The sequence below is a fragment of the Streptomyces sp. NPDC048434 genome (genome assembly GCF_043200375.1).
Lineage (GTDB): Bacteria > Actinomycetota > Actinomycetes > Streptomycetales > Streptomycetaceae > Streptomyces.
In genome coordinates, this window is the sequence record NZ_JBICXQ010000007.1 from 112,552 (window position 1) to 225,469 (window position 112,918).

The window sequence follows — 112,918 nt, forward strand, 5'->3', positions numbered from 1 at the left end:
AGAATCCGAAGGTGCAATGAGTCGGACGGTCCACCGGCCCGGGGTCGATTGAGGAGCAAGCCCGGCCAGCATTCAGCGAATTCCGGCCAGGGATTCAACGAATTGACGCGTTCGATCGCCTGCAACCACTTCCGGATTCACCGTCGGATTCGGCGTCACTCGATCCGGCACCTCTGTCATGAACAGCACCAACTACGCATCGAGGCCGCACGGAATCAGAATGGAATCGGCGTCGACTGATCATTCGCGAGGTGCTCGCTGTATTTCTGCTGGCCATTCCCTTAAACGCCGTCCCGTAGTGTCGAGGCGCAGGCCGGGCTACAAGAACTCCGAGCGGAACAAGTCCCCCCACATCTCCCTGGAATAGCTATGCCGAACCCTTGCCCATGTGCTGATCTCCCCATCCCTTTCCGACCCGGACGGTGACGATGCGCCAGACGACGACCAACGAACCGTGCACGACCAACGAACCGTGCACGACCGACGAACGGCGCACGATCGACGAACTGCGCCGTGCGCGCCCGGACCTGGTGGAACCGTTCGCGACCGCACTGCCGGGCGCGCGCGCAGCCGTGCTCGGCCGGCTGTGGGGGGCCTTCGTGCGAGAACCCCTGCCCGGGGTGAGCGGCCGTCGCCGGGAGGCGGACACCTTAGTGGTCTCTCTGCAGCACGGCGGCCCGCTCTCCGCGGCCGACTCCTGCTCACGGCGGTTTGCCCAGGTGCCGGAGGACTTCACCGTGACCCGGCCCGACGGGCCGGTCAGCGAACCGACCGAGCTGCTGGGAGAGTTGGGGCTGCGGACTCCCGCCGCGCAGCGGCTGGCGGCCGAGCTCGACAACAGCGTGGTCAACCTGGCCCTGGGTCGCGCCGCGAACGCCATGGGGACCGGCCCGCTCGCCGATTCGGCCGACGCCGAACAGGCGGTGGTCGATGGCCACCCGCAGCACCCGTGCTGCCGCACCCGTACCGGCATGTCGGTCGCCGAGGTGCTCGCTTACGCGCCCGAGCACCACCCCGTCGTGCAGTTGGCCCTGCTCGCCGTTCCGGTCGAACGCTGGCAAAGTTCCGGCCAGTGGCCTCAGGAGCTGCGTGACGGCGACACGGTCCTGATGCCGGTACACCCGTGGCAGCGGGATCACGTACTCGTACACCACCCCGAACTGGCCATGGCGCAACCGACCATCCCGGCCCGGCCGCTGCTGTCGCTGCGTACCCTCGCTCCACTGGACGCTCTGCCGGGCTGCCACATCAAGACGGCGCTCGACGTGCAGGTCACCAACTACCGGCGCACCATCTCTCCCGCCGAGGTCGCCGATGGCCCACCGCTGTCGGACCTGGTCACGGCGGTCGTCGACAAGGCGGGGTACGGCGGCAGCCTGCGGGTCCTGCGCGAACTGGGCGGCGGCGCGGTGCGGGTGGGCGGGCAGGCGTCCGCGAGCCTGGCGGCGATGATCAGGGAGTCCTCCGAGTGCCACCTCGACGCCGGGGAGATCGCCGTCCCGCTCACAGTGGTACACGCCACGGGAGCGGCCGTGGTGGCGGGTGATCCGGTGCGTTGGTTGGCGGACTTCGCCGGGCTCGTCCTGCCGCCCGCGCTCACGCTGCTGTCCATGGGGGTGGCCTTGGAGGCGCACGGTCAGAACACGCTGGTCGTGCTGCGGGACGGACGGCCGGTACGGGTGCTGTACCGGGATTTGGACGGAGTACGGATCAGCCCGCGCAGGCTGGCCCGGTGCGGATTCGCGCTGCCGCCCCTGGCCGGCACCCGCGCAGGCGACGATGTGGAGGCGCTGCGCACCAAGCTGTTCGGTGGCCTGCTCAGCGGAGTCTTCAGCGAGCTGGTCGATGTCCTCGCCCGCACCCGGGCGGCGGATCCCACGGCGCTGTGGGCCGCGGTGGCCGAGGTCGGCCGACGGGTGTACGCCGAACTTCCGGACGACGGGGACGCGGCCGCGTTCTTCGGCGACACGCTTCCGTTGAAGGCGACCATCGCCATGCGCCTGGCCGACAACCCGGGCAAGGCGCTGTGGACTCCCGTCCCCAACCCCCTGGCGCGCGCACGTTCCCACGCCCCGACCACTCACCCACCCACCCGCTGACGCACCGAGTTCGTACGCATGGGAGCTACGGCATGACCACATCCACGACACACGACGTCACCGCCACCCCCACCACACTGTCCGACGACCGGGCCGAGCAGACCGCCGACACCGTCACCGCCCACACGCTGCTCAACTGCCTGATCCGCGAGGTATCCGCACCCGAGCATCAAGTAACCGTCAACCAGGACCACTTACTGCTGCGCCTGCCCCGCCGTCACCTTCTGCTGCGCGCCCGGCTGCGCCGGATCTCGCTGATCGGCGCCCACCGCTTCCACGGCCCGGTGCAGCGGTTCGAGGACGATGCCTGGGCTGCGGTCGGCTGGCGGGAGCTGGCCGGCTACATTCAGAACGAACTGGAACTGCGCACCGGCATCGCCAACGAGGAATTCCCGGCGCAGGTCGCCGACAGCCGCGAGACCATCCGCACCGCCCTGGAACAACGTTCCCACCAGCCCCGGCAGACGGACCCCTATCTCTCTTCGGAACAGTCCCTGGTGTTCGGCCATCGCTTCCACCCCACGCCCAAGGCCCGCACCGGAGACCCGGAGGACTGGCTGACGTACGGACCGGAGACCGGCGCCCGCTTCCGCCTGCGGCACCTGGCCGTACGCCGCCATCTCGTGTGCGAGGAGGGCGACCTGGACAGGCTGGACGCGCTGTGTACGTCGGCCGACCCGGGCTACCTGACACTGCCGGTACACCCCTGGCAGTACCGGATGTTGCAGGCCAACGACCGGCTGCGGGAGGCGCTGGCCGCAGGCGATGTGGTCGACACCGGCGTGCGCGGGCCGGAACTGGTGCCGACCGCGTCGGTACGCACGCTGTACCAGCCGGACACCGACACCTTCCTGAAGTTCAGCCTGAATGTCCGTCTCACCAACTGCGTGCGCAAACACGCCAGTTACGAACTGCCCGGAGCCGTTGCCCTCAACCAGCTGCTCCAGCCCGTTTTCACCGCTCTCGCCGACCGATTCCCCCGTTGTGCGCTGCTGGCCGAACCGGGCTACCGCACACTGGACGCCGACGGCGAGATCGCATTGCTGGAGGGCCTCGCGGTGATCGTGCGGTCCGGACTGCGCCCCCACCTGCGCCCCGGGGTGACGCCCCTGCTCGCCGCCGCGATCGCGGATGAGTACCCCACCAGTACGGCCCATGTCTCGCACCTGCTCGCCCGCGGCGACGGGGATGTCCTCGCCTGGTGGGACGCCTACCTGCGGCTGCTGCTGCCGCCGGTGCTGGCCGCGTACTTCGAGCACGGCGTCGTCCTGGAACCCCACCTCCAGAACGTGGTCGTCGGGGTGCATACCGACGGGACCCCGGCGCAGATCTTCTTCCGTGACCTGGAGGGCACCAAGCTCCTGCCCGGCCACCACCGGCACGCCCTCGACCGCCTGCCCGAGGAGGTCCGTGGGCCCCTCACCTACGATGCCGAACGCGGCTGGAACCGGGTCGCGTACTGCCTCCTGGTCAACCACACCGCCGAACTGCTCGGCGCCCTGGCCGACCTCGAACCGGCGCTGGAACCGGCCCTGTGGGGGCTGGTCCGCGACCACCTCGCCGCCTACGCCGGCACCGCCGGCGAACCGCCACGGCTGCGCGCGCTGCTGTCCGGCGTACCGCTGCCCGCCAAGGCTAACCTCCTGCTGCGCTGGGCCCGCCAGGCCGACCGGCACGCCACCTACGTCCCCCTGCCCAGCCCGCTCGGCGAGGACTTCCCCCGCGAGGTGTCCCGGTGAGGCCCGCACTGCTCCACCACGTACGCCGGATGTCCGACGACGACCTGCCCGCTTACGTCTACGACCTGCCGGGCCTGCGCGAGCACGTCCGCGCGATCCGGGCGGCGCTGCCGGAACGCGTAGAGCTGCTGTACGCCGCCAAAGCGAACTCCGACCCCAGGTTGCTGCAGGCCCTGTCCGGGCAGGTCGACGGTTTCGAAGTGGCCTCCGGCGGCGAACTACGCCACATCCACGGCCTCTTCCCCGACACACCGATCGCCTTCGGAGGCCCCGGCAAAACCCCGGCCGAGCTGGTACAAGCACTGACCGCGGGCGTACACCGCCTGCACATCGAAAGCGCACACGAGCTGCGTCTTCTCACCACTGTGCTGGGTGACCGCAAGGGCGCCGACATCTTGCTGCGCGTCAACCTTCCCGTCGTGCTCGGGCCGGTCGCCCTTGCCATGGGCGGGCAGCCCAGCCCCTTCGGCCTGGATCCCGAGCAGCTGGACCGGTGCCTGGCGCTCGTCGCCTCCGACCGGCGCATCCGGCTGCGCGGCGTACACGTCCACCTGGCCAGCGGACTTGAAGCCGCCGCCCAACTCGCCCTGGCCGGCGAGGTCCTGGCCTGGGCAGCCGACTGGGCCGACACACGGGGCCTCGACCTGACCGAGGTCAACATCGGCGGCGGGATGGGCGTCGACTACGCACGCCCACAGCACAGGTTCGACTGGCCCGCCTTCGGCGCCGGTCTGCGCGAGGCCCTGACCAGCCGCCCCGGTCTGACGTTGCGGATCGAGCCCGGCCGTTCGCTCACCGCCTACTGCGGCTGGTACGTCACACAGGTCCTGGACGTCAAACGCAGCCACGGCCAGGCATTCGCCGTCCTGCGCGGCGGCACCCACCATCTGCGCACACCCGCCGCCAAACAGCACGATCAGCCCTTCGAGGTGATCCCCGACGGCTCCTGGTCCCAGCCCTGGGAACGTCCCGAGGCGCGTGATGAACCGGTGACGCTGGTCGGGCAACTGTGCACGCCGAAGGATGTCCTCGCCCGACAGGTGACGGTCCAGCGGCTGCGCGTCGGCGACCGGATCGCGTTCGCCATGGCCGGCGCCTACGCCTGGAACATCTCCCACCACCAGTTCCTCATGCACCCTCACCCGGCCTTCCACCACGTCGACGACATGGGGACCTCCGTCCTGAGCCCCCCTGCCCACCAGACGTCATGATCAAGTACCCCCGCGTCCACGCACGTTGCAAGAGGAGCGCCCCGAGCGAGGTGCTCGCCACGCTGGCCGTCCGGAACTTCCGCCGCTACCTGATCGGACAGCTGACCTCCAACATCGGCACCTGGATGCAGCGTGCTGCCCAGGACCTGCTGGTCCTCCACCTCACCGGCAACAGCGGCAGCGCCGTCGGCATCGTGACCGCACTGCAGTTCCTGCCGCAGACCCTGTTCGGCCTGACCGGAGGCGTCCTCGCCGACCGCTTCCCCAAACGCCGGCTGCTGCTGATCACGCAGACGGCCATGGCGGTGCAGTCCCTGCTGCTCGGTGTCCTGATCCTCACCGGAGCGGTGAACCTGCCCTCCGTGTACGCGCTGGCCTTCGCCCTCGGCGCCGCCACGGCTCTGGACAGCCCCGCCCGCAACGCCTTCATCTCCGAACTGGTCACCCGTGAGCGCGTGGCCGCCGCGGTCAGCCTGAACTCCGCCCAGTTCAACGTCGCCCGCATCCTCGGCCCTGCCCTCGCGGGCCTGACCGTCGCTGCCGCCGGAACCGCCCCGGTATTCCTCGGCAACACCGCCTCGTACCTGGCGGTCCTCTACGGGCTGATCACTATCCGCACCGACGAACCGGGGGCCTCCCGCGAGCCCCGGCGCGGCGGTACTCGGCTGCCCGACGCCTTCCGCCACATCACCTCCACCCCGGACCTGCTGCTGCCGATCTCGGTCATGGGATTCGTCGGCACCTTCGGACTCAACTTCCAGGTCACCATCTCCCTCGTGGCGATCACCGTCCTCCACACCGGCGCCGCCGCGTTCGGCTACCTCTCGGCCGCCTACGCCGCAGGCAGCCTCATCGGTGCGATCCACGGAGCCGATCGCCGCGAACCCCCCACCGCACGACGCCTGGTCACTGCCACGATCATCTTCGGAGCGTTGGAGGCCGCGCTGGGCCTGATGCCCGGCTACGGCACATTCATGGCCCTGCTCATCCCCACGGGCTTCGCCTCGGTGACCGTAACGACGACCGCCAACGCCCTAACCCAGCTCCATGCCCAACCCCGCCTGCGTGGCCGCGTCCTGTCCGTCTACTTCCTCGTCCTCCTCGGCGGCACCCCTCTCGGTGCCCCTTTGGTCGGCCTGGTCTCCGACACCCTCGGCGCCCGCTCAAGCCTGATCCTCGGCGGCCTGATCTCTGCGTCCGCCGCGCTCGCTCTCTCCGCGTTGGTCACGGCGCGGAGCCGACGGCTCGAACGGATCACGAAGCCGGCCGCCCTCGCGGAGTCACCACCCGTAGACACCGCGAGCGCCCACCGATCGGCACATGCAGACAAGGCTCCGTCCGGCGTGGCCTCGCTCACGAAAACGGGTTCTGGCTCAACTTCTGTGGTGCCGCCACGCTGAGTGACGGCTGGAGTGAACATCGCGGTAGTGCGCGTTGACTCCGGCGACAAGCTGACCGTGTGCGACGAGCGTGCGGACGGCCTCACCGTCCAGGTCTACGTGGTGCACACCGGCGGCCCCTGCGGCCGGCCGAGAGCGGCGGCCGGCGCCGGACGTCGCAGCGAACGGGCGAGGTACTCAGCGAAGTTCTCGGCCATACGCGGCTGATGCTGCTGCGCAGTCTGGACCGGCCCTGCACCACCACCCGCCTCGCCGCGGTGCACCACCTCAGCCCGTCCACGGTCTCGTACCACCTCACCCGCCTGCACCGGGCGGGCCTGCTCACCCGGCTGGGGGACGGCAGCAACGTCCGCTACCAGCGCACCGGTGAGGCGGACCGGCTGCTCGCGCATGCCGTGTGACTGCTGAGCGGCCATCGCCCGGACAGGACCCCGTTCACGGTCGGCACCGAGGGAAGGGAGAAACCCCGCACGGCTCACGAGGTCCCTCCCGTAACCGTGCCTGCCCGCCGTGGAGTTGGCTTGTTCCGGACGGGTTGTGTGGGGGGGCGCACGACCATCGATCAGGCCAGTGATCCCGGACGACCGGATGGCCGAGGGCTCGTCCGATGCGGCTGCCGCCGGTACCGGCGCGCTGTGTCGGCCGTACGGGCGGTCGGCCGAACGGGCGGAAGATGACGTCACGACCGCCGCCGCACCTCCGCTGCGGGAAGAGCGAGGGCATGAGCCACGCACACATCCGCGAGCACGGCACGCCTCTCCTCCGAGGCCGCCGCACGGCCCTGGGCCGGCCGACGGTCTCCGCCCACTCCCCGCGTCGAACGGCAGGTACGCAGACGTGAGGGCTTTCGTTCTCCGGAGGGTCGGTGAGGTCGGCGTCATGGAGAAGCCGGTCCCCGAACCCGGCCCCGCCCGTCAGGAACTCGCCCGCCGCTTCGGCGCCGACCTGATCGTCGACCACACACAGTGCGATCCGGTCGAGCGGATCATGGCGCTGACGGACGGCCAGGGGGTCGACGCAGCCATCGAGGCGCTCGGCACCCCGCAGACCTGGGAGGCGACCTTCCGGGTCACGAAGCCGGGAGGCCGCATTTCCAACGTCGGGTACCACGGGGAGGTGCACGAGCCGCTGACGATCCCCCTGGAGCCGTTCGGATACGGGATGTCCGACAAGCAGGTCTACGCCGGGTTCAACCGTGGCGGCCGCGGATGGCTTCGGCGGATCTTCCGGTTGCTGGAGACGGGGAAAGTCGATCCCACGCCGATGACCACGCACGAATTCGGCTTTGACGAGATCGGAACGGCATTCCGGATGATGGCCTCGAAAGAGGGGGGAATCATCAAGCCGCTGATTCATTTCGACGCGGACGGTGCGTAGGTGTTGCCGGTACTGCCGGTTGGGGGCCCATTGCCGGCAGACCGGGAAGGTGGCCATATGCCTGTCGTCAAGAGGGACTTCCCTGGCTCAATCGAGCCACTGAGAAGCGAGCCCGGTGAGGTAGGAGAGGGACAAGGCCGCCGTGGTGATCTGAAACCCGGTCGTCCCTCCGGTCCAGTGGGCGAGCGGCGCCATGGCGGCGGCCACCCAAATGCTCGAACACCAGCCGCAGCTGACCAGGTAGGAGGGTTTGGAGTCGTCGCCGAAGCGGCCGGCGACCCATGAGCGGAATCCCGCCGCCAGAGTGTCCTTCGTGAGGAATCTGGTGATGCGGCAGGTCGCGCCCAGGGAAAGGAGAAACGCCAACAGGCTCATGAGGTCCACCCCGTAACCGTGACTGCCTTAGGCGATCCGCTACTGATTGAGGATGAGGATGGTGCCGATGCCGCCTGCGCGTTGGTTGGCCGCATCAGCCTCTTGCCATGTGTAGTACTGGCGAACAGTGCCGTCGGGCAGGTTCAGCTGGTAGATGGTGACGGTAGGGCGGGCACCGCCGCCGCAATTGCAGCCCATGTTCCGCTCCTTCTGTGTCTTTTCGCGGGGGAGAGGTGAAAGTGGTCCGGTCGGCGGACCTCCCTGCCTCAGGGCCTATCCTTGTGGTCCAGCAGCCGTCCCCCGTACTTGCATTACGGGGGACGGCTGTTTTGCCGGATCGCTTCTCAACTTCCGTACCGGTCACGCCCGTTCAGGGGAGGGGCCCGGCCGTACGCTTCCGGCCGGCAGTACGCGAGCCGGGGCCGGGCGTCAGGTGAGGCAGACGGACAGGGTGCTGGACGAGGAGACGCCCCCGCTGGTCGCGGTGTAGCCGGCGAACAGCACCTGCCCGATGTTGAGGGTGGCCGTGCAGCTGGCGTTTCCGCTCGCGTTGGCCACGGCGGTGCACACCACGGGGCCGGCCGGTCCGTCCAGGTGGAAGGTGACCGTCGCGCCGGGAGTCGCGCCACTCGCGCTGAACGTGGCAGTGGCGAAGGCCCAGGGCACCGGGGGGAAGCTGATCCGGTAGCAGGCGGGGTGCGCCGTGAGCCCCGTTGCCACGCCCACGGCCACGGTCGCCGTGGCGGAGACGCCGGCGCAGGTGCAGGTGGTGCCGGCGGAGAGCACGGTGGCGGTGACGACGTTGACCCCGGCGGGCAGCGCGCTGGTCGTGACGCTGGCCTGACCGGAGGCGTTGGTGAGGCCGATGCCCACGGGTCCGCTGGTGGTGCTGAAGAGTACGGTCGCGCCCGGGACGGGGACGCCGCCGCAGGTGACGGTGGCGGTGAGGGTCACCGGCTGGCCGGCGGTCGGGTTGGCCGGCGTGGACGACAGCGTGACCACGCAGCTCTGTGCCGCGGTGACGTTCACGGTCGCCGTGGCGGAGACGCCGACGCAGGTGCAGGTGGTGGTGGCGGCGACCACGGTGGCCGTGACGACATTGGCGCCGGCCGGCAGCGCGCTGGTGGTCACGCTGGCCTGACCGGAGGCGTTGGTGACGCCGACTCCGACGGGTCCGCTGGTGGTGCTGAAGAGTACGGTCGCGCCCGGGACGGGGACGCCGCCGCAGGTGACGGTGGCGGTGAGGGTCACCGGCTGGCCGGCGGCCGGGTTGGCCGGCGTGGACGACAGCGTGACCACGCAGCTCTGTGCCGCGGTGACGGTCACGGTCGCCGTCGCGGAGATGCCGACGCAGGTGCAGGTGGTGGTGGCGGCGATCACGGTGGCGGTGACGACGTTGACGCCGGACGGCAGCAGGTTGGTGGTGATACTGGCCTGCCCGGCGGCGCTGGTGACGCCGACTCCCAGGGAGCCGCTGGTGGTGGCGAAGACTACGGTGGCGCCCGGTACGGCGACGCCGCCGCAGGTGACGGTGGCGGTGAGGGTCACCGGTTGGCCGGCGGCCGGGTTGGCCGGCGTCGCCGACACCGTGACTACACAGTTCTCCGGCGCGTTGACGGTCACGGTCGCGGTGGCGGCTCCACTGGTGGCACCGGCGGCAACCACTACGCCCGTCGTGGTCCCTGTGAAGGTGACGCTCGCATTGCCCATGGCGTCAGCGGTTGCCGACTGCGGGGCAACCGCGTCGTAGGTGAAGGTGATCACTTCTCCCGGTGCGGCACCGGTGACAGCGGCCTGGAAGGTCTGGCCCACCGTGACGGTGGGCGGGGTGAGAGTGAGAGCGAGTGCCATGTTGGACAGCCCCTTTCGAAGGCTCCGTGGAGGAGGTGGGGGGCTGAGGCACGCCGGAGGGCAGGAAACTGCCCGAGCGCGCTCACCTGCCGGGGGGTGCCCTGAAGAACAACGACGAAACCGCGTCACGCCAGCAGCCGTTCATGGTCCCCCGCCAGGGGATGGGCACCCCACCGTCGGTAGCACTGATTGAAGGGACCGGCGGGTCGCCGCGCCACAGTTGGCGATCGGGTTGACCCGGATGGCGCAGCGCGCGTCAGCGGCGCGTACCGACCCCTCGCCGCATGTGCCGCGCGCCGCCGAAGCGTTGCGCGCGGTAGGCGGGCCGCCGGTCCGCCGACATGACGACGGCCCCCGCCGGGCGACGGGGGCCGGTCATTCGGAGGTGCCGCCGGGACTCAGGCGGCGAACTCCCCGCCCTTGACCGCGGTGATGAACGACGACCAGCCGCCCGCCGGGAAGACGAGCGCCGGACCGTCCGGGTCCTTGGAGTCGCGGACGGGGACGAGGCCATGGGTCTCGGTGAGGGTGCGGGAGAACTCGATGCACTGGCCGCCGTCACCGTCGCTGTAGGACGACTTGGCCCACTCAGTGCTCGTGAGAGCGAGGTCAGTGCTCATGATCTGTACTCCTTCACCAGGGATTTGATGAGGGCCAGTGATTCGCCGGGGGACAGCGCGTGCGCCCTCAGCCGATCGTAACTGTCGAGGTGTAGCGCGACAGTTGGGGCGGAGTCGTACAGCTTGCCGCCCTGCGGGCCGTCGGCGTAAAGCACCGTGGGCGACTTTTCGAAGGTCAGCATGGTGAACGGTCTCGTATGCGCCCCTGGGGCCCCGGCGGAGAACGGGAGGACCTGGAGGTCGATATGCGGTGATTTAACGGCCGTCAGCAGATACTCAAGCTGCCCTGCCATGACTTCAGCGTCACCGACCACCGATCGCAGGCACGCCTCATGGAGGATGACCCACAGCAGCGGTGGGGTCTCCCACTCGAAGAGGTCGCGACGACGCAAACGGGCGGCAACCCTGCCTTCGATCAGGTCCGCATCCTCTCGTGGGTGCGAAGACCGGAAAACTGCCCGCGCGTACGCCTCCGTCTGGAGGAGCCCCATCACCAGGCTCGCCGAGTAATCCAGTATCCCCGACGCCTTCCGCTCCAGATTGAGATACGGAACGAACCAACTCGGGTGATCCCCTTCGTCGATCCTCCGTAACAGTCCCGCGAACAACTCGCCCGTCCCGAAGGTGAGGTCGCAGCCCTTGGCGAACTTCTGGCTGGGTCTGGGCAGCAGCGTGCCGGACTCGACCTTGCAGACGTAGCCCTCGGAGTATCCGGTGGCCTTGCCCAGGTGCTTCTGTGTGAGCTTGCGGGCCAGCCGTACCTGTCTGATGTCACGGCCGAAACGCTGTAGCGGATTCAAGTGCTCGGGCGGCGTCGTCTCGTCCAACGCGGTGACCTCTCGTCATATGCGCGCATACCGGCATCGCGGCAGGTCACAGACTTGAGCGAGGCCGGTTCAAGCGTCCCCATTCTATTGCCCGTTGCGTTGTCGCGGTGACCAAATGGCTACACCCGGTATCCGGCCGGGGCGTGATCCCGCCGCCACGAACGAGCCCGTAGTTACGGAGTGGACACCATGACCGACGCCATCGCGCGGCTCCTGCCGTGGGCCGGCCCGGAGGGCAAGCCGTGCTTTCTCGTCAGTGACGGAACCGGGTACGTGTCCCGTGTCGCCGACGCCATGGAGGCGGCGCAGATGGCTCTGGCCGCCGAACTCATCGCGGAGGCGCGCCGCGTCCTGGCGGGGCGGACCTGGACCTCGGGCGAACTGCACCTGCTGACGGTCGAGTTGACCGAATCCCTCGTCGAGGTGCACCGCGTCGCGGAGAGCCGGGGCGCGCGCCTGCCCGCGCCCGCCGACGACCCCGAGGTGACCGGCACGGGAGACGATGGAGGGCAGTACGACGGGGACCGGGGCGAAGGGCGCCGGGGCGAAGGGGGCCGGGGCGACGGCGGCCCGCCGGCTATGCGGCCGCGCCCAGCTGCGCCAAGTCCCCCTCCGTGAGGGCGATATCCGCAGCGGCCATGTTCTCGTCGAGGTGGGCGGCCGAACCCGTGCCGGGGGTGGGCAGCAGGACGGGGGAGCGGTGCAGCAGCCAGGCCAGCGCGATCTGGCCGGGAGTCGCGCCGTGCCGGGCGGCGACCGCGGCGACCGCGGCGAGCGCCGTGCCCGCGCCCTCGGCCAGCGTGCCGTGGCCCAGCGGGAACCACGGCAGAAACGCCGTGCCCCGCTTCTCGCACAGCTCCAGGACGTCCTCCGCGGCGCGGTCCAGCAGGTTGTAGCGGTTCTGCACCGAGGCGATGGGGGCGATCTCCTGCGCCCGGGTCAGCTCGTCCGCGCCGATGGAATCCAGTCCGATGTGCCGGATCTTTCCCGTCTGTTGGAGCTCCCGCAGCGCGCCCAGCTGGTCGGCCAGCGGCACCTCCGGGTCGAGCCGGTGCAGCTGGTAGAGGTCGATGGTGTCGATGCGCAGCCGCCGCAGGCTCGCCTCGCACCTGGCACGCAGCTGCTCGGGGCGCCCCGCGAGGTGCCAGACGTCCGGGCCGGTGCGGACCACCCCGCCCTTCGTCGCGATCACCAGCCCCGCCGGATACGGGTGCAGGGCGCGCGCCACCAGCTCCTCCGCCACGTCCGGGCCGTAGTTGTCGGCGGTGTCGATCAGCGTGACCCCGCGCTCGACGGCCCGGTGCAGCAGCGCGACGGAGCGCTGCGGATCGTCGTGCCGAGGCCCCCAGTAGCCGGGGCCGACGAGCCCGCCGGTCCCGAAACCCAGCCGCCGGACGGGCAGATCCCCACCGATCGGAAAGGTGGCTCCCACAGCCTCGGCCCCCGCAGTTTCGGCATTCATGCAGGGGAGCCTAGGGCGTGGTCCATAAGATCAAGCGGTGCCTCCTGACATATCACTGTTCACCCTGACCCTGCTCTGTCTGGCCGCCCTCGCGGCGGGCTGGATCGATGCCGTGGTGGGCGGCGGCGGACTGCTGATGCTCCCCGCCCTGCTCGTCGGCCTGCCGCACACCCCGGTCGCGTACGTCCTCGGGACCAACAAGTCCACCGCCATCGCGGGCACCACCGCGGCCGCGGTCACCTATGTCCGCAAGGCCCCGATCGATGTGCGGAGCGCGCTGCGCATCGGCCTCGCCGCGCTGGGCGGGTCGCTGGCCGGGGCGTTCTTCGCGGCCGGTATCCACAGCGAGGTGCTGCGCCCGCTGATCATGGCCGTCCTGCTGGGGGTGCTCGCCTTCATCCTCTTCCGCCCGGCCTTCGGGACCGCCCCCGCACCCTCGGGGCCGGTTTCCCGCCGGCGCACAGTGACGGCCATCCTCGTCGCGGGCCTGGGCATCGGCTTCTACGACGGCCTGATCGGGCCCGGGACCGGTGCGTTCCTCGTCATCGCGCTCACCGCGATCCTCCACATGGACCTGGTCACCTCGTCGGCCACCGCCAAGGTCGTCAATGCCTGCACCAATGTCGGCGCGCTGACGATGTTCGCGATCCAGGGCACCGTGCTGTGGCAACTGGGCCCCCTGCTGGCGCTGTTCAACCTCGTCGGCGGCATGGTGGGCGCCAGGATGGCTCTCAAGCGCGGCACCGGCTTCGTCCGGGGCGTCCTTGTGGTCGTGGTCGTCGCTCTGTTGTGCAAGCTGGCCTACGACCAGTGGCTGGCGGTCTGACCCGGCCGGCGGTCCCGGCGCCGTCCGCCGCGCTCAGAACCGGCAGTGGTACATCCGCGACATGTCCCGCACCGCGGGCACCTTCAGTAGAGCGTGGCGAGAAGGGTTTCCTTCTCCTCGGTCAGCTGGACCTTCGTGCTCGGGCTGGTCATGTTCCGGAGAGTACACAACATTCAGAAAAATGTGAATACTGGGAAGTTTCCTCAGCCCCCAGCCCCCAGCCCCTCGGTTCTCCCGGTGCCCCCGGCCCCCGCCGCATCCCGGCCCCCTCGGTGCCCCCAGTCCCGCCGTGCGCCGTGCCCCGTGCGCCCCTACTCCCGTACCGCCCTCGCGATCGCCGTGGGGCGCGCCCCTGCCGCTATCTCCGTGACGGCCGTCAGCAGTACCGCCGAGTCCTCGACGGCCAGCAGGCCGTGCCGCTCCCGCGGGTCGGCGACCTGACCAGCCGTCAATTCCCGGCCGCCGCCCGGCCCGGTCAGCCGGACCCGCCCGTGCAGCACCTGCAGGCTCGCCGCCGGGGGTGCGTTGTGTTCGTCCAGCTCGGCGCCCGCGACCAGCGCGATCACGGTCTGCCGCAGCGGGCCGTCGTGCAGAAAGAGCCGGGCGCTGCGCCCGTGGGCGGAGGTCCTGGCCTCGTCGAGCTGTTGGCGGGCGAGCGCGTCGAGATCGTCCATGATGCTGGCCTTTCGCGTGCGGACCGGCGGCTGGGCTCCCTCTCCATCGTTGCCTGTGCACGGGGGGACGCAACCGGGGACCGTGTTCGCGGGCCCCGGCGTCCGCGTCCGGAGCGGGACGGCGTCCGGGTCAATACCGCCGCGGGGCGGGCCCGTCACTTACGGGATGATCATCACGGTCGTACGATGCGATGCGGTCCCGTGCCATCGGTCAGGCGTGCTTGACCGATGCGGCCCCACCGTCCCGCCCGTCCCCCCACCATGAAGGATGCGCAACCGTGGCCGACCCGAATGCCCCGAACCAGCCGCCCGATCCCGCCGGGCGGCCGGCCCGATTCCTGACCGTCATGACGACCATCGACAGCGAAGCCAAGGCCGGGCAACTGGCGCGCGGTGCGATCGAGGGCAGGCTCGCCGCCTGCGCGCAGGTCAGTGCGCCGGTGACCTCGGTGTTCCGCTGGGACAACGCGATCGAGACCGGCCAGGAGTGGCAGGTGCTGTTCAAGACGGCCGAGGCGCGCTACGAGGCGCTGGAGGCCTATCTCCTCCAGGCGCACGACTACGACACCCCCGAGATCATCGCCACGCCGGTCACCCGCGGTGGCGCCGGCTATCTGTCCTGGGTCGCGAAGGAGACGAGCTGACGTGCAGCGAGAGAACACCGGCCGCGACGGAATGACGCGAGTCGAGCAGGACCGGCCCGGCCGGCGGCGATGGAGGAGGACCACGACGGCCGCCCTCGGTATGGCGATGTGCCTGGCCACCGCACCCTTCAGCCACGCGGTCGACGGCGGGCGGGGGCAGGCGCCGAGCACCGGCAAGCCCACCCCCGCTCCCGGCGCCACCTGGACCAGCCGGGACGCCGCCGCCTACTGGACGGCCGACCGGATGGCGGCCGCCGCACCCGCCGGGCGCGACACCCCGGCCGCCCCCGCCGCACCGTCGGCCGGGCGCGACACCACCGCACCCACCGCCGCGCCCGGCCCCCGGACCCGGGCCGCCGCCCCCGCGGCCCGATCCGCCGCCACCGCACGGCACTTCGACGGCATCCCGTCCGTCGGCGTGCTGTTCTCCGTCGACGGGGACGCCCGGGCGCACCACTGCACCGCCAGCGTGGTGCACAGCCCGCACGGCAATCTGATCCTCACCGCCGGGCACTGCAATCCGGGAACCCGGGCCGCTTTTGTCCCGCAGTATCGTTCCGGCGCGGCCCACCAGCCGAACGGGGTCTGGGCGATCGACGACACCTTCGCCTACCCCGGCCGTGGCACCACCGGCGCCGGGGCGGACCTCGACTTCGCCTTCGCCACCGTCGCCCCCGGCGAGGACGGCCGCCCCCTGGAGGAGGTCACCGGCGGCAACACCCTCTCCCCGACGCCCGGTTACACCAATGACGTCACCGTCGTCGGCTACCCGAACGTCCGTCACGACCCCCAGGACCGGGCCGTACGCTGCGCCACCCGCACCAGCCGGCTGTCCGGCACCCGTGAACTGCGCATGGAGTGCGGCGGGTTCTACGGCGGCACCTCCGGCAGCCCCTGGCTGACCGACTTCGACGAGGAGAGCGGGACCGGCCGGGTCATCGGTCTGATCGGCGGCGTCAACGGCGGTGGCCCCAAGGGGTCGGACAAGGACCGCATCTCCTACAGCCCGTACTTCGGAGCGAAGGTCCTCGACCTCTACTCCCGCGCGTCACAGGCCTGATCCGAGGGGGCGGAGGCGCTACCGCAGCGCCTCCGTCACCCCCTTCTCGTGCGGCCCGAGGAAGTGCGGATCGGGCCGCAGCAGCGCGTCCACCGCCGCCTTCCCGGCCGCGAAGACCTCCCGGACACCGCCGTACGCCCAGGTCACATCGTGCTTCGCGGCCACTCCGACGCCGTACGAGTCGACACCGGCCGCCGCACACAGCGCCAGCGCGCGCCGGATGTGGAAGCCCTGGCTGACCAGCACCGCCCGGTCCACGCCGAAGATCCGGTGCGCACGGCTGCAGGAATCCCAGGTGTCGAAGCCCGCATAGTCGCTGACGACCTTGCGGGCCGGGACGCCGTGCCGCACCAGATAGGCGCGCATCGCATCCGGCTCGTCGTAGTCGTGCCGGCTGTTATCGCCGGTGACCAGGACCGCGTGGACCGTGCCCCGGTCGTACAGTGCGGCGGCCGCGTCCAGCCGGTGGGCGAGGTACGGCGACGGCGCGCCGTTCCACAGGCCCGCACCGAACACGATGGCGACGGGCGCGGCGGGCACGTCCGCGACACTGCGCACCCGGGGGCCCGCCGTCGCGTTCATCCAGGTCGCGGGCGCCAGCGCCAGCACCGTCAGGGCCACGACGACCTGATAGGCGCGGCGCCGGCCGCGCCGGGTCCGCGGCAGCCGTATCCGGCGCACCCCGCTCCGTATGCGCCGAACCGGCCCCGGCCCCTGCGCTCGCATCCCGTGCCCCCCGTTCCCGATCACGTATGTCGTGATCGATCTCGCTGGCTGCGACGCCCACCGCGCCGTGATGGTTGCACCGGCGGCCTGGCATCGTGGCAGGGGGAGCACCCTGTCCCGGAGAGGAAGCATCGCCATGACCACCGAGCCCGAGCGGCTGCCGTTCTTCGTCTACGGAACGCTGCGCCCCGGCGAGGCCAACCACGCCTGGGCCCTGCGCGGCCGGACCGCGGCCGAGGAACCGGCGCACATCGGTGGCGCGCTGCTGTACGACGGCCCCGGATACCCGTACGCGACGGCCGGACCCGCCGGTGCGGTGGTCCACGGTGCCCTCGTCCTGCCCCGCGACGCCGACTACGACGAGGTGTGCGCCGTCCTGGACCGGCTGGAGGACTACGCCCCCGGCGACCCGGAGAACCTCTACGAGCGGGTGAGCACCGAGGCCGTGTGCGCGGACGGCCGGACCGTACGGGCCTGGGTCTACCTCGCGGCCGAGCGCCTCGCCGCCCGGCTGCACGCCACCGGCACCCCCATCGAGGGCGGCAACTGGCCGGCATCGAGGACGGCGGCCGGCTGAACGGCGCCGCGGTCGGACGAAACCGGCGCGCGGCGGGCCCACGCCGCCGCGGAACGAAACCGGCGGGCCACCGCCCCGGGCGCCGCCGCGGCACCGCGCCCCACCCCGGATAACCTGGACGACTCCTCGCCGACCGAGGCCCCTTCCCGTACCGCAGAACAGGTGTGACCCGCGTGGCTTCCTCCCCGTCCTCCCCCTCCAACGCAACCGCCCCCGCGCCGCTGCCCAAGGCGGAGCTGCATCTGCACATCGAGGGCACCCTGGAGCCCGAGCTGGCCTTCGCGCTCGCCGAGCGCAACGGCGTCGCGCTGCCGTACTCCACCGAGGACGAGCTGCGCCGCGCCTACTCCTTCGCCGATCTGCAGTCCTTCCTGAACCTCTACTACGCGCTGATGGCCGTGCTGTGCACCGAGGACGACTTCGCCGACCTCGCCCACGCCTATCTCGCCCGCGCCAAGGAGCAGGGTGTACGGCACGCGGAGATCTTCTTCGACCCGCAGGCGCATACCGGGCGCGGCGTCCCGATCGGCACCGTCATCAACGGCCTGGCCCGCGCGCTGGACAGCGCCCGGGAGACCTACGGCATCAGCACCCGCCTGATCATGTGCTTCCTGCGCGACGAGAGCGCCGAATCCGCCCTGGCGACCTTCGAGGCGGCCCGCCCGTACCTGGACCGGATCACCGCCGTCGGCCTGGACTCGGCCGAGGTCGGGCACCCGCCGTCGAAGTTCAGGGAGGTCTTCGCGCTGGCACGGGAGGCCGGGCTCAAGTGCGTGGCGCACGCGGGGGAGGAGGGGCCCCCGGCCTATGTGTGGGAGGCCCTGGACATCCTCGGCGTGGACCGGATCGACCACGGTGTGCGCTCCCTGGAGGACGAGCGGCTGGTGGCCCGCCTGGTGGCCGACCAGGTGCCGCTCACGGTCTGCCCGCTGTCCAACGTCCGGCTGCGGGTCATCGACGACCTCGCCGACCATCCGCTGCCCGCGATGCTGGACGCCGGACTGCTGGTGACCGTCAACTCCGACGACCCCGCCTACTTCGGCGGCTACGCGGACGACAACTTCACCGCCGTACGCGATGCCCTCGGCCTCGACGGGGAGACCCTGCGCACCCTCGCCCGCAACTCCTTCCACGCCTCGTTCCTCGATGAGGCGGCCCGCGCGGAGTACCTGAAGGAAGTCGACGCGCACCAGGGGTAGCCGGGAGCGGGCGGCAGGGGCGTGCGAGGTCCCCTGCCGCCCGACCTTTCCCCGCGCCGGCCGTCGGTGGCAGCCGGAGGGAACACGAAGTTCGCCGCGGGGTAACGGCACCGCAACGCCCGGCTGGCACGCTCACGCCATGACGGCGCCGATACCGCACCTGCCCTCCGCGTCCCCCGCCCCCCTCGGCACCGGCGACCTCGCCGCCGAGATCAGCGCACAGCTCAGCAACCGGCTCAGCCGGGTCCGGCTGCACGGCTTCCGCCACCCGGCACCGCCCGCCCCCACCCTCGTCGCGGTGGCCCACGGCAGCCGCGACCCCCGCGCCCTGCCCGCCGTCCGGGCGCTGCTCGACCGGGTCCGGGCGCTGCGCCCCGGTCTGCCCGTACGGCTCGGGCACCTCGAGCTGAACCGTCCGCTGCTCGCCGACACCCTCGCGGAGCTGCACGGTGCGGCCGTCCTCGTCCCGCTGCTCTTCGGCCGCGGCCATCACGTCACCCACGACCTGCCCGCCGCGCTGACGGCCGCACCCCACCTGACCGGCCGGGTCGCCGCACCCCTCGGGCCGCACACCCTCCTCGCGGAGGCGCTGCACGACCGTCTGCTGGAGGCCGGATTCCCCGGGGACCGCTCCCCGCGCACCGCCGTGGTCCTGGCCGCCGCCGGCTCCCGGGCCCCGCGGTCCGCCCAGGACACCGAGCGCATCGCACAGCTGCTCTCGGACCGGCTCGGCGGCACCCCCGTCCTGCCCGCCTACGCCTCGGCCGCCGCCCCCACCGTCGCCGACGCGGTCCGTGCGCTGACCGCCCGCGGACACGACCGGATCGCCGTCGCCGGCTGCTTCACCGCCCCCGGACGCTTCGCCACCCAGTGCGCGGCCGCCGCCCCCGGGCCCGCCGCCGCCCCCCTGGGCGACCACCCCGCGCTGGCCCGCCTCGTACTGCGCCGCTACGACCAGGCGCTCCTTGCGCGTACCGGATCCGACCCCGAGAGCACCAGGGCGGCTACCGTCGCTGTATGACGGGCACACCACCGACCATCCCCGGCTACACCACGGCCGATACCGAGCGCTGGGTCCCCGAGCCCGACAAACGGCCGGGACGCACCGCCTTCCAGCGCGACCGCGCCCGGGTGCTGCACTCGGCCGCGCTGCGCCGGCTGGCCGGCAAGACCCAGGTCGTCACCCCGGGCGCACTCACCCCCGCCTGGGACGCCAGCCCGCGCACCCGCCTGACCCATTCCCTGGAGTGCGCCCAGGTCGGCCGGGAGCTCGGCGCGGCCCTCGGCTGTGACCCGGACCTGGTCGAGACTGCCTGTCTGGCGCACGATCTCGGCCATCCGCCCTTCGGGCACAACGGCGAGCAGACCCTCAACGAAGTCGCCGTGCCCTGCGGCGGCTTCGAGGGCAACGCCCAGTCGCTGCGGCTGCTGGCCCGTCTGGAGCCCAAGCGGTTCGTGCCCGCCCCGGACGGCTCGACGGTCAGCGTCGGACTGAACCTCAGCCGCGCCGCCCTCGACGCGGCCACCAAGTACCCCTGGCCGCGCGGCGCGCACCCCACCGACCCGGCGTCCCCGAAGTTCGGGGTCTACGAGGACGACCTGCCGGTCTTCGACTGGTTCCGGCAGGACACGCCCGACGGGGCGCGGAGCTTCGAGGCGCAGGTCATGGACTGGTCCGACGACGTGGCGTACTCGGTGCACGACGTCGAGGACGGGCTGCACGCCGGACACCTCGACCCCAACCTCCTGCTCGCCGACGCCGAACGCGCCGAGATCTTCGCGGTCGCCGGTGAGCGCTATGCGCCCGGCGCCGGATCCGAGGAGCTGACGGCGGCGCTGGACCGACTCCTGGACCAGGAGTGGTGGCCGCACGGCTACGACGGTTCCGCGCTCGCCCAGGCCCGCTTGAAGGACGCCACCAGCCAGCTGATCGGCCGTTTCTGTCTCGCGGCCGAGGCCGCGACCCGGGCCCGGTGGGGGAGCGGGCGGCTCACCCGCTACGGAGCCGAGCTGGTGGTTCCGGCCGAAACGCAGCTGGAATGCGCCGTTTTGAAAGCCGTCGCCGACCGATACGTCATGCAGCGCCCCGACCAGGAAGCGCTCCGTGCCGACCAGCGCGTCGTCATCGCCGAACTGGCCGAGGCACTGCTCGCCCGCGCCCCCGACGGCCTTGACCCGCAGTTCCGTTCACTGTTCGACGCGGCCCCCGATGACACCGCGCGGATGCGCGCCGTCATCGACCAGATCGCGGCCCTGACCGACACCTCGGCCCGCTCTCTGCACGCCCGTCTCACCCGAAACCCTGGTCACACCACGGGCAACCGCGGGTAACCCTAGGGGGAGTCCCTCTTCCCCCCTCACGCTCCGTGCGGGACGCTCGAACCCGGCCGTTTTCGAACGGAGCACCCTGACATCAGTGAACAGAGAACCCTGACCACAGCGCAGGGGAGACCCGGTCACCAGCGGACGGGAACCCCGACGGCGGCAACGGCATCAACGGGGGAAAGCAGACCGGGGGTACATCGGGGGGCGTTTACGGACGCGGACGCGGACGTACGGCACCGCAACGAGGAGGAAGCAAGTGGTCGACGCACACCAGACGTTCGTCATCGTCGGGGGTGGCCTGGCCGGCGCAAAGGCCGCGGAGACTCTCCGCGCGGAAGGGTTCACCGGCCGGGTGATCCTCATCTGTGACGAGCGCGACCACCCGTACGAGCGTCCCCCGCTCTCCAAGGGGTTCCTGCTCGGGAAGGAAGAGCGCGACAGCGTTTTCGTCCATGAACCCGCCTGGTACGCCCAGGCACAGATCGAGCTCCACCTGGGCCAGCCCGCCGTCCGCCTCGACCCCGAGGCCAGGACCGTACGCCTCGGCGACGGCACCCTGATCGCCTACGACAAGCTGCTGCTGGCGACCGGCGCCGAGCCACGCCGCCTGGACATCCCCGGTACCGGACTGGCCGGCGTGCACCACCTGCGCCGCCTGGCCCACGCCGAACGGCTGCGCGGCGTACTGGCCTCGCTCGGCCGCGACAACGGACACCTCGTCATCGCCGGCGCCGGCTGGATCGGCCTGGAGGTCGCCGCCGCGGCCCGCTCCTACGGCGCCGAGGTGACCGTCGTCGAGGCCGCGCCGACACCGCTGCACGGCATCCTGGGACCCGAACTCGGCGGCCTGTTCACCGATCTGCACCGCGAACACGGCGTCCGCTTCCACTTCGGCGCCCGCTTCACCGAGATCGTCGGGCAGGACGGCGTGGTGCTCGCGGTGCGCACCGACGACGGCGAGGAGCACCTCGCCCACGACGTGCTCGCCGCGATCGGCGCCGCCCCGCGCACCGCGCTCGCCGAACAGGCCGGGCTGGACCTCGCCGACCCGGAGGCCGGCGGCGGCGTGGCCGTCGACGCGGCGCTGCGCACCTCCGACCCGTACATCTACGCCGCCGGCGATGTCGCCGCCGCCGACCACCCGCTGCTGGACACCCGGCTGCGGGTCGAGCACTGGGCCAACGCCCTCAACGGCGGCCCGGCCGCCGCGCGCGCCATGCTCGGCCAGGACATCAGCTACGACCGCATCCCGTACTTCTTCTCCGACCAGTACGACGTCGGCATGGAGTACTCCGGCTACGCCCCGCCCGGCTCCTACGAGCAGGTCGTCTGCCGCGGCGACGTCGCCAAGCGGGAGTTCATCGCCTTCTGGCTCGGCGCGGACGGCCGGCTGCTCGCGGGGATGAACGTCAACGTCTGGGACGTCGCCGAATCCATCCAGCAACTGATCCGGGGCGGGGCGCGGTTGGAGCCCGGAGCGCTGGCGGATCCGGAGGTTCCGCTGGCCTCACTGCTCCCGTAGCGTGCCCGCATGACGCAGAACCCCATCGGTTCCACCGGCCCCGGCAGCACCGACGTCCCGGTCGTCACGCTCGACGACGTCCGGGACGCCGCCCGGCGGCTGGCGGGAGTGGCACACCGCACCCCCGTGCTGCGCTCCCGCACCCTCGACGCACTGGTCGGTGCCGAGGTCCACCTCAAGTGCGAGACCTTCCAGCGGGGCGGCGCCTTCAAGTTCCGCGGCGCCTACAACGCCCTCTCCAGGCTGACCCCGCAGGAGCTGGCCCGCGGGGTCGTCGCCCATTCCTCCGGCAACCACGCCCAGGCACTCGCACTGGCCGCCCGGGAGCTGGGCAGCCATGCCGTCATCGTGATGCCCGAGGACTCCCCGAAGTCCAAGAAGGACGCCACCGCCGGATACGGCGCCGAGATCATCTACTACGACCGGTACACCGAGGACCGCACCGCCCTCAGCCGGCGGCTCGCCGAGGAGCGCGGCCTCGCCCTGATCCCGCCGTTCGACCACCCGCACGTCATCGCGGGCCAGGGCACCACCGCCCTGGAACTGATCGAGGAGACCGGCCCGCTCGACGCCCTGCTGGTGCCGGTCGGCGGGGGCGGGCTGATGGCCGGCGCCGCCACCGCGGCCACCGCCCTGGTCCCCGGCATCCGGATGATCGGCGTGGAGCCGGAGGCCGGCGACGACACCCGGCGCTCACTGGCCGCAGGCCACCGCGTCACCGTCCCCGTCCCGCGCACCATCGCCGACGGCCAGGCCGTCGAAACCCCCGGCGAGCTGACCTTCGCCGTCAACCGGCGCCTGCTCGACTCGGTCGTCCTGGTCAGCGACGACGAGATCCGCGCGGCCATGAAGCTGGCCTTCGAACGGCTGAAGATCGTCACCGAGCCCAGCGGCGCCAGCGCCCTGGCCGCCCTGCTCGCCGGGCGCATCGATCCGCTCCCACCCCGCGTCGGCGTGATCATCTCAGGAGGCAACGTGGGGGTGGAGCGCTTTCTGGAGCTGCTGGGCTGACGGGCACGGACAGCCTTCCGGGTGACTGCGCCCGGCCGGCGCCTGTGTGCGGCGGCTGTTGGCGTCCGTGGCTGAGCCTGCTCGGCCTGTGCGGCTGTTGCCCTGCTCGGCCTGCTCGGCCTGCTCGGCCTGCTCGTCCTGTGCGGCCGGTTGCCCCGCTCGCCCGCTCCCTCTGCCCGGCTGCTCCCCCGCCCCCTCCCCCTCTCCCCCTTCGGGGGAGGGGGCGGGGGTGGGTTCGGGGGTGGGGGGAGTCGTCGGCGCTCGCGGAGGCGCGGCCAGGAGTGTCCGACCCCGGCCGTAGAATTCACGCGTGGCAGGCAGGATCAACGATGACGATGTGAAGGCGGTTCGGGACGCGGTCCCGATCGACGCCGTCGTGTCCGAGTACCTTCAGCTCCGCAACGCCGGGGGCGGAAACCTCAAGGGCCTGTGCCCCTTCCACGACGAGAAGTCCCCGTCCTTCCACGTCAGCCCGGCCAAGAGCCTCTACCACTGCTTCGGCTGCCAGGAGGGCGGCGACACCGTCGACTTCATCATGAAGATCGACCACCTCTCCTTCGCCGAGACCATCGAGCGGCTCGCCTCCCAGGCCGGCATCACCCTGCGCTACGAGGAGGGTGGCTACACCCCCGGCCGCCAGCAGGGCGAGCGCACCCGCCTGGTGGAGGCCCACAAGGTCGCGGCCCAGTTCTACGTCGATCAGCTGGACGGTGCCGAGGCCGAGATCGCCCGGAAGTTCCTCGCCGAGCGCGGCTTCGACCAGGCCGCCGCCCAGCACTTCGGCGTCGGTTACAGCCCGGCCGGCTGGGACCACCTCACCCGCTTTCTGCGCGGCCGCGGCTTCAGCGACCAGGAGCTGGTGCTCTCCGGCCTCTCCCAGGAGGGCCGCCGCGGCCCCATCGACCGCTTCCGCGGCCGCCTGATGTGGCCGATCCGCGATATCGCCGGCGAGGTCGTCGGCTTCGGCGCCCGCAAGCTCCGCGACGACGACAACGGCCCCAAGTACCTCAACACCCCCGAAACCCCCATCTACCGCAAGTCTCAGGTCCTCTACGGCATCGACCTCGCCAAGAAGGAGATCGCCAAGACCAACCGCGCGGTCGTCGTCGAGGGCTATACGGACGTCATGGCCTGCCATCTGTCCGGTGTCACCACCGCCATCGCCACCTGCGGTACGTCCTTCGGCGAGGGCCACATCAAGATCCTCCGCCGGCTGCTGATGGACAACTCCGGCTCCGAGGTCGTCTTCACCTTCGACGGCGACGCCGCAGGCCAGAAGGCAGCGCTGCGCGCCTTCGAGGACGACCAGAAGTTCGCCGCCGAGACCTCCATCGCCATCACCCCCGGCGGTATGGACCCCTGCGACCTGCGGCTCGCCCAGGGCGATGCGGCCGTCGCCGATCTCGTCGAGGCCCGCACCCCGCTCTTCGAGTTCGCGCTGCGCCATGTCGTCTCCCGGCACAACCTCGACACCACCGTCGGCCGCGCCGCCGCCCTCGACGAGGCCGCCCCCATCGTCGCCCACATCAAGAACAGCTCCATCCAGCACGAATCCGCCGTCCAGCTCGCCGGCATGCTCGGCATCCTGGACACCCAGTTCGTCGTCCGCCGCGTCAGCCAGCTCGCCCGCTGGGCCCGCGAGCGCGGCCGTGACGGCGGCCCCGAACAGGGCCGTCAGCAGCGTGGCGGCCGGCCCCCGGCCGCCGAGCAGGCCCGCTCCGCGCCCGGTCCGCGCGGCCCGGCGCTCAATCTCCGCAGCCCCGCCCACCGCGTCGAGCGAGAGCTCCTCAAGCTCGCGCTGCAGCGCCCCGACCTGGTCTCCCCGGCCTTCGACGCCTACGGGGCCGACGAGTTCACCGCCCCGCCCTACGTCGTGGTCCGCCAGTGCATCGAGGACGCCGGCGGCACCGCGGCCGGCGCCAACGACAGTGCGTACGTCCCCCGGGTGCGCGAGGCCGCCCCCGACGACACCGTCCGCGCCATGGTCACCGAGCTCGCCGTCGAACCGCTGCACACCCGCCGCGACCCCGACGACGCCTATGCCGGCGTCCAGTTGGTCGCCGTCCGCCTCGCCGCCGTCAATCAGCGCGTCACCGAAATCCGCGGCACCCTCCAGCGCCTGGGCCCCCGCGCCGACCCCGAGCACCTCGCCGCCGTACAGAACGAACTCTGGGTCCTCCAGCAGTACGGCCAGTCGCTGCGCGAACGCGGCTACGCCGCCCTGTAGAGCGCGTCCGGAGAGCCCCGCCTGGCCACACACTCCCCACGCAGCGAGTACGAGGCGAGCGCACCAGACCCAGACCCAGTCGCCGCGAGCCCGTCCCTTCGGGCCGACGGCGGGGCTTCGCTGACATGCCTCAGCACCCCCGGGCACTCCCCGCGGTAGCCGTCCGGTCACGGACCGGACTCAAAAAGTGGTCGCACGCCCCTCGTGGCGGCGGTGTGTCGTACTCCACACTGAGGAGCGGTGCCTGAGTTCTCGGAGCGCGGCGGGCCCGGTCGCACCGCGCCGGAATCCCCCGCGGAACCGCGCTTGACGTACGGGACGGACAGCGGCTCGGCCGCAACCGTGCCCGACCTTTCTGCCGCCTCAGCAGCGATCACCCTGGAGGTCGCCCCCGTGCAGACCCAGACCCTCGCCGACGCGCCGCCCGCCGTGGAGCCGGTCACCGAACCGGCCGTGGAGCCGGACACCGAACCGGTCCCGGAGCCGATCACCGTGCCGCAGCAGGCCGAACCACCCGCCGCAGAAGTGATCGTCGAGGAGATCGCCCCGGAGCCGGTGCCGCGCCCCGAGGCGGGCAGTCCGTCCTCCGATCTCTTCCGCCAGTACCTCCGCGAGATCGGCCGGATCGCGTTGCTCACCGCCGCCGAGGAGGTCGAGCTCGCCCGCCGCGTCGAGGCCGGTCTCTTCGCCGAGGAGAAGCTCACCAACACCCCCGACCTCTCCTCCCAACTCGCCTTCGACCTCGACAAGTTGGTGGTTCTGGGCCGGATGGCCAAGCGCCGCCTCATCGAGGCCAACCTGCGCCTGGTGGTCTCCGTCGCCAAGCGCTATGTCGGCCGCGGGCTGACCATGCTCGACCTCGTCCAGGAGGGGAACCTCGGACTGATCCGCGCCGTCGAGAAGTTCGACTACGCACGCGGCTACAAGTTCTCCACCTACGCCACTTGGTGGATCCGCCAGGCGATGTCCCGCGCCCTCGCCGACCAGGCCCGGACCATCCGCGTCCCGGTGCATGTCGTCGAGCTGATCAACCGCGTGGTGCGGGTCCAGCGCCGGATGCTCCAGGAACGCGGCTACGAACCGACGCCCGAGGAAGTCGCCACCCATCTCGACCTGACCGAGGAACGGGTCAGCGAGGTGCTGCGGCTGGCCCAGGAACCGGTCTCGCTGCACGCCCCCGTCGGCGAGGAGGAGGACGTCGCCCTCGGCGACCTCATCGAGGACGGCGACGCCGCCTCACCCGTCGAGTCCGCCGCGTTCCTGCTGCTCCGCGAGCATCTCGACGCGGTGCTGTCCACGCTCGGCGAACGCGAACGCAAGGTCGTCCAGCTCCGCTACGGCCTCGCCGACGGCCGCCCCCGCACGCTGGAGGAGATCGGCCGGATCTTCGGCGTCACCCGCGAACGGATACGGCAGATCGAGTCCAAGACCCTCAACAAGCTCCGCGACCACGCCTTCGCCGACCAGCTCCGCGGCTATCTCGACTGAGGCCGCCGGGCCCCCGGGCTCCGCGTGTCCCGGTGCCTCACACCGACCGCTGGAACGCCTCGGGGTGGGTCTCGTCACGCACCGTCGTGTACTGCTGGCGCACGGCCTGCCCGACCGGCAGCTCCTCACCCGGCTCGAACACCTGGCTCGCGGCGGCCGGCCACTGCGGCGGATCGACCCAGGTGGCCCCGCCGCCCCCACCGTGCTCCGCGCCGGCGGCCGGGGTGAGCGTGCCGTGCGCCACCCCCCACGCCCAGGCGGCCTGCCGCGCCGCGCCGAGCGCCGCGTACTCGGCCGGCTGCGGCACCACGACCGGCACCCCGAACAGCCCCGGCGCCACCGCCTGCACGGCGCCCAGCTCCGCGGCCGCACCCAGCAGGAACACCCGGTGCACCGCCACGCCCCGCCCGCGCAGCACGTCCAGCGCATCCGCCAGCCCGCAGAGCATGCCCTCCACGGCCGCCCGCGCCATGTGCTCCGGCTTCATGCTCTCCCGCCGCATCCCGTGCAACGACCCGGCGGTATGCGGCAGATGCGGCGTCCGCTCGCCCTCCAGATACGGCAGCAGCACCATGCCGTACGCACCGGGCGACGACTTCATCGCCAGCGCGGACAGGCCCTCCAGATCCGTCCCCAGCAGCTCCGCCGCACCGCGCAGCACCCGCACGGCATTGCTGGTGTGCACCACCGGCAGATACCGGCCGGTCGCGTCGGCGAACGAGGTGATCGTGCCGGTCGGGTCCGCCAGCGCCTCATGGTGGATACCGAACACCGACCCCGAGGCGCCCAGCGACACCACGGCGTCCCCCTCGCCGACCCCGAGCCCGAAGGCGGCGGCCATCGTCTCGCCCGTACCGGCGGAGATCAGCAACCCCTCAGGGGTGAACCCGGCCGTCCCCGAGGGACTCAGTACCTCCGGCAGCCGCACCTGATGGCCCAGCGCCAGCTCCACCAGGTCCGGCCGGTACGACTCGGTCGCCGCCGACCAGAAGCCCGTCGCCGAGGCCCCGCCGCGGTCCGTCGTCCGCCGCGCGGGACGCCCCAGCAGCTGCCACGCCAGCCAGTCGTGCGGCTGCATGATCTCCACGATCCGGGCCGCATGCGCCGGCTCCGTACGCGCCAGCCAGCGCATCTTCGTCACCGCATGCGTCGCCTGCGGCACCGCGCCGACGGCCTGCGCCCACGCGGTGCGCCCGCCCAGCGCGTCGATCAGCTCCGCGGCCGCGCCCTGCGCCCGCTTGTCATTGCCCACCAGTGCGGGGCGTACGAGGTTGCCCTCGACGTCCAGCGGGACCAGACCGTGCGGCTGTGCGGATACGCCGATCGCCTGCACGCCTTCGAGAAGTCCGCGGCCCGCCGCCTCGCCGAGTGACATCAGCCACGCCTGCGGATCGGCCTCGGGCCCCTTCTCGACGGGGTGCGGCGCATACCCCTGCCTGATGACGGCACCCGTGTCCGCATCGCAGACGACGATCCGTGTGCTCTCGGACGAACTGTCCAATCCGGCGACTATCCCCATGGACTCAGATGATGCCCCATACGACGCATAGGGGCAGCGTCAGGTGCCCCGGGGGGATCCGGCTCAGGTATTACTGGTGCCCCAGTCGTCCTCATCCGCGGAGCGCTGTTCGCGCAATGAGCGGACCCGGTCGCTGACGGAGGTGGGCAGCCGGTCGCCGACCTTCGCCGACACCGTTCCGAACGCCTTCGACGCGGCCTCGCGCCCGGTCAGCGCGGCGGACTCCGCGGTATTCCGGACCGCCGGATTCTGGGTGATCCGCTGGGCGGCCTTGCGGAGCTGCTCGTACCGTTCCCGACCGGCCCGTGCGCCGAGCACATACCCCGTGGCCAGTCCCGCGATGAACGTGAGCCGGTAGCGCATTGCTCCACCTTTCCTCTCGTCGGACCCCTCCGGTGCCGGTACGCACCGGAGTGCCGGGCTGTGCCGCGCGCCTACCCTCCGGGGCCGGAGATCACCCGAGGTGACCTGAGGCGATACCGATTGGCGGAGCACCCCCCTGCTTGCGCTAATGTATGTGTCGCAGCGAACGCGCGCCGTCCGGAACCCCGGACAGCGACGCATTCGAGGCACACAGAGCAATCCCCTGTAGCTCAATTGGCAGAGCAGCCGGCTGTTAACCGGCAGGTTACTGGTTCGAGTCCAGTCGGGGGAGCTCGGTCCCCTGTAGCTCAATTGGCAGAGCATTCGGCTGTTAACCGGAGGGTTACTGGTTCGAGTCCAGTCGGGGGAGCAGAGAGAAGAGGACCCCGGAAGGGGTCCTTTTTCTTGTGCCGTGGAACCGAACCCCCGGTGATCGAAGTCCTCTTGGGCGTGCGTGGTCGCGCGACGGCAGCCCTCACGGGCAACAGATCGTATGAGCGGCTATGCTGCGGCAGACGGCGCGCACAAATGTGCGCGACGCGCCGTGGGGGGCGGTAGCTCAGCCGGTTAGAGCAGCGGACTCATAATCCGTCGGCCGTGGGTTCGAGTCCCACCCGCCCCACCGCAGCCTGATGAAGCAGAAGTGATCAGAGCAGGCGAGACACGGCAGCGAGGGCCGCCATGGGCACCGTGGCGGCCCTCGCTCATGTCCGGAGCACGGTCCGGTGGGGCCTTTCGTGGTGACGGTCGGCGGCGCCTTTCTCGGGCGCCTTCAGCATGGCGTATTTGCCGGTCATGGCCCGCCGGTGTGCTGTGTGAAGGCTGTTGGGCCTCTTGGGTGCGACGGCGTGCCGTCCGTCGGGGGGCATGGTCATCATGGTCGTCCAGGCCCCGTCCGGCCGTCAGGAGTGTTGGGCGGGAAGGGCAGGTGATGACGATGGAGCTGTTTCCGCCGATCCCGTTCGCCGAATGGCGGGACACCAAAGAGACGCTCCATCGGTTTGTGCAGATCGTCGGGAAGGTCCGGCTGGCCGCCGGTGCCCGGCGCAATCACTGGTGGAACGTGCCGTTCCATCTGACCGGACGCGGCATCACCACCCGTCCGATGGGGCAGCTCGACGGTAACCCGATCTTCACGATGGACTTCGACTTCGTCGGTCACCGGATGGTCGTCGCGACGCTGGACGGCCGGACGCTCTCCTTCCCGCTCGTCGGCCGGTCGGTGGCGTCCTTCCACGACGCGGTCATGGACGCGCTGGCATCGCTGGGCGTCCGGGTGGAGCTCGACATCCCGCGGCCGTTCGACCTGCCCGACGCCGCCCGGCCGTTCGCCGAGGACACCGAGCATGCGACCTACGATGCCGGGCACGCCAACCGCTACTGGCGGGTGCTCAGCCAGGTGGCGTCGGTGCTGGAGGAGTTCGCCGCGGGCTATTCGGGGAAGGTCAGCCCGGTGCACCACTTCTGGCACACCTTCGACATCGCGCACACCCGGTTCTCCGACCGGCACATCGACCAGCCCGGTCAGGTCGACCCGGTGACCCGGGAGGCGTACTCACGCGAGGTCATCAGCTTCGGGTTCTGGTTCGGGGACGACTCCTACGGCGCGCCCGCGTTCTACTCCTATACCGCTCCGGAGCCCGCGCAACTGGCCGAGGAGCCGCTGGAGCCCGCGGCGGCGCAGTGGCTCGACCGCGGCGGCAGCCACTTGGCGGTGCTGCCCTACGACGAGGCACGCGCCGCGGACGATCCCCGTGCCGCCGTGCTCGGCTTCTACGAAAGCGCGTATCAGGCCGGCGCCCGGCGTGCCGGATGGGACCGCGAACGGCTCGCCTGTCCGGGCGGGGTGACGGACCCGTGTCTGCGTACGGAGCCGGGAGGGACCCCTTAGGGGCTCCTCAGATGACCGGGGGGCGGCCCAGCCTCGTCATGCGCCACACCGTGCGCCAGTGCATCGGCCGCCGCCGGCCGCACGGGGTCCGTACTCCCTCGGCGAAACCTGCTGCCCAGGCCCGCATGCCCGCGGCCGAGCGGCTGCGGACGGCCGTCAGTGCGGCCCATACGCCGAGGTAGAGCGGTACCAGGAGCGCGGGAAGGTGCCGCTTGGCCAGCCATACGCGGTTTCTGGCGACCATGCGGTGGTAGACGGCGTGCCGGGTGGGCGAGGTGTAGGGGTGCTGGAGCACCAGCTCCGGTGCGTAGCGGATGTGCCAGCCGTCGTCCAAGGCCCGCCAGGCCAGGTCGGTTTCCTCGTGCGCGTAGAAGAACTCGTCGGGCCAGCCGCCGATTCTGTCCAGCATCGGGACGGACAGGGAGTGTCCGCCGCCGAGGAACGTGGTGACGAGGCCGCCGCGCGCCGGGTCGCCGACGCGCAGACGGGGGACGTGCCGGCGCTGGGTGCGGCCCCGCTCGTCGGCGACCCGGAAGCTCACGATCCCCAACTCCGGCTCGCTGGTGTGCAGTTCCGCCAGCCGACTGAAGACGTCCGGGCTGATCAGCAGGCCGTCGTCGTCCAGATCGACCACCACATCGAGGTCGCCGAGCTTGCGCAGTTCGTCCAGGGCGACGTTCCGGCCGCCGGAGACGCCCAGGTTGTCGCTCAGCTCGACGCCGACGGCGCCGTGCGGCAGCGGGGGGAGCGGCGAGCCGTTTCCGATGACCACGATGTGTGCCGGCCGGAGGTCCTGCTTGGCGACCGAATCCAGCAGCGCCCGCAGTTCGGCGGGACGGTTTCCCATGGTCAAGATGGCGACGCCTACGCGCAGATGACGCACAGAAGAATGCTCCGTTCTTGGCGGTCCTTTCGTGATGCTAGCCGCCGGGGGAGGTGACTGCGCGCTACGGCACCTCCGCGGCGACATCCCGGCCGGGGGTCCGTCCGCCGCCGGTTGTCCGGCACCGCAACGGCCCGCCGAGGAGCCCGTTCACCGCGCCCCGGGGAGTCGCTCGGGTTGCCGTGCTCTTCCGGGCCGGGGTCTGCCGGGGACATCTCTGTACCGGCGGGATCCGGAGGCGGCTCGATCCGGCGGGCCGGTGGAATCCGGCGGGTCCCGGGCGCGGGACGCGGTGGCCGGGTGCCCCGTCGCGGCGCACCATGGAAGGACCAGGGGGGATGCACGGATGACCAGGGGGGTGGATGGAGGAAGCCCTCATGATGGAAGTCAAGACGGTCGACAAGCCGGATGAACGGCGCGACTTTCCCCGGGGTCACCTCGAAGCCCTGCACCTCACCGGACTGGACTTCGCCGTGGCCACCTTCGAGCCCGGCTGGCGCTGGTCGGAGTCGGTGGGGCCGATTGCCGGGACCGACAGCTGCGAGGTTCACCACAACTGCTTCATGGTCCAAGGCCGTATGCGTATCAGGATGAATGACGGCGCGGAGTCCGAGGTGGGCGCCGGCGACGTATTCGTCTGTTCGCCCGGTCACGATGCCTGGGTCGTGGGGGACGAACAGGTCGTCGTGTACGACTTCGCGGGCGGTATGGCGACCAGCTACGCCAAGGCGAAGAGCTGAGGGGCGGCGTGGTGCGCTTCGGGGAAGCCGTGCGTGCGACGTGCCGCGGAGCGCACCGGGAGGGGGAACCCAGGGGGGTGCGGGGGTGTGCTCGGGGCCGTGGTGGAGGCCGGTGGGCGGCGTGGCGCGAATTGCTATGTCTAGGAACGCGATCGGTGGGCAGGGGTGCGGGACGGTCCGGCGTGCGGAATACGTCAGGGGTTGCACCCGTTACCGCACCCGGAGACCGACTGGCAATCGTCGACAGACCGGAAGCAGGGAAACACGCATGAGCACCATCGAGCTCACCAAGGAAAACTTCGACGAAATCGTCTCCGGCAGCGATTTCGTCCTCATCGACTTCTGGGCCGAGTGGTGCGGTCCGTGCAAGCAGTTCGGCCCGGTCTTCGAGCGATCGTCCGAGACGCACGACGACCTGGTCTTCGCCAAGGTCGACACCGAGGCCCAGCCCGAGCTGGCGCAGGCCCTCCAGATCCAGTCCATCCCGACCGTGATGATCGTCCGCGAGAACATCGCGGTCTTCGCCCAGCCGGGCGCGCTGCCCGAGGAGGCCCTGGAGGACGTCATCGGCCAGGCCCGCGCGCTGGACATGGACGAGGTCCGTGCGTCGGTCACCGAGGACCAGCAGGGCGAGCAGGCGCAGGCCGAGCAGGGGCAGCAGGCGCAGGGCTCGTGAGCGACCTCCTTCTGGTCCGGCACGGCGAGACCGAGTGGAGTCGGGACGGCAGGCACACCAGCTGGACCGATCTGCCGCTGACCGCCAACGGTGAGGAGCAGGCCCGCGCACTGCGGCCGCTGCTGTCGGACCGGAAGATCGGGCAGGTGTACGCCAGCCCGATGGAGCGGGCGCTGCGCACCGCCGAGCTGGCGGGCCTCGCCCGCCCGCAGATCGACGCCGACCTGCGGGAATGGGACTACGGCGGCTATGAGGGCATCGCCACCGCCGAGATCCACCGCAGTCGGCCCGGCTGGTATCTGTTCTCCGACGGTGTCACCGAGGGGCCCGACGGACATCCCGGGGAGTCACCGGAGCAGGTCGGGGCGCGTGCCGACCGGGTGCTGGCGCGGATCGCGGCACAGCTCGCCGCCGACGAGGGGGATGTGGCGTTGGTGGCGCATGCGCACTTCCTGCGGGTGCTGGCCGCCCGCAGGCTCGGGCTGCCGGCCGCCGCCGGCGGGCTGTTCACGTTCGAGACCGGGGCGGTCGGCGTCCTGGGGACCGAGCACGACCGCCCCGCCATGGTCGCCTGGAACGCCCGGAGCCTGTAGCGCCCGGAGTGCGGCCCGGCGGCGGCCGTGATGCCCGTTGGCCGTGATGCCCGCGGCGGCCGTGATGCCCGGCGGCCGTGACGCCCGGCGTCCGTGTGACGAGAGCCGGGCGGGCGCGTTGTTACGGATCCATCGGATCGAGGTGCAGGGGCTGCACCTTGCCCTCGATCATGGCGCCGAGGCCCATGACGGCACAGGTGTCGGGGCGGTCCGCGGTGTGCACCGGCATGGCCGTGGCCTGATGGATCATCGGCTCCAGCCCGGGGATCAGCGCGCTGCCGCCCGCGAGCACGATGCCGCGCTCCCCGAGGTCGGCCACCAGATCCGGCGGGCAGCGCCGCAGCACGGCCCCGATGCCGTCGAGGATCGCGGTCAGCGGGGTGGTGATGGCGTCGCGGACCCGTTCGGTGTCGACGTGGACGGAGCGTGCCATCCCGCTGACCACATCCCGGCCGTGCACCTCGGTGGAGCCGGGGGTGAGACCGTCGCCGCCGGAGAGAATCATCTGCAGCGGACGCACCGCCTGGCCCGCCAGCATCAGCTCGTGGTGCAGCCGCAGATGCTGGATCACCGCGTGGTCGATGGCGTTGCCGCCCACCGGCACGGTCTCCGCCGCCACGATCGAACCGAGGGAGAGCACCGCGACCTGCGTGGTTCCCGCACCACACACCACGATCATGGTGGCCTCGGGCTGCTCCACCGGCAGCCCGGAGCCCACCGCCGCGGCGACCAGGGTGTCGACCAGCTCCACCCGCCGCGCACCCAGCCCGGTCAGCGTCTCCACGGCCGCCCGCTGGGCCAGCGGCTCGCTGCCGTACGCGAGGCAGACCGCGGCCCGCATCGCCGGCCGGCGCCGCCAGGTCTTGCGCATCCGGTCGCCCACCAGGGTGCGCAGCAGCCGCTGAGCCATGTCGATGTCGACGATGGTGCCGTTGGAGACCGGGCGCACCACCCGGATGTAGTCGGGGGTGCGCCCGTCCATCACCTCGGCCTGAGCACCGACGGCCAGCAGCGCCCCGGTGCGGGTGTTGATGGCGGCGACGGTCGGCTCATCGACGACCAGCCCCTGGTTCTTCACATACACCCTGGTCCGGGCCGCTCCGAGGTCGACGGCGGCCGAGCACCGCCGCAATTGGGCGAGGCTGATGGTCATGGATGATTCCTCCCCGACGGGCCGGTATGGACGGAGCGCTCGTGCGGCCCGTTCGCAGGGACCGCTCGTGCGCCATCCTCCGGTCGTGCGCGGCCGCCCGCCTGCTGGAAAGGTCCGCTCGGGGGACGGGGAGGGGGCGGTTAGGGCGAAGGAGTGAGGTCGCGGCCATCTGCCGGTGTGGCGGGGGCCGCGCCGGTCAGCCGCTGGTACAGCCCCCAGGTGAATTCCGCGACGATGTCCTGGGGCCTGCCGTCGGGTCCGGGGGCGGTGCAGGCCAGCTGCCATCGGGTGGGGGCGGTGCCCTCCATCGGGCGGGCCGGGGCGAAGGCGCGGGCGACCTCGTCGACGGTGCACGACCAGGGCCGCAGATCCTCGGTCGTCCGCAGGTCAGGGGCGGTGGCGCCGGGTGCCCGGACCAGCCACGCGTTCCAGACGGCGCCCCGGGCGCCGGTGAGGACCTCGAACCGCAGATCGGGCCACAGCGGAACGGGCCAGGTCAGGGCCTCGCAGGTCAGGTCGCCGAGCCGGCGGGCGGTGACGGTCTCGGGGGTGCCGAGCAGCGCACGATACGGCTGGACGCCGCCGCGCGCCCGCGGGGCGTGCATCCGCGCCTGCCAGCGGCGGTTGGCCTCGCGCAGGTCCGCGCGGGAGACCTGCAGGGTGCGCAGGGCGTCCTCGACCAGGCCGGGGTGGTGGTCGGCCATCCGGCGCAGCAGGACGAGCTGGAAGGCGACCGGTCCCGGCAGGCCGGCCGCGGCGCCGGAGCCGGCGGGCGGGTCATGGTCAGAGGTGCCGTTCATGAGGGACATGGTCCTGGACGGCGCGGGCGCCGGGGAAGCCGGGACGGTCGCCGTCGGGGAGGAAGAGCACGGAATTGACGTAGCGGCGGTGCGGGGCGAGGGAACGGCGGAGCAGACCGTGCTCGGCGACGTGGCAGGTGCGGGACTGATGGGCGGGCAGATCGAAATTGGCCAGCGGCAGCCAGCGGTCGTGCGGCAGGACCCAGCCGCGGTAGCCATGGGCCGCCGTCCAGTCCAGGACGGGGGTGAGCGGCTGGATGCGGGTCTCCAACTCGACGAACAGCGCCGGGAGTTCGCGCTCGACGGTGCGCTCGGCGCCGCGCAGTACCGCCAGCTCGGCGCCATCCACATCGATCTTGATGAGGGTGACGGACGCCAGAGCCAGCGCGTCCAGGGGGAGGCAGGGCACAGCGAGGGCGGCGGTGTGCAGCTCGCGGCGTACGAGCGAGGAGACCCCGCGGTCGCCGCGGCCGTCCGCGGGCAGCCAGAGGGTGGCACAGCCCGCATGGTCGGTGGCCGCCGCGGACACCACCTCGACATGCGCTGGAGTGACGGACGCGAGCAGACGGGCCAGGTGGGGGACCGGTTCGAGGGTGACCACCCGGTCGGCCCGCCCGGCCAGCCGCCGGGTCCACGGGCCGTACCACCCGCCGACGTCGACCGCCGTACCGCCGGGCGGGCAGAAGTCGGCGAGCCGCCGCAGCTCCGGCTCGAAACGCGGATAGAGCCCGGCCGCCACCGCCGACACCAGCCGGGCCGGCAGATGCGGGCCCAGCCGCGCGGCGAGCGTCACGACCGCGACTCCCGGTCCGCGAGGTGGCGCAGCGCCTGCGCGTGCTCGGCATCGGTGAGCTGTTCGCCGGAGGAGGGCAGGAGCTGGGGGATGCCGTCGAGGACCGGATAGCGGCGGCGCAGCCGGGGGTTGTAGAGGGCGTCGCCGGGGGCGAGCAGGGACAGCGGGCCCTTGTCGAGGGGGCAGGCGAGGATCTTCAGCAGCGGGTCATCGGGCTTCATGGCTCAACTCCGTCGTGCGGGTGGGGGGTACGGGGCCGGGGTGTCATGGCGGGGCAGGGCGAGCAGTACGGACAGGGCGACGGCGGTGCCGCCCAGCCGCAGCGCGAGGCGCAGGGGATCGGCGGGCAGCGGTTCACCGAACGCCACGGTGCCGCAGGCCACGGTGAAGACACAGGTGACGGTGGTGCAGACGGGGACGATCACGGAGGCGCGGCAGCGTTGCAGGGCGGTCTGGGACAGGACCAGCCCCGTGGCGCCGGTGAAGAGCAGCAGGTAGGGGTAGGGCGAGCGGAGGAGCTGCGCGGCGGCGGCCGGGATGTCGTGGCTGGTGAGCAGGCCGGCGACGCCCTTGATGGCCAGCGAGCTGACGCCGTAGAGCAGGCCGACGGCCACCCCGTAGGGGACGCCCGCCGTCGGCAGGCGATGGCGGCGCCGGGCGCGCCGCTCCGCCGAGCCGTACAGCAGCAGCCCGGCGGCCAGCGACGGCAGGGCGATGAGCAGCAGTGTCGTGGGCGGCGCGGTGCGGGCGACGGCCCCCGCGTCCTCGCCGCGGAGGGAGGCGACGACCAGCACCAGCGCGAGCAGGATCGCCACGATGCTCTGCCGCTCCCGGCCGCTGGTCCGCTCGCCCAGCACTGCCGAGGACAGGAGCAGCAGCAGGACCAGACCGGAGACGAAGATGCCCTGCGCGGCGGCGAGGGGCAGCGTGCGGTAGACGGCGAGCTGGGCGGCGAACCCGGCGGCCAGGGCGAGCGAGCCGGCGAGCCACAGCGGACTGGACAACAGCTCGCGGACGACCCGGGCGGGGCGCCGGGTGCTCAGCGCGGGCAGCCCGGTCAGCGCGCGTTTCTCCAGCACGAAGCCGGTGCTGTACAGGACGTTGGCGAGCAGCGCGGACGCCACGCCCCACCACGGCATCGCGCTACTCCCTTCTCCGGCGGGCATGGGCGAGCAGGATGGAGGCCAGCGACGGGAGACGGCAGGCGGCCCGGTCGAGGGGGCGCAGCGGCCGCGGCACGTCGTGGTACGGCGCACCGGCGATCCGTACGACCTCGAAGCCGGACGCCGCGAGGAAGCCGCGCAGCGCACGGGCGGTGTAGAGCCGCAGATGGCCGACGACCTGGGTGCCGGGCCGGCCGTGGATATGACGCATGCTCACCTCCGAGAAGACGGGCTGGACCCCGGCGAGCAGCAGTCCGCGGTTGTACCAGGCGGCGAGGTTGGGCGTGGAGAGCATCAGATGACCCCCGGGGCGCAGGACCCGGCGCAGCTCGTCCAGGGCGGCATCGGGGTCGACGAGATGCTCGACGACCTCGCTGAGGAGCACCGCATCGGCGGAGCCGGTCGCGAACGGCAGCCCTGGGCCGGTCAGTTCGCCGCGTACCGCACAGGGGATACGGGTGCGGGCGCGGCGCAGCGCGTCCTGCGACCAGTCCACGCCGACCAGGCGGTGACCTGCGAGGACCTCCGCCGCGGTGGCGGCCGCCGTGCCGTCGCCGCAGCCGATGTCCAGGATGGTGGCGGCCGGAGCGCCCCCGTGTACCGGCCCCAGGGCGCGCGCCAGCAGTCGGGCCTGCCGTGCGCTGCGGGCGGTGCCGGAGGCGACCGGTACGGCCGGGTCCTCGTAGAAGTCCCGCAGACCGTCAGGGGATACGCCGGTGGCGGAGGCGGGGGGCCGGCTCATCGGGTACCTCCCACGGCCGGGGGCGGGGGTGTGTCCGGGGAGCTCGTCCAGGCGGTGGCGGCGAGCGAGGATTGGAAGAGGGCGCCGAGCCGGGCGCCGGCCCGGTCGTCCAGGAGGGCAGGGGACCAGCGCAGTGCGAGCTGGATCCGGCCGGCCACGGAGACCGTGGTGACGGTGAGGCCGCGCGGCATCCGGGCCGGGGCGGAGAACCAGACCGCGGTCGGCCGGCCGGCGTCCCCGAAGTCCAGCGGGTAGGGGATCCGGCCGATGTTGGAGAGGAGTGTGGTGGAGGTCCAGGGCGCGGCGGCGGTGCGCAGCGCACGGGTGAGGGCGCCGCGCACCCCGACCGACAGCACGGGTGCCGTCAACACCGCTCCCGCAAGCCCGAGTTGACGGCCAGGCGGCGCCGACTTGAGGGCGCGGGTGCGGGCGGCGGTCCGCCGCAGCAGCCGGGCCACCGCGTCCGGGTCGGGCGGATCGGCGGTGAGCGGCCCGGCGTCCCGGCGCTCCTCGGGCCCGAAGTCGACCGAGACCAGCCGGGTGCCGTTGCCGATGGGCATCTCGATGCCGCGCGGCCGGTCGTCGACGGGCATGGTGATGACGACCGGGGCGGCGGTGTCACCCGCACCGTGCGGGCCATGACGTGGATCGTGCTGCCGGTTCCAGCGGGCCACCATCAGCCAGGTGGCGACGAGGAGTTGGTCATTGACGGTGTACGGCGCGGCCCGGCCGGGCGCGCGCGGCGGACGGTCCGGAACCGGCAGCTCGACGAGGAGCATGCCGTTGCCGTGCCGGCCGTGCCGGGAAGAGCCGCCGGGAGCCGGGTGGGCGGCGATCCGCGCCGGGCGGGAGAGGCGGCGGCGGCCGGCCGGGGCGTCGTCGAGGCGAGGCTGTTCGGTGCGGGCGCCGGGGGCGCGTACGGGCGAGGGGGCCGGGGAGTTGTCGGCGCCGCTGTAGAGCTCGGCGGCGGTGGCCAGTACGCGCAGACAGGCCGGGCCGTCCAGCGCGGTGTGATGGAGGGTCAGCAGCAGCACGGTGCCGTCCGCCGCCCCGGGAGGTGCGATCACCTCCAGCCGTACGGGGGGCGAGGCATCCAGGGGCGGGCAGTCGGCGAGCGCGCGTTGCCTGGCGCGCGCGAGGGCATCGGGGCCGGGGGGCGGGAAGTCGACCGGGTCCACGTCCGGGGCGGCGGTGAGCTGCCAGGTGTAGCGGCGGTGCCACCAGCGGACCGGCGCCTGGCGCATCAGGATGCGCGGGTGGCGGGCGAGTGCCCGGTGGAACGCGGTGCGCAGGCGTACGGGATCGACCCGGCCGGGGAGGTGCACTTCGAGGTGCACGGTCTCCGGCTCGTCGTCCGTCAGACAGTGCCGGGAGACCTCATCGACCAGCGGGAACGGGACCCGGGCGGGAGTGGGGGCGGGGGCGCGCGGTGGACCGCCGAAGGAGGCGGCGGGCGAGTCGGCGGCCGGTTCCAGTGCGGTCATCGGGCGGTGTCCTCCCCGTTGTCGGGTGGCGGTACGGGCGGCCCGGCCGGGCGCCGTCGATCGGCCCAGGCCGGGCCGTCACCCGGCGTCCGCCCCCGGGCCACGAGGGGGCGCCCGGCAACCGGCGCACCGGACCCGGCCACGGCACCTCGTGAGCGGCGCGGGAGCGGTGTTGGCGGTGGCGGTGGCAGCGGCGGGCCCGACGGGTCCTCCGCGCCCGGTCCGTCAGCGTCCGGCTCGTTCCGTCCCGGGCCGACCGCCCCCGGACCGTCCCCTCCCGGTCCGTCAGCGCCCGTTCCGTCCCCCGGCGCCGCCCGCCCCGAGGGCCGCGCCGGTGCCGGTGACGGAGCCCTCGCCGGGACCGTCACCACCGCCGCCGTCAGCGCCAGCAGCGCCAGCGCCTGTGCGGTGCCGCTGAAGGCACCCTCGCCGGCGGCCAGGGGTTCTCCCGCGCCGAAGGCCGCCACGACGCCGGCGCCCAGCATCCCCACCAGGGCCAGCGGGACGAGGAGTGGCGGCCGGAAGCGGGCCACCAGTGCCAGCACCGGCACGATCAGCGCGTAGGGCCCGGAGGCCACGGCGACCACCGCGGTCAGCACCAGGACGCCCAGCACCCAGGACGGGGCGGGTGGGGGCAGTGGGGCCGGGGGCGGCGTGCGGGGGGTGCGGCGGACGAGGGCGGAGACGAGCAGGAGGGCGAGGCCGAGCGCGCCGCCGATCAGCCCCAGGACGTAGGCGGTGGCCGGGCCGTAGGAGAGCACGACGGTTCCGCCGGCGCCGGCCGGGACGAGGAAGGCCTGCTGCCAGCCGTCCACCCGGAGCGGGGTCAGCCGGCGGCCGTCGAGGGTGGCGTGCCAGCCGTCGTTGGCGTTCTCGTGCAGCTGGAGGTAGACGGCCCGGCCGGAGCCGACCGCGACGGTGCGGCGGTCCCCCGACCAGTCGTGGGCGGTGGCCTGCCGCACCGGAGCGGTGGCCTCCGGATCCGCACCGGAGCCCGCGGCCCGCGCCCCCGCCGCCCCGCCCCTGTGCAGCGTCACATCCGTCAGCGCCAGCAGCCCCTGGTCGCCCGCCTCCACCCGGTGGCGTCCGGAGGGCATCTCCAGGCGCCCGTCGCGGGCCTCGCCGGCGCACAACTGCACGTCGACGGGGCGCCGTTCGGTGAGGTCGCGGACGTATCCGGCGGCCTTGGTGGCATGCAGGACGCCGTCGACGGCGAGCATCGGTCCCTGGCCGCAGCCGACGGAGAAGCGTGCGCCGGCGGCGGGTCGCGGGGTGCGGTAGGCGTCGAGCGCCGGGAGGTAGACCTCGCTGAGGCCGACCGGGAGTTGCAGGGCCTGGCCGGCGACCGGGTTGTGGAGGGTGAGCGGTGCGACCTTGCTGATGGTGAGGTCGAGGCGGTCGGTGGTGATCGGGTCGAAGCGGGCCTGGCCGTTCTCGTCGACGCCCGCGGTGGCCGCCCCGTCCGGCGAGTTGATCTGGATCTGCTCGGGCCGGGTGGAGATCCCGCCGGCCGCGGCCAGCACGATCTGGTCGATCTTCTTCCGGCCGGGCCAGCGCAGATGCAGCGTCGGCCGGTCCCCGGCGATCCAGGCGGTGGTCAGATCGCCGTCGACGAGGTTGCGGGGGCTGAGCGAGCGTCCGAAGCCGAAGCTGGTGGAGTCCGCGGTGGCGGTGATCCGGTCCTTCTGTTCCGGTGCGATCCGGTCGAGCAGCCGGTCGAGTTCGGGGCCGGGGACGGCCAGCGCCTTGCCGGCGATCCGGTACGCGGCGGCGGCGCCGGTGCGGAACTGGCGGTGCAGTCCGACCTCCGCGGAGACGGGGGAGAGGCCGCCCGGGTCGCTGCCGCGGTGCAGCGAGTAGGTCTCGGCGGGTGCGTCGGAGCGCTGGGCGTCGGTGGGGAGTTGCAGCAGCCGGGTGACCTGGACGCCCGGGACGGAGATCTCACGGAAGCCCGCACCGGAGAGTCCGGCCCGTGGGGTCTGCGAGCCGAGGATCGTCACCTTCAGCCATGTCGCCCTGCCGGCCGGGGCCTTGACCCGTTGGGGCGTGCCGTCCGGGCGCAGGGTGCTCTCCGCGCTGCCGCGGTCGGTCTCCACCCGTACGGACGTCGGGGCGGCGCGCATCCCGTCCCCCGGCAGCGGGGTCAGGGACAGCGAGGGCGGAAGGTTGGTGGGCCGGGTGAGGGCGATCTTGATCCACTGGCCGACGGGGTCGCCGGCGCTGCCCTCCGCCCAGGCGGTGTCCGGGTTGCCGTCGAAGGCGTTGACCGGGTCGTACTGCGGCAGCTGGAAGAGCCAGTTGCCGCTGGTGGAGGCGGTCACCGAGGACGCGCCACGGAGCACCGCGGTGGTCTGGTGGCCGGGGCCGGCGGTCGGCAGGATCTGCCGGGGCGGGCGGCCGGGGTCCTGGACGCTGTCGGGGTGGTTCCGCTCGTCGGCCGTGTACGTGTACGACGTATTGCTGTTGACCAGTCCGAAGCGGGTGTCGGCGCGGCGCAGGCCGTCGGCGGTCAGCTGGAGCGGCGGAGTGCCGAGGCCGGGGTGGCGGTCGCCGGTCAGGACGGTGGGCCGGCGCCGCAGCGCGGGGTCGGCGGACAGCTGGAGGAGGGCTTCCGGGCCGCCGCTGAGCTGTGCGGTGTCCGCGACGGCGCGGGCGGTGACCGGGCCGGGCTCGGGTGTGTTTTCCGGTTGGTAGATCTCGACGGCGCGCTGCCGCGGATAGAGGCCCTGGATCTGGAGCGGCGCCTCGGCGGGGATCCGGCCGCCGGTGGTCAGCGGACCGAAGGCGGCCACCTTGCGGTAGCCGGACGCCTCCAGGGTGCGCTTGACGGTCTGCGGCGGGACATAGCCGATCTGGTCCGGGTCGAGATCGTTGCGGACGACCACATCGTGGAGCCCGGACCGGCCCAAGTAGTCGCGCAGCCCCGGCACTTGGGCGCCGGTCAGCAGCGCCTGCTCGACGGCGTCCAGGGTGCGGCGGGCGCCCGGGGTGCCGAAGGGGACGAAGTCGCGCTGGGCCCAGGGGGACCGGGCGAGGACATCGAGGGGCTCGTCGATGGGGGAGCCCCAGGTGTAGATGCCGTGTGCCGTGGCCGGGACGACCAGGGCGCGGCTGTGGGGGGTGTGCGCCGTCAGCCAGCCGGCCGTCCGCGCCCAGTAGGACGGCAGCTCGGTGAAGGCACCGGGCTGGAGGACGGTGCCGGTGAGGAAGGGCAGCGCGAGGGCGGGCAGCACGAGGAGCGCGGCCACCAGCGGGAGGCGGTGGCGGGCGGGGATCCGGCGGGTGCCGCGGCGTTCGGTGGCGACCGCGAGGAGATGCGCCAGGCCGAGGGTGAGGGCCAGGGCTAGGCCCGGGGTGAATTTGTAGATGTTGCGGAACGGGCGCAGCGGGCCGTTCAGCCAGTCCTGCCACAGGCCGTGCACGGGCCCGCCCAGCGCACCGCCGTATCCGGCCAGCGCGATCAGCGCCACGGCCAGCACGGTCAGCAGCAGCCAGCGCCGCTCGGGCACATCCCGGCGGGCCAGACCGGCCAGGCCGCACGCCGCGGCCAGCGCCGAACCGCACACCGCGAAGGGCTGCGCCGTCATGGTCCAGCCGGCCGGCAGCCAGGGTGTGCCGAAGTTGAGGTAGCCGGTCCAGTTGCCGGCGCCGCGCAGTAGTTCGGTGGCGGACACCGTGCCGGTGGTGGTGTCGGCCTGCTCGATGAACGGCATGAAGTTCTCGCCGTGCAGACCCAGCAGCAACAGCGGCACCACCCACCAGGCGGTGGCCAGGACGACACCGGGCAGCCACCAGGCGAGCAGCTTCGTCCGGCGCGGCCCCGTACGGGAGAGCAGATACAGGCCGACGGGCAGCAGCGAGGCCAGCGTCGAGGCCGCGTTGACGCCGCCCATGAAGGGGATCAGCAGCGCCGAGCGGGTCGCCGCGAGGCGGGCCCCGGCCCGTGCGTCGGTCAGCGGCAGCAGCACCCACGGCAGCAGCGCGCCGGGGAGCGCGGCGGCGGAGGTCGAGCCGATGACGAGGGTGAAGGTCGGCCACAGGGCGTAACAGGCGGCGGCCAGCAGCCGGGCCGACGGGGTGCCGAACCGCAGCCGTTCGGCCAGCCGCAGCGCGCCCCAGAAGGCGGCCGTGACGATCAGCGACATCCACAGCCGCTCGGCCAGCCACACCGGGACATGGGCGAGGTCGGTCAGGCCGTAGTAGGGCAGCGAGGGAAAGGCATAGCCGATGTACTGGTCGGCGAGGCCGCCGAAGCCCGCCCGGTCGTGCCACAGCTGCCCGAGATCGCCGAGGAACTTCCAGGGGGCCGTGGTCACCCCCAGCTTGGTCTCGAACGTCATTTTCCCCGGCGCGGACGCGAGAAAGCCCGCCAGCGCGAGCGCCCAGAACGCCAGCAGCCAGCGCCGTCCGCGGGGTTGGCCCGGAGACGGGGTGGGGACGGGGGCCGCCCGGTCCCCGGCGTCGGGCGAGCCGGGGGACGGGGACGGCCTCAGGATCTGGGTCATGGCAACCGCCGGAGAATGAGGAGGAGGTTCCAGGTGGCGACCTCCCGGACGCCCGGGAGGCGGGGGATGGCCTCGGCGAGGAACGGCGCATAGCGGGAGCGGGCGGTGACGACGCTGACGTCGTCGCGGGCCCGCACCTGGCGCAGCGTGCGGCCGATGTGCACGGCGAAGAGGTTGACGCCCAGGGTGTGCTTGGCCGCTTTGCCGGTCCGCCGCCGGTAACGGGCCCGGGCCCGCTCGGCGCCCAAGTAGTGCCAGGGTGCGGTCTCATGGCCGCCCCAGGGGGAGAACCAGTTGGTGAAGGCGACGTAGATCAGCCCGCCGGGGCGGGTGACCCGCACCATTTCGCTCAGAAAGGTCTGCGGGTCGGCGACGTGCTCCAGGACGTTGGAGGAGAAGCAGATGTCGGCGGCGCCGTCGGCCAGCGGCAGCAGATAGCCGTCGGCGACCACGGCGCCCTCGGGGGAGCGGCCGTGCGCGGTCAGCTCCGCGGTGTCGGGTTCGAAGAGATAGCCCTGGGCGCCGCGGCGCCGGAACTCCTCGGTGAAGTGGCCGCTGCCGCCGCCGATGTCGGCGACCACCGCGCCGTCCAGCGGGACATACCGTTCGACCTGGTCGGCGGCGTCGCGGGCGAGCAGCCGGTAGCAGTGTCCGGGCGCGGTCTGCTCCCGGAGGAAGGCGCGGAAGAGGGCGTAGGACCTGCGCAGCGAGGGGTCGCGCACCGGGGCTTCACCGCCCGGGGAGCGGGTTGAGGAAGGCCTCGGCGGCGACCGACCGGAAGCTGTGGACCGTATGGCTCCACCGGAAGCGGGCGGCGCGCCGTTGGGCGGCGTCGCCCAGGGCGTGCCGGCGCCGGGCGCTGAGGGCGAGGGTGCACCAGTGGGCGGCGAACGCGCTCTCGCCGCGGGCCAGCAGCCCGGTGGTGCCGTCCTCGACGGAGTCCCGGAGGCCCGGGATGTCGAAGCCGATGGCGGGCGTACGGCGGGCGGCGGCCTCCATGACCACCAGGCCCCAGCCCTCGACGAGCGAGGGGTGCAACAACAGCCATGCGGAACACAGGAGTTGGTGTTTGACCTCTTCGGAGACCCGGCCGGTGAAGGTGACACCGGGCCCGGCCGTCGCGGCCAGCCGCGCCCGCTCCGGGCCGTCGCCGACGATCACCAGCCGGCCGCCGGTGACCGGGCGGACCCGCTCCCACAGCCGCAGCAGCAGATCGATGCGCTTGTACTCGACGAGCCGCCCCATGGCCAGGAACAGCGGTTCCGGCGCCTTGGGGGCCAGCGGTCCGGGCTCCGCCACGCCGTTGTGCACCAGCCGGATCCGGTCCGGTTCCACGCCGAGGCCGCGCAGTGCGGACGCGGTCGAGCCGGAGACGGCGACCAGCAGATTGCGGCGGTGGGTGCGCGCCAGCGCCCAGTGCTCCAGCCGGCGGCCGGCCCGCGCGGCGGGCCCGGGGCAGCGCAGCCGCCACAGGTCCGTATGGACATGGTTGACCAGGCACAGCGTCGGGCCGCGATGCCACAGCGGCGCGAGGTACGGCAGTCCGTTGCAGACCTCCACCAGCAGATCGCAGTCGCCGATCCGGCGGGCCAACTGGCGGGGCGCGCGCAGGAAATGCCCGGCGTCGCCGCCCGCTGACACCACCCGGTAGCCGCGCTCCGCCGCGGGCCCGCCGCACAACAGGGTGACCTGGTGGCCGTGTGCGGTGAGCCCTTCGGCGATCCGGTCCACCAGCAGCTCGGAGCCGCCGGCGGCGGGGTTGCCCAGATCACGGCGGGCGAGGAAGACGATCCGGCGGGGGAGCGGGGGCGGTTCGGAGCCGGGCGGCCCGGACGCCGAAGGGGCGGGTGGGGCAGCCGGTGCGGGGGGCAGGGGCGGGCGTACGTGCTGGGGCATGTGCGATCCAACTCGTCTCAGGGTGCGGTACCAGCGGTGGGGGGACGTACTGCGTACTGAGTCGTGCGGGGCCGTGCTGCATCATGCGGTGCTGCGGTGCGGCCGGGCCGGTCGGCTACGGCAGCACCGTGCTGCGGTCAGGGGAAGTGCGCCGACCGGAAGGCCGACGGTCTGCGTGTGGGGTGGACAGTTTTCGCCGCCGCGTTCGCCGCGGCTACTCACCGGGATGACAAAATCCGGGCCGGCCACGACTGACGGTTCATCACCTCGCTCAGGACCGGCTCGTCGCCCGCCGCCCGCGCGCCACCCACACCACCCCGGTCAGCGCGAGCACCGCGCCCGCCGCCACGGCCCCGGCCGGCAGCGTCCGGCCGACCAGCGCCAGCTTGTCGCTGTCCGCCCTCGCCAGCCGCACCTGCGCCCGCTGGGTCGTGGGCGTGAACTGCAAGTGCTCGCCGCGCAGCAGGGTCACCGCGGTGCGCCGGGCGCCGGGCGCGCGGAGCGTCTTCAGCGGGGAGATCGAGGCATGGATGATCCGGCCGGTGCGCTGCTCGACGACCAGCTCGATACCGGAGTTGGCGTACCACTCCTCGGCCTGGATCTGGCCCTGCCGCGGCCGCCCGACCAGCCGGCCGGGGACCTGCCGGCTGCCGGTCCTGGTGAGCGGCACGGTCCCGGTGAAGCGATAGCCCCGGTATCCCTGTACCTGCTGCGTCCCGGCGAAGCGGAGCGGGACGGCAGCGCCCAGCGTGTTGTCCCACCAGCGGTAGCTCTTCTTCTGCACATCGAAGGGGAATTTGAGGTAGGCATCGCCGTCGAAGCGGGTCGGGGCCTCCTCGCAGCAGTGCACCGGTGCATTGCTGTGCCGGTCGGTGACCCAGCGCTCGGTGGTCCACTGGAACGCCTTGCGCGGATCCTTCAGGGCCAGCGTCTGCGGGGTGTCGACCGTCGTGGAGACATCCCATACGGCCCGCCCGCTCTTCTCGCTCGCCGCGACATCGCCCAGCACATGCTGGGTGAGGGTGATCCGCTGCCGGTCCCTGGTCCTCAGCGCCCCGGTGTCGAAGTAGCTGCCGCTGCCGGTGAAGACGGTGGTGACATCGACATCCACCGGGGTGACCTTGGCCCGTGGCGCGACGTACCAGGCCAGCAGGGGTGCCAGGACCAGCAGGAAGACGCCGAGACCGAGGACGGCCAGCGACAGGGGCGAGGCGGTGCGGGCGGCGGTGGCCGCGTCGGCGGAGGTGGCGGACTTGCCGGAAGCAGGCATACGAGCACTCCTGGAAGCGGTGGGGGGAACACGCTCTGGTGCACGTGCGGCGCCGCGGGGCGCCATGGGCCGGGAACGTAAGGGAACTCTTGACAGGGCGTCAATGCCCTTCCACACTCGGCAGGCACCACGACTCCAGTGGTGTGCCGCGCTGTGGGACGCGGCACCGAACCGGCCCCGATCCATACCCCGGGCCGCGCCGTGTGCCGTACCAACCTCGACGGAGACCGGTGACCGGCTCCGGCATCGACGAAGGGCTCGCCGCGCCATGCACCGAACGCTCGCCGCCGCACTGACCGCGCTGGCCGCCACCGCTCTGGCCCTCGGCGTCGCGCTCGGGATCGTCGCCGCGCTGGACGCCACGCCCGAGCAGCCCAATGTGCCGCTGGTGACCTTCGACCGGAGTGGTGGGTAGCAGGCGTGCCGGGGAGGCGCGAGGCGTGCTGAGGAGGCCCGGGTCATGGTGACAGCCGTCCGCTCGGCCTGGCGGGAGGTCCCGCCCTACCAGGTACGGCAGTTCGCGGCCCGGGCGCTGGACGAGGTGCCCACCCTGGCCCAGGACATCCTGCGCGAGATCCGCCACGAGTACCCCCAACTCCCGCTCGTCCTGGATGAGTTCGGGGAGCCCAGGGCGCTGGTGGCGATCCGCCAGTCGCTGGAGCACTTCGTCGCCCATCTGACCGCCGGGCCGGACCGCCCGCATGTGCACCCACGGCTCTTCCAGGAGTTCGGCCGCGGAGAGGGCCTCCAGGGCCGCAGCCTGGATGTCCTTCAGGCCATGTACCGGCTGGGCGTACGGCTGGCCTGGCGGCGGCTCGCCGAGATCGGCCAGCAGGTCGCGATCCCGGCGCCCGCGATGTACGAGCTCGCCGAGTCCGGCTTCGAGTATCTGGACGGGCTGGTGGCCGAATCCGTACGCGGCTACGCCGAGGCCGCCGCCCGGCAGGCCGGTGAGCGGCTGCGGCTGCAACGCCGCCTGATGGAGCAGCTGTTCGCGAGCGCCGGCAGACGGCAGCGCAGAGCAACCGCCGGGGCGGGCGGGGTGCTGCCCGCCCTCGCCGAGCGCGCCGCCAGGATCGGCTGGCCGCTGCCCGAACGGGTCGCCGTCGCGGTCCTGCTGCGGCCGGCCCGCGAGGCGGTCGCCCCCGCCGTCGCCCCGGACGTCCTGCTGGACATGGAGAGCGAACGGCCCCGGATGGTGGTGCCCGAGCCGGACGCCCCCGGGCGGCGTGAGCTGCTGGCCCGCGCCGCGGCCGGCTGGTCGGGCGCGATCGGCCCCGTCGTGTCGCTGCTGGACGCCGCGAAATCGCTGCGCTGGGCCGGGGTCGCGGTCGATCTGACGGAGCGCGGACTGCTGCCCGCCGGCGAGTTGCTCCAGTGCACCGAACACACCGAGGCGCTGGTCCTGCTGCCGCCGGTCGAGCTGATCGAGGACCTCACCCGCCGCCGCCTCGCCCCGCTGGACAGCTGCGGCCCCCGCCACGGCCGACGGCTCGCGGAAACCCTGCTCGCGTGGCTGGAGACCCGCGGCGGTGCCCCCGAGATCGCCGAGCGGCTCGGCGTCCATCCGCAGACCGTGCGCTACCGGCTGCGCCAGATACGGGAGTTATGGGGCGGCGAGATGGACGACCCGGACCGCCGCTTCGAACTGGAACTGGTGTTACGGGCCCGGCGACTGCGCGGCGAGCTCAGCTGATCCCTCAGGCCTGTCGTCAAACTCCCGTCCGCCGTGCGGCGCCACTGACCAGGACTTCGGAATCACTACTCGTCTAGGGCGTGTCCGCCCCGCGCTCGACGAGTGTCTCCATGCCGTCCAGCAGGCGGGCCAGCCCGAACTCGAAGAGCGACTCCGGATTCACCACATCCTCGCCGACCCGCGAGACCCCCGCGTACATGGGGTAGGAGCCCGAGGTGAGGATGCCCTCGAACACCGGCTCCATGGTCGCCATCCACTGGTTCTGGTCCATGCCGGTCTCCTGCTCGGCCTCCAGGTCGTCCTCGAACCCGGCGGCGGTGGCCAGCACGAACCCCAGCAGTGTCAGCGCCATATGAATCAGCGTCACCGGGTCCATCCCCCGGACCCGCGCCATCGTCCACTCGATCAGGGCCATCGCCCGCGGCATCGGCTGCGGCCGGGTGAGCGACAGATACTTCGCCAGCCACGGGTGCCGCCGGTAGAGCTCCCATTGCAGCCGCGCGCCCGCCTCCATCCGCTCGCGCCGGCCGTCCGGCGCCGGTTCGGGCAGCTCGATGTCGTGGAACGCGGCGTCCGCCATCAGCAGCACCAGCTCGTCCTTGCCGGCCACATGACGGTAGAGCGCCATCGAGGACACCCCGAACTCGGCGGCGACCCGGCGCATCGACAGCGCCCGCAGCCCCTCGGAATCGGCGACCCGTATCCCGGCCCGTACGACGCTCTCGCGGCTCAGCCCGCTGTCCGTCTCGCGCGGCCGCCGCTCGCGTGCGGGCCGCGGGGTGGTCCGCCGCGGCTCGGCCACGACCGTGCCCACACCCGGTACGGCCCGTACGAGCCCTTCCTGGCGCAGCGTCGTCAGCACCTTGGTGGCGGTGGCCATCGCCACCCCCCACTCCTGGGTGATCCGCCGGGTCGAGGGCACCCGGTCGCCCGGCGTCAGCTCGCCGGCGTCGATACGGCCCCGGATCGCGTCGACGATCCGGCGGTAGGGCGGCGGGACTGACGGTTCCACGGACGGCCTCCGTACTAGTGCACTAGGGGGGTTCTGCGGGGCTGTGAGGGTAGCAGTGCGCACTTCACCAGGGCATTGCACTAGGTGGGTGCACTAGTGTGACGCACTACCAATTCCCTTATCAGTCCTGTTGTTTGCGCCGTAAGCGCAACCTGCTTACCGTGTCATCCATGTCGTTTACCCCGTACACATCCCAGCCGACGGCCGGCCGCCGGGAGTGGACCGCCCTGGGCGTCCTCCTGCTGCCCTGCCTTCTCGTCTCGATGGACGTCTCGGTGCTCTACTTCGCGGTGCCGTTCCTGACCGCGGAGCTGGAGCCCAGCAGCGTCCAGCAACTGTGGATCCTCGACGTCTACGGCTTCGTGCTGGCCGGCCTGCTGATCACCATGGGTGCGCTGGGCGACCGCATCGGCCGCCGCAAGCTGCTGCTGTCCGGCGCCCTCCTCTTCGGACTCGCCTCCGGGGCCGCCGCCTACGCACAGAGCGCCGAAATGCTCATCGCCGCACGGGCGTTGCTCGGCATCGGCGGGGCGACCCTGATGCCCTCCACCCTCGCCCTGATCCGCAACCTCTTCCACGACGCCAAGCAGCGCGGCAAGGCGGTCGCGATCTGGTCGACCGCGGTGACCGGCGGCATCGCGATCGGTCCGGTGCTCAGCGGGGTGCTGCTGGAGCACTTCTGGTGGGGTTCGGTGTTCCTGGTCAACGCTCCGGCGATGGTGCTGCTGCTGGTCTGCGGGCCGCTGCTGCTCCCGGAGTTCAAGAACCCGGCGGCCGGGCGCTTCGACCTGGTCGGCGCACTGCTGTCCCTGCTCGCCATGCTGCCGGTGGTCTACGGCGTCAAGGAGATCGCCCGCGACGGGCTGGCGGCGCTGCCCGTCCTCGCCCTCGTGGCCGGCCTGCTGGCCGCCGGGGCCTTCGTGCACCGCCAGCGCACCGCCCGTCATCCGATGCTCGACCTGGAGCTGTTCCGGCACCGCGGGTTCAGCGTCTCGGTGCTGATGAACCTGCTGGCGATGTTCGCGATCGTCGGCTGCGCGGTGTTCTTCACCCAGTACCTGCAGTCCGTACGGGCCATGAGCCCCATGGAGGCGGCACTGTGGAATCTGCTGCCGACCCTCGCGGTGGGCGGGATGGCGCCGGCGGCCGCGGCGCTCGCCCAGCGGACAGACCGGGCCCATGTCATCGCCCTGGGGTGCGTCATCGGGGCCGGCGGCTTCGTCTGGCTGTCATGGTTGGAGCCGGACTCGGCCCTGTGGTTCGTCCTGGTGGGTGCCGCGGTCTACGCCTCGGGCCTGGTGATGGTGATGTCGCTCGGCAACGAACTGGCCATCGGACTCGCGCCGCCCGAGCGGGCGGGCTCCGCCTCGGCCGTGCTGGAGTCCGGCACCGAACTGGGCGGCGCGCTGGGCATGGCGGTCCTGGGCAGCATCGGGGGCGCGATCTACCGCGGCGACATCGGCGGTGCCCTGCCCGTCGGACTGCCGGCGGGCGCGGCCGACGCGGCGCGGGAGACGCTGGCGGGCGCCGCCGCGACGGCCGGCGCCCTCCCGGGCCGGACGGGCGAGGCGCTGCTGCACGCGGCCAGGGCCGCGTTCACCCATGGCCTGCAGACGGCGGTGCTGGTCGCCGCGGGCGTCATGGTCTGCGCCGCGGCGCTGGCGCTGACGCTGCTGCGGGGGCTGCGGACAGCGGGACTTGAGGGGGAGCCGGACACTGCCGGGACGCCCGGTGCGCAGGGTGCAGCCGTACGGGCCGGGGCGGACGCGGCCGGTACACCGGCGGCCTAGGCCATGCCCTTCGGATCAGTGTGAGCCCGCGCCGATCCGCAAGGCACGCACAGCGGCGCCGGGAGGCGGGAGCGGCGATGTACGACGCGGCCTGCGCCGGGCGGCCGCCGCGCCCGTGCCCCGTCGGTGTCCTCGCCGCTCCTCGCGCGGGGGCGGTCCCCGTGAAGAAACGGGGGGAGCGCCTACACTGGGGAAAGCATGCAAATCCGTTGAATTCGCCTCATATGAGGGGTTGTTCCCTTGCTGGTCGGCCCACTCCCGCAGGTGCCTCTGCGTCTCTCATGGCGGGTGCGGCGAGCGGCAACTTCGACATGCCCCTCGGTACTTGCCGCGATACGCTGGAGGATTTGAGATGAGCGCCTATTTGATCAACCACCTGCGCATACCGGGCGGCGTTCCGAACGAGCAGGGCCTGTCGTATCTGGAGCAGGTGGAGGAAACCGTCAAGGCGTACGGCGGCAAGTGGCTGGCGCAGGGCGAGGCGCAGGTCGTCGAGGGGGCCTGGCCGGGCTTGGCGGTCCTGCTGGAATTTCCGGGCATGACCGAGGCGCAGAACTGGTACGACTCGCCCGAATACCGGAAGATCCTGCCCCTTCGCGCCAACAATGCCATCAGTGACCTGATCTTCGTGGACGGCGTCGGTCCGGACTTCACGGTGGCCGGCTTCGCGCAGCAGATCCGGGCCGCGATCGGGGCGGCCTCCGGCGCCGAGGGCTGAGCGCACATGACCACGGCGCGGGACCTGTTGTTCGTCGCCCTGGACGTGGCGCCCGTGCGGGCCGTGGAACGGGGCGATCTGTCGCTGGCGCTCGCGGGGGCCGAGGCGATCGACCTGCTGGAGGGCGAGGTCGTCCGGCTGCGGGGCGATCGCCTGGTGCCGGGCTACCGGCCTGCCATCGCCGACCGTCTGCTGGACGAGGCCGCGTCGTCGCTGGTCACCCAGGAGCCGTACGAGTCGGTCGGCGACTGGCTGTGGCGCAGGGGCCGTGACCTGTCCGCGGCCTATCTGGCCGCGCTGGAGGAGGAGGGGCAGCTCACCCGGCAGCGCCGCCGCCGCTGGATGGTCTTCCGGACCCGTGAGAGGGTCCTGGCCGATTCGCCCGCACGCCGCGAGGCGGCGCACCGCTGGACCTCGGACGAGCCGGTGCTCGCGGCCCTCGCGGAGGCCGCCGGGATCCGCGACAGACGGACCGACGCCTCCGAGGGTGTGACCGGCCCTGAAGTGTCGAGCGTGCTCACCGCCGTCGACGAAGCGCTTGCCGAATTGGCGGTCGAACGGCAGCGGCGTACCCGCCGGCGGGACCAGGCGGCCGTGGACAACGTGCAGCGCGGCTACTGACGGCCGTCCGGCCGGGCCGGCCGCCCGGCTCACTCGGGCGCGACGCCCAGCATCCGCTGCAGCAGCTCCTTCAGCAGCGTCCGCTCGGCAACCGTCAGACGGCCGAGAGGTTCGCGGGCGAAGTGGAGTGAGGTACGCAGCGCCTCGGCCGTGCGCGCGCCCGCGTCGGTCGGGGCGGCGAGCTTGACGCGGCGGTCGGCCGGATCGGGGCGGCGCTCGACCAGGCCGCGGGACTCCAGCCGGTCCACGATGCCGGTGACATTCGACGGCTCGCACTTCAGGCGCTCGGCGACCCTGCGCATGGGCAGCGGCTCGACGGAAAGCAGGCTGAGTACCCGGGCCTGGGCGCCGGTGAGGGAGTGCTCGGCCGCGGCGTGCTCGTACTCCTCGTAGTAGCGGGCGACGACGGTGCCGATGAGGTCGACGACCTCGACGGTCAAGGAGTCTGCGCGGGGGGTCATGCACACCAGGATACCCATTTACTTGACAACATGAAATATCGAGGAGCATGGTTGTTTCAGTACCTGAAGCTTTAGGAGGATCGCGTTATGTCCGCACTGCCCACGACCGGTCGCGAATGGCACCTCGTCGCCCGCCCCCACGGCTGGCCCACCCCGGAGGACTTCGCGCTGCGCGAGGCCGCGGTGCCCGAGGTCGGCGAGGGTCAGATCCTCGTCCGTACGCAGCACTTCTCCGTCGACCCGTACATGCGCGGCCGGATGAACGACGTGAAGTCCTACGTCCCGCCCTTCCAGCTCGACCAGCCGATGGACGGTGGCGCGGTCGGCGAGGTCATCGCCTCGCGCGACGATTCCATCGCCGTCGGTGACCATGTCCTGCACGGTCTCGGCTGGCGTGAGTACGCGGTGCTGGACGCCAAGCGCGCCGCCAAGGTGGACCCGTCGCTGGCTCCGCTCACCGCCTACCTCGGCGTGCTGGGCATGCCGGGCCTGACCGCCTACGCGGGTCTGCTGGAGGTCGCGTCCTTCAAGGAGGGCGACGCCGTCTTCGTGTCCGGCGCGGCCGGCGCGGTGGGCAGCGAGGTCGGCCAGATCGCCAAGCTCAAGGGCGCCTCCCGTGTGATCGGCTCCGCCGGCTCCGACGAGAAGGTCAAGCTCCTGGTCGAGGAGTACGGCTTCGACGCCGCCTTCAACTACAAGAACGGCGATGTCGGCAAGCAGCTCAAGGAGGCCGCGCCGGAGGGCATCGACGTCTACTTCGACAACGTCGGCGGCGACCACCTCGAAGCGGCCATCAGCTCCCTCAACGTCCATGGCCGCGCCGCCATCTGCGGCATGATCTCGATGTACAACGCCACGGAGCCCAGCCCCGCCCCGCGCAACCTCGCGATGGTGATCGGCAAGCGGCTGCGTCTGCAGGGCCTGCTGGTCAGCGACCATGCCGCGCTGCAGCCGCAGTTCGTCGAGGAGGTCTCCGCCTGGATCCGCTCCGGCGAGCTGAAGTACAGCGAGACCAAGGTGGCCGGTATCGAGAACGGCGCCGAGGCGTTCCTGGGCCTGCTCCGCGGTGAGAACACCGGCAAGATGATCGTGAGCCTCACCGACTGACGGCCGCCCCGCCCGCCGAGGGCGAGTCCTGCCGGGGCCGGTGCTCCGTGCGGGTTCGCCCTGGCGGGCCAGGTGACGGTGGCTCCCGCCGGGGACGGTGTGCCTCCCCCGCCGGGGCGGCATTCCTCCCCGGGCCGGGGAACCGTCTGCCTCCCCGGCGGGGCCTTGCGGGCGACCGTTAGGCTCAGCGGCAAGCCGTCGCGATCCGTGGGCGCGAGTCGCGGCGAACCACAGGAGGATTCGGTATGTCCATCCAGACCGTCGACGTCGTCTACACCGCCGTCGCCACCGCGGAGAACGGCCGTGACGGCCGCGTCGCCAGCGATGACGGCAAGCTCGACGTGATCGTCAACCCGCCCAAGGAGCAGGGCGGCAGCGGCGCCGGGACCAACCCCGAGCAGCTCTTCGCGGCCGGCTACAGCGCCTGCTTCCAGGGCGCGCTCAGCGTCGTCGCCCGCCGGGAGAACGCCGATGTGTCCGGCTCCCGGGTGACCGCCCGGGTCGGCATCGGCAAGACCGCGGACGGTGGCTTCGGCCTCACGGTCGAGATCTCCGCCGCGATCCCCAACGTCGACGCGGCCACCGCCCAGGACCTCGTGGAGAAGGCGCACCAGGTGTGCCCGTACTCCCACGCGACCCGCGGCAACATCGAGGTCAAGCTGACCGTCGCCTGAGGCACGGCACGACCGGCGGATCCACAGGGGCCGCATCCCGTAACGGGGTGCGGCCCCTGGCGTTCGTCACGGACCGCGCCCCCGGCCCGTGACAGGGCGCGGGGGGGCACGGTCCATGTCCGGTTCAGCGCCCGGGAGGCGTCAACTCGCGCTAGTCTCAGGGGGCTTCACCACGCTCCTCCCCACAACTTCGCCGGCCGTCCGCCGGCGGAGGCCCTGGCCTCCGGGGCCGGTCCGGAGGAGCGAGGAGGAGCGATGGACGATCAGGACACGGAGCAGGAGAGCGACCGATGGGCCCCGCCTGACAGGTGGCAGGTCGTCATCGGGGTGCTGGGCCTGCTGGTGGCGATCGTCGCTTGTGTGGGGCAGTTCGCCCGGTAGGTGCCGGGTGGGGCCCCCAGGGTCCGGACACGGCCGGTGCCCGCCGTCGCGGCGGGACGGCCAACGGGGGAGTGCCCGGGCTCGGCATGTCCCGCGCCCCGCACCCCTATGTGATGCAGACAACATTTACCGCACCTTGACGCACCCGCCGTGTAATCGATTTCGTAGCCCCCACGCAATGCTCAGGAAATCGATTACATGTCGATCATGCGCACCCGCTCTCCCGCACGGTGAGCGAGCGCAGGGACGGAATGGCAACGGCGCCATGGCGAACATCAAAGATGTGGCAGAACGGGCAGGAGTCTCCGTCGCCACGGTCTCCCGGGTCCTCAACGGCCACAGCCCGGTCGCGGAGACCCGCGAGCGGGTGCTCGCCGCCGTACAGGAGCTGGGCTACCGCCCCAACAACGTCGCCCGCGCGCTGCGCACCGCACGGACCGGCGCGCTCGGCCTGATCATCAGCGACCTCACCAACCCCTTCTTCACCGAGCTGGCCGACGCCGTCGAGGACGAGGCCCGCAGCCTCGGCTACAGCCTGGTCATCGGCAACGCCGGCGAGCGTCCCGCCCAGCAGGACGACTACATCCGCACCCTGCTCGACCGCCGGATCGACGGCCTGCTGGTCAGCTCGGCCGGCACCGGTTCGGCGATGCTCCGCGAGGTCGTCGCCTCCGGCACCCCGCTGGTCCTGCTGGACCGCACGGTGCCCGGTATCGACGCCCCCTGCGTACGCGCCGACGGCCGCGCCGCGCTCACCGAGCTCGCCGGCCATCTGGCCGCCCTCGGCCGCCGCCGGCCGGCGATCATCGTCGCCCCGGCCGGCACCCCCACCGGCGACGAGCGCCTCGACCTGTTCCGTACGGCGCTGGCCGGGCACGGCATCGCCCTGCCCGACGAGCGGGTCGGCGCCACCCCCGACCTCCAGCACACCGGCGGCCGACGGGTGATGAGCGCATTCCTCGACCTCGCCGAGCCGCCGGACGCGGTGCTGGCCACCGACAACCTGATGGCGCTGGGCGCGATGGACGAACTCCGCGCCCGCGGGCTGCGGGTCCCCGACGATGTGGCGCTGGTGGTCTATGACGACGTGCCGTGGTTCACCCACACCGATCCGCCGCTGACCGCCATCGCCCAGCCCACCCGCGAACTGGGCCGGGCCGCCGTGCACACCCTGCTGGAGCGGATCGAGGACCGGCCCGCCGCCTCGGTGCTGCTGCCGGCCCGGCTGGTCACCCGCCGCTCCTGCGGCGAGCTGCCCACCCCCTGAGCAGGCCCGCCCGGCGCCCGGACCGGCACTCCGGTCCGGCTCCCCCGGCCGGGCGGGCCACCCGAGTCAGTCACCACACGAGTCATCCGAGGAAGAGAGGGGCAGCGCATGACCGGCGTCAACGACGACGTACCGGGCGGCCGCGAACTGCTGCGCGTGGAGGGGGTGACGAAGTCGTTCCCGGGCGTCCGCGCGCTGGACGGCGTGGACCTGACCCTGCGCACCGGTGAGGTGCATGTCCTGCTCGGCGAGAACGGCGCGGGCAAGAGCACCCTCATCAAGATGCTCTCCGGCGCCCACCGCCCCGACGCGGGCCGCATCCTCGTGGACGGCGACGAGGTCACCATCCGTTCGGCGCAGGACGCGGAACGGCACGGCATCGCCACCATCTACCAGGAGTTCAACCTCGTCCCGGGACTGACCGTCGCCGAGAACATCTTCCTGGGCCGCCAGCCGCGCACCGCGCTCGGTCTGGTCGACCGGAAGACGATGCGGGCACGGGCCGCCGAGCTGCTCAAGCGCGTACGCCTCGACGTCTCCCCGAACACCCCGGTCGCCGAACTGGGCATCGCCCGCCTCCAGATGGTCGAGATCGCCAAGGCGCTCAGCCTGGAGGCCCGCGTCCTGATCATGGACGAGCCGACCGCGGTGCTGACCTCCGAAGAGGTCGAGACCCTCTTCGGGATCGTCCGCGAGCTGCGCGACAGCGGCGTCGGCATCATCTTCATCACCCACCACCTGGAGGAGATCGGCGCACTCGGCGACCGCGTCACCGTGCTGCGCGACGGCCGCTCCGTCGAGGAGGTGCCGGCCTCGACGGACGAGGACGAGCTGATCCGCCTCATGGTGGGCCGGGACATCGCCGAGCAGTATCCGAGGCAGCGCCCCGAGGAGCCGGGCGCGCCCCTGCTGCGCGTCCGCGGTCTGACCCGCAACGGCACAACGGCCGGACCCGTCTTCGAGTGCATCGACTTCGAGGTGCGGGCCGGTGAGGTCGTCGGCCTCGCCGGGCTGGTCGGCGCGGGCCGCACCGAGGTGGCCCGGGCGGTCTTCGGCGCGGACCGCTATGACGCCGGTACGGTCGAGATCGACGGCAAGGAGCTGGCCCGCGGCGATGTCCGCGCCGCCATGCGCGCCGGGCTCGGCCTCGTACCGGAGGACCGCAAGGGCCAGGGCCTGGTCCTGGACGCCTCCCTCCAGGACAACCTCACCCTCGCCCGGCTCGACCGCGACACCCGCGGCGGGCTGGTGGACCGGGGCGCGCAGCGGCGCGAAGCGGCCACCGTCGCCGGGCAGTTGAAGGTCCGGATGAGCGGGCTGGGGCAGAGAGCCCGCACCCTCTCCGGCGGCAACCAGCAGAAGCTCGTCATCGGCAAGTGGCTGCTGGCGGACACCAGGCTGCTGATCCTCGACGAGCCGACGCGCGGTATCGACGTCGGCGCCAAGGTCGAGATCTACCAGCTCATCAACGATCTGACGGCGTCCGGCCGTGCGGTGCTGATGATCTCCAGCGATCTGCCCGAGGTGCTCGGCATGAGCGACCGGGTGCTGGTGATGTCGCAGGGCCGGCTGGCCGGTGAGCTGTCGGCCGAAGAGGCCACCCAGGACGCCGTGATGGAGCTGGCGCTCCAGGCCCCGCACGGCACGAGCACGAAGCACAACGACAAGAGCGCGATGGAGGGCTCCGATGTCCACTGAGGTGAAGACGGGAGCCGCCGCCGAGGCGGTGGGACGGACACCGGACCGGGACGGCGCGGGAGCGTGGTTTTCCCGGGCGGTGCTCAGGAACGGCCCGCTCGGCGGGCTGATCGCCCTGGTCGTGGTGATGGCGGTGCTGTCCAGGGACTTCCTCAACGGGCAGAACCTCCTCAATGTCGGTGTCCAGGCGTCGGTCACCGCGATCCTCGCCTTCGGCGTCACCTTCGTGATCGTCTCGGCCGGTATCGATCTGTCCGTCGGCTCGGTCGCCGGGCTCTCCGCCACCGTCGTCGCCTGGGCGGCCACCGGCGAGGGCCTGCCCGTCTGGACAGCGCTGCTGCTCGGCCTGGCGACCGGTGTGGTGGCCGGTCTGGTCTCCGGCGCGCTGGTCGCCTACGGCAAACTGCCCGCCTTCATCGCCACGCTGGCGATGCTCTCGATCGGCCGCGGTCTGGCCCTGGTCATCTCGGGCGGTTCGCCGATCGCCTTCCCCGGTTCGGTCGGCGCGCTCGGTGACACCCTCGGCGGCTGGCTGCCGGTGCCCGTCCTCGTCATGATCGCGATGGGGCTGATCGCCGCGCTGATCCTGGCCCGTACGTACTCCGGCCGGGCGATGTTCGCGATCGGCGGCAACGAGGAGGCGGCCCGGCTCTCCGGCATCCACGTCAAGCGCCGCAAGCTCGCCATCTACGCGCTCTCCGGAGTGTTCGCCGCGGTCGCCGGCATCGTGCTCGCCGCCCGGCTCACCTCCGCCCAGCCGCAGGCCGCCACCGGCTACGAGCTGGACGCGATCGCCGCCGTCGTCATCGGCGGGGCCAGCCTCTCCGGCGGCTCCGGCAAGGCCTCCGGCACCCTCATCGGCGCGCTGATCCTGGCCGTACTGCGCAACGGCCTCAACTTGCTGAGCGTCTCGGCGTTCTGGCAGCAGGTGGCCACCGGGCTGGTCATCGCGCTGGCCGTGCTCCTGGACACGCTGCGCCGCCGGAGCGCGCGATGAACGCCCGGATCCGGATGTCGCTGGCGGCCGGGCTGGTCGCGACCGTCGCCCTGGGGATGGCCGGCTGCGACCGCGGCGGCAACACCGACCTGGGGCTTGCGCTGTCCACGATGAACAACCCGTTCTTCGTCGGCATCAAGAAGGGCGCCCAGGCCGAGGCGGACGCCCGCCATCTGCACCTCAACATCACCGACGCCCAGAACGACCCCACCCAGCAGATCAACCAGATGGAGACGTTCACCAGTCAGAACGTCAAGGCGGCCATCATCAACCCGGTCGACTCCGACGCCGCCGTCCCGGCCGTCGGCGTCGCCAACCGGGCGAAGGTGCCGGTCATCTCCATCGACCGCGGGGTCAACGGCGGCAAGGTCGGCTCGACCATCGCCTCCGACAATGTCGCGGGCGGCCGGCTCGCCGCGAAGACGCTGGCCGAATCGCTCGGCGGCAAGGGCAAGGTGGCCTTCCTGGAGGGCCAGGCCGGCACCTCCGCCGCCCGCGAGCGCGGCCAGGGCTTCGAGGAAGGCATCAGGAAATACCCCGGCATCCAGGTCGTCGCCCGGCAGCCCGCGGACTTCGACCGCACCAAGGGCATGGACGTGATGTCCAACATGCTGCAGGCGCACCGCGACATCGGCGGGGTGTTCGCCGCCAATGACGAGATGGCGCTGGGCGCGTCCAAGGCGCTGGGCGGCCGCTCCGGCAAGGACGTCAAGGTGGTGGCGTTCGACGGCACACCGGACGGCGTCAAGGCGGTCCGCCGGGGCACGCTGACCGCCACCGTCGCCCAGCAGCCGGAACTCCTCGGCAAGCAGGCCGTGGACTGGGCGCTGAAAGCCTCCCGCGGTGAGAAGCTGCCGCAGTCGGTCAGGGTGCCGGTGCTGCTGGTGACGGCGAAGAACGCCGCGAAGTTCGACGGCTGAGAGGGCGGCCCCCGGCGGGCCGCCGGGCAACGACAGATGAGAGAAAAATGGGAGAGCGGCGCATGTATGACGTCCTGGTGGTCGGCTCGGCCAACGCGGATCTGACGGTACGGGTCGGACGGCGGCCCGGCGCGGGCGAGACCGTGACCGGCACCGACCTGGTCGAGTCGGCCGGCGGCAAGGGCGCCAACCAGGCGGCCGCCGCGGCCCGGATCGGCGGGCGCACCGCGCTGCTGGCGCGGATCGGCGGCGATGCGTACGGCGCACTGCTGCTGAGCGCCCAGCACGACGCGGGCACCGATGTCACACCGGTGATCGTGGACGACGCCGCCCGCACCGGCACCGCAATGATCATCGTCGACCCGGACGGCGACAACAGCATCGTGGTCTCGCCCGGCGCCAACGCCGCCCTCACGCCGCAGGACGTGGCGGCGGCGAAGGACACCTTTGCCGCCGCCTCGGTGGTCTCCCTCCAGCTGGAGATCCCCATGGAGTCCGTACGGGCCGCCGCGACGGCCGCCGAGCAGGCCGGCACCCGTGTCGTCCTCAACCCCTCCCCGGCTCCCGAGGCGGGTGCGCTGGCCTCCGAACTCCTCGCGGTGGCCGACCCGTTGGTGGTCAACGAGCACGAGGCGCGGCAGCTCTCCGGGCTCGCCGACGGCACGCCCGCCGAGTGGGCGCAGGCGCTGTGCGACCGGGGCGCCCGCTCCGTCGTGGTCACCCTCGGCGGTGACGGCGCGCTGGTCCTGGACGCCTCGGGAGCCACAGCCGTCCCGGGCGTACGGGTCAACGCCGTGGACACCACCGGCGCCGGCGACGCCTTCACGGGTGCCCTCGCCACCCGTCTGGCCCGCGGCGACGCGCTGCCCGAGGCGGCGCGCTTCGCCGTAAGGGTGGGCGCCGCGGCCGTCACCAAGCCGGGTGCCCAGCCGTCCTATCCGACCCGGGCGGAGCTGGAGGTACTGGCGCCCGAGCTGCCGCAGGGCTGAGGCCCGTCCGGCGACCCGGCGACCCGGCGACCCGGCGTGGCGAGGGGCCGGACCGGGAGGTGATCCACTCCTTACTGCCGGTTTATGGGTCCTTTGGGCAGGATGGGTGCTGTGAGGCAACTGTCGTGTGCCTTGCGGTATCTGAGGAAGGACCAGCAGTGCGCTCACCCCTCGTCCCGGTATCGGTCGCCGTGCCCGCGTCACCGGGGCCCCGGGGCTGAGCGCGGTGGCACTCTCCTCCCGGTCGCCCGCGCCGGTGACGGCAGCTCCGCAGCCCGCCTGGAGTCCCCGGCCGCACCACCGCCAAGTGCCGTGGTTGCGGCCGACCATCCGGATAAGGCTCGCGCTGCTGTACGGCGGCATGTTCCTGATGGCGGGGGTCGTGCTGCTCACGATCATCTACATTCTGGCGGCCAACACCCTCAAGGAGGGGACCCCGGAGTTCAGGGTCTTCGGCAGCAACGTCAGGCTGGGCAATATCAGCTGTCCCGACCTGCCGTCGGTCGGCACGGTCCACCAGATCAATGAGGCGATCGGCCACTGCATCCGCAATCAGCGCGCACTGGCGCTGCACACCTTCCTGAACCGCTCCCTGACGGCTCTGGTGGGCCTGACGGTCATCGCCTTCGCCTTCGGCTATGCGATGGCGGGCCGGGTGCTGTCGCCGCTGGGGCGCATCACGCGTACCGCCCAGCGGGTGGCCGGCTCCGATCTGCACCGCCGGATCGAGCTGGGCGGGCCGGACGACGAGCTCAAGGAGCTGGCCGACACCTTTGACGAGATGCTGGACCGGCTTGACCGGGCCTTCGAGTCGCAGCGGCGGTTCGTCGCCAATGCCTCGCACGAGCTGCGGACGCCGCTGGCGATCAATCGCACGCTGCTGGAGGTCCAGCTCGCCGATCCGGAGGCGTCCCCCGAGCTCGCGCAGCTCGGCAAGACGCTGCTGGCGACGAACGAGCGCAGCGAGCAGCTGGTGGAGGGCCTGCTGCTGCTCGCCCGCAGCGAGAACAAGGTCGTCGACAAGAAGCCGGTCGATCTGTCCGAGGTCGCGTCCCAGGCCGTCGACCAGACCCGCGAGGAGTCCCAGGCCAGGGGCGTGGAGCTGCGCGGGGACCGTCAGCGGGCGGTCGTGCAGGGCAACGGGGTGCTGCTGGAGCGGATCGCGCTGAATCTGGTGCAGAACGCGGTCCGTTACAACCTCCCCGATGACGGCTGGGTGGAGGTCACCACGGAGCCGCAGCTCGGCTGTGCGGTCCTGGTGGTCGCCAATACCGGTCCGGTGGTGCCTGCCTACGAGGTGGAGAACCTCTTCGAGCCGTTCCGGCGGCTGCGCACCGAGCGCACCGGCAGCGACAAGGGCGTGGGCCTGGGCTTGTCCATCGTGCGCTCGGTCGTGCGCGCGCACGACGGCACCATCACGGCCGAGCCCCGCGAGAGCGGCGGCCTGCGGATGCGGGTCGTGCTGCCGTTGTAGACGCCACGCTCCGCAGGGCCGCCGCCCCCGGCGGCCACCGGCACCCCCCGGTCACCCGTCGCCCACCGCGCCCACCGCGGGCTCCGCGCCCACCGCGCCCACAGCGGCCTCCCGGCACGCAAGGACTCAGCGGACGGGGCCGTTGGTGTCGCCGGGGAGAATCACCGCTCGTCCAGCTCCTTCGGTCCGTACAGCGCGTGGTCCGCGCCCGTCGCCAGTGCCCAGTAGCGGTCGCCGTAGGACCAGTGCCACCACTCGGTCGGGTAGTTGACCAGCCCGGCGGCGGTCAGCGCGGTGTTCAGCACCCGCCGGTTGGTGCGGGCGGCGGGCGTCAGATCCGGCGCGCCCGTGTAGCAGGCGCCGTTGCTCTCCTCGGGGGACGCATTGATCGGTGTCCCCATGTCGACTTCTTGCCCCTCCGCGGTGACGAGGGTGAGATCCACCGCGCCGCCCGCACTGTGCGGTGCGATCTCGGGCGGCGACACATAGCGGCTGGCGGCCCGGTGGATACGCCCGGCCTCCCAGCCGGGGTGCGAGGCGCGCAGCTCGTCCGTGTACTCCTCGAAGTAGCGGCGCTGCAGCCCCGGCGGCCGGTAGCCCTCGACGATCCGCAGCCGCAGCCCGTCCGGCAGTGCCTTCTGCGCCGCCAGCAGCCGCTGCAGCACCCCCTCGCGCAGCTGCGCGAAGGCGCCCCGGGCGTCGTAGCGGTGCTCGGCCACCAGCAGCTCGGGCGCCGCGGTCCGCACGTCCCGCAGCGGCTCCCCGCACTCCCGGACGGGGACCGCGGCCACCGCCGGGTCCGCCATCAGCGTGATCCGGTCGCGGACATCGCTCAGCACCAGCTCCGCACCGTCCCCCGGAACGGTCCACTCGGCAGCCGCCGCCACCCGCTCGCCGGACGGCAGCCAGACGCCGCTGAGGCCGCACCCCGCACCGGAGTGCCCGGTCCCCGCGCCGTTGGCGAGCAGCACCTGCAGCCCGTGCTCCCGTGCCAGTTGCCCGTATTGCGCCACCCGCTGCGCCGAGTCGTGGAAGGAGCTGGCGAGATACACCCGGCAGCCGTCCGCCGCGGCCCGCGCCGGCACCTCGGGGAAGCTGTTGTCGAAGCAGATGGCGAGCGCGAACCGGATCCCGCCCAGGGTGAAGCGGCCGTCGGCGCTGCCCGGTGCGAAGAGTGCGCTCTCGTCCTCCCCTTCGCCCCCGAACAGATGGACCTTGTCGTAGCGGGTGAGCAGCGCGCCGTCCGGTCCGAGGACGAACGAGGAGATCGTCGGCCGGCCCCCGTCACCGGCGGCGCGGCCCGCCGCGTTCACCACCGCCGCGACCCCCGTGGCCCGGCACGCCTCGCGGACGGGGGCCAGCCGGGCATCGTCCTCCGTGACCGTCATACCGGTCGGATCGGCGGCTATGAGCCGCAGGTCGTAGTGCGTCAGCGCGAGTTCGGAGAACACCACCAGACCCGCCCCGCGTTCGGCGGCCTCGGCAATGAGCGCGGCCATCCGCGCCGCATTGGCCTCGATCTCGCCCGGGACCGGCGTGAATTGTGCGGCAGCAATGATCATTCACCCATGATGCCCGGCGGTCCGGGCGGCTTTACGCCGCGCCGGCACCCGCCCGCGACCGGGGCGTCCCTACCCCCGGGCGTCCCTCACCGCCGCGGCCTCCGATGCCGCCACCGTCACGATCGCCCGTACCTGCCCGGTGATCGCGACCCGGTGCTGTACGAAGTCCGGGTCGGTGACCCGGCCGTGCGCCGGGTCCGTGTTGCCGGGGCCGAACTCCAGCACCGGGGTGTGCAGATGCCCGCCCGGGAGCGCCGGGCGCACCGCGTCCCTCAGCAGGGTCGCCCGATAGGCGATCTCGTTGGACAGATAGTCACCGCCACCCCCGGCACGGGCCGTGGACCCGGGAGTCGGGCCGTCCGGCCGGTCGACCGGCTCGGTGCCGCCCGCCGGGATCTCCGTGACCTCGGTGTGGTCGACCACGGGGAAGGGCCCGGTCCCGGCCGCCACGATCCGGGCGTACGGCAGGCTGGTGGTCGTCCACTGCGGCTGGGGCCGCACAGTCGGCACCCCCGCCGGAATCGGCACGGTCTCCGTACGGGATTCCCGTGCATTGTCCGGATAGCCGCCCCGCCAGGCCCCGTTGGTCCGCTCGACGTCGAACCGGCCGGGCCTCCCCTGGCTGATCGTCGTGAACAGGTCGGCCTGCCGCGGCCCGCGCCGGAAGTGCGGCAGCAGTGTGCGCTCGACCGTGCCGTCCGCGAAGTCGGCCCACCGTACGGGGAAGACCGCGGTCTCGATCCGGGCCGGCCGCCCCGAGGAGGTGCGCACCGTCGTCCCGTCCAGCGCGAGCGCCGCCGCCCCCGACGGATTGCTGCGTCGTGCATCGGCATCCAGCTGGAACGGGTCGAACCCGGTCACCACGATCCGCAGTACATGCTTGCCCGCGGGCAGATCGACGGAGTCCTCACCGCGCGAGCCCCGCTCCAACGAGCCGAGGAGGGCACGGCGCCCGGACTCCGTCAGCGCGAAGTCCGGCTGCCACTGGCGCAGTTGCCTGGTCATCCCCAGCCGCGCCCAGTAGAGCGGCCGGTCGTCGTCCCGGCTCAGATCGCCGCCGTCGGGCCCGCGCCCCTGTGCCCGGTCCACGGCTCGCCGCCACAGCGCACGTCCCTGGTCCGCGGCATAGCGCCGGGCTTCCCCGTAGGTGGTCACCCGCGCCAGCCCGCGCCCGAACTCCAGCTCCACCGCGTCGAATCCACTGCGCCGCAGGATCTCCTGCGGCGCGGTCTGCGTCAACCGCCCCTCCTCCACCGTGACATCCGCCGGGGCGGCCGCGGTGGCCGGCGCCGTCAGGGACAGCGGTGCGGCGGCCAGCAGCGCGACACCCAGCGCGCCCATCCTGGTACGTATGCGTCTCATGGGGGCGAGTAAAGCGGTGCGCGCGGCGGGACGGTAGAGGGGCGGGCCGTTACCCCGGTGCCCTGCCCCTTGTCCGACGGCCGACCGCGGATAGGGTTTCTGGTCGATCCGGTCCACCACCGCGTCCGGCGCTATCCACGAGACTCAGGGGGACTCTCTGTGGCCACCCCGCCACCACCACACGGCCCGTACCCGTACGCCCCACCGCCTGCGGGGCCCTACCCGCAACAGTCCGCCGGTGCCCCTCCGCACCAGCCGCCGGGTGCCGCCCCGCACCAGCCTGCCGGCCCGTATGCCCCGCAGCCGGGATACCCGGCCCAGGCCCCGTACCCGTACGCCCAGCAGCACCCGCAGCAGCACCCACACCCACATCAGCACCCGCAGCCGTACGCCGGCGCCCCGGGCTGTCAGTTCTGCGGTGCTCAGCCCGCCGTGCAGGCCACCGTGCGCGGGCATCAGGGCATCCTCATTCTGATGCGGTTCCTCAGCCGCAGGGGAATGTTCTGCCGCTCCTGCGGGCTGGCCGTCTACCGTGAGATGTCCGCGAAGACGCTGTGGCAGGGCTGGTGGAGCCCGCTGTCCGTGGCCATCACCCCGCTCACCCTGCTGATGAACCTCGGCCCCCGGGGCCGATTCCGCAAACTGGCGCCCCCGGTAGGCGGCTTCAGGCCCTCGCTCGACCCGGGCAAGTCGCTGCTGCGCCGGCCGGCCGCGATGCTGTTCCTGGTGCCGATGGCCCTCGTGGTCGTGGCGATTCCGGTCCTGTTCGTAGGCGGCGTGTTCATCGAGGGGGCCGGTATCGGGAAGGTGCCCACCCTCGCCGTCGGTGACTGCGTACGCAACGAAGGTGACTGGCAGGACCAGGATCTGGAGGTCGTGGACTGCGGTTCGGCCGACGCGAAGTACAAGGTGACCCGCAGGCTCGACGGCTCGAAGCACCAGTGCGCCGACGGTGAGATGCTCGCCGACCTGGAGTACAGCCCGGACAAGGCGACGGTTTCCTGCCTCGCTCCCGCCCGGTAGGGACGCAGGGGTGGCGGATCAGTCCTCGTCCGTCTCCTCGCCGGGCCCGGCGCCCGGTCCCGCTCCCCGTCCGAGCAGCGCCAGGAAGTCCCGGAACGCCGCCGGCATGTCCACCTCCTCCGGGTCCAGCAGCCACTGCAGTTGCAGTCCGTCCATCACGGCGGACAGCAGCGGCGCCGCCCGCTCCGGGGTCAGACCGCCGGGCAGCGTGTCGCCGCACTCGGCCCGCAGCGCCTCGGTCATCGAGGCCCGTACGGCGCGGAAACGGGACTCGAAGAAGGCGCGGGCGGGGTGGTCCTCGGTGACGCTGTCGGCGGACAGCACCGTGTAGGTCTGGACGATGCCGGGGCGGGTGGCGTTGTAGTCGACGAGCTGGGCGAGGGCGTCGGTGCGCCAGGTGCCGGACGCCGCGGCGGCCGAGGCCAGATCCCAGCGGTCGCGCGCCTCCAGCACGCCGACCAGCAGCAGTTCCTTCGTCGGGAAGTGGTGCAGCAGCCCCTGCTGGGTCAGTCCGGCGCGCTCGGCGACGGCGGCGAGTGAGGTACGGCGGTAGCCGCGTTCGGCGATGAGCTCCATGGCGGCCTGCAGGAGGGCCTCGCGCCGCTCCGCGCGCTGGGCCTCCCGCCCGCCGCCGCCCCGCCGGGCGCCCGCCCCGCCGCCGTGGCGGGGTCCGTCCTGGTCTGGTGCAGTCACCGGCCGAGCGTAACCCTCGCGTGGAGATCCCGTACGACTGATGTAACGGAAAAGTAACGACGCCTACCGGACGGGAGGTGGGGCGGCAAGAATCCCGGCAGGGGGCCCGCACGTCCATTCAGGGAGCACCGGAGAGCCGCATGACCGACGCCCAGCCCCACCATCCCACCGATGCCGACGCCCGCCACCATGTCCGCGGCCACGGGCCTGACTACACCGCAGTGGTGGAGCGGGCGCTCGCCGCGCTCGACCTCGACACCAAGGTCCGGCTGCTGTCCGGCCAGGACATGTGGACCCTGCCGGCCGTGCCCGCGATCGGCCTGCGCTCGCTGGTGATGTCGGACGGCCCGGTCGGTGTGCGGGGCCAGGAGTGGAACGCCGAGGACCCCTCGGTCGCGCTGCCCAGCCCCACCGCGCTGGCCGCCACCTGGGACCCCGCCCTCGCCCGCCGGGCCGGCCACCTCCTCGCCCAGGAAGCCCGCCGCAAGGGCGTGCACGTACTCCTCGCACCGACCGTCAATCTCCACCGCTCACCGCTCGGCGGCCGCCACTTCGAGTGCTACGCCGAGGACCCGCTGCTCACCGGCGTGATCGGCGCCGGGTATGTGCGCGGTGTGCAGGAAGGCGGGGTCGGTACGACGGTCAAGCACTTCGTCGGCAATGACGCCGAGACCGACCGGCTCACGGTCGACAACCGCATCGCCCCGCGCCCGCTGCGCGAGCTCTATCTCGCGCCCTTCGAGCACATCGTCGAACACGCCCGCCCCTGGGGCGTCATGACCGCCTACAACCAGGTCAACGGCTCGACGATGACCGAACACCGCGCTCTTGTGCAGGACGTCCTGCGCGGCGAATGGGGCTTCGACGGCGTCACCGTCTCCGACTGGACGGCCGCCCGCCACACCGTGCGCGCCCTGCGCGGCGGCCTGGACGTGGCGATGCCGGGGCCCCGTACGGTCTACGGCGCGCCGCTCGCCGAGGTCGTCCGTGCGGGTGAGGTGGCCGAGTCGGAGGTGGACGACGCGGTGCGCAGGGTGCTGCTGCTCGCCGCCCGTACCGGATGCCTGGAAGGGGTGCCTGCCGCGGTCGATCCGGCCGCTGTCCCGCAGGGGATCGACGGCCGGGCGGTGGCCCGCGAGATCGCCCGGCGGGCGTGTGTCCTGCTGCGCAACGAGCCGGTGGCCGGGGCGCGGCGGGCGCTGCCGATCGATGCCGCCGCGGTCCGCAGGGTCGCCGTCATCGGGGCGGCCGCCCGCGATGCCCGGGTGCTCGGCGGCGGGTCCGCGACGGTCTTCCCCGACGCGGTCGTCTCCCCGCTGGAGGGGCTGCGCGCCGCGCTCCCCGACGAGGTCGAGGTCACCTACGCGGTCGGCGCCGAGCCGCGCACCCGGGTCCCGCACGCCCGTGAGGGCTTCACGCTGCGCGCCCGCTACCTGGCCGCCGACGGCCAAGTGCTCGCGGAGACGCCGCAGTTCGACGGCAGGGTGCGGGTGATGGACCGCTTCCCCGAGGGCGTCACCCGGCAGACCCTGAGCGCCGTCGAGCTGACCGGCAGCTGCACCCCGCGGATCACCGGCAGCCACACCCTCGCGGTCTCCGGCACCGGCGAGCTGCGGCTGACCGTCGGCGGTGCGGTCCTCTTCGACGGCCGTTGCGCGCCCGAGGGCAACGACCCCTTCGAGGCGTTCATGCACCCCGTGGAGCGGCGGATGACGGCGGAGCTGACCGCGGGCGAGAGCGTCGAGGTCACCCTGCGGTTCGTGCCGGGCGGCCCGGACCTGGGCGAGGGCCTGCACGGGCTGAACTTCGCCCTCGGCCACAGCGAGCCGCAGCTCGACGCCGATGCGGAGATCGCGGAGGCGGTCCGCGCCGCGGCCGCTGCCGATGTCGCGGTCGTGGTCGTCGCCACCACCGAAGAGGTCGAGTCCGAGGGCTTCGACCGCAGCGATCTGCGGCTGCCCGGCCGTCAGGACGAGCTGGTCACCCGGGTCGCCGCCGCCAATCCGCACACCGTCGTGGTCGTCAACTCCGGTTCCCCGGTGGAGCTTCCGTGGCGCGCGCAGGTCCCCGCCGTGCTGCTGAGCTGGTTCCCCGGCCAGGAGGCCGGTGCGGCGCTGGCCGATGTCCTGCTCGGTGCCCATGAGCCGGGCGGCCGGCTCCCCACCACCTGGCCGGCCCGGTTCGGCGACGCCCCGGTCACCACCGTCACCCCGACCGGCGGCCAACTCGCCTACTCCGAAGGGGTGTACATCGGCTATCGCGCCTGGCAGCGGTCCGCTCCCGCGCCCGCTTACCCCTTCGGCCACGGACTCGGCTACACCGACTGGGAGTACGAGTCGCTGGACACCACCCCGGACTCGGTGCGGGTGCGGGTGCGCAACGCGGGCGACCGGCCCGGCCGCGAGGTGGTCCAGCTCTATCTGGCGCCCACCGCGGACGCCGCCCCTGATGCTCCGGAGCGCCCGGCCCGCTGGCTGGCCGGTTTCGCCGTCGTCGAGGCCGGTCCCGGGGAGAGCGCCGAGGCCGAGATCCCGCTGCCGGACCGGGCCTTCGCGGTCTGGGAGGCGGGGGACGGCGGGGAAGCGGAGGACGGCGGCTGGCGCCGGGTCAAGGGCGTCTACCTCGTCGAGGCGGCGCACAGCGTCGACGACCGCAGGCTGGCGGCGGAGGTCACCGTCGGCTGACGTGACGGGGGACGGGGGCGCTCCCGCGCGCGGACGCCCCCGGTGCCCCCTCATGAGGGAACCACCGACACGTCACCGCCGCTGGATCGTGCCGTCACCTTGTGCGCGGAGCCCTTGTCCGCCGGGACGGAGACCTTGCGGTTGCCGCCGGTCGTCGAGGCGTCCACCGCATACGAGCCCTTCGGGAGGCGGATGGTGACATCGCCTCCGCTGGTCCGGCCCGACACCTGATCGGGTGCCGTGGACAGTGCGAGGTCCACATTTCCGCCGCTGGTCCTCGCCTTCGCCGTGCGGGCCGTGGAGTCGGCGACGGTGATATTGCCGCCGCTGGTCTCCGCGGCGATCCCGCCCGCGGCGCCGTGCACGGTGATGTCCCCGCCGCTGCTTCGCAGATCGACCGAGGCGTCGCGCGGCAGCAGGACCCGATAGCCCACGTCGCACTTGCGCCCCATGCCGCAGTCCTCGGCCTTGAGCGTCAGCCGGCCGTCCTTGACCCCGTGCTCGGGGGCCGGCTTCCGCTCGTTGTACACATACTTCTCCGTCACCTTGACCGACCCGCCGGCGTCGACCGGCACGACCTCGATGTCCCCGCCGTGCGTCGTCACCGAGAGCGCGGTGACCTTCCCGTGCACGGAGTACGTCCGCTCCGCCTCCTTCGTCGGGCCGTGACCCGACAGCGAGCAGCCGGTCGTGAGCACGGTCAACGCCGCACAGGACAGCAGGAGATGGGGAACGCGGAGGCGGGCCATGGTGAGAGCTCTCCCGAGGCAGGCAACGGACGAAGGGACCGGAGATCCGGTCACTGCTCATCGTTCCCTCTCCGTCGCTCCGCGGCGTCCCCGCGCAGGATGACCTTGTCCGCCCGCCGCCCTTAGGGGGATCCCGCACTCCGCGGCCGCACCGAGAACGCGTACACGGTCTCCGACCGATAGCCCTCGCCGGGCCGCAGCACCGTGCTGGGGAAGTCCGGGCGGTTCGGGGAGTCGGGAAAGTGCTGGGTCTCCAGGGCGAGGCCGGCCGCCGGGCCGTAGGGGACGCCCGAGCTGCCGGTCAGGGTGCCGTCGAGGTGGCCTGCGGTGTAGAGCTGCAGACCGGGCTCGGTGGTGGCCAGCTCCAGGACCCGGCCCGAGCGCGGGTCGTACAGCTCCGCGACCGTCCGCGGCTCCTCGCACACACCCCCGTCCAGCGCGAAGTTGTGGTCGTACGCCCCCGCCACCGCGCGCGCCGCCCGGAAGTCGAAGCGGGTACCGGTGACATCGGCGGGCGCACCGGGCACCGGAATGCCGGTGTCGTCGACGGGCGTGTAGCGGGACGCCGCCAGCCGCAGCTCATGACCGGCGGCGCTGCCGCTGCCGTCACCGCCCAGATTGAGGTACGTGTGGTTGGTGAGGTTGACGACGGTCGGTGCGTCGGTCGTCGCGCGCGAGACGATACGCAGCGCGCCGCCCTCGGAGAGGGTGTACGTCACGCGGACGTCCAGGGCGCCGGGGAAGCCTTCCTCACCCTCCGGGCTGACCCGGTGCAGCTGCACACCACCGTCGGCCTCCCGGGCGTCCCACACCACCTTGGAGAAGCCGCCCGGCCCGCCGTGCAGACTGTGGCGCCCGTCGTTCGGCGTCAGCGCGTGGGTCCTGCCGTCGAGCGCGAAGGACGCCCCGGCGATCCGGTTCGCATACCGCCCGACCAGCGCACCGAAGTGCGACCCGCCGTGCGCGGCATACGACGCGAGGTCGGCGAAGCCCAGCGCCAGCTGCCCCCTCGCCCCGTTCCGGTCCGGTGCCTCCACCGTCTGGACGATCCCGCCGTACGTGAGGATGCGGACGCGTATCCCGTCCGGGCCCGCATCCAGGGTCCAGCGGTCGACGCGGGTGCCGTCGTCCAGCGTGCCGAAGGGTTCCCTGCCGACCTGCGTCTTCATGCGCGTGAGCCTATGCCCGCGGCCCGTTGCCCACTGTCCGGGGACCGCGCGCAGGTGCGGGGGGTGTCCGGACCGTCCCGTCGTACGCCCGGAGAGCCCGGAGAGCCCGGAGAGCCCGGCGGACCGTGCGGAGAGCCCCTACGGCCGTGGCCGGGTGATCGCGCGGAACGCCATTGCCGCCAGCTCCTTCTGGCCGCGGGTGCCCGGGTGGAACCAGTCCCAGGCGCTCAACTGGCGGCCCGTGAAGCGGTAGTCGAAGACCGACTTGTCGAAGCGGCACAGCGGATCCTTGCCGCACACCTCGGCCAGCGCCGAGTTGTAGGCCATCACCTGCTTCCGCACCGTCGCCCGGCGGTCCTGCGCCGCCTTCGTCAGATCGTCCGGATCGCGCAGCATGGCCCCGCAGATGCCCAGCTTCCACACCTGCTTGCCGAGTGGGTTCTTGCGCCCCTCGGACCACAGCCGCAGCAGATCCGGCACCGCCGCGACATACACCTGGGTGTGCGGCAGGGCGCGCCGCAGATGCGTCATGGAGCGCACGAAGTCGGCGCGGAAGGCGGCCTTCGGGGTCATCGTCCCGACGTCGCGCCGGCAGGCGTCATTGGCGCCGATCAGGACCGTCACCAGTTCGGGTCTGCGGTCGACGGCCTCGGTGATCTGGTCCGGCAGTTCGCTCATCAGCGCACCGGTCCTGGCGAAGTTCCAGCTGTGCGTGGCCGGGTGTTTGACCAGCCGTCGGGCGAGGCTGTCGACCTTGGGGTCGGTGCCGGTGGCCCAGGAGGCCTGGGGGCAGTCGGACAGCAGCGTGCAGGCGTCGAAGCCGACGGTGATCGAGTCACCGAGCGCCGCGATCGAGCGGGGGTCGGTGTGCCATACGGGCGCCGGCTTGACGTGCCGCTTGTCCGGGTGCCGACCCGAGCCGCCGTCGCCGCTACAGGCGGTGAGGGCGATCACCAGCGCGAACGCGGTGGCGACGGTGCGTGAGGAGCGGAGACCGAAGCGGATGCGCCGGGGGCGAACAGGCCGATCGATCTGCGTCATCCCCTGTCCCCGTCCGGCGTGCGAGTGATATCTCTTCGGGTACCGACGGTACGTCACCCCCTCGACGGGCACCGCGCGGTAGCTTTGCCCCGTGCCTGCCGGGCGGTGACCCAACGTGGCAAGTGCAGTCGGCACAGACAAATTACATCACGTCATTTCCTGTCCCTTTTGCGGCAAATTCCGCCTAATGGTGTTTACTGTAGGTCACCAGCATGCTGGTGCCGAAGTGACCACTGGGGCAGAATGACAACTGTCCCGGCCGCAACCGGAACGGGCACGAGGCCGCTGGGGAAGGCGAACCTCGAACCGCACTGGAGGTCCCGGTGACGACACGTGGAGTTCTGTACATCCACTCCGCTCCTCGCGCGCTGTGCCCGCATGTCGAATGGGCCGTGGCGGGCGTCCTCGGTGTGCGCGTCAATCTCGACTGGATCCGCCAGCCGGCGTCCCCCGGCACCTGGAGAGCCGAGTTCTCGTGGCAGGGCGAGGCCGGCACGGCCTCCAAGCTGGCCTCCGCGCTGCGCGGCTGGCATCTGCTGCGCTTCGAAGTGACCGCGGAACCCTGCTCCACGGCCGAGGGTGAGCGCTACAGCTCCACCCCCGACCTGGGCATCTTCCATGCCGTCACGGGCATCCACGGCGACATCCTCATCCCAGAGGACCGGCTGCGCGCCGCGGTCGCCCGCTCGGCGCGCGGCGAGACCGAGCTGGCCGCCGAGGTCGACAAGCTCCTCGGCAAGCCCTGGGACGACGAACTGGAGCCGTTCCGGTACGCGGGCGAGGGCGCCCCGGTCCGCTGGCTCCACCAGGTCGTCTAGGCACCGGGGGACCGCCCCCGACACGCGGCAGCAGTTGCCCTGGAGTCCGCTCCACGGCCTAGCGTGCCGTCATGGCCGACAACAACTCTCCCGACGCTCTTTCAGTAGCGGTGCTCGGCACCGGAATCATGGGTGCGGCGATGGCCCGCAACCTCGCCAGGGCCGGTCTGGACGTCCGCGCCTGGAACCGCACGCGCGCCAGGGCCGAGCCGCTGGCCGCCGACGGAATCCGTGTCACCGGGACTCCCGCCGAGGCGGTGGACGGCGCCGACGTCGTCCTCACGATGCTGCTCGACGGGGAGGCCGTCCTGCACGCGGTCCGGCAGACCGCCGACGCGCTGCCGGCCGGTGCCCTGTGGCTCCAGATGAGCACGGTGGGCACCGAAGGCCTCCCGTCGCTCGTCCGGTTCGCCGACGAGCACCACCTGCGGTTCGTGGACGCCCCCGTACTGGGTACCAAGGCGCCCGCGGAGAAGGGGGACTTGACGATCCTGGCGGCCGGCCCCCAGGACGTCCGCGAGCGCGCGGAGCCCGTTTTCGGCAGCGTCGGGAGCCGGACCCTGTGGGTCGGTGAGGACGGCGCGAGCGGTGCCGCCAGCCGTCTCAAGCTCGTCGTCAACAACTGGGTGCTGACGGTCATCAACGGTACGGGTGAGTCCGTCGCGCTCGCCAAGGCGCTCGGTGTGGACCCGCGCGACTTCCTCGACGCGGTCGCCGGCGGGGCGCTCGACATGCCGTATCTACGGCTGAAATCCGAGGTGATCCTGTCCGAGAACTACGCCCCGAGCTTCACGGTGTCCGCGGCCCGCAAGGATGCCCGGCTCATCCTGGAAGCCGCCCAGGACGCCGGTGTACGGATGGATCTGGCGGCGGCGGCCGCCGAACGCCTGCGCCGGGCCGAGGGGCAGGGCCACGGTGAAGAGGACGCGGCAGCCGCGTACTTCGCCAGCTTCGGCGGCTGAGACATGCACAGGGCCCGCCCGGTGACATATCACCGGGCGGGCCCTTTCGGTGCGTGTCAGACCGTCCGGAAGGCCAGGACCACGTTGTGGCCGCCGAAGCCGAACGAGTCGTTCAGGGCCGCGATCCGGCCCTCGGCGGGCAGCTTGCGCGGCTCGCCGCGAACGATGTCCGCGTCGGCCTCCGGGTCGAGCTGGTCGATGTTGATCGTCGGCGGGGCGATCCGGTTCTTGAGCGCGAGGACCGTGGCCACCGTCTCGATACCGCCCGCGCCGCCCAGGAGGTGGCCGGTCATCGACTTCGTGCTGGTGATGGCCATGTGGTCGACGTCGTCGCCGAACGCCTTGCGCAGTGCCCTGAGCTCACCGACGTCACCGGCCGGCGTCGACGTCGCGTGCGCGTTCACATGCACGATCTCGGAGGGCTGGAGACCGGTGTTGTCCAGCAGGTTCTGCAGCGCCGCCGCGATGCCGTTGCCGGACGGCTCGGGCTGCGTGATGTGGTGGGCGTCGGCCGAGATGCCCTGGCCGATCGCCTCCGCGTAGATCGTGGCGCCGCGGGCCTTGGCGTGCTCCTCGGACTCCAGGATGATCACGCCGGCGCCCTCGCCGAGCACGAAGCCGTTGCGGTCGACGTCCCAGGGGCGGGAGGCGCCCTGCGGGTCGTCGTTGTTCTTGGACATCGCCATCATGTTGCCGAACGCCACGATCGGCAGCGGGTGGATGGCGGCCTCCGTGCCACCCGCGACGACGACGTCGGCGCGGCCCGAGCGGATCATCTCGATCGCGTAGCCGATGGCCTCGGCGCCCGACGCACACGCCGAGACCGGCGTGTGCACACCGGCGCGGGCGTTGAACTCGATGCCGACGTTGGCGGACGGCGAGTTCGGCATCAGCATCGGCACGGTGTGCGGGGAGACGCGGCGTACGCCCTTCTCCTTGAGCACGTCGTACTGGTCGAGCAGGGTCGTCACGCCGCCGATGCCGGAGGCGATGACGGCGCCCAGACGGTCGGGGTTGACCGACGTGTCCTCGCCCGCCTTGGCGGTGAAGCCCGCGTCCTTCCAGGCCTCCTGGGCCGCGACGAGCGCGAACTGCGCCGAGCGGTCCAGCTTGCGGGCCTGCGGCCGCGGAATGATCTCGGTCGGTTCGACGGCGATCTGCCCGGCGATACGGACGGGCAGTTCGGCGGCCCAGTCCTGTTCGAGGGTGCTGACACCGGAACGTCCGGCGAGCATGGCCTCCCAGGACGAAGCGCTGTCGCCACCCAGCGGTGTGGTTGCGCCGATACCGGTGACGACCACGGTGCGATTGGTCGCGTTCACGGGAATTCTTACTCCACGGGTAGAGGGGTCTGAATCGACGGCGCCACCGCGGGGTGGCGACATGCGCAGGAGCTGGATCAGCTCTGGTGCTTGAGGATGTAGTCGGTCGCGTCGCCGACCGTCTTGAGGTTCTTGACGTCGTCGTCCGGGATCTTCACGTCGAAGCGCTCTTCGGCGGCGACGACGACCTCGACCATGGACAGCGAGTCAACGTCCAGGTCGTCGGTGAAGGACTTGTCCACCTGGACGTCCTCGGTGGGGATCCCGGCGATCTCGTTCACGATCTCGGCGAGACCGGCAACGATCTCTTCCTGAGTGGCGGCCATGATGGCGCTCCTTCGGTCATTTTATGGGGAAACTGCGTTACTTGCGGTGAAGATCCGTGCGGCGGCCGATACATCCGAAGACGTACGGTGCTGCGCAGATCTTGCCTAGGGGAGGGTAACGACCGTCGCGGCGTAGACGAGACCCGCCCCGAAGCCGATGACCAGCGCGGTGTCGCCGCTCTTGGCCTGCCCGGTCGCCAACAGTCGCTCCATGGCGAGCGGGATGGAGGCGGCCGAGGTGTTGCCGGTGGTCTCCACATCGCGGGCGACCGTCACACTCTCCGGCAGCTTCAGAGTCTTCACCATCGAGTCGATGATCCGCATGTTGGCCTGGTGCGGGATGAAGACGTCCAGGTCGTCCGGGCTGACTCCGGCCACGTCCAGCGCCTGCTGGGCCACCTTCGCCATCTCGAACACCGCCCACCGGAAGACCGCCTGGCCCTCCTGCGTGATGGCGGGGTAACGGATCTCCTCCGGAGCCGGGCGGCCCTCGGGGGCGTCCCCTCCGGGGAGCGGGGTGGACCGGTAGACGTCCCAGTCGACGGTCTGCTTGATGGTCTCGGACTTGTCGCCCTCCGAGCCCCAGACGGTCGGGCCGATCATGGGCTCGTTCGCCGGGCCGACGATCACCGCGCCGGCGCCGTCACCGAAGAGGAAGGCCGTCGCGCGGTCCTCCAGATCGGTCAGGTCCGAGAGCCGCTCGACGCCGAGGACCAGGACGTACTCCGCCGAGCCCTCGGTCACCAGGCCCTTGGCCAGGGTCAGGCCGTAGCCGAAGCCCGCGCAGCCCGCCGAGATGTCGAACGCGGCCGGCTTGCCGGCACCGATACGGTGCGCGATCTCGGTCGCGATCGCCGGGGTCTGCTTGAAGTGCGACACGGTGGAGACGATCACGGCGCCGATCTGCTCGGGCGTGATGCCCGCGTCGGCGATCGCCTTGCCCGACGCCTCGACCGACATGGTCGCGACGGTCTCCTCGGGACCGGCCCAGTGGCGGGTCGCGATACCGGACCGCGAACGGATCCACTCGTCGGACGAGTCGATGTGCTTGAGGATCTCCTCGTTGGGCACGACTCGGGTCGGGCGGTAGCCGCCGACACCCATGATCCGCGCGTACGGGGCGCCCTTCGAGGGCTTGATCTTCGATGTCATGCGCTTCGGACTCCTATTCGGCCGGTGCAGCGGTGTCGGCGTGTCCGGCGATCAGCGTGCGGGCCGCGTCGAGGTCGTCGGGCGTCTTGAGGGCGAGGGTCTGCACGCCGGGCAGCGCGCGCTTGGCCAGGCCGGTGAGCGTGCCACCGGGAGCCGCCTCGATGAGCGCGGTGACACCGAGCTCCTTGAAGGTCTTCATGCACAGGTCCCAGCGCACGGGGTTGGCAACCTGGCCCACCAGCCGCTGCACCAGTTCCTGGCCGGAGGAGACCAGCTGCCCGTCCTTGTTGGAGACGTAGCGCGTGTGCGGATCGGCGACCGAGAGCTGGGTGGTCGCCGATTCCAGGGCCGAGACAGCGGGTGCCATGTGGTGAGTATGGAACGCGCCGGCCACCTTCAGCGGTACGACCCGGCGAGTGCCTTCCGGCTTGTTCTCGACCAGCGCGGCAATCTGCTCGGCGGTGCCCGCGGCGACGATCTGGCCGGCGCCGTTCACATTCGCCGCGGTCAGGCCCAACTGCTCCAGATGCGGGATGACGACGGCCTCGTCGCCGCCCAGCAGCGCGGCCATGCCGGTCTCGGTGACGGCGGCGGCCTCGGCCATCGCCTGGCCGCGCCGGCGCACCAGCTTGATCGCGGCCTCGTCGGAGACCGTGCCGGTCAGTGCGGCGGCGGCCAGCTCACCGACGCTGTGGCCGGCCGCCGCGCCGACCTGCGCGGCGACGTCGTCGGCCGTCGCGAACAGCTGCCGGGCGGAGACCAGGGCGGAGGCCACCAGCAGCGGCTGCGCCACCGCGGTGTCGCGGATCTCCTCCTCGTTCGCCTTGGTGCCGTAGTGGACCAGGTCCAGGTCGATGGCGTCCGACCAGGCACGGAGCTGGTCCTCGACACCGGGGAGGTCGAGCCAGGGAGTCAGGAAGCCGGGCGTCTGAGCGCCTTGGCCGGGAGCGACGAGTACGAGCACCCTCACACTCTCTCTTGTGGGTGGTTCCGCCCGCCCGTGGGGACAGGGACGAAGAACCATCGGGGGAATTGTTGATGTCCGACAAAAGTCTAGGGTTGCGCCTCACTGTCAGCCAGACGCCCCAGAATCAACGCGATACGGAGGGTGAACGCGGAGCGCACATCGGAGGGTGACCAGCCGGTGACGTCGGTCACACGCCGCAGCCGATAGCGCACGGTGTTGGGGTGCACGAACAGCATCCGGGCGGCGCCCTCCAGACTGCTCGCCTGCTCCAGATAGACGCTCAGCGTCTCCAGCAGAGCCGACCCCGCCTCCTCCAGCGGTCTGTAGATCTCCTCCACCAGCTGGTCCCGGGCAACCGGGTCCGAGGCCATCGCCCGCTCGGGCAGCAGATCGTCGGCGAGCACCGGCCGGGGGGCGTCCGGCCAGGCGGCGCCCGCCCGCAGCCCGGCGGCCGCGGCCTGCGCCGAGCGGGTCGCGGCCAGCAGATCGGAGACGACCGGGCCGGCCACCACGGCACCGGCTGCGTACGGGCCGATCAGCGCCTTCGCGGCCTTCAGCGGATTGTCCGAGCCGCCCGCGATCACCACCAGGCGGGAGCCCAGCACGCCGGTCAGCACCTGGAGCTTGGCGTGCCGGGCGGCCCGCCGGATCGCCTCCACGGTCAGCTCGCTGTCCCCGTCCGGGGCGGTGCCCAGCACCACACACACATGCTCGGGGGAGTTCCATCCCAGCGCCGCGGCACGCGAGACCGCGCCCTCGTCGGCCTCTCCCGACAGCACCGCGTTGACCACCAGCGACTCCAGCCGGGCGTCCCAGGCGCCGCGGGCCTCGGCGGCCTGGGCGTAGACCTGGGCGGTGGCGAAGGCGATCTCCCGGGCGTAGACCAGCAGCGCCTCGCGCAGCACGGACTCGTCGCCCGGGGCCGCGACCTCGTCGATCGCGGACTCCATGACCTCGATGGTCGTGCGGACCATCTCCACGGTCTGCCGCAGCGTGATCGCCCGGGTCAGCTCGCGCGGCGCCGTACCGAAGACATCGGTGCTGATCGCCTGCGGGGTCTCCGGATGCCGGAACCATTCGGTGAACGCGGCGATACCGGCCTGGGCCACCAGGCCGATCCAGGAGCGGTTCTCCGGAGGCATCGCGCGGTACCACGGCAGCGTGGCGTCCATGCGGGCGATGGCCGCGGCCGCCAGTTTGCCGGAGGAATTCTCCAGGCGCCGGAGGGTGGCGGAGTGCGGGTGCGCGTCGCGCGATGCGGGTTCAGACACGGGACAAGCCTGCACTATCGGGGCGAGGAGGTGAGGGGGCGGGGCTACCGTGGGCCCATGATTCAGGTGTGTAGAGGCGATGAACGGTATCCGGGCGGGGACGCGGAGGCCGGGATCGAGTCGCTGCACGCGTTCTCCTTCGGGCCCCACTTCGAACCGGACAACCTGCGTTTCGGCGCGCTGATCGCGTGCAACGAGGAGCGGCTGACCGCGGGCGCCGGCTTCGACGAGCATCCGCACCGCGACACGGAGATCGTGACCTGGGTGGTCGAGGGCGAGCTGACCCACCGCGACTCGGCCGGCCACGAGACCACCGTACGCCCCGGTGATCTCCAGCGGCTCAGCTCGGCCGGTGGCGTACGGCATGTGGAGCGCAACGACGGCGGGCAGCCGCTCTGCTTCGTCCAGATGTGGCTGGCGCCGCTCGAATTCGGCGGTGAGCCGTCGTACGAGGTGGTGCGCGGGATCGCCGACGGCACCCCGTACGCGGTCGCGCCGGCCGGTGCCCTGCTGCATCTGCGCCGCCTCGCCGAGGGCGAGCGCACCGCGGTCCCGGATGCCGAACGGGCGTATGTGCATGTGGTGCGCGGCGCCGTACGGATCGGTGCCGAGCGCCTGGAGGCCGGCGACGCGGCGCGGATCACCGACGGGGCGGGGCTGGAGCTGCGGGGGCTGACGGCGGCGGAGTGCCTGGTGTGGGAGATGGGGGCGGAGCCGGCGTACGTGTGAGGCGGCCGGCCCGGAGCCGGCGGTATCGCCCCGCACCCTCAGGGCCGTACGGCCCCGTCAGGCCGACTGCGCCAGCTCGGCCAATACCGCGTCGGTCAGCTGCGGCCAGGCCTCGACGGCCCACGGCCCGAAGGCCCGGTCGGCCAGCGCCACACACGCCGCGCGCGCGTCCGGATCCACCCACAGGAACGTCCCGGACTGTCCGAAGTGCCCGAACGTGCGGGGCGAGGACGCGCTGCCCGTCCAGTGCGGTGACTTGCCGTCGCGGATCTCGAAGCCCAGCCCCCAGTCGTTGGGCTTCTGGTGGCCGTAGCCCGGCAGCACACCCGTCAGACCGGGGAAGGCCACCTGCGTCGCCGCCGCGAGCGTCTGCGCCGCGAGCAGCCGCGGCGCCTGCAGCTCCGCGGCGAAACGGACCAGGTCGGCGACGGTGGAGACGCCGTCCTTGGCGGGCGAGCCGGGCAGTTCCGTCGCGGTCATGCCGAGCGGGGCGAGCACCGCCTCGTGCAGATACTGCGGGAAGGGGATGTCCGTCGCCTTGGCTATGTGGTCGCCGAGCGCTTCGAAACCGGTGTTGGAGTAGAGCCTGCGGGTGCCCGGCTCGGCCATCGTGCGCTGCTCGTCGAAGGCCAGCCCCGACGTGTGGGCGAGGAGATGACGGACCGTGGACCCTCCGGGCCCGGCCGGCTCGTCCAGCTCGATGGCGCCCTCCTCGACGGCCAGCAGAGCGGCGTACGCGGTCAGCGGCTTGGTGACGGACGCCAGCGGGAAGCGGTGCTCCTGGGGGCCGTAGGATCCGGCCACCGACCCGTCGGCTCGTACGACGGCGGCCGCAGCGGTGGGCACCGGCCAGTTCTCGATCATCCGCAGGCTCTGCATGCCCACGAGCCTAGGGCCTGTCCGTTCTGCCCCGCCGCGGAGGCCCGTACGTCCCCAAATCCCGGTCAAGTCTGCCGGTGATCCGCACTTGCCTGGAGTGCACTCGAACTCTCTAGCGTTGAAGACGTCGAGAGGCATCCGGCGACAGCGCCGGGAGACATCCGGCGAGACAGGGGAGACGGGGCATGACGGTAACGCAGAGCGAACCGGTCACCAGCGGCGTGGCCGCGGCCGGAGAGCTGCCGACGAGGCCGCGCGGCTGTGGCACCGAACTCCCGCACCCCCGGCCCGCGGGCCGGGACCGGTACACGATCAGCGAGGTGGCGGAACACACCGGGCTCAGCGCACACACCCTGCGCTGGTACGAGCGCATCGGCCTGATGCCGCACGTGGACCGCACCCACACCGGGCAGCGGCGCTTCACCAACCGCGATCTGGACTGGCTGAGCCTGGTGACCAAGCTGCGGCTGACCGGCATGCCGGTCGCGGACATGGTCCGCTACGCCGAACTGGTGCGGGCCGGGGAGTGCACCTTTGCCGAGCGCGAGCAGCTGCTGACCGCGCATCGCGAGGACGTACGGCAGCGGATAGCCGAGCTGCAGAGCACGCTGGACGTACTCGACTACAAGATCGACATCTATGCCGACGCCCGACGGGCGTCCGAGAGGTTCTGAGGTCTCCATGGGCAGCGACAAAATCGAGACGGTCGAGCTGGGCACCGGCGGACCGCGGGTCGGGGTGCAGGGCCTCGGCTGCATGGGCATGAGCTTCGCCTACGGTCCGACGGACACCGACGAGGCGCGGGCCACGCTGGAGCGCGCCCTGGAGCTGGGCGTGACGCTCTTCGACACCGCCGATGTGTACGGGATGGGGGACAACGAGGAGTTCATCGCCCCGTTCGTCCGGGCGCACCGCGACGAGATCGTGGTGGCCACCAAGTTCGCGATATCCCCTGACCCGGACGCCCCGGCCGACCCGTACAAGCGCACCATCCGCAACGACCGGCCGTACATCCGCCAGTCCGTCGAAGCCAGCCTGAAGCGCCTGGGCGTCGACGAGATCGACCTGTATTACATGCACCGGCGCACGGCGGACGTCCCCCTTGAGGAATCGGTCGGCGCCATGGCCGAGCTGGTGGCCGAGGGCAAGGTCAAGCACCTGGGGCTGAGCGAGGTGACGGCCTCCGAGCTGCGGGCGGCGCAGGCCGTGCACCCGATCGCGGCGCTGCAGTCCGAGTGGTCGCTGTTCAGCCGGGACATCGAGGAGGGCGTGGTGCAGGCCGCGGCCGAGCTCGGCGTCGGCGTCGTCCCGTACTCACCGCTCGGCCGGGGCTTCCTGACCGGTGCGTTCGTCAGCGCCGACAAGGAGCTGACCTCGGATGACTTCCGGCGTACGCAGCCCCGCTTCACCGGCGACAACGCCACCGCCAACGCCGCGCTGCTGGAGCCGGTCCGCAAGGTCGCCGACGGCCATGGCGCGACGCCCGGTCAGATCGCACTGGCCTGGGTGCAGCAGCAGGCCACGGCCCGCGGTCTGGCCGTCGTACCGATCCCCGGCACCCGTAAGCGCAGCCGCGTCGAGGAGAACACCGGGGCCACCCGGATCCGGCTCACCGAGCAGGACCTGGCGCTGCTGGAGCCGATCGCCGGGCAGGTCGCGGGGGCGCGGTACGCCGACATGTCGCACACCTCGGCCGGGCGGGAGTAAGGACCGCGGGGCGGGGCGGGGCCGGCCTTCGCCGTGCCCCGCCCCTTTCCGCCGTGCTGCGCCGACTCCGCCATGGTGCGGATTCCCGTCCCGCCGCCGTGACTTCGCGGCCGCCGGCCGGGGAGAGCACAGCCCGGGAGCGTCACGCCAGCCTCAGCGCAAAGACGGCGAACCCGGCGGCCAGGAGCGCCGCGGCGGCTCGGCGGCCCCGGGTGACACCGGTCCAGGGGGCCTCGAAGCGGCGCGTGGTGCGACCGATGAGGACCAGCGCCGCGGCGAACACCGGCAGCCAGGCGAGCCGGACGAGGACCCAGCCGACGGCGTCGGGCCGCGCGGTCAGCCCGGGTACCTCGCCCAGGAAGGACGCGGGCACGGCCGCCGAGAGCAGCGCCGTCTGGTGCCAGCACAGGACCGTCATCGCGGAGAGGTTGATGATCGTGACGGGTGCCCACAGGGCGGGCCGGCGCAGGAGCCGGGCGAGCCGGTCACGGAGCAGGACGGCGGCGCCGGACTGGGCCGCGGCCAGCGCCAGGACCAGCAGCGACGGCGGGTGGGAGTTCGTACGGTCCTGACCGGGGACGCCGACCATGCTCGCCGGGTAGTGGAAGAACAGCAGCAGCGCGGCGAACAGCGCGGCGCCCCCGAGCAGCAGCGACCGGGCGGCGCGCCTGCCGAGCCCCCGCTCGCCCCAGGACACCCCGAGCTGATAGGCGAACAGCCAGCCGGGCAGGAGATTGAGCAGGCTGAGCCACGACGGCATGGCGTCGGCGAACGGCCCGTAGCGCAGGAAGTCCACCGCCGCCACGACGGCCGCCAGCGGCGCGGCGGCCCAGGCGCCCCACCGCCGGGCGGCCCGGACGCAGTACGGCGTCAGCGCGGTGACCGCCGCATACACGCCGACGAACCACAGCGGCTGGATCACCAGCGTCGCCCCGGTCCGCAGCGTCGCCTCCGGCACCCCCAGGCCGTACAGGACGGGGAGCAGCACCGCCCACACGGCCGTCACACCGAGCACCGGGCGGCCCAGCCGGACGATCCGGCCGCGCAGCCAGGTCCCGGTGGGCTCACCCCGCCCGGTGGCGCGCCGGAGGGACAGCACCGACGCATGGCCGCCGACCAGGAAGAAGATGCCGAGCAGCTGTAGCACCCAACTGGCGGGCGAGAGAGAGCCGAAGGCGGTCAGCAGGCTGGTGTTGTGCAGTGCGCCGTCGGTGTCGCGGTGGAAGCCCTCGAGCAGCCAGTGGCCGACGGGCACCGCGAGCAGCGCCAGCGCGCGCAGACCGTCGAGGGCGCGGTCGCGGTCCGCGGGAGTGCGGTCCTCGATGGTGCGGACCGTTTTGTGGGCGGCGCCTCTGAGAGACGTAAGAAGGGGGATGTCCATGAGGCGTCCTTGAGTCCTGGGACCGGAGGGGTGAGGAGCGGTGGAGGCGCGGGCAACGGGGCGGTGCGGCCGGTGCGCGCCAGGCGCCTGCCGAAGGCGCGTCCCGGCGTCAGCGCACGGCGCCGTAGCGGCCCAGCACGACGGCCGCGAAGTTCCGGAGGGAGTCCGTACCGGGGGCGAGATAGCCGGTGTGGCCCACGGCCCGCTCGGCGGAGATCCGGCGGGCGCCGAAGGCGGGGTCGGTCGGATCGGTGCCGTGGCCCAGGCCGAACAGCTCGACGTTCGGGATGTCGCCGATCCAGTCGGATGCGTCCCGCGCCGCCCAGACCCGGGCCGTGGTGTGCAGTTCCGCCGCGGTGTCCCGGCGGATCCCGGGAGAGCCGAAGACGATCAGGTCGGCGAGATCGCCGCGGTGCAGCCGCGGTACGGTCAGCCCGCAGACCACCGAGCCGTAGCTGTGGCACAGCACGGCCGGGGCCGGGGCGCCGACGGCGGCCAGGCCGGACAGGAAGCGGGCCAGCCGCGGCGCTCCGGCATCGGCGAGCCGGCCGGTCATGGCGTCCGGACCGACGCCGACCGGCGTGGTGTATCCGGCCCAGGCGATGACCGCGGTACGGGTCCCGGGCGCATCGGCGGCCAGGCGGGTCCGCAGCGACCTGGCCATGCCGGCCGGTGTGCCGTACGGGTCCCGGTCGCGGTCGAAGGAGGCCAGGTCGATGTCCGAGCCCGGCACGATCACGGCGGTGCGTTTCGCGGTGGCCAAGTCGCCGTACACCTCGGCCACTTGTCCGCGGCCGCGGGGATCGAAGGCGAGGAGGTGACGGCCGGGGGCGAGCAGCGAGGCACAGCGGGCGGCCGCCTTCCTGGCCCGACGGTGATCCTGGAGGGTGCCGGCCGGATCGGAGGCCCGGGCCAGCCGGCGGTCCCGTTCCGCCTTCAGCGCCCGGGAGTTGGCCGCATATCGCACCGTGGGGGGCACACCGTCGAGATTGCCGACGGTGAGCGGATGCCGGGCCACCAGCGTCCGGCGCTGCCCGTCGGTCAGCGCGGCGAAGAAGCGGGCGACCTCGGCGGGTTGGACGGTCGCCGGGTCCGGCAGCCGGACGCCGAGGGAGTGGTCGGCGCGCCATGCGGCCGCGCCGGGTGCCGGGCCCGTGACAGCTGCCTGAGCGGTGCCGGCCGCCCAGCCGCCGGTACCGGCGACCACGGTCAGCGCGAGCGCGGCGCCGATGAGTGTGCGCCGGCCGCGTCGAGCGGCGGTTCGCAGCCTGGACATGATGGTGTCTCCCTCTCCCGTTGGTGTGGCGGAGGGAAATGTAGGAAGACGGTGTATGACGCGGCGTCACGCCGCGGAGCCAACTGGTCGGTGATACCCCGGTAGGGGGGAGAGGCCTCCCTCGTCCTCAAGGAGGAGCGGCGGGGAAGACGCAGGGGAGTAGGGGAGGGGCGCCGGCCACCGGGGCGGCCCCGGGCCCGCTACTGCTCCCCGGGCGAGACCAGCCCCGACTCATACGCGAAGATCACGGCCTGGGCGCGGTCCCGCAGCGCCAACTTGGCGAGCACCCGGCTGACATGGGTCTTCACGGTCTGCTCGGCGACGATCAGCGCCTCGGCGATCTCCTGGTTCGACAGCCCACGGGCGATCAGCTCCAGGACCTCCGTCTCCCGCGGGGTGAGGCCCTTCAGCCGGAGCGTGGCCCGGCCCTTGCGGGGCGCCGGCCACCGGCGGGCGAAATCGGCTATCAGCCGCCGGGTCACGGACGGGGCGAGCAGCGCCTCCCCGGCCGCCACGACCCGGACCGCGGAGATCAGATCGCCCGGCGGCGCATCCTTGAGCAGGAACCCGGACGCACCCGCGCGCAGCGCCTCATAGACGTAGTCATCGACATCGAAGGTGGTCAGCATCAGCACCTTCGGGCGATGCAGCACGCCGGGGGGCGGATCGAGCAGCTGACGGGCCGCCTCCAGACCGTCCATCTCCGGCATCCGGACATCCATCAGCACCACATCGGGGTGCGTCCGGCGGCTCAGCTCGACGCCCTGCACACCGTCCGGCGCATCGCCCACCACCTCGATATCGCCCTGCGCGGCGAGCAGCGCGGCGAAGCCCGCGCGCACCATGGCCTGGTCGTCGACGATGATCACGCGCGTGGTCATACGGAGTCGGAATCCTTCGGTGAAAGGGAAGCAGCCGGGGCGGGCGGCGGCGAGAGGGGGAGCTGCGCGGCGACCCGGAAGCCGCCGTCGGGGAGCGGCCCGGTGTCGAGCGAACCGTCCACCAGCCGCACCCGCTCCCGCATACCGATGAGGCCATGACCGGTGCCGGCTGCCTCCAGCGGCGCGGACGGCGCGGGCGGCGGGGAGTTGACGACCAGAACGGTCAGCCGGGAGCCGTCCGCCGCCGTCGTCACCGACACCCGGGTCCGCGCGCCCGGGGCGTGCCGTACGACATTGGCCAGCGCCTCCTGCACGATGCGGTACGCCGACAGGTCCACCGCCGGTTCGAGCGGCACCCGGTCCCCGGGCAGCGACAACTCCACCGGAACCCCCGCCCGTACGGTCCCCTCGACCAGCTTCGCCAGCATGCCGATACCGGGCTGCGGGGCCTTCTCCGGGCCGCCGTGCCGCTCCGTCTCCTCGCTGCGCAGCACCCCGAGCAGCCGGCGCATCTCCGCCAGGGACTCCCGGGCGGTCGCCGCGATCGACCCGAACTCCTCCTCGGCCTCCCGGGGAATCCCGCTGATGCGGTACGGGGCGCTGTCGGCCTGGACCGTGATCAGCGACATGTGGTGGGCGACGACATCGTGCAGCTCACGGGCGATGCGGGTGCGCTCCTCCAGCAGCGTCCGACGGGCCCGCTCGGCCTCGCTGATGGTCTCCTGCTCGATCAACTTCCGCTGGGCGTCGCCGCGTTCCCGCAGCGTGGCGCCCATCAGCAGCACCACACCGGCGAGCACGAACAGCAGCACCCAGGTGCCGTCGCTTCCGTCCGGGGTCATCCCTTCGGAGAGGATGCCCGCCACACCGGTCGTCAGCCAGACGGCTATCAGGGTGCGGCCGCGCTCGCGCAGGGACAGCGCCAGCATCAGTGCGAGATAGCCGACGATCTCCATGGGCGGCCAGGGCCAGGCGCGGCCCACGACGCCGTCCACGAGGGTGAGCGCCAGGGCGCAGACCACGTCCGCCGTGAAGATCACCCACCAGGCCTGCAGCGGCCGGGTCACCGCCAGCAGCAGCGGCGCGGTCTGCGCGGTGGCCAGCGCGCCGGCCACTCCGCCGCCCAGGCCGTAGTCGTGGCTGAGGACTGTGATGGTCGTCGGCAGCAGGGACACCGCGAACGCGAACGCGACGACGTACGGCAGCCGGCGCAGCCAGGGATTCCGGACACCGCCGAACAACGGGGTGCCGGGCTCCGTCGGGGTGCCGAGCTCGACGGCGAGGACGTGCAGCGCCTGTCGTGCGGCGCGCAGCACCCGTTGGCGGGTCGGCTCGCGTACGGGGAGGGAAGAGGGTCCGGTCATCGCGCCCTCCATCTAAGCGGAGCACCGCGGGCACGGCGTCATACCTGGGTGCGGGCTTCCGACCCCTACCACGGTATGAGTCCCCGGTTCCCGCACCGGGCCCGTACGTCCGGCACCCGTTCCCCGAAGGCTTCCGGAGTCCCTGGAGTCCCTGGAGTCCCTGGAGTCCCCGGAGTCCCTGAAACCCGTGGGGCTCCGCCGGAACCCCTAGAGCTCCGCCAGCAGCTCGGCCTTCTTCGTGCTGAACTCGTCGTCGGTCAGCAGGCCCGCCCCGTGCAGCTCGCCGAGGTGCCGTATCCGGTCCGCGATGTCGGCGGGATCCCGGCGCGCGTCCCCGGTCCGGCGGCACGGTTCGCCCTCCGGCGTCTCCTGTGCCGGCTCGGCGGCGCGTACGGCCTGCAGCACCGCGGCCGCGAACGGCAGCGACTCATGGACGGGGCCGTACCCCAGCCCGAACATCACCGCGGCCGGATCCTGGTCCGCCTCGCCCGTCCCCGGCTCGCGGGCGCCGCGCTCCAGCAGACGCAGATAGCCGTTGAGGATCTCCGGCGACCGCCACTCGACCCCGGCCAGCTCGCCGACCGTGAAGGTCTGGTCGCCGCACTTCCACTTCGCCGTGGACGCACCCGTCCAGAACCACCGGAAGGCGACCGAGCTGCCGTCGAAGGAGGCCTTGCCGTCATACGCCTTGAAGTGCAGCGGGGGCTCCGGCGCGGCCACCAGATGGCGGTCGGCGGGCTCCTTCGCGTCGGGGCCGAGCACCGTGCGCAGCTCGTCGGCGTAGTACTCGGCCAGCGTCTCGCGCTCGGCCGGCAGCACCAGCCGGTACGGATCGACGTCCTCCTTGAGCTGTCCGTCCGCCGCCTCCATCAAAGGATCGGCGCCGGGCCGGGGCACGGCGTGCAGCACCACCGTGCCGCGTCTGCCCTCGGTCACCTCGACGGAGCTCAGCGCCTCGTACGGAATGCGTCGCTCGCCGAGCGCCTGGAACAGCTTCGGCTTGCGGATCCCCCGTTCGAAGCGGATGAGTACGGAGTCCGTGTCGAACTCCCAGACGGCATGAAAACCGGCCAGCACATCACCCATGCGGCTCATCGTATGCGGGCGGTTGCCCGCCCGTCCCCCTTCCGGACACCTCTGGGGCGTCTGCCGCAGCTACGCGCGTCACTCCGGCCACCCGCTCCGTTCTCTGCCTGGTGGACGTCGCCGGTGCGGGGCGCGGTTCCCGCAGGCACGGCCCGTCCCCGGGCGCCGGGCCGTGCCTGCGGCCGCGGTTCGTACGGCCCTGCGCCCTCAGGCCAGGTCCGAGCTGCAGTGCGGGTCGTCGGAGGCGCAGTCGACCGTGCTGGTCGCGCCGACCCCGACCAGGGCGAAGTTGCGCAGGCTGCGGGTGCCGGGCGCGAAGTAGCCGGCGTGCCCGACGGCGCCGTCGGCCGACAGGATCCGCGAGCCGAAGGACGGATCGACCGGGTCGGCGCCGTGGCCGAGCCCGCCGACCTCCAGGTAGGGCACGTCCTGGATCCAGTCGTCGGAATCCCGCATGGCCCAGACGCGGGCGTGGGTGCCCAGCGCGGAGAGGCTGCCGGCCCGCATGCCGGGGCTGCCGGCCACCGCGATGTCCTCGACGTTGGACGGCAGGTCACGGGCCGCGACGCCGCACACCACGGACCCGTAGCTGTGGCAGAACAGCGAGACGGTGTCGGAGGAGGGCAGCGAGCCCACCAGGGCGCGCAGCCGGACCGCGCCGGCCGCGGCGAGCTGCCCGGTGGCGGCCTCGACGCCCATACCGGACGGCGAGGTGTAGTCGGCCCAGGCGATCACGGCGGTACGGGCGCCCGGCCGGGCTTCGCGCTCGGCGCCGTACAGCGCATGCCCCATGCCGACGGGGGCGGTGGTCGCCCGTGCGGTGCGCTCGAAGGTCGACAGGTTGGTGTCCACACCGGGCACCACGACCGAGACCCGCCGCGCCGCCGGGAGGTTGCCGAAGACCTCGGCGGCCCGGCCGCCGCCGGCCGGATCGAAGGCCAGGATCTGCCGGGCGGGACTCATCATGGAGGCGAAGCGGTGCATCAGCCGGCCCGCTTCCTGGCGGCCGACGGGGGTGAGCCGGTGGTCGCCCATCCGCTGTTTCTCGATGGCGCGGGCATCGTCGATCGCCATCCGGTTGGCGCGGTACCGCAGCGGTACGGGGGCACCGTTCATATTGCCCACGACCAGCGGATAGCGGTCGGCGAGCTGCTGCTTCTCGGCGCCGGTGAGCTTGGCGAAGAAGGTCCGGAGCGCGGCCGGCGAACCGTTGGGGTCGGGCAGCGGGCGTCCGTGGAAGGTGGCGTGCTGCCAGGCGGTCTTGGCGGTGGCCAGCGGGTTGGCGTCTTCCTTCGTACCTCTGACGGCCGTCCAGCCGGTCATGGCAAGCATCACGAACACCACCGCCAGGGCGAGCGCGGCGCGCCAGGCGGAGGACTGCAGAAAGCTGGAGGAGGGGCCGAGGCCCGGGAAGGAAGTCACCGCGAGCCACCCTAGGAGACGCGACAGCGTGCTCGCTGTGACCGTGAGTGAGATCACGTTTCACGGTGGGTATATCGACCAAACCGGACACCTGTCGTCCGTTTTCGGTGCTCAGTCGTGCAGAAGCGGACTCATGGGGCGGCGGACGTGGTCGCCCAAAGATGGATGCCCATTACAGGGAGTATTGAATTCCGCCGCGCGCCGGCTCACGGCCCGCCCGGCCCCGGCCCTGCCGACCGGGTGCGGCGACGGTGCACTCATTTCGCCCGCCAGTCGTCATCCATCGCCGGCCCGATGTGGTCCAGATAGGACTGGGTCAGCTCGCGGATGGACGCCACGCTGCACTCCTGCCCCTCGCCCCACACCTTGCCCGCCACCCGCATCACCCCGCTGAACGCGGCAACCAGCACCCGCGGCCGCGGATCGGCATCCACGTCCAGCCCCTCGCGCCGGGCGATCAGCCGCGCTATCTCCTCCTCCAGTTCGGAGGAGCGCCGCAGATGCACGGCGACCAGCGCGGGCGTCGACTCGATCATCTGGTACGAGCGCATGTGCAGCTCCACCGGGATCACCGACTCGATGGCGCTGCCGATGTCGTCCCAGGCCACCATCACGGCACTGCGCAGGGCGGTGAGCGGCGCCTCCGCCGCGGGCCGCGCGCTCAACTCGTCGAGGAAGCGGGCCTCGACCATCTCCTGGACGGCGAAGGCGACGTCCTCCTTGTTGGCGAAGTAGCGGAAGTACGTCCGCTGGGAGACATCCACCGCCTCCGCGATCTCGTCGATCGTCGTCGCCTCGTACCCCTGCTCCGTGAACAGTTCGAGCGCCGCGCGGATCAGGGCGTCGCGGGTGCGCTGCTTCTTGCGTTCCCGCAGGCCCGTGGCCGTGGGTGCCGTATGCGGCGTCGGGGTCGCCATCCTGAGCCGCCTTTCCGTGGTGTTCTCGCTGCTCAGGTTACCTGTGAGCCAGATGACAGTTACCGACTCATGAATTGCTTTGTCAACTGTCAGTGGCTGACATTAGCCTCGTCGTATGAGTTCTCAGACCCCGGTTGCCGTCGCTGCGCCGGACCTTCCCGTACCGGAGCCCCGAAAGGGGCTGCGCGGCCATCCGTGGCTGACCCTCTTCTCCGTGGCCATCGGCGTCATGATGGTCGCCCTGGACGGCACGATCGTCGCCATCGCCAACCCGGCCATCAAGGAAGATCTCGGCGCCTCGCTCGCGGACGTGCAGTGGATCACCAACGGCTACATGCTCGCGCTGGCCGTCTCGCTGATCACGGCCGGCAAGCTCGGTGACCGCTTCGGCCACCGCCAGACCTTCCTCATCGGCATCCTCGGCTTCGCCGCCGCCTCCGGCGCCATCGGGTTCTCCCACGAGGTCGCGCTGGTCATCACCTTCCGCGTCCTGCAGGGCCTGTTCGGCGCACTGCTGATGCCCGCCGCGCTGGGACTGCTGCGGGCCACCTTCCCGGCCGAGAAGCTCAACATGGCGATCGGCATCTGGGGCATGGTCATCGGTGCTTCCACCGCCGGCGGCCCGATAGTCGGCGGGCTGTTGGTCGAGCACGTCAACTGGCAGTCCGTGTTCTTCATCAACGTCCCCGTCGGTGTGCTGGCCCTGGTCCTCGGCCTGGTGATCCTCAAGGACCACCGCGCGGTGAACGCCCCGCGCTCGTTCGACATCCCGGGCATCGTGCTGCTCTCCGGAGCGATGTTCTGCCTCATCTGGCCGCTGATCAAGGCGTCGGCCTGGGGCTGGGGTGACCAGAAGACCTGGGGCTTCCTGATCGCCGCGGTGGTCCTCTTCGCGCTGTTCGCCTTCTTGGAGACCAAGGTCCGCGAACCGCTCATCCCGCTGCGGATGTTCCGCTCCCTGCCGCTGACCGCCGGCACGGCCTTGATGGTGCTGATGGCCTTCGCCTTCATGGGCGGCCTGTTCTTCGTGACGTTCTACCTCCAGAACGTCCACGGGATGAGCCCCGTCGACAGCGGTCTGCACCTCCTGCCGCTCACGGGCATGATGATCGTCGGCTCGCCGCTCGCCGGCGCCCTGATCACCAAGCTCGGCCCGCGCATTCCGCTGGTCGGCGGCATGGTCCTCACGGCCGTCGCCATGTACGGCATGTCCGGCCTCGACACGGACAGCGGCACCGGCCCGATGTCCCTCTGGTTCGCGCTGCTCGGCCTGGGCCTCGCGCCCGTCATGGTCGGCGCCACCGAGGTCATCGTCGGCAACGCCCCGCTGGAGCTCTCAGGCGTCGCCGGCGGCCTCCAGCAGGCCGCGATGCAGGTTGGCGGCAGCCTCGGTACGGCCGTGCTCGGCGCGGTGATGGCTTCCCGCGTCGACAACGAGCTCCCGGGTAACTGGAAGTCGGCCGGCCTCCCGCCGGTCCCGCCCGCGAAGGCGTCCCAGCTGTCCGACGCCGTCTCGGGCGGTATCGCACCGGTCCCGAAGGGCACCCCGCCGGAGCTCGCCCAGAAGATCACGTCCGTCGCGCACGACACCTTTGTGTCCGGCATGGGCCTGGCCTTCACGGTCGCCTGCGGTGTGGCGGTCCTCGCCGCCGTCGTCGCCGTCTTCACCAAGCGCGGCACGAACGCCGATGCGGGCGCCGGCGTCGGCCACATCTGACCGGGGGCCCGGCCGTACGGCAGCTCACCCGCGGTGCGGGGTACGGCCGCGGTGCGGGGTTACGGGCGCGGTGCGGGGTTACGGGCGCGGTGCGGGGTACGGCCGCGGTGCGGCGTATGCCCGGCAGCGCGGGGTACAGCCCCCGGGTCGTAAGGTCCGGCTCCCGGCCGCGACGTACGGCCGGTAGGCACCATTCCGCAGCGCCCGGCGCGCGGCAGGCACGAGGCTTTTCCTCGTCCGGCCGCGCGCCGTCGCATGCTGCCGTCAGCGGCGGGCGTCAACCGGTCGCCGCGGGCCGTGCCCGGCCCCTCCCGCCTTGCGACCGGCGGCAGTTGGGCGCCGCCGGAGGGCCGAATCCCTCATCCGGATGAGCCGTCCCGGGAACCGGACCGGGGACTGGCCGCCTCCGGGGGCGGCAGGTCCCCTCCCGAACCCCGGCGGGCCATGGGGCGAACGGTTTCCGCAGTCCGTCCCGCCGGTTCGCCCCACGTCAACGCCGTGCCTCGGCGCCCCGCTCCGGCCCGTTCCGCCCCTCCACATACCTGATCCGGGTGGCCGCTCCGCCACGGCCTTGGCAACCGCGCCGCACCCTCGCGAAGCTCGACATCGCAGCACCCGCCACGGGCAACCCGCCCACGGCGGGACGCCATCGTCGTACTTCACGGGGGAGAGATTCCTATGCGTCTGCGTCTGCGTACGTCCCACACCACCGCGCTCCTCACCGGTCTCGCCGCGCTCACCGCGGCCCTCGCCGTCCCGCCCGCCCTCGGCACCCCGGCCGCGCACGCGGCCCCCGGCGGCCGGCGGGCCGCCGCCTCGGGCGACTGCGCGACAGGCGCGCTGTGCCTGTGGCCGAAGGCCGACTTCGGCGGCACGCGGCGGAGCTACGAGCTGTCCGACACCGACATCGAGAGCTGCACCCCGCTGCCCAAGGGAACCAGCGCCGCCGCGCTCGCCAACCGGACGGGCCGGCCGGTCACCACCTACCAGAGCGTGGAATGCGCCGAGACCGCCGAGTTCGACACCTACCCGGGCGGCGGCAGCTGGGTGCCCCGGTCCCCGTACCGGGTACGGGCGTTCAAGGTGTGGGAGCGCTGAACCGGCCGCCCACGGACCTGCCCGTACGCACCCCCGCACCCCGCCGAACACCACCGCGCCCCCCGACCGGCGAAGGACGCTGGTCGAGGGGCGCGGCAAAGGGGGTGCGGCAGCCGGCCGCGGAGAGGTCAGGCGTCGCCGCCGGCCTCACCCGCGTCGGCGGCCGTGACGTCCAGGAGCTGGTAGCGGTCGATCGCCTGCTTCAGCAGCGACCGGTCGACCTTGCCCTCCTTGGCGAGCTCGGTGAGCACGCCCAGGACGATGGACTGGGTGTCGATGTGGAAGAAGCGACGGGCCGCGCCACGGGTGTCCGCGAAGCCGAAGCCATCGGCGCCCAGCGACTGGTACGTGCCGGGAACCCAGCGCGCGATCTGGTCCGGAACGGCCCGCATCCAGTCGGAGACCGCGACCTTCGGGCCGTCGGCGCCCTGGAGCTTCTGCGTCACGTACGGGACGCGCTGCTCCTCCTCCGGGTTCAGAAGGTTGTGCTCCTCGATCTCCACCGCGTCGCGGCGCAGCTCGTTCCAGGACGTCGCCGACCAGACATCGGCCTTGACGTTCCACTCGTCCGCGAGGATCTGCTGGGCCTCGACCGCCCACGGCACCGCCACACCCGAGGCGAGGATCTGGGCCGCGTGCTCGCCCTTCTCACCGGCCTTGATGCGGTGCAGACCCTTGAGGATGCCCTCGACGTCGACGTCCGCAGGCTCCGCCGGGTGCTGGATCGGCTCGTTGTAGACGGTCAGGTAGTAGAAGATGTTCTCGGCGTTCTCGCCGTACATCCGCCGCAGACCGTCCCTGACGATGTGCGCAATCTCGTAGCCGTAGGCCGGGTCATAGGCGACACAGGCCGGGTTGGTCGAGGCCAGCAGCTGGGAGTGGCCGTCGGCGTGCTGCAGACCCTCACCGGTCAGCGTCGTACGGCCCGCGGTCGCGCCGAGCACGAAGCCGCGCGCGAGCTGGTCGGCCATCTGCCAGAACTGGTCGCCGGTGCGCTGGAAGCCGAACATCGAGTAGAAGACGTAGACCGGGATCAGCGGCTCGCCGTGCGTCGCGTAGGCGGAGCCCGCCGCGATCAGCGAGGCGGTGCAGCCCGCCTCGGTGATGCCGTCGTGCAGCATCTGGCCGGTCGGCGACTCCTTGTACGCGAGGAGCAGTTCGCGGTCGACCGACTCGTACTGCTGGCCCAGCGGGTTGTAGATCTTGGCCGACGGGAAGAACGCGTCCATACCGAAGGTGCGGTACTCGTCGGGCGCGATCGGCACGAAGCGCTTGCCGATCTCCTTGTCCCGCATGAGGTCCTTCAGGACACGGACGAACGCCATGGTCGTGGCGATCTTCTGCTGCCCCGAGCCCTTCTTGGCACCCGCGTAGGCCTTGTCGTCCGGCAGCTGCAGCGGCTTGGCACGCACGACACGGGTGGGCACATAGCCCCCCAGCCCCTTGCGGCGGTCGTGCATGTACTGGATCTCTTCGGAATTGCGGCCCGGGTGGTAGTACGGCGGCAGGCCGTCCTCCAGGTCCTTGTCCGGGATCGGCAGGTGCAGCCGGTCACGGAAGCCCTTGAGGTCCGCGACCGTCAGCTTCTTCATCTGGTGGGTCGCGTTGCGGCCCTCGAAGTTCGGGCCGAGCGTCCAGCCCTTGACGGTCTGCGCGAGGATCACCGTCGGCTGGCCCTTGTGGGCCTTGGCCGCCGCATACGCCGCGTAGATCTTCTTGTGGTCGTGACCGCCGCGGCCCAGGTGCAGGATCTGGTCGTCGGTCATGTTCTCGACCATCGCCCGCAGACGCTGGTCGTCGCCGAAGAAGTGCTCGCGGATGTACGCACCGGTCTCGGTGGCGTACGTCTGGAACTGACCGTCGGGCGTGCTGTTGAGCCTGTTGACCAGGATGCCGTCGCGGTCCTGTGCGAGCAGCGGGTCCCAGCTGCGGTCCCACACCAGCTTGATGACGTTCCAGCCGGCGCCGCGGAACTGCGACTCCAGCTCCTGCATGATCTTGCCGTTGCCGCGGACCGGACCGTCGAGGCGCTGCAGGTTGCAGTTGACGACGAAGGTCAGGTTGTCCAGGCCCTCACGGGCGGCGATGGACAGCTGGCCGAGCGACTCGGGCTCGTCCATCTCGCCGTCGCCGAGGTAGGCCCAAACGTGCGACTTGGAGGTGTCGGCGATACCGCGCGCCTCCATGTAGCGGTTCATCCGCGCCTGGTAGATCGCGCCGAGCGGGCCGAGGCCCATCGAGACGGTCGGGAACTCCCAGAAGTCCGGCATCAGCCGCGGGTGCGGATAGCTGGACAGACCGTTGGGAGCCTTGGACTTCTCCTGCCGGAAGGCGTCGAGCTGCGGCTCGCTCAGCCGGTCCAGCAGGAACGCACGGGCGTAGACACCGGGCGAGGCATGGCCCTGGAAGAAGATCTGGTCGCCGCCGTCACCCTCGTCCTTGCCCCGGAAGAAGTGGTTGAAGCCCACGTCGTAGAGGGAGGCGGAGGAGGCGAAGGTGGCGATGTGGCCGCCGACGCCGATGCCCGGACGCTGGGCGCGCGAGACCATGACGGCGGCGTTCCACCGGGTCGCGTTCAGGACCTTGCGCTCGATCTCCTCGTTGCCCGGGAAGAACGGCTCGTCCTTGGTCGCGATGGTGTTGACGTAGTCCGTGCTGCGCATCTCGGGCACGGCCACACGCTTCTCGCGCGCACGCTCAATCAGGCGGAGCATGAGGTAGCGGGCACGTTCCCGGCCCCGCTCGTCGACGGCTGCGTCGAGCGAGTCGAGCCATTCCTGGGTCTCTTCGGGGTCGAAGTCCGGGACCTGGCTGGGAAGGCCGCCAATGATGATCGGGTTTCGATCGGATCCGGAAGCCACGCTGTTCCTTCGTGTTCGGTTCGTGTCGTGCTCTGCACGCTATTGATGCTGTGCACGGGACGAATGCTGTCGCTGCCTTGGTGTCGCGCCGTCTTCCATCGTGTACCGAGCCACAGGGATACGTCACCTCTACCGATGGGTAACCATCCGTAGAGAGATGGCGCTGAAAAGGCCGATTTCTCGTCTCGGCCAAATCGCAACCATACGCCCATGTCGAAAGTGCTTCGCGTACGGACGTGCGGCCCCCGAAATCAGGTCCGGAGCCGGCCGCTGCCCCCCGAAGGGACCAGTCCCGCGCCAGTACCCGATAAACTTCACAGAAAGCTGTGGCGTGAATCACTTCAGCCTGTCCTGCTGGGGTCGTGCTTGCGGCGAGACGCCTCGAAACGTCACCGTTTAGGCGGTCTGGACCGCCGGGTACTTGCGCGATCCGCCCGGCCCGTGTGGACTACGCCCAATGCTCCGCGCACGCGCGGGGTCCCCGAGCATTTCCGAAACATGACAGGAGGCAATCCGTGAGCGCGACCGCGGACCACGCGGAGGAGCGGACCAACCCTGCCGCCAGGCTTGGGTTCGAGCCCGGACAGGTGGTCCAGGAGATCGGATACGACGACGACGTCGATCAGGAACTCCGCGAAGGCATTGAGACCGTGATCGGCCAGGATCTCGTCGACGAGGACTACGACGACGTCAGCGACGTCGTACTGCTGTGGTTCCGGGACGAGGACGGCGACCTCACGGACGCGCTGGTGGACGCCATCGGGCTGATCGACGAGGGCGGGCAGATCTGGCTGCTCACCCCGAAGACCGGCCGCGACGGTTACGTCGAGCCGAGCGACATCAATGAGGCCGCGCAGACCGCGGGTCTGTCCCAGACCAAGAGCATCAACGCGGGCAAGGACTGGGCCGGCAGCCGACTGGTCACGCCCAAGGCCGGCAAGCGCTGAGCCGCACCGTCTCACCGTTCGCCACCGAGCCCTCTCCGCCTGTTCCGGAGGGGGCTCGGCCCTGTTCAGGACAGGTTCCACGGACGTGCACCCCGGCGCGTAGGGTTGGTCGCGTCCTGTTGCGAGCGAGCGGAAGGGAACCACCCCATGGCGATCGAGGTCGGCACGAAGGCTCCGGATTTCGAGCTGAAGAACCAGCACGGTGAGCTGGTCAAGCTCTCCGACTTCCGCGGCGAGAAGGCCGTTGTCCTCCTCTTCTACCCGTTCGCCTTCACCGGTGTCTGCACCGGCGAGCTCTGTGCGCTCCGTGACGAGCTGCCGAAGTTCGTCAACGACGACGTCCAGCTGCTGGCCGTCTCCAACGACTCCCCGTTCTCGCTGCGCGTCTTCGCCGAGCAGGAGGGGCTGGAGTACCCGCTGCTGTCGGACTTCTGGCCGCACGGCGAGGCCTCGCGGGCGTACGGCGTCTTCGACGAGGAGAAGGGCTGCGCGGTGCGCGGCACGTTCATCATCGACAAGGAAGGCGTGGTGCGCTGGACGGTCGTCAACGGCCTGCCCGACGCCCGCGACCTGAACGAGTACGCCAAGGCGCTCGACACCCTCTGAGGCGAGCCCTCCCAGGTGCCCCCTGCGCCCACCGGGCCGAATCCGCACTGATCCAGGTGCGATATCTGCAATCGGCGGGAACCGGTCACTAGGATCAATTCGTTGATCCGATGCCATGCACGATGGGGGCGCAAATCTTTACGTACCCCTCGAATCTATGGGAGGACTCGTGGGAGTCAGCCTCAGCAAGGGCGGCAACGTCTCGCTGACGAAGGAAGCCCCCAATCTGACCGCCGTTGTCGTCGGTCTGGGCTGGGATGCGCGTACGACCACCGGTGCGGACTTCGACCTGGACGCCAGCGCCCTGCTGACGAACGACCAGGGCAAGGTGGCCAACGACCAGAACTTCGTGTTCTTCAACAACCTGAAGAGCCCGGACGGTTCGGTCGAGCACACCGGTGACAACATCACCGGTGAGGGTGAAGGCGACGACGAGCAGATCAAGGTGAATCTGGCCGGGGTGCCGGCCGAGGTTTCCAAGATCGTTTTCCCGGTGTCGATCTACGACGCCGAGACCCGGCAGCAGAGCTTCGGCCAGGTCCGTAACGCCTTCATCCGCGTGGTCAACCAGGCCGACAACAACGAGCTGGCGCGCTACGACCTGAGCGAGGACGCCTCGACCGAGACCGCCATGGTCTTCGGTGAGCTGTACCGCAATGGTGCCGAGTGGAAGTTCCGGGCCATCGGCCAGGGCTACGCCTCGGGTCTGCGCGGCATTGCGCAGGACTTCGGCGTCAACGTCTGATTGACAGGATCTGACATCTGATCGTCGACGTCCGGACCGGGCAGCGTTACCGCAGTGGCTGCCGGGCCGAGAGTGACCGCGTCCGGCGCCGTACGCCCCCGCCCGGGGAGTGCGGCGCCGGACGCGCTTGAAGGGACACGGGCCGCGCCGGGCACGGCCCGCATCGACACCGGGGAGGAAGCGAACGATGAGCGTCACGCTTGCCAAGGGGGGAAATGTCTCCCTGTCCAAGGCCGCTCCGAATCTCACGCAGATCATGGTCGGCCTCGGCTGGGACGCGCGGTCCACGACCGGAGCACCGTTCGACCTCGACGCCAGCGCGCTGCTGTGCGAGTCGGGCCGGGTGCTGGGGGACGAGTACTTCGTCTTCTACAACAACCTCAAGAGCCCCGAGGGCTCCGTCGAGCACACCGGGGACAACCTCACCGGTGAGGGAGAGGGCGACGACGAGTCGGTCCTGGTGGATCTCTCGCTGGTGCCCGAGCAGATCGACAAGATCGTCTTTCCGGTCTCGATCCATGAGGCCGATGTGCGTGGCCAAAGCTTCGGCCAGGTCAGCAACGCCTTTATCCGCATCGTCAATCAGGCCGACGGCAGCGAACTCGCCCGCTACGACCTCAGCGAGGACGCCTCCGGCGAAACCGCGATGATCTTCGGTGAGGTGTACCGCTACAACGGCGAATGGAAGTTCCGGGCGGTAGGGCAGGGGTACGCGTCAGGTCTGCGGGGCATCGCTCTAGACTTCGGGGTCAACGTTTCGTAAAGCGCCGCGCGCTGCGCGCGGGGGACCCTATACAGCGAGGGATTGGGTAGGCAGTGCTCCTGAAAACCTTTGGCTGGTCGTTCGCCATCACGGTGGTCGGCCTCGCCTTGGCGGGCGTGCTCTGGGGGTGGCAGGGGCTCGCGATTGTCGGGATCCTGTCCGTCCTGGAGATCTCGCTCTCGTTCGACAATGCCGTCATCAACGCAGGCATCCTGCGCAAGATGAACGCCTTCTGGCAGAAGATCTTCCTCACCGTCGGCATTCTCATCGCGGTGTTCGGCATGCGGCTGGTGTTCCCGGTCGTCATTGTCGCGATCACCGCAAAGCTGGGACCGATCGAGGCGGTCAACCTCGCCATCAATGACAAGGCGCACTACCAGGAACTGGTCACCAGCGCCCACCCTGCCATCGCGGCCTTCGGCGGGATCTTCCTGCTGATGATCTTCCTCGACTTCATATTCGAGGAGCGCGACTACAAGTGGCTGGCCTGGATCGAGAAGCCCATGGGCAAGATGGGCAAACTCGACACGCTGTCCATCATCATCGGGCTGGTCGTCCTGCTGGTGAGCTCGATGACGGTGGCCACCGCCGCCGCACACGGCGCCGGTGACAAGAGCGCCACGGTGCTGCTGTCCGGCGTCGCGGGCCTCATCACCTATCTCGTCGTCGGTGGCGTCTCCGGCTACTTCGAGGACAAGCTGGAGGACGAGGACGAAGAGGGCGAGGAGGCCGCGGCGGCTCCCGCCAAGAAGGGCACCGGCGCGGTCGTGGGCCTGGCCGGCAAGGCCGCGTTCTTCATGTTCCTCTACCTCGAGGTCATCGACGCGTCCTTCTCCTTCGACGGCGTCATCGGTGCCTTCGCGATCACCAACGACATCTTCGAGATGGCGCTGGGTCTGGGCATCGGCGCGATGTACATCCGCTCGCTGACGGTCTTCCTGGTCCGCAAGGGGACCCTGGACGACTACGTCTATCTGGAGCACGGCGCCCACTACGCGATCGGCGCGCTGGCCGTCATCCTGCTGGCCACGATCAAGTACGAGATCAACGAGGTCTTCACCGGCCTGGTAGGCATTGTGCTGATCGGTCTCTCCTTCGCGTCGTCCGTGATCCGGAACCGGCGCGAGGGCAAGCCGGGAGATTCCGCCGATACACAGCCGGAAGTCGCGCACAGAGTGTGATGCGACGCTGATTGAGGAACGCTCTCTGCGGGGCGGCCTGAGGTGCAGACCTCGGGCCGCCCCGCGGTAATTGGGGCCGAGCAATGGGGTGGGCAACGTGTCGTTCCTGGGGAACCTGTGGCGCGGTGGGGCGCCGAAATTCGACTTCGACAACGGCGGAGCGTCGTACGTCGTCGAGCTGACGAAACGGAATCCGGTCGTCTCGCTGACCAAGCAGGGGGCGGCCACCGGGCATCTGCGGGTCAATCTGCACTGGCAGATGCGGACGTCGGACCTGTATGAGCGGGGCGGTCAGGGCAAGGGCAGTCTGCTGCGGCATCCGGGCAAGCTGTTCAAACCCGAGGTGGTGCAGGCGCAGGGGCCGGCCGTGGTCAATGTCGACCTGGACCTGGCCTGTCTGTACGAGCTCAAGGACGGCACCAGGGGCGTGGTGCAGCCGCTGGGCAACTTTCTGGGTGACCTCAACGGGCCGCCCTTCGTCAAGCTCAGCGGTGATGACCGCTTCGGTTCGGGGTCCGGCGAGACGCTCTACATCAACCTGGACCACCGCGACGAGATCAAGCGGTTGCTGATCTTCGTCTACATCTACGACGGCACGCCGGCTTTCGACCGTACGCATGCGGTCGTGACGCTCTACCCGAGCAGCGGACCACGGGTGGAGGTCAATCTGGACGAGCGGGCGCCGCAGGCCCGCTCCTGCGCGGTCTTCATGCTGGAGAACGTCAAGGATGAGCTGACCGTGCGCCGCGAGGTGAAGTACGTCTACGGCTTCCAGGCGGAGCTCGACCGGCTGTACGGCTGGGGCCTGCAGTGGGGGCGGGGCTACAAGACGAATGCGTGAGCCGGCCATGCCGCGGCCCGCCGGTGCGGCGGGCCGCTCGTTCCGCGTCTTCCCGTGCCTGGCCCTGACCGCGCGGCGCTCACGCCGCCGGGGACCCCCGCCGACTATCCCTAACGGCGCTGGAACTGGGGGCCCTGGGGCGGCAGGACGAAGGACGGGTCCGGCACGAAGGGCAGCTGCGTCGGGTAGCCGTACGCCGAGGCAGGCTGTTGCTGCGGCGGCTGCGGCGCGCCGTACGGGGACGGTGGCGGCTGCTGCGGGTGGTACTGAGGCGGCGGCCCCGGATAGCCATAGGCGGGCTGGGACGGGGGCTGCGTCGGCGGCGGCGGAACGTTCTGCGGGTAGCCGTAGCCGCTCGTGGGCGGGGCCCCCGGGGGCGCCCCGGCGTCCGACGGCAGCGGTGCCGACGAGAACGGCTCCGGCATGGCGTCCGGCACATGCTGGGTGACCGCCTCCGGGTCCGACACGGGAGACGCCTGCGGGCCCGCCGCCGACGGGGGGCCCGAGGCCTCTTCGGGCCAGGTGCTGGGCGGCGGGGTCGTGGCGGCGGCAGGGCTGCTCGCCGTCGGGCCGGGGGCGGACGGGGCGCCGGACGGGCCGGGCTCGTTCCGGGGAGCTGGGGCGGCGGCCGCGGGCTCCGGGCCCGGGGACGCCGACACCGGTGCCTCCGAGGCCGGCGGACCGTCGTCGGCCGCTTCGTTCTCGTCCACCGAGATCCCGAACTCGGTCGCCAGGCCGACCAGACCGCTCTCGTACCCCTGCCCCAGGGCGCGGAACTTCCAGCCCTCGGCGCGCCGGTACAACTCCCCGCAGATCAGGGCCGTCTCGTCGCCCGTCTCGGGCACCACATCGAAGACCACGAGCGGCTCGCCGTCGCTCGCCGCCGCGTCGTACAGCAGGACCCGCAGATCCGTGACGCCCGCGAACGCACCACCGTCCGACGACGCGGCCAGCACGACCCGGTCCACCGACGCGTCCAGCGCCGTCAGATCCGCCTCGATGGTGTCGGTCAGACACTCCGCGAGCCGGGTCTTGGGCAGATGCCGCACCAGGCCGCTGGGGTGGCGCGGTTGGTTGTAGAAGACGAAGTCCTCGTCGGAGTGCACGCGCCCCTCGGGCCCCACCAGCAGGGCCGAGGCGTCGACATCAGGGACACCGGCGCCGGGAGTCCAGCGCAGGACGGCCCGAACAGCCGTGGCGTCGAGGGGTACGTTCGACCCTTTCAGCATCGCGTGCGTCATGCCGCAATCCTGCCTTCCCTCAGGTCGCAGCGACAACGCGGGGGGCCGCGAGCCGTTGCCGGGGCGCCACTGCGGATACCTGGGCGCCTCGTGGGGGTTACGTGATTTTCACCCGCGTGGGAACCAACCACGCCCCCACAGACGTACGATTACCGGCTGGATCCAGACAGCGAGACGCAGCGGGGGTGCCCGGGTCCCGCATGTATACGGGGAGTTTTATGCGTCACTTTGGGCATCTTCCGCCCGACATCCGGAAGGCACTGTTCCACCAGGAGCCGGTGGAGTTCACCGCCGATTCGCCGGCCCGCATGCTCGCGGTCGCCCTGGGGGCGACGCTCTACAGCCCCGCGACCCGCCCGCGACTCGCCGCCGATGTCCTCAAGCAGGCCGGACTTGGCGTGAAGTCCATGGTGCTGTGCCTCGAGGACTCCATAGGTGACGGGGACGTCGAGGCCGGCGAGGAGAACCTCGTACGGCAGCTCGGCCTTCTCGACGAGGCGGTCACCGGGGGCGCGGACCTTCCGCTGCTGTTCATCCGTGTCCGCGCACCCGGCCAAATACCGGATCTGGTGCGCCGGATGGGCGCCGCCGTACACAGGCTGTCCGGATTTGTACTTCCGAAATTCACCGAGGAGCGCGGAGTCCCGTTCCTGGAGGCGCTGACCGAGGCCGAGGTCGACTGTGCCCGGCGGCTGTTCGTGATGCCGGTGCTGGAATCGCCGCAGCTGCTGCATCTGGAGAGCCGCACCGAGACCCTGCAGGGCATCGCCAGGACCGTGGACAAATACCGGGACCGGGTACTTGCCCTGCGGCTCGGCGTCACGGACTTCTGCTCCGCCTACGGCCTGCGCAGAGCCCCCGACATGACGGCATACGACGTCCAGATCGTCGCCTCCGTGATCTCCGACGTGGTGAATGTGCTGGGGCGGGCGGACGGCACGGGCTTCACGGTCACCGGCCCGGTGTGGGAGTACTTCCGGCTGCAGGAGCGGATGTTCAAGCCGCAGCTGCGACGCAGCCCGTTCCTCGGACGCGCCGAGGAATTGCGTACGGCCCTGATCGAGCACGATATGGACGGCCTGCTGCGCGAGATCGAACTCGACCGTGCGAACGGCCTGCAGGGCAAGACCTGCATTCACCCCTCGCATGTCGCGCCGGTGCACGCCCTCTCGGTCGTCAGCCATGAGGAGTTCAGCGACGCGGCCGACATCCTGCGGCCCGAACGGGGCGACGGCGGGGTTCTGCGCTCCGCCTATACGAACAAGATGAACGAGGTGAAGCCGCATCGCGCCTGGGCCGAGCGGACCCTGTTGCGCGCCGAGGCGTTCGGGGTCGCCCGGGAGGGCATCGGCTTCGTGGAGCTGCTGACGGCGAGCCTGCCCCAGACGTGAAATGCGGTGAAACAGATGAACGGTACGACGGAGGAGACGGAACGCGTGGTCTGGACGGGAGAATGGGTCGCCGGTCGGCTCGGAGTCTCGCTGAGCGGCGGGGACGAGCTGCCGGAGATGCTGGGGCTTGCGCTGCGGCGTAACCCCAAGCGGGCCCATCTGCTCGTGTCGAACGTGCTCGGCAAGCACGTGCCACAGCGACCGGAGGTGGTCCATGGCGCCGGCTTCGGGCTGGGGCGCCGGGTGCGGAAGCTGCTGGGTGACGAGGCCGCCGCCCGCTCCGTCGTCCTGGGCTACGCCGAGACCGCCACCGGGCTGGGACATTCGGTGGCCGACGGCCTGGCACTCGCGCCGTATCTGCACTCCACCCGCCGACCGGTGGCGGGCGTGGCGCAGGTGGGCGGATTTGAAGAGGAGCACAGCCATGCCACCTCGCATCTGCTGCTCCCGGAGGACCGTGAACTCCTCGCCGGGGACGGGCCGCTGGTGCTCGTCGACGACGAGTTCTCCACCGGCAGGACCGTCCTGAACACGATCAAGGCCCTGCATGCGCAGTTCCCGCGTGAGCGGTACGTGGTCGTCGCCCTTGTCGACATGCGCTCCGACGCGGACCGCAGTCACCTGGAGAAGTTCGCGGCGGAACTGGGCGCCCGCGTCGACCTCGTGGCGCTGGCCGCGGGCGGTGTCCGGCTGCCCGTGGACGTCCTGGCCCGCGGCCAGGAACTCGTCGCCGCCCATGAGGCCCCGGAGGCACGGGTTCCTGCGCCTGTCACGGCGAGCACGCCTGAGGGGGCCGGGTCCGGGCGCGCTGATTCCGAGCCCGCTGGTTGCGAGTCCGGGGCGGCAGGCGCCCCGGCGGCGCCCGGTGGCGATGCGGACGTCGTGCGGGTCGACCTCGATTGGCCCGCCGGGCTGCCGGACGGCGGTCGGCACGGCTTCACACCGGCACACCGCGCCCGGCTGGAGGCCGCTCTGCCGGACATGGCGACCCGGATCGCGCAGCAGCTGGACGGTGCCCGCCGCATCCTCGTCCTCGGCAACGAGGAACTGATGTACGCGCCGCTGCGGATAGCCGAGGCGCTGGACGCTCTCATGGCCGAGGAGGACGGCGGCCGCAAGCCGACGCCGGCCCATGACGGCACCGGAGCGGGGGACGCCGCCATGGCGCCCCGAGCCGGTCAACTGTCCGCGTCGGCCGGGGGCACGGGCGTCTTCTTCTCCACCACCACCCGATCGCCGGTGCTCGCCCTCGACGACCCCGGTTACGCGATACGGACCCGGCTGTCCTTCCCCGCTCACGACCACCCCGCCGACGGGCCGGGGGAGCGGTACGCCTACAACGTGGCGGCCGGCACCGACCCGGAACGCGGCTTCGACGCCATCGTGGCCGTCGTGGACTCGCACGGCGACCTCCCGGAACTGCACACCACCGACGGTCTGCTGGACCGGCTCGCCGAGCACACCGACCGGCTGCTGCTCGCCGTCATCCCCTCGTACGCCCCCCGAGCACAGGCCCGATCCATGCCCCTCCCCGAGCCGCTGCGCGGCCCCGCCTTCTCCTCCTACACCGCCTACGAGGTCGGCTGGCTGCTGCAGGACCTCTCCGATGTCACCCTGGAAGCGCCGACCGAGGAACGCGAGGAGGCGATTCAGCGCGGTGGCGCCCACTACGCCGAGTCGCTGCCCGTCGAGTACCAGCCGAGCGAGCAATACCAGGCGCTGTTTCACAGCGCGTTGGAGACCTCCGCGAGCCGGATCGCGAGGGCGGTCGGGACGGTCACCGAGACCGTGCTCGCCGAACGCAGTCCGCGCCCCGTGCTGGTTTCGCTGGCGCGGGCCGGTACACCCGTCGGGGTGCTGATGCGCCGCTGGGCGCGGCACGCACACGGCCTGGAGCTGCCGCACTACGCGGTCTCGATCGTCCGTGGCCGGGGGATCGATACCACCGCGTTGCGCTGGCTGGCCGCCCATCACGATCCGGCGGATGTCGTCTTCGTGGACGGCTGGACCGGCAAGGGCGCCATCACCCGCGAACTCGCCCAGGCCCTGGAGGACTTCCCGGGCTTCGATCCGAGGATCGCCGTGCTCGCCGACCCCGGCGGCTGCGTCGAGACCTATGGCACCCGGGACGACTTCCTCATCCCGTCCGCCTGCCTCAACTCCACCGTCTCCGGCCTGATATCCCGCACCGTCCTGCGCGATGACCTCGTGGGTCCGGACGACTTCCACGGCGCGAAGTTCTACCGCGACCTGGCTGCGACCGATGTGTCGCGGGCGTTCCTGGACGCGGTCGGCGCGCATTTCGACGATGTGGCCCTGGAGGTCGCCGCGGAAGTGAAGGAGCTGGCCGCCGCCGACCGGGCGCCCACCTGGGAGGGCTGGGCGGCCGTCGAACGGATCAGTGAGGAATACGGCATCCACGACGTCAATCTCGTGAAGCCCGGCGTCGGTGAGACCACGCGGGTGCTGCTGCGCCGGGTCCCCTGGAAGATCCTGGCCCGGAAGGGGGCCGGGGGCGATCTCGATCATGTGCGCCTCCTGGCAGAACAACGGGGCGTGCCCGTCGAAGAGATCGACGAACTGCCCTATACCTGTGTCGGGTTGATCCACCCCCGCTTCACTCGCGGGGCCACGGGTGCTGACGGCAAGGCGGTGGCCTCCTGATGAGCGCGATCGTCGCCAGCGACCTCGACCGCACCCTGATCTATTCGGCCGCGGCCCTGGGCCTCGCCATGCCCGACGCCGAGGCCCCCCGGCTCCTGTGCGTCGAGACATATGAGCACAAGCCGCTGTCCTATATGACGGAGACGGCCGCCGGGCTGCTCGCCGAACTGGCCGGCACCACCACCTTTGTCCCGGCCACCACCCGCACCCGCGCGCAGTACGGCCGTATCCATCTCCCCGGACCGGCACCGGAGTTCGCCATCTGCGCCAATGGCGGCCATCTGCTCGTACGGGGTGAGTCGGACCGGGACTGGCAGCGCACCGTCGCCGGGCGGCTCGCCTCGCAGTGCGCACCCCTGGACGAGATCCGCGCGCACCTTGTCCGCACCGCCGACCCGGCCTGGCTGCTCAAGGAGCGCGTCGCCGAGGACCTCTTCGCCTATCTCGTCGTGGAGCGGCCGCTGCTGCCGGACACCTGGGTGAAGGACCTCGCAGGCTGGGCGGACGAACGCGGCTGGACCGTGTCCCTGCAGGGCCGCAAGATCTATGCCGTGCCGCAGCCGCTGACCAAGAGCGCAGCCGTGGCCGAGGTGGCCCGTCGTACCGGGGCGACCGAGGTCCTCGCGGCCGGTGATTCCCTGCTCGACGCCGATCTGCTGCTGGCCGCGGACCGCGGATGGCGTCCCGGACACGGCGAACTGGCGGACTCCGGCTGGCACGCCCCTCATGTCACGGCGCTCGACGAACGGGGTGTCGCCGCGGGCGAGGAAATCGTGCGGGCCTTCATCCGCGGCGCCGCATCCCCGCGCCGCGCCGACTGACCCGGGCGACGGCAAAGACCGCCACCGCCAGCGCAGCCGCCGCAAGGACCACCTTCGAATACACCTCCGCATAACCCGTCACCTCCTCCCACTTCTCGCCGAGCAGAAAGCCGGCGAGGACGAAGACCGCGTTCCAGATGAGGCTGCCGAGGGTGGTCAGGGCGAGGAAGACCGGTATCGGCATGCGCTCGATGCCGGCGGGTATCGAGATGAAGCTTCGAAAGAGGGGGATCATCCGGCCGAAGAACACCGCCTTCGTCTCGTGCCGCCGGAACCAGCGTTCCGTCCTCTCGATGTCCGCGACCCTGACCAGCGGCAGCCTCGTCGCGATCGCGACCGTACGTTCACGCCCGAGCGACGCGCCCACCCCGTACAGCGCCAAGGCGCCGATCACCGAACCGAGGGTCGTCCACGCGAGCGCGGACGCCAGATGCATACTGCCGCGGGCGGCGGCGAAGCCCGCCAGCGGCAGGATCACCTCGCTCGGCAGCGGCGGGAAGAGATTTTCCGCGGCGATCGCCACGCCCGCGCCGGGCGCGCCGAGTGTGTCCATGAGGCTGGTGATCCAGCCAGGTGCGGTGTTTCCGATGCTCTCGATCATGATTCAACGCTATGAATTCGCGCCTCGCGGCACATTGCGGTACACCGCACAAAAGACTGCGGTTTTCCGCAGTGCGCGGGGGTGTGCGGTGCGGCTAGCGTTTTGATCATGTTGGGAATGGCACGGCGCGGATTGCGCTTGGCGACAGGGCTGGTGCTCGGTACCGCGACGACGGCGGCCGAGTTCCCCTTCGTCGTGCTCTCCGGCCTCTCCTTGCTGCTCGTCCTCGCCTGGCCGGGTGGCCGCCGCGCGGTCCTCAAGCACGTGTTCGCCGTGGCGCGGCCCCTGACCGAGACCAATCGAAGCCGCCTCCGCGTCTATTTCGCCGCCGACACATCACACTCCTACACCCACCATCGCGCGCTCCAATATCTGTCCCTGCGCTGGGGATTGGGTCTGCTGGGTGCTCTCGTCCTGAGTGCGGCCCTGATCGGAGCGGCGTACGGCAGCGCCTGGATCTTCATCCTGCTGCTCGCCGAAGTCCACCGTCCCGGCACCCTCGCACTGTCGGCCGTCGGCGGCCTCTTCCTCCTCTTCCTCAGCCTGCAGGGCTCGTTCGGCGTCGCAGGGCTGGAGACCAAGCTGGCGCGGCATTTCCTGGGCCCCAGCCACCAAGAGGCGCTGGAGCGCCGCATCGAGCAACTGGCCACCAGCCGCGCCGGCGTCATCGCCGCGGTCAACGATGAGCGCCGCCGTATCGAACGCGATCTGCACGACGGGGTGCAGCAGCGGCTGGTGGCCCTGGGGGTGCTGCTCGGCCGCGCGCTGCGCAGCCAGGACGTGCAGCGCGCGGACCAACTCCTGCGCCAGGCCCACGAAGAGAGCAGCCAGGCCCTGACCGAGCTGCGCGAAGTGGCCTGGCGGGTCTATCCGACAGTGCTGGACGAAGCAGGGCTGCGAGCAGCCTTGGAAACGGTCGCCGAACGCTCGGCCATCTCCGTGCGCCTCGACTACACACTTGCCACCGAACCCGACACCGCCGTGGCAACGGTCGCCTACTTCGTCGTCTCCGAAGCCGTCACCAACGCCGTCAAGCATTCGGGTGCCGGGCTGATAACCGTCCGCGTCGCCCCTGGGGAGGACGGAGTGCTCGTGCATATCGAGGACGACGGATCGGGCGGCGCGGACTCTTCCGGCGGCGGCCTGTTCGGACTGGCCCGCCGAGTCGCCGCCCTCGACGGCCGGTTCCGGGTGGACAGCCCGGCCGGCGGACCGACCACCATCACCGTGGAGCTGCCGTGCGCGTAGTCCTTGCCGACGATTCGACCCTGCTGCGGGAGGGCCTGGTGCGCCTGCTCGCGGAGGAGGGGCACGAGGTGGCAGCCGCGGTCGGCGATGCCGGCCAGCTGATTGCCGTGCTGGAGCAGGCGGGGGAGAAGCAGGAGACGCCGGACGCCGTGGTGGTGGATGTCCGTATGCCTCCCACGCACACCGATGAAGGGCTGCGGACGGCCGTGCAGATCCGGGAACGCTGGCCCGACGTCGGTGTGCTGGTGCTCTCGCAGTATGTCGAGCGCCGCTATGCGACGGAGTTGCTGACCGACGACAGCGAGGGGGTGGGATATCTGCTCAAGGACCGGGTGGTCCAGGTGGACGAGTTCTTGGACGCGCTGGAACGGGTGGCTGCCGGCCAGGCGGCCTTCGACCCCGAAGTCGTACGGCAGTTGCTGACGCGCAGCCGTCGCTCGGACCCGCTGGGCACCCTCACCGCACGCGAGCGGGAGGTGCTGGGAGAGATGGCGCAGGGGCACATCAACGCGGCGATCGCTGTCCGGCTGCACATCTCGCAGAGCGCCGTGGAGAAACACATCAACGCGATCTTCGACAAGCTCGGTCTGACCGGCACCTCCGGATACTCACGCCGGGTTCTGGCGGTGTTGCGCTACTTGGGCACGTGAGACCGGGGGACGAGGCACGAGGGCAGGGAGGAGGCGCAAAGCAGCCAGTGAGGGCGGAGGCTCGGTTAGTCTCGCCGAGGCGGTCGGCCGCATCGTCCGGTGATCGGCCGAGACCGCAATCCTTGATCAAGAGGAGAGTCAGTGGTTGAGTCCAAGAGCACGCCGATCACGGCGGAGATGTACAAATACGTCCTCGCCCACAACCCCCCGTTGAACGCCGCGCAGCGGGACATCGTGGAACTCACACGCCAGCAGTTTCCCGAGGCGGCGGGGATGCAGTCGGCGGAGGAACAGGGGCCGCTGCTTGCGTTCCTGGTGCGGCTGATCGGGGCTCGGCATGTCGTCGAGGTGGGCACGTTCACCGGGTTTTCGGCGCTGTCCATGGCCCAGGCGCTGCCCGAGGACGGCACCCTGATCGCCTGCGATGTCTCCGAGGAGTGGACGGCCTACGGCCAGGAGGCATGGGCGAAGGCCGGTGTCGCGGACCGTATCCACCTGCGGATCGCACCCGCGTTGGAAACCCTGCGGGCGATGCCGACCGAACCGCATATCGATCTCGCCTATCTCGACGCGGACAAGGGCGGCTATATCGCCTACTGGGAAGAGCTGGTGCCCCGGATGCGGCCGGGGGGCCTGATCGTCGCGGACAACGTCCTGTACCGCGGGGAGGTTGCCGACCCGGCGGCGACCGGGTCGGCCCTGGCGATCAGGGCATTCAACGACCACGTCGTGGAGGACCCTCGCATGGAGGCGGTGATTCTCACGGTGGCGGACGGCGTGACACTGGCGCGCAAGAAGTAGCCGCCGAGGCCTCAGGTCGTGGTTTGGCCCGAGACCGTGGCGGCCCTCCGGGACGTGGCGGGGTCCCGGCGGGCCCTAGCCGCAGCAACCGCCTCCGCAGCAGCCGCCGCCCCCGCCGCCCCCGCCGCCCCCGCTTTTCGGGGCGGGAGCGGTTGCGGAGCCGCCAACGGCGACCGTGGAGAGGAGCTTCACGGTGTCCTCGTGACCGTCGGGGCAGACGGCAGGGGCGGAGGACTCGGCCATCGGCCGGTTCAGCTCGAAGGTGGAGCCGCAGGGGCGGCACCGGTATTCGTAACGAGGCATGGACACAGATTAGCCGTGGCGCCGCTCAGCGGACGACGGTGCCGGGCGGCGCGCCCAGCATGCCGAGCTCCGAACGGGTCGGCGCGCCCTCCCAGTCGCCGGGGGACGCGACGGCGAACGCGCCGGTGGTGACGGCGCGCTCCAGGCACCCGGCCAGCTCTTCACCGTCCAGCAGCGCCG

105 protein-coding genes, 3 tRNA genes and 1 pseudogene (1 of these 109 cut by a window edge) are annotated in these 112,918 nt (G+C 71.7%); 60 read left to right on the top strand and 49 right to left on the bottom strand.

What is annotated here, in order from left to right; all coding sequences use genetic code 11:
* The first annotated feature begins 428 nt into the window (after positions 1-428).
* From ACGFWI_RS10625 to ACGFWI_RS10655, 7 genes are all read left to right on the top strand, one after another.
* Positions 429-2,099, top strand: a complete 1,671-nt coding sequence (locus ACGFWI_RS10625; RefSeq protein ID WP_393905564.1) for an IucA/IucC family protein — start codon at positions 429-431, stop codon at positions 2,097-2,099.
* 32 nt (positions 2,100-2,131) lie between these two features.
* On the top strand, positions 2,132-3,838 hold the full coding sequence (locus tag ACGFWI_RS10630; RefSeq protein WP_393905565.1) for an IucA/IucC family protein: 1,707 nt from the start codon (positions 2,132-2,134) through the stop codon (positions 3,836-3,838).
* Positions 3,835-5,049, top strand: a complete 1,215-nt coding sequence (locus tag ACGFWI_RS10635; protein ID WP_393905566.1) for a type III PLP-dependent enzyme — start codon at positions 3,835-3,837, stop codon at positions 5,047-5,049. Before ACGFWI_RS10630 ends, ACGFWI_RS10635 begins: the two co-directional genes overlap by 4 nt.
* Positions 5,050-5,099: 50 nt before the next feature.
* Positions 5,100-6,449, top strand: a complete 1,350-nt coding sequence (locus tag ACGFWI_RS10640) for an MFS transporter (RefSeq protein WP_393905567.1) — start codon at positions 5,100-5,102, stop codon at positions 6,447-6,449.
* A gap of 27 nt (positions 6,450-6,476) precedes the next feature.
* A complete protein-coding gene (locus ACGFWI_RS10645; protein WP_393905568.1) occupies positions 6,477-6,656 on the top strand; it encodes a hypothetical protein in 180 nt (59 codons plus the stop codon).
* Complete coding sequence (locus ACGFWI_RS10650) at positions 6,656-6,850, top strand: helix-turn-helix domain-containing protein (protein ID WP_393905569.1); 195 nt, start codon at positions 6,656-6,658, stop codon at positions 6,848-6,850. The genes ACGFWI_RS10645 and ACGFWI_RS10650 overlap by 1 nt, the downstream gene beginning before the upstream one ends.
* Positions 6,851-7,328: 478 nt before the next feature.
* On the top strand, positions 7,329-7,826 hold the full coding sequence (locus ACGFWI_RS10655; RefSeq protein ID WP_393905570.1) for a zinc-binding dehydrogenase: 498 nt from the start codon (positions 7,329-7,331) through the stop codon (positions 7,824-7,826).
* Positions 7,827-7,913: 87 nt separating this feature from the next.
* Here the strand turns inward: ACGFWI_RS10655 and ACGFWI_RS10660 are convergent, their stop codons facing one another.
* The 5 genes from ACGFWI_RS10660 to ACGFWI_RS10680 form a co-directional block, all read right to left on the bottom strand.
* Positions 7,914-8,201, bottom strand: a complete 288-nt coding sequence (locus ACGFWI_RS10660; RefSeq protein WP_393905724.1) for a hypothetical protein — start codon at positions 8,199-8,201, stop codon at positions 7,914-7,916.
* A gap of 39 nt (positions 8,202-8,240) precedes the next feature.
* Positions 8,241-8,399, bottom strand: coding sequence for a hypothetical protein (locus ACGFWI_RS10665; RefSeq protein WP_393905571.1), 159 nt, complete (start codon positions 8,397-8,399; stop codon positions 8,241-8,243).
* Between the two features lie 231 nt (positions 8,400-8,630).
* On the bottom strand, positions 8,631-10,052 hold the full coding sequence (locus ACGFWI_RS10670) for an Ig-like domain repeat protein (protein WP_393905572.1): 1,422 nt from the start codon (positions 10,050-10,052) through the stop codon (positions 8,631-8,633).
* Between the two features lie 398 nt (positions 10,053-10,450).
* On the bottom strand, positions 10,451-10,672 hold the full coding sequence (locus ACGFWI_RS10675; RefSeq protein ID WP_393905573.1) for a DUF397 domain-containing protein: 222 nt from the start codon (positions 10,670-10,672) through the stop codon (positions 10,451-10,453).
* Complete coding sequence (locus ACGFWI_RS10680; protein ID WP_393905574.1) at positions 10,669-11,499, bottom strand: Scr1 family TA system antitoxin-like transcriptional regulator; 831 nt, start codon at positions 11,497-11,499, stop codon at positions 10,669-10,671. Before ACGFWI_RS10680 ends, ACGFWI_RS10675 begins: the two co-directional genes overlap by 4 nt.
* Positions 11,500-11,688: 189 nt before the next feature.
* Between ACGFWI_RS10680 and ACGFWI_RS10685 the strand changes: the two genes are divergently transcribed.
* A complete protein-coding gene (locus ACGFWI_RS10685; RefSeq protein ID WP_393905575.1) occupies positions 11,689-12,117 on the top strand; it encodes a hypothetical protein in 429 nt (142 codons plus the stop codon).
* On the opposite strand, the gene ACGFWI_RS10690 is transcribed toward ACGFWI_RS10685, so the two are convergent.
* On the bottom strand, positions 12,077-12,961 hold the full coding sequence (locus ACGFWI_RS10690) for an aldo/keto reductase (protein WP_393905576.1): 885 nt from the start codon (positions 12,959-12,961) through the stop codon (positions 12,077-12,079). The two genes, ACGFWI_RS10685 and ACGFWI_RS10690, sit on opposite strands and share 41 nt — an antisense overlap.
* A 37-nt stretch (positions 12,962-12,998) precedes the next feature.
* Between ACGFWI_RS10690 and ACGFWI_RS10695 the strand changes: the two genes are divergently transcribed.
* A complete protein-coding gene (locus ACGFWI_RS10695; RefSeq protein ID WP_393905577.1) occupies positions 12,999-13,787 on the top strand; it encodes a TSUP family transporter in 789 nt (262 codons plus the stop codon).
* Positions 13,788-14,098: 311 nt separating this feature from the next.
* Here the strand turns inward: ACGFWI_RS10695 and ACGFWI_RS10700 are convergent, their stop codons facing one another.
* Positions 14,099-14,461 carry a cupin gene (locus ACGFWI_RS10700; protein WP_393905578.1) on the bottom strand — a complete coding sequence of 121 codons (363 nt, stop codon included), beginning with the start codon at positions 14,459-14,461 and terminating at the stop codon, positions 14,099-14,101.
* Positions 14,462-14,739: 278 nt separating this feature from the next.
* On the opposite strand from ACGFWI_RS10700, the gene cutA reads away from it, so the two are divergent.
* Together cutA and ACGFWI_RS10710 are read left to right on the top strand one after the other, a co-directional pair.
* Entirely contained in the window at positions 14,740-15,105 is a 366-nt protein-coding gene (gene cutA / locus ACGFWI_RS10705; protein ID WP_393905579.1) for a divalent-cation tolerance protein CutA, read from the top strand.
* Position 15,106: 1 nt separating this feature from the next.
* The gene (locus tag ACGFWI_RS10710) at positions 15,107-16,165 is read left to right on the top strand and encodes a trypsin-like serine peptidase (protein ID WP_393905580.1); all 1,059 of its coding nucleotides are present in this window, start codon (positions 15,107-15,109) and stop codon (positions 16,163-16,165) included.
* Positions 16,166-16,183: 18 nt separating this feature from the next.
* On the opposite strand, the gene ACGFWI_RS10715 is transcribed toward ACGFWI_RS10710, so the two are convergent.
* Positions 16,184-16,891 (bottom strand): vancomycin high temperature exclusion protein, encoded by a 708-nt coding sequence (locus tag ACGFWI_RS10715; RefSeq protein ID WP_393905581.1) that lies wholly within the window; start codon positions 16,889-16,891, stop codon positions 16,184-16,186.
* A gap of 136 nt (positions 16,892-17,027) precedes the next feature.
* On the opposite strand from ACGFWI_RS10715, the gene ACGFWI_RS10720 reads away from it, so the two are divergent.
* The 8 genes from ACGFWI_RS10720 to ACGFWI_RS10755 all read left to right on the top strand — a co-directional run bounded on the left by ACGFWI_RS10720 (position 17,028) and on the right by ACGFWI_RS10755 (position 27,240).
* Entirely contained in the window at positions 17,028-17,468 is a 441-nt protein-coding gene (locus ACGFWI_RS10720) for a gamma-glutamylcyclotransferase family protein (protein WP_393905582.1), read from the top strand.
* A gap of 173 nt (positions 17,469-17,641) precedes the next feature.
* Positions 17,642-18,667, top strand: a complete 1,026-nt coding sequence (locus tag ACGFWI_RS10725) for an adenosine deaminase (RefSeq protein WP_393905583.1) — start codon at positions 17,642-17,644, stop codon at positions 18,665-18,667.
* A gap of 139 nt (positions 18,668-18,806) precedes the next feature.
* Entirely contained in the window at positions 18,807-19,688 is an 882-nt protein-coding gene (locus ACGFWI_RS10730) for a sirohydrochlorin chelatase (RefSeq protein WP_393905584.1), read from the top strand.
* Positions 19,685-20,998 carry a deoxyguanosinetriphosphate triphosphohydrolase gene (locus tag ACGFWI_RS10735; RefSeq protein ID WP_393905585.1) on the top strand — a complete coding sequence of 438 codons (1,314 nt, stop codon included), beginning with the start codon at positions 19,685-19,687 and terminating at the stop codon, positions 20,996-20,998. Before ACGFWI_RS10730 ends, ACGFWI_RS10735 begins: the two co-directional genes overlap by 4 nt.
* A 250-nt stretch (positions 20,999-21,248) precedes the next feature.
* Positions 21,249-22,514: an NAD(P)/FAD-dependent oxidoreductase gene (locus ACGFWI_RS10740; RefSeq protein WP_393905586.1), complete on the top strand. Its 1,266-nt coding sequence runs from the start codon at positions 21,249-21,251 to the stop codon at positions 22,512-22,514.
* A gap of 9 nt (positions 22,515-22,523) precedes the next feature.
* Positions 22,524-23,525 (top strand): pyridoxal-phosphate dependent enzyme, encoded by a 1,002-nt coding sequence (locus ACGFWI_RS10745; protein WP_393905587.1) that lies wholly within the window; start codon positions 22,524-22,526, stop codon positions 23,523-23,525.
* A gap of 310 nt (positions 23,526-23,835) precedes the next feature.
* Positions 23,836-25,752 (top strand): DNA primase, encoded by a 1,917-nt coding sequence (gene dnaG / locus ACGFWI_RS10750; RefSeq protein ID WP_393905588.1) that lies wholly within the window; start codon positions 23,836-23,838, stop codon positions 25,750-25,752.
* A 240-nt stretch (positions 25,753-25,992) separates the two neighbouring features.
* Positions 25,993-27,240, top strand: coding sequence for a sigma-70 family RNA polymerase sigma factor (locus ACGFWI_RS10755; protein WP_393905589.1), 1,248 nt, complete (start codon positions 25,993-25,995; stop codon positions 27,238-27,240).
* 37 nt (positions 27,241-27,277) lie between these two features.
* Here ACGFWI_RS10755 and ACGFWI_RS10760 read toward each other — a convergent pair whose 3' ends face one another.
* Together ACGFWI_RS10760 and ACGFWI_RS10765 are read right to left on the bottom strand one after the other, a co-directional pair.
* Positions 27,278-28,759, bottom strand: coding sequence for an FGGY family carbohydrate kinase (locus tag ACGFWI_RS10760; RefSeq protein WP_393905590.1), 1,482 nt, complete (start codon positions 28,757-28,759; stop codon positions 27,278-27,280).
* A gap of 63 nt (positions 28,760-28,822) precedes the next feature.
* Entirely contained in the window at positions 28,823-29,122 is a 300-nt protein-coding gene (locus ACGFWI_RS10765) for a YtxH domain-containing protein (protein ID WP_393905591.1), read from the bottom strand.
* 219 nt (positions 29,123-29,341) lie between these two features.
* On the opposite strand from ACGFWI_RS10765, the gene ACGFWI_RS10770 reads away from it, so the two are divergent.
* The 4 genes from ACGFWI_RS10770 (at position 29,342) to ACGFWI_RS10785 (ending at position 31,013) form a co-directional block, all read left to right on the top strand.
* A tRNA-Asn gene (locus tag ACGFWI_RS10770) sits at positions 29,342-29,414 on the top strand.
* 5 nt (positions 29,415-29,419) lie between these two features.
* A tRNA-Asn gene (locus ACGFWI_RS10775) sits at positions 29,420-29,492 on the top strand.
* 178 nt (positions 29,493-29,670) lie between these two features.
* Positions 29,671-29,744: transfer RNA gene (locus tag ACGFWI_RS10780), tRNA-Ile, on the top strand.
* Positions 29,745-30,059: 315 nt separating this feature from the next.
* The gene (locus tag ACGFWI_RS10785; RefSeq protein ID WP_393905592.1) at positions 30,060-31,013 is read left to right on the top strand and encodes a DUF5996 family protein; all 954 of its coding nucleotides are present in this window, start codon (positions 30,060-30,062) and stop codon (positions 31,011-31,013) included.
* 7 nt (positions 31,014-31,020) lie between these two features.
* Here the strand turns inward: ACGFWI_RS10785 and ACGFWI_RS10790 are convergent, their stop codons facing one another.
* The gene (locus ACGFWI_RS10790; protein WP_393905593.1) at positions 31,021-31,896 is read right to left on the bottom strand and encodes a glycosyltransferase family 2 protein; all 876 of its coding nucleotides are present in this window, start codon (positions 31,894-31,896) and stop codon (positions 31,021-31,023) included.
* Between the two features lie 377 nt (positions 31,897-32,273).
* Here ACGFWI_RS10790 and ACGFWI_RS10795 point away from each other — a divergent pair, with 377 nt between their 5' ends.
* The 3 genes from ACGFWI_RS10795 (at position 32,274) to ACGFWI_RS10805 (ending at position 33,905) form a co-directional block, all read left to right on the top strand.
* Positions 32,274-32,636 carry a cupin domain-containing protein gene (locus ACGFWI_RS10795; RefSeq protein WP_393905594.1) on the top strand — a complete coding sequence of 121 codons (363 nt, stop codon included), beginning with the start codon at positions 32,274-32,276 and terminating at the stop codon, positions 32,634-32,636.
* A 268-nt stretch (positions 32,637-32,904) separates the two neighbouring features.
* Positions 32,905-33,312: a thioredoxin gene (trxA, locus tag ACGFWI_RS10800; RefSeq protein ID WP_393905595.1), complete on the top strand. Its 408-nt coding sequence runs from the start codon at positions 32,905-32,907 to the stop codon at positions 33,310-33,312.
* A complete protein-coding gene (locus ACGFWI_RS10805; protein WP_393905596.1) occupies positions 33,309-33,905 on the top strand; it encodes a histidine phosphatase family protein in 597 nt (198 codons plus the stop codon). Before trxA ends, ACGFWI_RS10805 begins: the two co-directional genes overlap by 4 nt.
* A gap of 121 nt (positions 33,906-34,026) precedes the next feature.
* On the opposite strand, the gene ACGFWI_RS10810 is transcribed toward ACGFWI_RS10805, so the two are convergent.
* The 11 genes from ACGFWI_RS10810 to ACGFWI_RS10860 form a co-directional block, all read right to left on the bottom strand.
* Positions 34,027-35,058 (bottom strand): rod shape-determining protein, encoded by a 1,032-nt coding sequence (locus ACGFWI_RS10810; RefSeq protein WP_393905597.1) that lies wholly within the window; start codon positions 35,056-35,058, stop codon positions 34,027-34,029.
* 140 nt (positions 35,059-35,198) lie between these two features.
* Entirely contained in the window at positions 35,199-35,858 is a 660-nt protein-coding gene (locus ACGFWI_RS10815) for a hypothetical protein (RefSeq protein ID WP_393905598.1), read from the bottom strand.
* Positions 35,842-36,651, bottom strand: coding sequence for an FkbM family methyltransferase (locus ACGFWI_RS10820; protein WP_393905599.1), 810 nt, complete (start codon positions 36,649-36,651; stop codon positions 35,842-35,844). Before ACGFWI_RS10820 ends, ACGFWI_RS10815 begins: the two co-directional genes overlap by 17 nt.
* Positions 36,648-36,872 (bottom strand): Trm112 family protein, encoded by a 225-nt coding sequence (locus ACGFWI_RS10825; RefSeq protein ID WP_393905600.1) that lies wholly within the window; start codon positions 36,870-36,872, stop codon positions 36,648-36,650. The genes ACGFWI_RS10820 and ACGFWI_RS10825 overlap by 4 nt, the downstream gene beginning before the upstream one ends.
* 3 nt (positions 36,873-36,875) lie before the next feature.
* A complete protein-coding gene (locus ACGFWI_RS10830) occupies positions 36,876-37,790 on the bottom strand; it encodes a DMT family transporter (protein WP_393905601.1) in 915 nt (304 codons plus the stop codon).
* A 4-nt stretch (positions 37,791-37,794) separates the two neighbouring features.
* Positions 37,795-38,556 (bottom strand): class I SAM-dependent methyltransferase, encoded by a 762-nt coding sequence (locus ACGFWI_RS10835; protein ID WP_393905602.1) that lies wholly within the window; start codon positions 38,554-38,556, stop codon positions 37,795-37,797.
* Positions 38,553-40,040, bottom strand: a complete 1,488-nt coding sequence (locus ACGFWI_RS10840; RefSeq protein ID WP_393905603.1) for a condensation protein — start codon at positions 40,038-40,040, stop codon at positions 38,553-38,555. Before ACGFWI_RS10840 ends, ACGFWI_RS10835 begins: the two co-directional genes overlap by 4 nt.
* Positions 40,037-44,545: an alpha-(1->3)-arabinofuranosyltransferase family protein gene (locus ACGFWI_RS10845; protein ID WP_393905604.1), complete on the bottom strand. Its 4,509-nt coding sequence runs from the start codon at positions 44,543-44,545 to the stop codon at positions 40,037-40,039. The genes ACGFWI_RS10840 and ACGFWI_RS10845 overlap by 4 nt, the downstream gene beginning before the upstream one ends.
* Entirely contained in the window at positions 44,542-45,267 is a 726-nt protein-coding gene (locus ACGFWI_RS10850; RefSeq protein WP_393905605.1) for a class I SAM-dependent methyltransferase, read from the bottom strand. Before ACGFWI_RS10850 ends, ACGFWI_RS10845 begins: the two co-directional genes overlap by 4 nt.
* A 7-nt stretch (positions 45,268-45,274) precedes the next feature.
* Positions 45,275-46,441, bottom strand: coding sequence for a glycosyltransferase family 4 protein (locus tag ACGFWI_RS10855; RefSeq protein ID WP_393905606.1), 1,167 nt, complete (start codon positions 46,439-46,441; stop codon positions 45,275-45,277).
* Positions 46,442-46,712: 271 nt separating this feature from the next.
* Complete coding sequence (locus ACGFWI_RS10860) at positions 46,713-47,711, bottom strand: DUF3068 domain-containing protein (RefSeq protein WP_393905607.1); 999 nt, start codon at positions 47,709-47,711, stop codon at positions 46,713-46,715.
* 268 nt (positions 47,712-47,979) lie between these two features.
* Here ACGFWI_RS10860 and ACGFWI_RS10865 point away from each other — a divergent pair, with 268 nt between their 5' ends.
* Positions 47,980-48,126, top strand: coding sequence for a hypothetical protein (locus tag ACGFWI_RS10865; RefSeq protein ID WP_393905608.1), 147 nt, complete (start codon positions 47,980-47,982; stop codon positions 48,124-48,126).
* A 45-nt stretch (positions 48,127-48,171) separates the two neighbouring features.
* Entirely contained in the window at positions 48,172-49,407 is a 1,236-nt protein-coding gene (locus tag ACGFWI_RS10870) for a helix-turn-helix domain-containing protein (protein ID WP_393905609.1), read from the top strand.
* 73 nt (positions 49,408-49,480) lie between these two features.
* On the opposite strand, the gene ACGFWI_RS10875 is transcribed toward ACGFWI_RS10870, so the two are convergent.
* Positions 49,481-50,419 (bottom strand): TetR/AcrR family transcriptional regulator C-terminal domain-containing protein, encoded by a 939-nt coding sequence (locus ACGFWI_RS10875; RefSeq protein ID WP_393905610.1) that lies wholly within the window; start codon positions 50,417-50,419, stop codon positions 49,481-49,483.
* Between the two features lie 170 nt (positions 50,420-50,589).
* Here ACGFWI_RS10875 and ACGFWI_RS10880 point away from each other — a divergent pair, with 170 nt between their 5' ends.
* The 3 genes from ACGFWI_RS10880 (at position 50,590) to ACGFWI_RS10890 (ending at position 53,548) form a co-directional block, all read left to right on the top strand.
* Complete coding sequence (locus ACGFWI_RS10880) at positions 50,590-52,209, top strand: MFS transporter (protein ID WP_393905611.1); 1,620 nt, start codon at positions 50,590-50,592, stop codon at positions 52,207-52,209.
* Between the two features lie 352 nt (positions 52,210-52,561).
* Positions 52,562-52,927: a DUF1330 domain-containing protein gene (locus ACGFWI_RS10885; protein ID WP_393905612.1), complete on the top strand. Its 366-nt coding sequence runs from the start codon at positions 52,562-52,564 to the stop codon at positions 52,925-52,927.
* A 6-nt stretch (positions 52,928-52,933) separates the two neighbouring features.
* Entirely contained in the window at positions 52,934-53,548 is a 615-nt protein-coding gene (locus ACGFWI_RS10890) for a GPP34 family phosphoprotein (RefSeq protein WP_393905613.1), read from the top strand.
* A 29-nt stretch (positions 53,549-53,577) separates the two neighbouring features.
* Here ACGFWI_RS10890 and ACGFWI_RS10895 read toward each other — a convergent pair whose 3' ends face one another.
* Positions 53,578-54,009 carry a MarR family winged helix-turn-helix transcriptional regulator gene (locus ACGFWI_RS10895; RefSeq protein WP_393905614.1) on the bottom strand — a complete coding sequence of 144 codons (432 nt, stop codon included), beginning with the start codon at positions 54,007-54,009 and terminating at the stop codon, positions 53,578-53,580.
* Positions 54,010-54,096: 87 nt separating this feature from the next.
* On the opposite strand from ACGFWI_RS10895, the gene ACGFWI_RS10900 reads away from it, so the two are divergent.
* The 8 genes and pseudogenes from ACGFWI_RS10900 (at position 54,097) to ACGFWI_RS10935 (ending at position 63,516) form a co-directional block, all read left to right on the top strand.
* Positions 54,097-55,116, top strand: coding sequence for an NADP-dependent oxidoreductase (locus ACGFWI_RS10900; RefSeq protein WP_393905615.1), 1,020 nt, complete (start codon positions 54,097-54,099; stop codon positions 55,114-55,116).
* A 245-nt stretch (positions 55,117-55,361) separates the two neighbouring features.
* Positions 55,362-55,790 (top strand): organic hydroperoxide resistance protein, encoded by a 429-nt coding sequence (locus tag ACGFWI_RS10905; RefSeq protein ID WP_393905616.1) that lies wholly within the window; start codon positions 55,362-55,364, stop codon positions 55,788-55,790.
* A 255-nt stretch (positions 55,791-56,045) separates the two neighbouring features.
* Positions 56,046-56,171 (top strand): hypothetical protein, encoded by a 126-nt coding sequence (locus tag ACGFWI_RS10910; RefSeq protein WP_393905617.1) that lies wholly within the window; start codon positions 56,046-56,048, stop codon positions 56,169-56,171.
* 265 nt (positions 56,172-56,436) lie between these two features.
* Complete coding sequence (locus ACGFWI_RS10915; protein WP_393905618.1) at positions 56,437-57,438, top strand: LacI family DNA-binding transcriptional regulator; 1,002 nt, start codon at positions 56,437-56,439, stop codon at positions 57,436-57,438.
* Between the two features lie 108 nt (positions 57,439-57,546).
* A complete protein-coding gene (locus ACGFWI_RS10920; RefSeq protein WP_393905619.1) occupies positions 57,547-59,136 on the top strand; it encodes a sugar ABC transporter ATP-binding protein in 1,590 nt (529 codons plus the stop codon).
* A pseudogene (locus ACGFWI_RS10925) lies at positions 59,126-61,053 on the top strand (substrate-binding domain-containing protein). Before ACGFWI_RS10920 ends, ACGFWI_RS10925 begins: the two are co-directional and overlap by 11 nt.
* Before the next feature lie 62 nt (positions 61,054-61,115).
* Positions 61,116-62,042: a ribokinase gene (locus ACGFWI_RS10930; protein WP_393905725.1), complete on the top strand. Its 927-nt coding sequence runs from the start codon at positions 61,116-61,118 to the stop codon at positions 62,040-62,042.
* Positions 62,043-62,358: 316 nt separating this feature from the next.
* Positions 62,359-63,516: a sensor histidine kinase gene (locus ACGFWI_RS10935; RefSeq protein WP_393905620.1), complete on the top strand. Its 1,158-nt coding sequence runs from the start codon at positions 62,359-62,361 to the stop codon at positions 63,514-63,516.
* A gap of 161 nt (positions 63,517-63,677) precedes the next feature.
* On the opposite strand, the gene ACGFWI_RS10940 is transcribed toward ACGFWI_RS10935, so the two are convergent.
* From ACGFWI_RS10940 to ACGFWI_RS10950, 3 genes are all read right to left on the bottom strand, one after another.
* Complete coding sequence (locus ACGFWI_RS10940) at positions 63,678-65,078, bottom strand: nitrilase-related carbon-nitrogen hydrolase (protein ID WP_393905621.1); 1,401 nt, start codon at positions 65,076-65,078, stop codon at positions 63,678-63,680.
* Between the two features lie 69 nt (positions 65,079-65,147).
* Positions 65,148-66,440 carry a pyroglutamyl peptidase gene (locus ACGFWI_RS10945; RefSeq protein ID WP_393905622.1) on the bottom strand — a complete coding sequence of 431 codons (1,293 nt, stop codon included), beginning with the start codon at positions 66,438-66,440 and terminating at the stop codon, positions 65,148-65,150.
* Positions 66,441-66,584: 144 nt separating this feature from the next.
* Positions 66,585-66,896 carry a hypothetical protein gene (locus ACGFWI_RS10950; RefSeq protein WP_393905623.1) on the bottom strand — a complete coding sequence of 104 codons (312 nt, stop codon included), beginning with the start codon at positions 66,894-66,896 and terminating at the stop codon, positions 66,585-66,587.
* A gap of 18 nt (positions 66,897-66,914) precedes the next feature.
* On the opposite strand from ACGFWI_RS10950, the gene ACGFWI_RS10955 reads away from it, so the two are divergent.
* Positions 66,915-67,463 (top strand): hypothetical protein, encoded by a 549-nt coding sequence (locus tag ACGFWI_RS10955; RefSeq protein ID WP_393905624.1) that lies wholly within the window; start codon positions 66,915-66,917, stop codon positions 67,461-67,463.
* Between the two features lie 18 nt (positions 67,464-67,481).
* On the opposite strand, the gene ACGFWI_RS10960 is transcribed toward ACGFWI_RS10955, so the two are convergent.
* Positions 67,482-68,156, bottom strand: coding sequence for a TetR/AcrR family transcriptional regulator (locus tag ACGFWI_RS10960; protein WP_393905625.1), 675 nt, complete (start codon positions 68,154-68,156; stop codon positions 67,482-67,484).
* 140 nt (positions 68,157-68,296) lie between these two features.
* On the opposite strand from ACGFWI_RS10960, the gene ACGFWI_RS10965 reads away from it, so the two are divergent.
* Positions 68,297-70,840 (top strand): beta-glucosidase, encoded by a 2,544-nt coding sequence (locus tag ACGFWI_RS10965; protein ID WP_393905626.1) that lies wholly within the window; start codon positions 68,297-68,299, stop codon positions 70,838-70,840.
* Between the two features lie 50 nt (positions 70,841-70,890).
* Here ACGFWI_RS10965 and ACGFWI_RS10970 read toward each other — a convergent pair whose 3' ends face one another.
* The 3 genes from ACGFWI_RS10970 to ACGFWI_RS10980 form a co-directional block, all read right to left on the bottom strand.
* A complete protein-coding gene (locus ACGFWI_RS10970) occupies positions 70,891-71,589 on the bottom strand; it encodes a DUF4097 family beta strand repeat-containing protein (RefSeq protein ID WP_393905627.1) in 699 nt (232 codons plus the stop codon).
* A 122-nt stretch (positions 71,590-71,711) separates the two neighbouring features.
* A complete protein-coding gene (locus ACGFWI_RS10975; protein ID WP_393905628.1) occupies positions 71,712-72,758 on the bottom strand; it encodes an aldose epimerase family protein in 1,047 nt (348 codons plus the stop codon).
* Between the two features lie 138 nt (positions 72,759-72,896).
* Positions 72,897-73,799, bottom strand: coding sequence for an SGNH/GDSL hydrolase family protein (locus ACGFWI_RS10980; RefSeq protein WP_393905629.1), 903 nt, complete (start codon positions 73,797-73,799; stop codon positions 72,897-72,899).
* Positions 73,800-74,122: 323 nt separating this feature from the next.
* On the opposite strand from ACGFWI_RS10980, the gene ACGFWI_RS10985 reads away from it, so the two are divergent.
* Together ACGFWI_RS10985 and ACGFWI_RS10990 are read left to right on the top strand one after the other, a co-directional pair.
* Positions 74,123-74,617: a DUF3145 domain-containing protein gene (locus ACGFWI_RS10985; RefSeq protein ID WP_393905630.1), complete on the top strand. Its 495-nt coding sequence runs from the start codon at positions 74,123-74,125 to the stop codon at positions 74,615-74,617.
* Between the two features lie 71 nt (positions 74,618-74,688).
* Complete coding sequence (locus tag ACGFWI_RS10990) at positions 74,689-75,579, top strand: NAD(P)-dependent oxidoreductase (RefSeq protein WP_393905631.1); 891 nt, start codon at positions 74,689-74,691, stop codon at positions 75,577-75,579.
* Positions 75,580-75,635: 56 nt separating this feature from the next.
* On the opposite strand, the gene fabF is transcribed toward ACGFWI_RS10990, so the two are convergent.
* From fabF to ACGFWI_RS11015, 5 genes are all read right to left on the bottom strand, one after another.
* A complete protein-coding gene (fabF, locus tag ACGFWI_RS10995) occupies positions 75,636-76,901 on the bottom strand; it encodes a beta-ketoacyl-ACP synthase II (protein WP_393905632.1) in 1,266 nt (421 codons plus the stop codon).
* Between the two features lie 77 nt (positions 76,902-76,978).
* On the bottom strand, positions 76,979-77,227 hold the full coding sequence (locus ACGFWI_RS11000) for an acyl carrier protein (protein ID WP_006605825.1): 249 nt from the start codon (positions 77,225-77,227) through the stop codon (positions 76,979-76,981).
* Positions 77,228-77,332: 105 nt separating this feature from the next.
* Positions 77,333-78,379, bottom strand: coding sequence for a ketoacyl-ACP synthase III (locus ACGFWI_RS11005; protein ID WP_393905633.1), 1,047 nt, complete (start codon positions 78,377-78,379; stop codon positions 77,333-77,335).
* A gap of 13 nt (positions 78,380-78,392) precedes the next feature.
* Complete coding sequence (locus ACGFWI_RS11010) at positions 78,393-79,343, bottom strand: ACP S-malonyltransferase (protein WP_393905634.1); 951 nt, start codon at positions 79,341-79,343, stop codon at positions 78,393-78,395.
* An 89-nt stretch (positions 79,344-79,432) separates the two neighbouring features.
* Positions 79,433-80,617 (bottom strand): PucR family transcriptional regulator, encoded by a 1,185-nt coding sequence (locus ACGFWI_RS11015; protein ID WP_393905635.1) that lies wholly within the window; start codon positions 80,615-80,617, stop codon positions 79,433-79,435.
* 57 nt (positions 80,618-80,674) lie between these two features.
* Between ACGFWI_RS11015 and ACGFWI_RS11020 the strand changes: the two genes are divergently transcribed.
* A complete protein-coding gene (locus ACGFWI_RS11020; protein ID WP_393905636.1) occupies positions 80,675-81,346 on the top strand; it encodes a pirin family protein in 672 nt (223 codons plus the stop codon).
* A gap of 57 nt (positions 81,347-81,403) precedes the next feature.
* On the opposite strand, the gene ACGFWI_RS11025 is transcribed toward ACGFWI_RS11020, so the two are convergent.
* On the bottom strand, positions 81,404-82,225 hold the full coding sequence (locus ACGFWI_RS11025) for a serine hydrolase domain-containing protein (RefSeq protein ID WP_393905637.1): 822 nt from the start codon (positions 82,223-82,225) through the stop codon (positions 81,404-81,406).
* A gap of 185 nt (positions 82,226-82,410) precedes the next feature.
* On the opposite strand from ACGFWI_RS11025, the gene ACGFWI_RS11030 reads away from it, so the two are divergent.
* Positions 82,411-82,899 carry a MerR family transcriptional regulator gene (locus tag ACGFWI_RS11030; protein ID WP_393905638.1) on the top strand — a complete coding sequence of 163 codons (489 nt, stop codon included), beginning with the start codon at positions 82,411-82,413 and terminating at the stop codon, positions 82,897-82,899.
* Positions 82,900-82,906: 7 nt separating this feature from the next.
* Positions 82,907-83,932, top strand: coding sequence for an aldo/keto reductase (locus ACGFWI_RS11035; RefSeq protein ID WP_393905639.1), 1,026 nt, complete (start codon positions 82,907-82,909; stop codon positions 83,930-83,932).
* Positions 83,933-84,074: 142 nt separating this feature from the next.
* On the opposite strand, the gene ACGFWI_RS11040 is transcribed toward ACGFWI_RS11035, so the two are convergent.
* The 7 genes from ACGFWI_RS11040 to ACGFWI_RS11070 form a co-directional block, all read right to left on the bottom strand.
* Positions 84,075-85,313 carry an acyltransferase family protein gene (locus ACGFWI_RS11040; protein WP_393905640.1) on the bottom strand — a complete coding sequence of 413 codons (1,239 nt, stop codon included), beginning with the start codon at positions 85,311-85,313 and terminating at the stop codon, positions 84,075-84,077.
* Between the two features lie 109 nt (positions 85,314-85,422).
* Positions 85,423-86,589 carry an alpha/beta hydrolase gene (locus ACGFWI_RS11045; protein WP_393905641.1) on the bottom strand — a complete coding sequence of 389 codons (1,167 nt, stop codon included), beginning with the start codon at positions 86,587-86,589 and terminating at the stop codon, positions 85,423-85,425.
* Positions 86,590-86,789: 200 nt separating this feature from the next.
* Positions 86,790-87,470, bottom strand: coding sequence for a response regulator (locus ACGFWI_RS11050; RefSeq protein ID WP_393905642.1), 681 nt, complete (start codon positions 87,468-87,470; stop codon positions 86,790-86,792).
* Entirely contained in the window at positions 87,467-88,834 is a 1,368-nt protein-coding gene (locus ACGFWI_RS11055) for a sensor histidine kinase (protein WP_393905643.1), read from the bottom strand. Before ACGFWI_RS11055 ends, ACGFWI_RS11050 begins: the two co-directional genes overlap by 4 nt.
* Before the next feature lie 207 nt (positions 88,835-89,041).
* Positions 89,042-89,920 (bottom strand): DUF4429 domain-containing protein, encoded by an 879-nt coding sequence (locus ACGFWI_RS11060; protein WP_393905644.1) that lies wholly within the window; start codon positions 89,918-89,920, stop codon positions 89,042-89,044.
* A gap of 207 nt (positions 89,921-90,127) precedes the next feature.
* Entirely contained in the window at positions 90,128-91,342 is a 1,215-nt protein-coding gene (locus ACGFWI_RS11065; RefSeq protein WP_393905645.1) for an alpha/beta hydrolase, read from the bottom strand.
* Positions 91,343-91,599: 257 nt separating this feature from the next.
* Entirely contained in the window at positions 91,600-92,259 is a 660-nt protein-coding gene (locus ACGFWI_RS11070) for a TetR/AcrR family transcriptional regulator (protein ID WP_393905646.1), read from the bottom strand.
* A 115-nt stretch (positions 92,260-92,374) separates the two neighbouring features.
* Between ACGFWI_RS11070 and ACGFWI_RS11075 the strand changes: the two genes are divergently transcribed.
* Together ACGFWI_RS11075 and ACGFWI_RS11080 are read left to right on the top strand one after the other, a co-directional pair.
* Positions 92,375-93,976, top strand: a complete 1,602-nt coding sequence (locus ACGFWI_RS11075) for an MFS transporter (RefSeq protein WP_393905647.1) — start codon at positions 92,375-92,377, stop codon at positions 93,974-93,976.
* Positions 93,977-94,654: 678 nt separating this feature from the next.
* Entirely contained in the window at positions 94,655-95,074 is a 420-nt protein-coding gene (locus ACGFWI_RS11080; RefSeq protein WP_393905648.1) for a peptidase inhibitor family I36 protein, read from the top strand.
* Between the two features lie 128 nt (positions 95,075-95,202).
* Here the strand turns inward: ACGFWI_RS11080 and aceE are convergent, their stop codons facing one another.
* On the bottom strand, positions 95,203-97,935 hold the full coding sequence (aceE, locus tag ACGFWI_RS11085; protein WP_393905649.1) for a pyruvate dehydrogenase (acetyl-transferring), homodimeric type: 2,733 nt from the start codon (positions 97,933-97,935) through the stop codon (positions 95,203-95,205).
* Between the two features lie 515 nt (positions 97,936-98,450).
* Here aceE and ACGFWI_RS11090 point away from each other — a divergent pair.
* From ACGFWI_RS11090 to ACGFWI_RS11115, 6 genes are all read left to right on the top strand, one after another.
* Positions 98,451-98,882, top strand: coding sequence for a DUF3052 domain-containing protein (locus ACGFWI_RS11090; RefSeq protein ID WP_393905650.1), 432 nt, complete (start codon positions 98,451-98,453; stop codon positions 98,880-98,882).
* A 147-nt stretch (positions 98,883-99,029) separates the two neighbouring features.
* Positions 99,030-99,488 (top strand): peroxiredoxin, encoded by a 459-nt coding sequence (locus ACGFWI_RS11095; protein ID WP_030081426.1) that lies wholly within the window; start codon positions 99,030-99,032, stop codon positions 99,486-99,488.
* Positions 99,489-99,657: 169 nt separating this feature from the next.
* Positions 99,658-100,233: a TerD family protein gene (locus ACGFWI_RS11100; protein ID WP_393905651.1), complete on the top strand. Its 576-nt coding sequence runs from the start codon at positions 99,658-99,660 to the stop codon at positions 100,231-100,233.
* Between the two features lie 187 nt (positions 100,234-100,420).
* Complete coding sequence (locus tag ACGFWI_RS11105) at positions 100,421-100,996, top strand: TerD family protein (RefSeq protein WP_393905652.1); 576 nt, start codon at positions 100,421-100,423, stop codon at positions 100,994-100,996.
* Positions 100,997-101,049: 53 nt separating this feature from the next.
* On the top strand, positions 101,050-102,177 hold the full coding sequence (locus ACGFWI_RS11110; RefSeq protein ID WP_393905653.1) for a DUF475 domain-containing protein: 1,128 nt from the start codon (positions 101,050-101,052) through the stop codon (positions 102,175-102,177).
* A 97-nt stretch (positions 102,178-102,274) separates the two neighbouring features.
* Positions 102,275-103,018 (top strand): Tellurium resistance, encoded by a 744-nt coding sequence (locus ACGFWI_RS11115; protein WP_393905654.1) that lies wholly within the window; start codon positions 102,275-102,277, stop codon positions 103,016-103,018.
* 110 nt (positions 103,019-103,128) lie between these two features.
* Here the strand turns inward: ACGFWI_RS11115 and ACGFWI_RS11120 are convergent, their stop codons facing one another.
* Positions 103,129-104,259 carry a TerD family protein gene (locus ACGFWI_RS11120; RefSeq protein WP_393905655.1) on the bottom strand — a complete coding sequence of 377 codons (1,131 nt, stop codon included), beginning with the start codon at positions 104,257-104,259 and terminating at the stop codon, positions 103,129-103,131.
* Between the two features lie 218 nt (positions 104,260-104,477).
* Between ACGFWI_RS11120 and ACGFWI_RS11125 the strand changes: the two genes are divergently transcribed.
* The 3 genes from ACGFWI_RS11125 to ACGFWI_RS11135 are packed head-to-tail and all read left to right on the top strand — an operon-like array spanning position 104,478 to position 109,135.
* On the top strand, positions 104,478-105,650 hold the full coding sequence (locus ACGFWI_RS11125) for an HpcH/HpaI aldolase/citrate lyase family protein (RefSeq protein ID WP_393905656.1): 1,173 nt from the start codon (positions 104,478-104,480) through the stop codon (positions 105,648-105,650).
* 15 nt (positions 105,651-105,665) lie between these two features.
* Positions 105,666-108,314 carry a phosphoribosyltransferase gene (locus ACGFWI_RS11130; protein WP_393905657.1) on the top strand — a complete coding sequence of 883 codons (2,649 nt, stop codon included), beginning with the start codon at positions 105,666-105,668 and terminating at the stop codon, positions 108,312-108,314.
* Complete coding sequence (locus ACGFWI_RS11135) at positions 108,314-109,135, top strand: HAD family hydrolase (RefSeq protein ID WP_393905658.1); 822 nt, start codon at positions 108,314-108,316, stop codon at positions 109,133-109,135. Before ACGFWI_RS11130 ends, ACGFWI_RS11135 begins: the two co-directional genes overlap by 1 nt.
* On the opposite strand, the gene ACGFWI_RS11140 is transcribed toward ACGFWI_RS11135, so the two are convergent.
* On the bottom strand, positions 109,098-109,736 hold the full coding sequence (locus tag ACGFWI_RS11140; RefSeq protein WP_393905659.1) for a DedA family protein: 639 nt from the start codon (positions 109,734-109,736) through the stop codon (positions 109,098-109,100). The two genes, ACGFWI_RS11135 and ACGFWI_RS11140, sit on opposite strands and share 38 nt — an antisense overlap.
* Before the next feature lie 108 nt (positions 109,737-109,844).
* On the opposite strand from ACGFWI_RS11140, the gene ACGFWI_RS11145 reads away from it, so the two are divergent.
* The 3 genes from ACGFWI_RS11145 (at position 109,845) to ACGFWI_RS11155 (ending at position 112,435) form a co-directional block, all read left to right on the top strand.
* A complete protein-coding gene (locus ACGFWI_RS11145; RefSeq protein ID WP_393905660.1) occupies positions 109,845-110,984 on the top strand; it encodes a sensor histidine kinase in 1,140 nt (379 codons plus the stop codon).
* On the top strand, positions 110,975-111,634 hold the full coding sequence (locus ACGFWI_RS11150; RefSeq protein WP_393905661.1) for a response regulator: 660 nt from the start codon (positions 110,975-110,977) through the stop codon (positions 111,632-111,634). The genes ACGFWI_RS11145 and ACGFWI_RS11150 overlap by 10 nt, the downstream gene beginning before the upstream one ends.
* A gap of 177 nt (positions 111,635-111,811) precedes the next feature.
* Entirely contained in the window at positions 111,812-112,435 is a 624-nt protein-coding gene (locus tag ACGFWI_RS11155; protein WP_393905726.1) for an O-methyltransferase, read from the top strand.
* A 75-nt stretch (positions 112,436-112,510) separates the two neighbouring features.
* On the opposite strand, the gene ACGFWI_RS11160 is transcribed toward ACGFWI_RS11155, so the two are convergent.
* Together ACGFWI_RS11160 and ACGFWI_RS11165 are read right to left on the bottom strand one after the other, a co-directional pair.
* Positions 112,511-112,738, bottom strand: coding sequence for a zinc ribbon domain-containing protein (locus ACGFWI_RS11160; protein WP_393905662.1), 228 nt, complete (start codon positions 112,736-112,738; stop codon positions 112,511-112,513).
* 25 nt (positions 112,739-112,763) lie between these two features.
* Positions 112,764-112,918: the end of a sugar kinase gene (locus ACGFWI_RS11165; RefSeq protein ID WP_393905663.1), read on the bottom strand. The gene runs 1,186 nt beyond the window's last position; 155 of the gene's 1,341 nt are visible here — the last part of the coding sequence; its start codon lies off the right edge, out of view; the stop codon is at positions 112,764-112,766.

Coding starts and splice junctions, on each gene's coding strand:
- ACGFWI_RS10945 (WP_393905622.1), bottom strand. CDS start 66,440: ATGAGACGCATACGTACCAGGATGGGCGCGCTGGGTGTCGCGCTGCTG.
- ACGFWI_RS10845 (WP_393905604.1), bottom strand. CDS start 44,545: ATGACCCAGATCCTGAGGCCGTCCCCGTCCCCCGGCTCGCCCGACGCC.
- ACGFWI_RS11005 (WP_393905633.1), bottom strand. CDS start 78,379: ATGACATCGAAGATCAAGCCCTCGAAGGGCGCCCCGTACGCGCGGATC.
- ACGFWI_RS10720 (WP_393905582.1), top strand. CDS start 17,028: ATGACCACCGAGCCCGAGCGGCTGCCGTTCTTCGTCTACGGAACGCTG.
- ACGFWI_RS11050 (WP_393905642.1), bottom strand. CDS start 87,470: ATGACCACGCGCGTGATCATCGTCGACGACCAGGCCATGGTGCGCGCG.
- ACGFWI_RS11145 (WP_393905660.1), top strand. CDS start 109,845: ATGTTGGGAATGGCACGGCGCGGATTGCGCTTGGCGACAGGGCTGGTG.
- ACGFWI_RS10885 (WP_393905612.1), top strand. CDS start 52,562: ATGAGCGCCTATTTGATCAACCACCTGCGCATACCGGGCGGCGTTCCG.
- ACGFWI_RS11080 (WP_393905648.1), top strand. CDS start 94,655: ATGCGTCTGCGTCTGCGTACGTCCCACACCACCGCGCTCCTCACCGGT.
- ACGFWI_RS10980 (WP_393905629.1), bottom strand. CDS start 73,799: ATGACGCAGATCGATCGGCCTGTTCGCCCCCGGCGCATCCGCTTCGGT.
- ACGFWI_RS10765 (WP_393905591.1), bottom strand. CDS start 29,122: ATGCGCTACCGGCTCACGTTCATCGCGGGACTGGCCACGGGGTATGTG.
- ACGFWI_RS10840 (WP_393905603.1), bottom strand. CDS start 40,040: ATGACCGCACTGGAACCGGCCGCCGACTCGCCCGCCGCCTCCTTCGGC.
- ACGFWI_RS10830 (WP_393905601.1), bottom strand. CDS start 37,790: ATGCCGTGGTGGGGCGTGGCGTCCGCGCTGCTCGCCAACGTCCTGTAC.
- ACGFWI_RS10735 (WP_393905585.1), top strand. CDS start 19,685: ATGACGGGCACACCACCGACCATCCCCGGCTACACCACGGCCGATACC.
- ACGFWI_RS11155 (WP_393905726.1), top strand. CDS start 111,812: ATGTACAAATACGTCCTCGCCCACAACCCCCCGTTGAACGCCGCGCAG.
- ACGFWI_RS10910 (WP_393905617.1), top strand. CDS start 56,046: ATGGACGATCAGGACACGGAGCAGGAGAGCGACCGATGGGCCCCGCCT.
- ACGFWI_RS10930 (WP_393905725.1), top strand. CDS start 61,116: ATGTATGACGTCCTGGTGGTCGGCTCGGCCAACGCGGATCTGACGGTA.
- ACGFWI_RS10950 (WP_393905623.1), bottom strand. CDS start 66,896: ATGCCCGCGCACGGTGGCCTGCACGGCGGGCTGAGCACCGCAGAACTG.
- ACGFWI_RS10650 (WP_393905569.1), top strand. CDS start 6,656: ATGCTGCTGCGCAGTCTGGACCGGCCCTGCACCACCACCCGCCTCGCC.
- ACGFWI_RS10785 (WP_393905592.1), top strand. CDS start 30,060: ATGGAGCTGTTTCCGCCGATCCCGTTCGCCGAATGGCGGGACACCAAA.
- ACGFWI_RS11160 (WP_393905662.1), bottom strand. CDS start 112,738: ATGCCTCGTTACGAATACCGGTGCCGCCCCTGCGGCTCCACCTTCGAG.
- ACGFWI_RS10660 (WP_393905724.1), bottom strand. CDS start 8,201: ATGAGCCTGTTGGCGTTTCTCCTTTCCCTGGGCGCGACCTGCCGCATC.
- ACGFWI_RS10920 (WP_393905619.1), top strand. CDS start 57,547: ATGACCGGCGTCAACGACGACGTACCGGGCGGCCGCGAACTGCTGCGC.
- ACGFWI_RS10990 (WP_393905631.1), top strand. CDS start 74,689: ATGGCCGACAACAACTCTCCCGACGCTCTTTCAGTAGCGGTGCTCGGC.
- ACGFWI_RS11130 (WP_393905657.1), top strand. CDS start 105,666: ATGAACGGTACGACGGAGGAGACGGAACGCGTGGTCTGGACGGGAGAA.
- ACGFWI_RS11020 (WP_393905636.1), top strand. CDS start 80,675: ATGATTCAGGTGTGTAGAGGCGATGAACGGTATCCGGGCGGGGACGCG.
- ACGFWI_RS10865 (WP_393905608.1), top strand. CDS start 47,980: ATGCACCGAACGCTCGCCGCCGCACTGACCGCGCTGGCCGCCACCGCT.
- ACGFWI_RS10760 (WP_393905590.1), bottom strand. CDS start 28,759: ATGGGGATAGTCGCCGGATTGGACAGTTCGTCCGAGAGCACACGGATC.
- ACGFWI_RS11055 (WP_393905643.1), bottom strand. CDS start 88,834: ATGACCGGACCCTCTTCCCTCCCCGTACGCGAGCCGACCCGCCAACGG.
- ACGFWI_RS10690 (WP_393905576.1), bottom strand. CDS start 12,961: ATGAATGCCGAAACTGCGGGGGCCGAGGCTGTGGGAGCCACCTTTCCG.
- ACGFWI_RS10815 (WP_393905598.1), bottom strand. CDS start 35,858: ATGAACGGCACCTCTGACCATGACCCGCCCGCCGGCTCCGGCGCCGCG.
- ACGFWI_RS11075 (WP_393905647.1), top strand. CDS start 92,375: ATGAGTTCTCAGACCCCGGTTGCCGTCGCTGCGCCGGACCTTCCCGTA.
- ACGFWI_RS10675 (WP_393905573.1), bottom strand. CDS start 10,672: ATGAGCACTGACCTCGCTCTCACGAGCACTGAGTGGGCCAAGTCGTCC.
- ACGFWI_RS10630 (WP_393905565.1), top strand. CDS start 2,132: ATGACCACATCCACGACACACGACGTCACCGCCACCCCCACCACACTG.
- ACGFWI_RS10665 (WP_393905571.1), bottom strand. CDS start 8,399: ATGGGCTGCAATTGCGGCGGCGGTGCCCGCCCTACCGTCACCATCTAC.
- ACGFWI_RS10855 (WP_393905606.1), bottom strand. CDS start 46,441: ATGCCCCAGCACGTACGCCCGCCCCTGCCCCCCGCACCGGCTGCCCCA.
- ACGFWI_RS11135 (WP_393905658.1), top strand. CDS start 108,314: ATGAGCGCGATCGTCGCCAGCGACCTCGACCGCACCCTGATCTATTCG.
- ACGFWI_RS11035 (WP_393905639.1), top strand. CDS start 82,907: ATGGGCAGCGACAAAATCGAGACGGTCGAGCTGGGCACCGGCGGACCG.
- ACGFWI_RS10670 (WP_393905572.1), bottom strand. CDS start 10,052: ATGGCACTCGCTCTCACTCTCACCCCGCCCACCGTCACGGTGGGCCAG.
- ACGFWI_RS10810 (WP_393905597.1), bottom strand. CDS start 35,058: ATGACCATCAGCCTCGCCCAATTGCGGCGGTGCTCGGCCGCCGTCGAC.
- ACGFWI_RS10625 (WP_393905564.1), top strand. CDS start 429: ATGCGCCAGACGACGACCAACGAACCGTGCACGACCAACGAACCGTGC.
- ACGFWI_RS11040 (WP_393905640.1), bottom strand. CDS start 85,313: ATGGACATCCCCCTTCTTACGTCTCTCAGAGGCGCCGCCCACAAAACG.
- ACGFWI_RS11045 (WP_393905641.1), bottom strand. CDS start 86,589: ATGTCCAGGCTGCGAACCGCCGCTCGACGCGGCCGGCGCACACTCATC.
- ACGFWI_RS10940 (WP_393905621.1), bottom strand. CDS start 65,078: ATGATCATTGCTGCCGCACAATTCACGCCGGTCCCGGGCGAGATCGAG.
- ACGFWI_RS10825 (WP_393905600.1), bottom strand. CDS start 36,872: ATGAAGCCCGATGACCCGCTGCTGAAGATCCTCGCCTGCCCCCTCGAC.
- ACGFWI_RS10700 (WP_393905578.1), bottom strand. CDS start 14,461: ATGGACGATCTCGACGCGCTCGCCCGCCAACAGCTCGACGAGGCCAGG.
- ACGFWI_RS10975 (WP_393905628.1), bottom strand. CDS start 72,758: ATGAAGACGCAGGTCGGCAGGGAACCCTTCGGCACGCTGGACGACGGC.
- ACGFWI_RS11070 (WP_393905646.1), bottom strand. CDS start 92,259: ATGGCGACCCCGACGCCGCATACGGCACCCACGGCCACGGGCCTGCGG.
- ACGFWI_RS10900 (WP_393905615.1), top strand. CDS start 54,097: ATGTCCGCACTGCCCACGACCGGTCGCGAATGGCACCTCGTCGCCCGC.
- ACGFWI_RS10835 (WP_393905602.1), bottom strand. CDS start 38,556: ATGAGCCGGCCCCCCGCCTCCGCCACCGGCGTATCCCCTGACGGTCTG.
- ACGFWI_RS11105 (WP_393905652.1), top strand. CDS start 100,421: ATGAGCGTCACGCTTGCCAAGGGGGGAAATGTCTCCCTGTCCAAGGCC.
- ACGFWI_RS11125 (WP_393905656.1), top strand. CDS start 104,478: ATGCGTCACTTTGGGCATCTTCCGCCCGACATCCGGAAGGCACTGTTC.
- ACGFWI_RS10730 (WP_393905584.1), top strand. CDS start 18,807: ATGACGGCGCCGATACCGCACCTGCCCTCCGCGTCCCCCGCCCCCCTC.
- ACGFWI_RS11060 (WP_393905644.1), bottom strand. CDS start 89,920: ATGGGTGATGTGCTGGCCGGTTTTCATGCCGTCTGGGAGTTCGACACG.
- ACGFWI_RS10890 (WP_393905613.1), top strand. CDS start 52,934: ATGACCACGGCGCGGGACCTGTTGTTCGTCGCCCTGGACGTGGCGCCC.
- ACGFWI_RS11120 (WP_393905655.1), bottom strand. CDS start 104,259: ATGACGCACGCGATGCTGAAAGGGTCGAACGTACCCCTCGACGCCACG.
- ACGFWI_RS10870 (WP_393905609.1), top strand. CDS start 48,172: ATGGTGACAGCCGTCCGCTCGGCCTGGCGGGAGGTCCCGCCCTACCAG.
- ACGFWI_RS10895 (WP_393905614.1), bottom strand. CDS start 54,009: ATGACCCCCCGCGCAGACTCCTTGACCGTCGAGGTCGTCGACCTCATC.
- ACGFWI_RS10715 (WP_393905581.1), bottom strand. CDS start 16,891: ATGCGAGCGCAGGGGCCGGGGCCGGTTCGGCGCATACGGAGCGGGGTG.
- ACGFWI_RS10965 (WP_393905626.1), top strand. CDS start 68,297: ATGACCGACGCCCAGCCCCACCATCCCACCGATGCCGACGCCCGCCAC.
- ACGFWI_RS11030 (WP_393905638.1), top strand. CDS start 82,411: ATGACGGTAACGCAGAGCGAACCGGTCACCAGCGGCGTGGCCGCGGCC.
- ACGFWI_RS10880 (WP_393905611.1), top strand. CDS start 50,590: ATGTCGTTTACCCCGTACACATCCCAGCCGACGGCCGGCCGCCGGGAG.
- ACGFWI_RS10685 (WP_393905575.1), top strand. CDS start 11,689: ATGACCGACGCCATCGCGCGGCTCCTGCCGTGGGCCGGCCCGGAGGGC.
- ACGFWI_RS10745 (WP_393905587.1), top strand. CDS start 22,524: ATGACGCAGAACCCCATCGGTTCCACCGGCCCCGGCAGCACCGACGTC.
- ACGFWI_RS11000 (WP_006605825.1), bottom strand. CDS start 77,227: ATGGCCGCCACTCAGGAAGAGATCGTTGCCGGTCTCGCCGAGATCGTG.
- ACGFWI_RS11025 (WP_393905637.1), bottom strand. CDS start 82,225: ATGCAGAGCCTGCGGATGATCGAGAACTGGCCGGTGCCCACCGCTGCG.
- ACGFWI_RS10905 (WP_393905616.1), top strand. CDS start 55,362: ATGTCCATCCAGACCGTCGACGTCGTCTACACCGCCGTCGCCACCGCG.
- ACGFWI_RS10915 (WP_393905618.1), top strand. CDS start 56,437: ATGGCGAACATCAAAGATGTGGCAGAACGGGCAGGAGTCTCCGTCGCC.
- ACGFWI_RS10860 (WP_393905607.1), bottom strand. CDS start 47,711: ATGCCTGCTTCCGGCAAGTCCGCCACCTCCGCCGACGCGGCCACCGCC.
- ACGFWI_RS11140 (WP_393905659.1), bottom strand. CDS start 109,736: ATGATCGAGAGCATCGGAAACACCGCACCTGGCTGGATCACCAGCCTC.
- ACGFWI_RS11095 (WP_030081426.1), top strand. CDS start 99,030: ATGGCGATCGAGGTCGGCACGAAGGCTCCGGATTTCGAGCTGAAGAAC.
- ACGFWI_RS10795 (WP_393905594.1), top strand. CDS start 32,274: ATGATGGAAGTCAAGACGGTCGACAAGCCGGATGAACGGCGCGACTTT.
- trxA (WP_393905595.1), top strand. CDS start 32,905: ATGAGCACCATCGAGCTCACCAAGGAAAACTTCGACGAAATCGTCTCC.
- ACGFWI_RS10955 (WP_393905624.1), top strand. CDS start 66,915: ATGCGGTTCCTCAGCCGCAGGGGAATGTTCTGCCGCTCCTGCGGGCTG.
- ACGFWI_RS10970 (WP_393905627.1), bottom strand. CDS start 71,589: ATGGCCCGCCTCCGCGTTCCCCATCTCCTGCTGTCCTGTGCGGCGTTG.
- ACGFWI_RS10655 (WP_393905570.1), top strand. CDS start 7,329: ATGGAGAAGCCGGTCCCCGAACCCGGCCCCGCCCGTCAGGAACTCGCC.